The sequence below is a fragment of the Mycolicibacterium stellerae genome (assembly GCF_003719305.1).
GTDB lineage: Bacteria > Actinomycetota > Actinomycetes > Mycobacteriales > Mycobacteriaceae > Mycobacterium > Mycobacterium stellerae.
Genome location: NZ_RARC01000004.1, coordinates 225099 through 311427, shown reverse-complemented (window position 1 = coordinate 311427; position 86329 = coordinate 225099). Strand labels below are relative to the sequence as shown.

Genomic DNA, 86329 nt, shown 5'->3' with positions numbered 1-86329 from the left:
GCCGATGATCCTGCTCGCCGTCGGCTCAGTGGCATCCGGCGCCCTGTTCGCCATCGGCGGCACCCTGGCGCACTGGCTCCAACCCGTCGTCGGCGCCCACGAAGCACACCACGCCCTACCCGCCTGGGTCGTCACCATCATCGTGCTCTCCGTCGTCGCCATCGGCATCCTCATCGCCTACCGCATGTACGCACAAAAGCCGGTCCCCGACACCGCACCCCAAGACGTGACAGCACTCACCGTGGCCGCCCGCAAAGATCTGTACGGAGACACCATCAACGAAACCCTACTGATGAAATCGGGCACCCGGCTGGTGAGTACGTCAGAAGCGCTGAACGACAGCGTCATTGACGCAGCGGTCGAAGCGATCGCCGGGGCGGTCGCACACACCTCGAGCAGGGTGCGCCGTTGGCAGACGGGATACGCCCGCTCCTACGCGCTCACGATGCTCGCCGGATCAGCGGTCGTCGTGGCCGCCCTCGTAGTTGTGGGGCTGTCGTGATCGATGCACCTTGGCTCTCCATCCTGTGGGTCGGCCCGGTAGCCGGCGCAGGCATCGTGATGCTGTTGCCACGCCGTGGACTCGCGAAGGGCGTGGGGCTCATTGTCTCACTGGCGGTCCTGACCGTCGCAAGCCTGCTCGCGGTCGGATTCGACGTCACGGGCGATCGGTATCAGTTCGTCGAAACCCACACGTGGATTCGATCTTTCGGCGCCGGGTACACCGTCGGCGTCGATGGCATCGCACTGGCGCTTGTCCTGCTCACCGCGGTGCTGGTGCCGCTGCTGATCGTCGCCGGCTGGAACGACGCCGACGACGCCCCATTGGCGGCGGGGACGTACGTGGCTCTGATGCTGGCGGTTGAATCGATGGTCATGCTGTCATTCGTCGCGCTCGACGTGTTGTTGTTCTACGTCGTATTCGAAGCAACACTGATTCCCCTCTACTTCCTCATCGGTCGATTTGGTGGAAACCGCACCGGACCTGATCACACTGACTCCGCGGCGTCCAAAGCCGCGCTGAAGTTCTTTCTGTACAACCTGTTCGGCGGGTTGATCATGCTCGCCGCGATCATCGGCCTGTACGCGGTATCCGCAGGATCAGGGCCTGGCACTTTGGATTTCCAGTCGCTTCTGAGCATCGCGCCCGAAACCGAACCGACTGTCCAGAAGCTTGTGTTCCTCGGCTTCATGGTGGCGTTTGCGATCAAGGCTCCGCTGTGGCCGTTTCACACCTGGCTGCCAGGGGTCGCCACGTCGGCGAAACCGGCGACCGCGGTGCTGATGATGGCCATCGTGGACAAGGTCGGCACCTTCGGCATGCTGCGCTACTGCCTGCAGTTGTTCCCCGACGCCTCAGCGTATTTCCGGCCGCTGATCATCACCCTGGCCGTCATCGGCATCGTCTACGGCGCGATACTGGCCATCGGCCAGACCGACGTGATGCGGCTGATCGCCTACACCTCCATCTCGCACTACGGCTTCATCATCCTCGGCATCTTCGTGATGACCAGCCAAGGCCAATCGGGTTCGACGCTGTACATGGTCAACCACGGCATCTCAACCGCCGCACTGTTCCTGATCGCCGGGTTCCTGGTATCGCGCAGAGGAACCCGCCTAATCAGCGCCTACGGCGGCGTACAGAAGGTCGCCCCGGTATTGGCAGGCACCTTTCTCATCTCAGGCCTCTCCGCTCTCGCGCTCCCTGGACTCGCACCGTTCATCAGCGAATTCCTGGTGCTCATCGGCACATTCACCCGATATCCGCTTGCCGCCATTGTGGCGAGCACGGCGCTGGTGCTTTCGGCGATCTACATCCTGTGGATGTACCAACGGATGATGGGCGGCCCGGTCGCCGAAGGCAACGACCGGCTACGTGACCTGATCCCCCGCGAACTGGCGGTGGTGACGCCGCTGATCGCGCTGCTGCTGGTGCTCGGCGTGTACCCGAAACCCCTGCTCGATGTGATCGATCCCGCGGTCACCCACACCATCAGCACCATCGACCAACCCGATCCCGCACAGAAGATCGCCGCCAAATGACACTGCCAGCACCGAATGTCGAATTCGCCGCCCTCTCACCAATGCTCATCGTGTTCGGCGCCGGTGTCCTTGGCGTCCTTCTCGAAGCGCTACTCCCTCGGCATCTCCGGTACCGTGCCCAGCTGGGTGTGAATTGCATCGCGCTCGGCGCAGCTTTCGTCGCCGTCGTACGCCAGGCGGGCCATCGCGGTCACGCCGTCATGGGTTCGGTCACAATCGACGGTCCGACGCTGATTCTGCAAGGCGCCATCCTGTTGGCGGGTGCTGTCGCGATCGCACCACTCGGTGAACGTCGACTCGCCGCATTCGCACCACAGGGATCGACCGTTCCCGGCAGCGCCGAGGAGCGAGACGCCATGCGGGCAGGTGTTCTGCAGACCGAGGTATTTCCGCTGTTCATGTTCGCGGTTGGTGGAATGTTGTTGTTCCCGGCGGCGTCGGATCTATTGACGATCTTCATTGCCCTCGAGGTGCTCTCGCTGCCGCTGTATCTGCTCTGCGGGCTGGCTCGACATCGTCGGTTGCTCTCCCAGGAGGCGGCGCTGAAGTATTTTCTGCTCGGCGCATTCTCATCCGCAATGTTTCTCTACGGCATAGTGCTGATCTACGGCTACGCAGGCACCCTCACGCTATCGGGTATCGCCACCTCGATCGACGACCGCGGCCAGACGTCGCTGGTACTGACCGGAGTCGCCCTATTGACCGTCGGGCTGCTGTTCAAAGTTGGCGCGGTTCCATTTCATTCGTGGATCCCGGATGTGTATCAGGGCGCGCCGACACCCGTCACGGCGTTCATGGCTGCGGCGACGAAGCTCGCCGCGTTCGGCGCCATGCTGCGGATCTTCTACGTGGGGCTGCCCGGGCTTGCCGCGGACTGGCGGCCGGTGCTGTGGGGCATTGCGGCCCTGACGATGGTGGTGGCCGCCGTGCTGACGATCGTTCAAACGGATATCAAACGGTTGCTCGGTTATTCGGCGGTGGCCAACGTCGGGTTCCTGCTGCTGGGCGTGTCCGGGACCGAGGCCGGCCTCTCGTCGACGTTGTTCTATCTGATCGCTTACGGCCTCACCACATTAGGGGCGTTCGCCACCGTCACGATGATCCGCGCCGCAAACGGCGAGGAGGAAACCGACACCTCGCGGTGGGCGGGACTCGGGCGGCGCTCCCCCGCGGTCGCCTGCGCAATGGCTTTGTTCCTGTTGGCGATTGCCGGCATTCCGCTTACCAGTGGCTTCGTCAGCAAGTTCGCGATCTTTGCCGCCGCCGCAGCCGACGGCGCCGCGATACTTGTTGTTGTCGGCGCACTTACCAGTGTGGTCGCCGCGTACGCCTACGCGCGCGTGATCGTGACGATGTTCTTCGCCGTGCCGGACACTTATGCGCCCGCCGCGGCCCGGCCTGCATTGGCGACCGCGGCGGTCGTCACCGTGGCCGCGGCGGGCACCGTTCTGCTCGGTGTACTTCCACAACCGTTGCTCGATCTGACGATCCATGCCGGGGACTTCGTCCACTAGGCGATATGCCGGCAGGCGGGGCACCCCTCGACTACCCCCATCTGGGGGCAGTAATCCCCGCACTGGGACGGCAGGATGGTAGCCAAGGACGTCGGAAGAAGGAGCATCGAAATGAGCCATACACCTGCATATTTCGCCCCCTTGATGATGTCTTCGCTCGTTCCCGTTGCAGGTGATCGCGTGCGGGTCGCCCACGGTGTTTTCGGGAGACTTGGCCGGGTCTCCTCGACCACACCGGGCCACATCGTCGTGCAATACGACCGCGGCGGCCGCGAGATCATCGATCAGACTCGACGCTCGGTCTGGGTGCTCCAGTAGCACAACAAAACGGGGGCGGCGCATCGAACCGCGCCGCCCCCGCTTTTCATTCAGGCAGGTTGGAGTTCGTTACGAAGCCGCGCCGCGGCACCGTTGGCGGCGACACGCTCAATCAGGGCCGCCTGGCCGTCGGCAACACGACCCGGGTCACCGCGCCATGCTGCCAACGCGGGAGAGACCAACGCACGGCCAAACGAGAACGTCAGTGGCCACGGCGTTCTGTGCGATTGCATCGCCTCAAGATTGGCGGTCGCACGCTGCGGGGGCTGTCCGCCGGACAAGAAGGCAACGCCTGCAAGGTCGCCCGGCCACGCCCTCAAGACCCCGACCGTCATCTCGGCTATCGCCTCAGGAGTGGCCTGCCTGCCATATCCCTCGCCCTCGAGAACCATGTTCGGCTTCAGCACGATCCCGGCCAAATCGACATTGAGTAGCGCCAGTTCGGATCGCACCGCGGTGTGAACCTCGGCCGTCACGTCCCTGCACACACCGCGGTTGTGCGTACCGTCCATGAGCACCTCGGGTTCGACGATAGGCACGATTCCCGCCTCCTGGCAGGCAGCGGCATAACGCGCCAGGGCACTCGCGTTCGCCCTTATCGCGCCGCGCGTCGGGGTGTCGCCGGTGATCGTGAACACGGCACGCCACTTGGCGAACGCCGCTCCCATTTCCGCATATTCGGCCAGGCGCGCAGGCAACCCGTCAAGTCCCTCGGTGATTGTCTCGCCGGGCAGACCCGGGCACGGTTTGGCACCGGTATCCACCTTGACCCCGGGAAGTATGCCTAATGCGCTGACCGTCTCGGGAAACGGAGTGCCGTCACTGAACGTCTGGCGCAACGTCTCGTCGCAGAAGATGATGCCCGAGACGCTGTCCGCAAGGCCAGGCGCGGAGGCCAGGAGCTCCCGATATTTCCGTCGGTTCTCGGCAGTCGGTTCGACACCGGCTTCCTCCAGCCGTTTCGACATCGTTGCGATGCTTTCGTCCGCAGCAAGGATCCCCTTGCCGGGAGCCATCATTCGCGCGGCGATCTGTCGGCAGGTCGTCATGTGGGTATGCCCTTCGGTACATGGATTGTCGGTTGAAAGCTATCGGCAACCCGGCCCGGTCGGCCTCACCTAGGAGGTGGACCCGGAGGGTGACTCATTCAAGTATTTGCTTGATTGAGACTGGCATATTCTCAATAGACATGTTCAGAATTGGCTGGCAGCATTCCGGGCATGACAGATAGATGGAACGCCGGGGTGATCCCGTACGCAGAGATGGGCTATTGGCAACCGGACTACGTTCCGAAGGACTCAGATATCCTGTGCGCCTTCCGGATAACGCCGCAGCCGGGTGTGCCTCCCGAAGAGGCGGGCGCGGCGGTCGCAGGCGAGTCCAGCACCGCCACGTGGACGGTGGTGTGGACCGACCGGCTGACCACCTTCGAGCACTACCAGGCCAAGTGCTACCGCGTCGATGCGGTTCCGAATGCACCGGGCCAGTGGATTGCGTGGATCGCGTATGACCTTGATCTGTTCGAGGAGGGCTCGATCGCCAACCTCACGAGTTCGATCATCGGCAACGTCTTCGGATTCAAGCCGCTGAAGGCACTTCGCCTGGAGGACATGCGTATCCCGACCCAATACGTCAAGACGTTCCAGGGACCCGCACACGGTGTCGTGATGGAACGCGAGCACTTGAACAAGTTCGGCAGGCCCCTGCTGGGGGCAACCACCAAGCCGAAGCTCGGTCTTTCGGCACGCAACTACGGTCGCGTGGTCTACGAGGCGTTGCGCGGTGGACTGGACTTCACGAAGGACGACGAGAACATCAACTCACAGCCCTTCATGCGCTGGCGGGATCGATTCCTGTTCTGCATGGAAGCCGTCAACCGTGCGCAAGCGGCAACCGGCGAAATCAAGGGCCATTACCTGAATGTCACTGCCGGAACCATGGAAGCCATGTATGAACGCGCCGACTTCGCCAAGGAACTCGGCTCCGTGGTCGTCATGATCGATCTGACCGTCGGATATACGGCCATCCAGTCGATGGCCAACTGGGCCCGCGCCAACGGCGTGCTGTTGCACTTGCATCGGGCCGGCCACGGTACCTATACCCGGCAGAAGAATCACGGTGTCAGCTTCCGAGTGATCTCCAAGTGGATGCGGCTGGCCGGCGTCGACCATATCCACGCGGGCACGGTCGTCGGAAAACTCGAGGGCGACCCCAATTCGATCGCGGGATTCTATGACACGTTGCGGCTGGACAACATCGCCGCGGATCCGGTCAAGGGGCTGTACTTCGACCAGCAGTGGGCATCGATGCCCGGCGTGATGCCGGTCGCATCGGGTGGCATCCACGCGGGTCAGATGCACCAACTTCTGCACTACCTGGGCGAAGATGTCATCCTGCAGTTCGGCGGCGGGACCATCGGCCACCCGATGGGGATCGCTGCAGGCGCCGAGGCCAATCGCGTCGCGTTGGAGGCAATGATCAAGGCGCGCAACGAAGGCCGCGACTACTACGCGGAGGGCCCCGAGATCCTGAAGAAGGCGGCCGCGAAGAACCGTGCGCTCGATACCGCCCTGGCCACCTGGGGTGACATCTCGTTCAATTACGAGTCCACCGATACCCCCGACATGGTCGCCACCCCAACCCTTAGCTGAGAAAGAAGACACACCAATGAAAGTCACCCAGGGCACCTTCTCCTATCTGCCCGATTTCACCGACGAGGAGATCACCGCGCAGATCAACTACGCGTTGAACAACAACTGGCCGCTGTCGGTGGAGTTCACCGACGACCCACATCCCCGAAACGTCTACTGGGAGATGTGGGGGCTGCCCATGTTCGACCTCAAGGACGCCGCAGGAGTGCTGTTGGAGGTCAATGCCTGCCGCAGCGCATATCCAAACTCCTACGTGCGTCTCAACGCCTACGACGCCAGTCTTGGCCGCCAGACCACCGCCTTTTCGTTCATCGTGCAGCGACCCGACGAAGAGCCCGGCTTCCGCCTCAATCGCGCTGAGGGTTCCGATCGCCGGATCGGCTACACCACGTTCGCCTACGCCACCCAGCAGCCGCCCGGGGACCGGTACGGGTCGCCGTGATCAACGCACTGCACCCGACACACCGCCCGTCGATACACAATGTCGATTCGCTCGACGGGGTCGAGGTGCCGGTGACCGTGTCCGGCCCGGAAACGGGCCGGACCGTCATCATGTTCGCGGAGGCGCCGCCAGCAGGCGACCCCTACCACCCGATCCGGGAACGACTGCACGTGGCGATGTTCCGGACGGTCGTGATATCCGTGCACGCCCGGCTGACGCCGAAGGCCGTCGTCACGGTGCTGGACCAGCTGAAGGTGTCGAGTGGTCTGCTCGTCGGCGACGGCGCCGCAGGCGACCTGGCGTGGAGCCTCGCCGCCACTTACGGTGCGCGGTTCACCGGCTTGGTCGTGGTCGACTGCGGCCATCCGGCCGCGCCGGACATTGACGGCGATATCCACGACATTCATTGTCCCGCAGTGGAAGTTGACACCACTGCACTGGTCGGCAGTAAGGCGACACAAGCTGTGGCCCTGGCGAGCCGACGGTCGGTGCGAGGTGATTTCCGGCTCGTGGAACTGGCCGGCCCTCGGACGTCCCGGCACTTCACCATGCAACTGGTCGCCGAGATCGTCGTGCGAGCGCTTTCGCGCTAGTCCGCAGCTTTTCGCTTTCAGGCCTTGACCAGATCGGCGTTACTGCGCTCCGCATTGCGCCGATCCATCAACCGCATGATCATCGGGGTGAAGATGAGCTGCATCGCAAGGTCCATCTTGCCACCGGGACACACGATGGTGTTCGGGCGTGACATGAACGAATCGTGCAGCATCGCCAGCAGATAGGGGAAGTCGATGCCATGCGGATCACGGAACCTGATGATCAGCATGGACTCGTCGGCGGTGGGAATCGTCCGCGCGACGAACGGGTTTGACGTGTCGACGACCGGGACGCGTTGGAAGTTCACATCGGTGTTCGAGAACTGCGGGCATATGTAGTTCACGTAGTCCGGCATGCGACGCAGGATGGTGTCGGTGACGGCCTCAGAGGTGTAGCCGCGAACCACTTTGTCCCGGTGCAACTTCTGAAGCCACTCGAGGTTGATTACCGGCACCACGCCGATGCGAAGGTCCGCATGACGTGCGACGTCGACCGTGTCGGTCGTGATTGCACCGTGCAGTCCCTCGTAGAACAGCATGTCGGTGTCGCCCGGCAACTGCTCCCACGCGGTGAAGGTGCCGGGCTCCTGGTCATACGGAGCGGCCTCCTCCTCGTCATGAAGGTACTTGCGGTATCTGCCGACTCCGGTCTTTCCATAGGTGCGGAATAGGTCCTCTAGTTCGGAGAAGAGGTTGGCTTCGGGGCCGAAGTGGCTGAACGCGTGGTCACCCCGCGAGTGCGCCTCGGCGATCGCCTTCTTCATCTCCTTACGGTCGAAGCGGTGGAAGCTGTCGCCTTCCACGTAGGCAACGTTGATTCCCTCGCGGCGAAAGATCTGCTGAAAAGTGCGCATCACCGATGTGGTGCCCGCGCCCGACGAACCTGCAACCGAGACGATCGGATGTCTGCGTGACATCCGATCACCCCGCCACGTTGCGGTACAGACCGCGAGTGCGGTACAGCGGCAGTGTGGACGTGAGCTCATAGGTCTCGCCGTGATAGTCCTCGATCCGGGTAACTTCCTCGCGTGCACCGAAGATGAACGAGACACGCTGGTGGATATCGCCAGGGACCACGTCGAGGACGCGCTGCCGCCCGGTGCTCGCCGCACCGCCGGCCTGCTCGATCAGGAACGCCACCGGATTGGCCTCGTACAGCAGTCGAAGCCGTCCCGGCTTGACGGGCTCACGGGAGTCGCGCGGATACAGGAAGACACCTCCGCGGGCGAGGATTCGATGCGTCTCCGCGACAAGGGAGGCGACCCAGCGCATGTTGAAGTCTTTCTGCCGGGGTCCCGATCGACCCGCCAGGCATTCCTGGACGTACCGCTGCACCGCCGGCTCCCAGAACCTCTGGTTGGATGCGTTGATAGCGAATTCGCTTGCGCTCGAGGGTATACGGATGGACTGACGGGTCAGGATGAACTCACCGAGGTTCGGGTCGAGGGTGAACGCGTGCACACCTGTGCCCACCGAGAGCACCAGCATCGTCGACGGACCATAGATCGCGTATCCGGCACAGACCTGTTGGCAACCGGGTTGTAGAAAGTGCTCGCGGTCGGGGTCCGACCCGGGTTGTGGTGCCCGCAGTATCGAGAAGATGCTGCCGACCGACACGTTGACGTCGATGTTCGACGAACCGTCCAACGGGTCGAACAGCAGCAGATACTTGCCCCGCGGATGTTCGGTCGGCAGCAAGTAGGGCGCGTCGAGTTCCTCGGAGACCATCCCGGCGACATGGCCACTCCACTCGGTGGCGCGCAGGAAGTAGTCGTTGGCGAGAACATCGAGCTTCTGCTGCACCTCGCCCTGCACGTTGGTGTGGTCGACCGCGCCGAGCACCCCGACCAGTGCGCCGAGTGCCACCCTGTTCGATATCGCCTTGCAGGCCAGTGCCACATCGAGGATCAGGGCATTGAAGTCGCCCGACGCGTCAGGGTGACGCCGGCGTTCTTCGATCAGGAACTGCACCAACGTGGTGCGATCGGCAAGCATGGTCCAAGGATGTCGGTGCCGATGGGAGGGCCCATCCCCCTCATGGGTGGGCGCTCGGGTGGCTGCCCACCGTTGCGGTCAGCCGATGGTCGCCACGCGTGTGTCGCGGTGCAGATCGGACAACCAGTCACACCACTGGTCGATCCCGTGCCCGGTTCGTGCACTCGTCTCAATGACAGCCACCCCGGGATGGACCTTGTTGAGGTTGGCGTAGAACAACGCCAGGTCGTAGTCGAGGTGAGGAATGAGGTCGACCTTGTTGACGATGACGAGGTCGGCCGACCGGAACATCACCGGATACTTGAGCGGCTTCTCTTCCCCTTCGGTGACCGAGTACACCATGGCGTTGGCATGCGCGCCGACGTCGAATTCCGCCGGGCACACCAGGTTCCCGACGTTCTCGATGATGAGCACGTCGAGGTCGGCGAGCGGGAGCCGCGACAACGCCGAACGCACCATCGGGGCGTCGAGGTGGCATTCCCCGCCGAATCCGTTGGCGGTGTTGATGAGCGCGATGGCGGCGCCGAACCCGTCGAGCCGGTCGGCGTCGATGCTCGTTTCGATGTCACCTTCGACGATGCCGACGGCGAGCCGGCCTTGCAGAAGGCGCAGGGCCTCGCAGAGCACCGTCGTCTTGCCTGCGCCAGGTGAAGACATCAGGTTCACCGCCGTCAGACCAGCGGTGTCGAAGTCGCGGCGGTTGGCCGCCGCGGTCTGATCGTTCTCCTCGAATATCCGCTCGAGCACCACAACTCGCTCGGTGCCCGTCACATAGCCCGAATGATCGCCGTGGTCGTGTTCGGCGACCCGCTCATCACCGTGGTCATGTGGATCGTCGTGGTCGTGGTCGTGATGGTGCTCGCGGCCGTCTTCGTGTCGATGGAACCTGCCCACAGCGTCACACCCCTGCCAGATCGAGTGAAGTGATGAGGAACTCGTCGCCCTCGATGAGATCGACCTCGCTTCCCGAGCAGGAACCGCACACAAAGGCCAGCTCGGCGAGTACCTGCTCGTGCCCGCAGCCGGTGCACCGAATCTTGACGGGTATGCGCTCGACGTGAAGCTCGACGCCCTCGAGGTCGGATTGCTCGGTGACCAGTGACCAGCAGTAAACCAGTGTGTCGGGCACGATCTGGCGCATCTCGCCGATCCGGACGTGCACAGCGCGGACTTCCCTGCCCGCAGCGTGCTCCTTCACGATGCCGACCATCGAGCTGCAGATCGAGAGCTCATGCACTCCTACCCTCCTCGAGTCAGAGGCGACCATACACGCACCGGCGCGCTACTGTCGCAACGTTTCTGAGGGCGTCATACCCCAGCGCTTCCGATATTCGGAAGCGAAGCTGCCGAGATGGTTGAAGCCCCAACGTGTTGCCACGTCGGTCACCGTGACCCCGTCGCTCGGCAGGGCATCGGCGAGTTCGGCATGCACACGCTCGAGCCTTCGGTCGCGGACGTAGGTCATCGGGGACACTCCGAGTTCGTCGCGAAAGCCCTGCTGAATCGAGCGGATGCTCATGTGGACGTGGCGGGCGATCGACTCCATGGTGATCTGTTCGGCCAGATGTGCGTCGATGTAGGTCATCGCTTCAGCCACGACCCTGCGGCCAGGGTGGGAGGCAGGCCGGATGAACTCGTCGTGGTAGTTCGACGGCTGGATGTGCAGCAGGCTGTTCATCAACAGCTCCTCGATCCCGCTGATCCCGTGACCGAGTTGTACGAGAGACCCGGCGTGGTAGACCTCGGTGTGCAGAAGTTGCACCGCGGCATGCCAGCGCACGGCCACGTCGCTGGTCAAGTCGAATTCCGGATGGAAGACCAGCGGCCCCGAAAGGCGTCGGCCCCGCAGCCGCGTCAGATACTCATGCAGTGCCTGTTCCTCGAAGCGGATCAGCAACTGCGGCGAATCGTCGTCGAAGTGCATAGTGAGCCCCGCGCCCGGACTCGTCACCAACGCCCTGATTGTGTTGGCCTCGAATTCATGGTCGTTGTGGTGACACCTCGCGTTTCCGTTCATCGGCATATGCACTCCGAAATACCGCCCCAGGACCGGGATCTCGAGTGTCGACCGCACATGTAGATCGAGGTAGAGCATGCTGACGTTGCGGAGCCGCACCCCGTGCATCGTTGCGGCGAATCCTGATCCATCCTCGGTCAGGGTGATCCATCCCGGCGCCAGCGCCCGGCTCAGCAAGGCGCCTGCTTCTCGGATGCTCTCGGTGTAGAAGATCTCGTTGTTTGCCAGCGCGGGCGGCACCCCACGGGAACGCACCTTGCGTCGCACCGGATCGCCGGTGCGGCGGCTGTCGATAAAGCCCATCCGGGCCAGGCGCGACATCAGCGTCGACCGTCCGCACCACCCATGATGGTTCGACCTTTCGTTGAAGAGTTTGCGGCGATCATTCAAGTCTCCTCGGCGCATTGAGCGCATCTGCGCGCATAAGTTTGCGCAATTCTGACAGTGATTGCGCGAAAGCGATAGGCCATGTGCAGACTCACGGCTAGCGTGTGTGAGCACCAACACACCGACTCAGGAGGTATTGGTGCCCGCACACGGCTCGGTCATCGCGGCCCTGGACAGCGACGAACTGGTCGACGAGTCCCCAGGCGACGATCTGATCGCCCGCTTGGACGACCCGAAGATCGCCTCGTCGATTTCGCTGATCCTCGACCATGCCGATCTCCTGGCGACGATCATCGTCGGCCTCGACGGCATGCTGCGGCGGGCCGACGTGATCGGCGACAACCTCGCCTCGAGCGTCGCAGAGGTCAGAGAACTGGCAACCAATGGCCAGCGGCCATGGGCCAGCGTCGATCTCGCCGCCCTCAGCGACACCGTCACCCGGTTGTCCAGCGCCGTCGTCGACGCAACGCCTGCCATCGACAGGCTGCTGCACTCACCGCTCACCGACGTGAAGACCGCCGACGTTCTTGCCGACCTCGGCGAGGCACTCCTCGAGGGACGCCAGGCCGCAGCGGCCGATCCGCGCGGGCCCAAGGGGATTTTCGCACTGATGCGAGTGGCTAAAGACCCTGATGTCTCCCGCGGTCTGGGGTTCATGATTCATATCGCGCGAGCCTTCGGCCAGCGGCTTGCCTCATCAGGGACGTCACCATCAAGCGGTAACGGCAGGCACGCCGCGACATAGCCATCGACACAGCCCACCGCTCGAACACAGCCCAACGCCTGCCCAGCCCGCAGGCACTGAGAGGAGATTTCATGGCGTCCGTGCTCTGGTTACAAGGAGGCGCGTGCAGCGGCAATACGATGTCGTTCCTCAACGCCGAGGAACCAAACGTCGTCGACCTGATCGTCGACTTCGGGCTCGACCTGCTGTGGCATCCGTCGCTCGGCCTCGAACTCGGTGACAACGCCCAGAAAGTGTTCTGGGACTGCGCACGCGGCGAGCGACCATTGGACATCTTCGTGTTCGAGGGCTCCGTCATCGAAGCTCCCAACGGCACCGGCCGGATGGACATATTCGCCGACCGGCCGATGAAGGACTGGGTCGACGATCTGTGTGCCGCCGCCCAGGTCGTCGTCGCGATAGGCGACTGCGCCTGCTGGGGTGGCATACCGGCGACTGAGCCCAACCCCTCGGCGTCCACCGGCCTGCAATTCCACAAGCGCCGCAAAGGCGGCTACCTCGGACCCGATTTCCGTTCGAAGATGGGTCTTCCCGTCATCAACATCCCCGGCTGCCCCGCACACCCGGACTGGATCACCCAGATCATCGTCGCGCTTGCGACGGGCCGCGCGGGTGATATCACGCTGGACGAGTTGCACCGGCCGGAAACGTTTTTCAAGACATTTACCCAGACCGGTTGCACCCGCGTGCAGTTCTTCGAATACAAGCAGTCGACCATGTCCTTCGGCGAGGGCACCCGGACCGGCTGCCTGTTCTACGAATTCGGCTGCCGTGGTCCGATGACCCACTCTCCGTGCAACCGAATCCTGTGGAACCGGCAGTCGTCCAAGACCAGGGCGGGCATGCCGTGCCTTGGTTGCACCGAACCCGAGTTCCCGCACTTCGACCTCGCACCGGGAACGGTATTCAAGACTCAGAAGGTCAGCGGCATGATCCCCAAGGAAGTTCCCGAGGGCAGCGACCATCTCACGTACATGGCGCACGCAGCGGCGGCCAAAATAGCTGCGCCGCAGTGGTCCAAAGAAGACATGTTCGTCGTCTGATCCCAACCGCACGCCCCGCTACAGCCCACAGTCTCAGCCCAAGGTCTTGAAAGGACTTACCGTATGACTGCGTTGGACTTGTTCGTCAGTCCCCTCGGACGTGTCGAGGGTGACCTCGATGTGCGCGTCACCATCGACAACGGGGTTGTCACCTCGGCGTGGACCGAAGCCGCGATGTTTCGCGGCTTCGAAATCATTCTGCAGGGCAAGGATCCGCAAGCCGGCCTCGTAGTGACACCGCGGATCTGCGGTATCTGTGGCGGCAGCCATCTCTACAAGTCCGCCTATGCGCTCGACACCGCGTGGCGCACCCACGTGCCGCAGAACGCCACCCTTGTCCGCAACATCTGTCAGGCCGCCGAGACACTGCAGTCCATTCCCAGGTACTTCTACGCGCTGTTCGCAATCGATCTGACCAACAAGAACTACGCAAAGTCCCCGCTTTACGCCGAGTCGGTCCGGCGCTTCGCGCCCTACGTCGGCACCAGTTACCAGCCCGGCGTGGTGCTGTCCTCGAAACCCGTTGAGGTGTACGCGATTTTCGGCGGTCAGTGGCCGCATTCCAGCTTTATGGTGCCCGGCGGTGTGATGTGCGCACCCACGCTGACCGATGTGACGCGTTCGATCGCGATCCTCGAGCACTGGAAGGACAATTGGCTGGAAAAGCAGTGGCTCGGCTGCTCGATCGACCGCTGGCTGGCCAACAAGACGTGGGAGGACGTCCTGGAGTGGGTGGACGAGAACGAGGAGCAGCACAACAGCGACTGCGGCTTCTTCATCCGCTTCTGCCTCGACGTCGGCCTTGACAAGTACGGCCGCGGCGTCGGGAACTACATTGCCACCGGTACCTATTTCGATCCGTCGCTCTATGAAAATCCCACCATCGAGGGACGCAACGCGGCGCTGATCGGCCGGTCGGGGATCTTCGCCGACGGCGAATGGTCCGAGTTCGACCAGGCACGGGTGCGCGAGGATGTCACGCATTCCTTCTACCAAGGGACCGGGGCACTTCACCCGTTCGACGGCGAGACCATCCCTGTCGACCCCGAAGAGGGCCGCAAGCAGGGCAAGTACAGCTGGGCGAAGTCCCCGCGCTACGACGTGCCCGGCCTTGGCCACATTCCGCTGGAGGCGGGGCCTCTGGCCCGACGGATGGCCGCAGGCGGTCCCAATGCCGCGCCGCACCAGGACGACGACACGTTGTTCGTGGATCTCTACAACAAGCTCGGGCCGAGCGTGTTCGTGCGTCAACTGGCCCGCATGCACGAAGCGCCGAAGTATTACAACTGGACCCGCGAGTGGCTCAACCAGCTCGACCTCAAGGAGAGCTTCTACACCAAGCCGACCGAGCACGCCGAGGGCAAGGGCTTCGGTTCCACCGAGGCCGCCCGCGGTTCGCTATCGGACTGGATTGTCATCGAGGACAACAAGATCAAGAACTATCAGGTCGTCACCCCGACCGCGTGGAACATCGGGCCCCGCGACGGCTCTGAGGTACTCGGCCCGATCGAGAGTGCGCTTGTGGGAACCCCGATCGTCGATACCGAGGACCCGGTGGAGTTGGGTCACGTCGCGCGCAGCTTCGACTCCTGTCTGGTGTGCACGGTGCACGCTTACGACGGAAAGTCCGGTCGTGAGTTGTCGAAGTTCGTCATCAACGGAATGGTGTGATTCCCACGTCAACCACCCCCGACGAGATCGCGCAATCCGGCAGGGCCGACCCAGCACTCGACCCGCCGGGTTGTGCGGTCATGGTTGTCGGCTGTGGCAACCTGTTGCGCGGTGACGACGGCGTCGGGCCGATTTTGGTGCGTCATCTCTGGGAACGCGGTGTGCCGGAAGGACTCCGGTTGGTCGACGGCGGCACCGCCGGAATGGATGTCGCATTCCAGATGCGCGGCGCCGGGCGGGTCGTGATCGTCGACGCGTCGGCCACCGGTGCCGCGCCGGGCACCGTGTACCGGGTCCCCGGCGCGGAGTTGGCGGAACTCCCCCCGCTGGAGGGTCTACACACTCATTCGTTCCGCTGGGACCATGCCATCGCATTCGCACGCTGGGCGTTGGCCGACGACTGTCCGTCCGACATCACCGTCTTTCTGATCGAGGCGGCCAATGTTGCGATGGGTGCCGACCTTTCGCCCGTGGTAACCACTGCGATGAACACGGTGATCGACATCATCGAGGCCGACTTCATCGCGGCGCTGCGCCCGCAAGAACCCAGCGATCCCGATGACCTTGCGGTGGAGTTCACCGAGGACGGTTACCTGCGCCTTGGTGCCGCGCTGTGTGCGGCGCACTTCCCCGCCCATGTCGCCGTCGGCACGATTCGCGACGGCGCATTGTGGCTGCTGCCCTTGCGGGGCCCGCGCAGCGGCGGGCTTCTGCTCAAGCAGCGCACCCCGGCGGGCGATCGCGCGGTCCTGGTTCGAGAACTGCTCGACGACGACATCCCCGTCGGCTGCCGTAACGCGGTCTGGGAGGACGCGCAGGGCGCGCTGCGGGTTCCGTTGGGGCAGCAGAAGTGACGATGGTGGCCGAGCGACCCGATACCGATCCGACCTCCAGCCACGATGCTTCAGGTGCGCCGGACTACGGTGACATCCGTCCGCGCACCAAGCGGCGCGAGGACAGCTCGGCCGACGAGGCGTTCAGTGTCGACACCGTCGTCACTGAGGAGCGCGGACGATGGGCTGTCGACATAGTCGTGGTATTCGCCGACGGCGTCGTGCACAAGCGGATCGATACCCACCCCACCAGGGCAAGGGCCGAGCTGTCGGCTCGCATGATCAAACGAGCCGCCGAACGCGATATCAGAGGACCCCTTAATGGATGACGCAATGCTGACCTCCACATCCGTTGTGGATCAAGATCTTTCCCATGTCTCCGTGGTGATCCCCCGGCCACAGCCGCTCGGCCTGTTTCCACTGCCGTTGGGGTTCATGCTGATTCCGGCGGGCAAAGAGGCTGACGGCGTGCGGGAGGCGCTGCTTTCTGGGCGGCTCCCCGCGAGCTGGCCGCAGAACCTGCGCGCCCACGAGCTCGCCGCCGCGGGCGAAAGAGGCGCCGCGATCGCCGAACTGCAGGGCCACCACGACCCGGTCAGCAGGTACAACCAGTTCGTGCTCGACCCCGACAACGTCGATCCCGAAGAGCTACGACGTGGATTGGGTGACTTCGCCGTCCTGGTGGATGTCGTTCTGTTCGCGCTCGGGCGCATCGACACGCCACCTCATTCCGACTCCGTCGACGGCGAGATCGCCGCGGCCGTGCTGTCCGCAGGCGCGAGTCACGCCATGATCGGCGGAGATCACCAGGCCGCAGTCGAAATGCTCGACCTCGCAGCAGCGGCCGCCGCACCGATATCGGCGTCGCTGGCAGGCACATTGCGGGGCGCGGCAGGTGCAATCTGCCGCGACATCGGCGACGAGAGCTACGGATCACGATTGCAGAAGGCATTGTCCGACCTGGACGGCGCGGACGGCCTGCGGGTCCCACGTGCAGAGATCCACTTGTGCCTCGCGAGCGCGCTGCACGAGGAAGCGCAACGGCGGCCCGAGCTACTGACGACCGTGATCCCCCACTACCACTCGGCGCTGCAACTGGTCAGGCGTGCCGACGCGCCGATGTTGTGGGCCGCAGCGCACGCCGGACTGGCCGCGGCATACCTGACCATGCCCATGGTCGAGGCCTCCAGCCAACTGCGGTTGGGGGTGGCTGCGCAGTCGTTGCGCTCAGCGCTCACCGTCTACACGAGAGACGAGCATCCGCAGGAATGGGCCAGCGTCCAGCTCAATCTGGCCAACTCGCTCGTCTACACGCCGTCGCGCCATCAGCGGGAGAACCTGGTCGAGGCCGCCGAGATCTACGAAGCGGTGCTGCAGACCCGCGACCGCACCACCGACCCGCTCGGTCGGGCCAGGGTGCTGGCCAACCAAGGTAACGTGCTGGCGCATCTCGGCGTGTTCGACGACGCGAAGGCCAAGCTCTACGAGGCGCGGTTTCTTTTCGAGGAACTCGGCGACGACGATTCGGTGCGTGCCGTCAGGGGCGTGCTCGACGAGATCGCACGCCAGCGGGTGCTTTCCGTCACTGACGAAACGGAGGGGCCCTGATTGTCCACCACCGTGTCCGACGTTTCGCCGCCCCGATCGGCCGTCGAGCAGCCTCCTGAGCCCGGCTTCGAAGAGCTGGCGAAGCGCGTCGACGAGGCGGTGGCCGCGCTTCAGAGCCTCGACCCCGCTGCACGCGCCGTCGCCGAGGAACTCAAAAGCGCGATCGAGGCCGTGCACCGCGCCGGGCTCGTTACCATCGTGCGTGGCATGCGGGCCGACGTTGCCGCGCAGGCGGTGCTGTTCGATCTGGTCGACGACCCCGTCGTGCACCTGCTGTTGTCGCTGCACGAGATCATCCGGCCGGATCCGATGACGCAGGCCACCAAGGCGCTGAATGCGGTGCGCCCGCAGTTGCACGGCCACGGTGGCGATGTCGAGTTGGTACGCATCGAGGACCGGACGGCGTTCGTCCGGCTGAAGGGGGCGTGCAACGGTTGCTCGATGTCCTCGGTGACGTTGCGCAACCTGGTCGAGCAGGCGCTCGTCGAGAATCTGCCATCGGTGACGTCAGTCGAGGTACTGCCCAACGAGCCTGAGCCGACGCTGATTTCGGCCGACTCGCTGTTTCCAGCACGACATCGGATCGAGGATGGCTGGGCACAAGCCGGCGACATCGCCGATGTGGCCGAAGGCAACCTCAAAGTAGTCGAGCTGTCCGCAGCCAACTCCGACCAACGGGTCTCGGTGCTCATGGTCAACCTCGATCAGCGGTTGACCGCCTATGTCAACGAATGTGCCCATGAGGCTTTGCCGTTGGACAACGCGGTGCTGGACACGTCCAACGGCACGCTGACGTGTCCGTGGCACGGATTCTGCTACGACGCGGCTTCCGGCGAATGCCTTACGGCACCCGCGGCGCAGCTCGAGCAGTTGCCGCTGCGTGTTGACGAGGGCCGGATCTGGGTCCGGGTCGGCACATGACGAGCCTGACCGTGCGCACAAGTCTCGCGCCGCGCGTACCGCGAGCCCACACGGGAACCGGCGTGGCGCTGTCCGGCGGTTGGCGCCCCGAGGTATGGCTGGGTGCGCCCGCGCCGGGCGGCCTGGCGCTGCCTGCCGCCAGCCCGACCCTGGCCTGGATGTACTCACCTCGTGGTGTGTTCTTCGACGACCGGTACCTTGTCGTCGCCGACTCGGGAAACCACCGGGTGCTCATCTGGCACGGAATGCCAAGCACCGACGAACAACCCGCGGATGTCGTGTTGGGCCAACCCGACGGCGTAACCGAAGGGCGGGCCGCCGCAGGGCGCGGCACGGAGAACGGCATGAACCTGCCCACCGGCGTGCTCGTGCACGAGGGTCGGCTGATCGTCGCCGACGCATGGCATCACCGAATCCTGATCTGGCGCACCGTGCCCGACAAGAGTGGGACACCGCCGGATCTGATTCTGGGACAACGCAGCAGCGCCGATGTGGAACCGAACATGGGCAGTACGGCTTCGGCGTCGTCACTGTACTGGCCGTTCGGCGTCGCGGTCGTCGGGTCCAATTTCTGGGTTGCCGACACCGGCAACCGGCGGGTGCTTGGCTGGTTTGGCGGCCTGCCGGACGTGAATCGACCCGCAGACGTCGTGCTCGGTCAACCCGATTTCGCAGGCCGCGAGGAGAACCGAGGCGGACAGGTGGGCCCGGCCAGCTTTCGCTGGCCGCATGCCATTACGGGCTCCGACGACCTCCTTTTGATCGCCGACGCTGGTGACCACCGCGTGCTGGGATGGTCACCGTTGCCCGACGCCGACCGTCCCGCCGACCGACTCATGGGTCAGCCCGACCTCCATACCGCACGCGAGTGGCCGTACGGGCCCCAGTGCGGCGACAGATTCCGGTTCCCATACGCCGCGAGCATGGACGACGATCGGTTGGCGGTCGCCGACACCGCGAACAACCGAGTTCTGTTCTGGGATGGCGTGCCGCGTGACGGCCGACCGGCCGATCATGTGCTTGCCCAACCCACGCTTGAAGCAAACGGTGAAAACCGTTGGAGCGCGGTCACTCACGATTCCCTGTGCTGGCCCTACGGTGTCTGGCTGCACGGCGACCGACTCGCTGTTGCCGACGCCGGTAACAACCGGGTGATGATCTGGCGGCGGTCATGATGTCTGCTTCCACACCCACGACGGCCGAGCCTGTGCAGCGGCGCCGGTTCACGGTGACAGGCGTGATTCAGGGCGTCGGATACCGGCCGTTCGTCCATCGGGTGGCCGCCGAACTGGGCTTGTCAGGGTTCGTCGGCAACGACTCGGCGGCCGTTTTCATCGAAGCCCAGGGCCCGTCGAGCGCGCTCGACGCATTGGGGCACAGGCTCGTGACCGAGGCGCCGCCGTTGGCGGTCGTCAGCGACGTGTTCTGCACCGAACTGGCGGAAAAGCCGTCAGACGACGATGGATTTCACATCGTCATCAGCAGGTCCGCTAGCGCCGCGCCCACCCCGATCCCGCCCGACGCGGCGGTCTGCGAGGACTGCATGGCCGACCTCTTCGACCCCGCCAACCGCCGCTACCGGCATCCGTTCGTCACGTGCACCAATTGCGGTCCGCGCTTCACCATCATCCGTGCACTGCCTTACGACCGACCTGCGACCACCATGGCGGGCTTCGCCATGTGTGATCAGTGCGCGGCGGAATATCACGAGCCGACGAATCGCCGATTCCACGCACAGCCGATCGCATGCCCGGACTGCGGCCCCTCGATGTGGTTCGCGGGTAGTGGCGGCCGCGTCGACGGCACCGACGCGGCACTCGAGGCAGGCCAGGCCACAATCGAACAGGGCAGGATACTCGCCATCAAAGGCATCGGCGGCTATCACCTCGCCTGCGCGGCAGACGACGATGCGGCGGTTGCCGAACTTCGCCAACGAAAGGGCCGGCGCGGCAAGCCGTTCGCGGTTCTCGTCCGTGACCTCGACGTAGCGCAGCGCTACGCAGAGGTGAGTGAGGCCGACGCCGCAGTGCTCACCAGCGCGGCTCGGCCTGTGGTGCTGCTGCGACGCAGAAGCGATGCACCGGTCGGCGCGGGAGTTGCGCCGGGCAACCCGTTGCTCGGCCTGATTCTGCCGTACACGCCGATCCACCACCTGCTGCTGGCGCGGGTGCCGGGTGCGAAAACCGTTCCGCCGGAGGCGATCGTGCTGACAAGCGCCAACCGGTCAGACGAACCCATCTGCTACACCGACGACGACGCGGCCAAGCGGTTGGGCGCGCTGGCCGACGCTGTGCTCGACCACAACCGGCCCATCCATGTCCCGTGTGACGACTCGGTGGTTCGTCCGCTGGACGACGGAAAAGAAGTACGGGAGATACCCATTCGCCGCTCACGCGGCCACGTGCCGCTCCCCGTCGACCTCGGCCGAGACAGCCCACCTGTTCTCGCGGTCGGCGGGGAGCTCAAAAACACCTTCTGCCTTACGGACGGTCGCCGCGCATACTGCTCTGCCCACATCGGCGACATGGGCTCGGTCGCCACGCTGAAGGCGTTCACGCACAGCGTGCGGCAACTCTGCGAGATGCGGGGGCAGCCCAGCCGGTTGGCCGCCGATCTGCATCCGCGATACGCGACCCGCAACTGGGCCGAGCACAACGCTGGCGAGCGCCCCGTCGACCTGATCCAGCATCATCACGCCCATGTGGCATCGCTTCTGGCCGAGCACGCGATGTTGGGCGAGCCGATCATCGGTGTCGCATTCGACGGCACCGGGTACGGGTGCGACGACACTGTGTGGGGCGGTGAGATCCTGCGACTGGGCCACGACAGCCATCGCTTCAGCCGCGTCGGGCACCTCGCTGCCGTGCCGCTGGCCGGCGGGGATGCCGCGGTGCGCAACCCATGGCGGGTCGCGCTGGCACAGCTATGGCAGGCACGCGTGCCGTGGACCGCCGAGCTGTCTCCGGTCCAAGCCGCCACTCCGGCCGAATTGCGGCTGCTGAGAACGCAGTTCGCGACTGGTCGCGGATGCGTGCCAACAACCAGCATGGGCAGGTTGTTCGATGCTGTGGCCTCACTTCTCGACGTCCGACAACACATCGACTACGAGGGACAGGCCGCCATCGAACTCGAGGTGTTGGCCGCTTCTGCCGACCACACGACGGCCGAGGTGCCGTTGCGGCTAGACGTCGACAGCTGCGGGGTCATCGACCCGACACGGATGATCGCCACAATGGTGCGCGCGCTGCGCGACGATGCCGACCGGGCGGGCCTGGCCATGGCATTTCATCGGGCGGTTTCACGCGCGGTCTCTGAGGTGGTCCGGCTGGTGGCGGGCGGCATCTCCACGGTCGGGCTGACCGGCGGAGTCTTCCAGAATGTGTTGCTGCTGCAGTCATGCCGCCGACTTCTCGAAGACGACGGTTTCACCGTTCTGACCCATCGCGTTGTCCCGCCGAACGACGGCGGGTTGGCGCTGGGCCAGGCTGCGATAGCCACCATGGCGGCGCTCGAGGACGCCGACGATGCACAACGCGAAAGGACCACAGAATGTGTCTAGGGATCCCCGGGCGGATCACCGAGGTGTGGGACGAACCGGGCGGGGGGCGGTTCGCGAAGATCGCATTCGCCGATCAGGTCAAAACCGCCTGCCTGGCCTATCTTCCGGACCTGGCCGTGGGTGACTACACGATCGTGCACGCCGGATTCGCGCTCACCCGAATCGACGAGGAGTCGGCGAAGATCACGCTGGAAACGATGCGCGAGTACGGCGTCTTCGGCGAGCAGGAGGCGGCGTCGTGACGTCACCGGCGCACACCGGGATGGCGCCCGAGCTCGCGATTGATCTCGCGCATGCTTCATTGACTCTGGCGCAGAGGTTTTCGGACAAGGCAACCATGTGGTGCATCGCGCCTGCCTTCTCCCCGCACGCCCAGCACATCGCCGTCGAATTCGTCCATCCGGTGGTCGTCGGCAAACGCGCCCTTCCCGCTGTGGCGTTGACGGGCCCCGACCTGGTCGCACAGGTACGGATGTCCGTCCGCCCCGGCGACGTGGTCATCGCCTGTGCCGGCGCCGGTGATCCCGAGGTCCGTGCCGTCATGAACCGGGCCGCCGCATGGGGGGTCACGACGATCTGGATCGGCAACGGTGAGCGCCCGGCCATCGGAGCGGCCGATCACGTGTTGTGGCTTGACGATCCCGACCCGACTCTCGCGGCCACCGGCGAGTTCGTGTTGATGTATCACCTGTTGTGGGAACTCACCCACGTCTGCTTCGAGCACCCGGGACTGCTGACCGCACCACCTTCCGTCTGCACCGACGACGTGTGTATCACCTGCAGCGACGAAGGCCGTCCCGCAGAGGTACTGAGCACCGCAACCGATGGGACGGCGTCGGTGCGCACCGCTGCGGGCAGGGAGGACGTCGTCACCGTGCTCGCAGGCACGTTGTTCCCCGGCGACCTCGTACTCGTCCATGCCGGAATGGTGATCAGCAAGCTGAGGGAGACGTGACGGTGGCCGGCCGACAAGATCTCGACGAGCCGACGAACTTCCTCTATCCGTTCATTGACGGGAACGAAACCGACTCCGCCGCACTGCTCGCCGACCTGGCGGCGTCCGCGTCGATGAAGGCAGCCGAGAGCGCCGCACTTCGCCGTTCCACGCTCGAGGCCTGTTCGGGACTCATCGAGACCTCGAGCGCGGAGTTGGCGCGCAGATTCGCCGCAGGCGGACGGCTGTTCACCTTCGGCAACGGCGGAAGCTCAACGGATGCAGCCACTCTGGCATCTTTGTTCGCCCGGCCGCCAGAGGGCCAACCATTGCCCGCCTGGTCGTTGACCGCCGATCAGGCGGTGCTGACGGCGCTGGGCAACGACGTCGGCTTCGACCTTGTCTTCGCCCGTCAACTCATCGCAAGGGCGCAGCCCAACGACATCGCGGTCGCGATGTCGACCAGCGGCAACTCCGCGGACCTCCTGCTGGCCATGCGGGAGGCTCATGGTCGCGGCCTGTTCACGATCGGGTTCACCGGGTACGACGGGGGCGCGTTCGCGGCCAACCCCGACGTGGACGTGTGCTTCGTCGTGCGGTCCCAAAGCGTGCACCGGATCCAGGAGTCGCAGGCGCTGCTCGGCTATCAGCTGTGGTCAGCCGTTCATGCGCAGAAGGGCTGTCAATGAGAGAACATGTCGCCGAATACCTCACCTCGGGGCCGTCCTTCGGTGAGGGCGAAGTCATCGACCGCATCGGCACATTTCGCAAACGCCGCCCGCGACTGCGCGACACCGTGGTGACCCTGGCGCACGGCGCGGGCGGAAAGGCCTCCGCCGCACTGGTCGACGGGGTGTTCGTCGAGGCGTTCCGCAATCCGCACCTCGAATCGCTCGGCGACGGCGCGGTCATCACCCTGCCCGGCGGCATGCGGATGGCGATGTCCACCGATTCCTTTGTCGTGCAACCGCTACGCTTCCCGGGCGGATCGATAGGCCACCTCGCCGTTCACGGCACCCTCAACGATCTGGCGATGGCGGGCGCGGTGCCGTCGTGGATGTCGGCGGCATTCGTCATCGAAGAGGGCTTTGCGATAGCCGAACTGCGCGAGATCGTCGCCGACATGGCCGGCGCCGCGCTCGCGGCCGGCGTGCAGATCGTCACGGGCGACACCAAGGTGGTGCCGAGAGGCGCGGCCGACGGCATGTTCATCACCACCTCGGGCGTGGGCATCGTCCCGACAGGTCGCGAACTGTCGCCCGACAAGGTCAGGCCAGGGGACAAGGTGCTGACGTCCGGGACGATCGGCGACCACGGCATGGCCGTCATGCTCGCCCGCGGAGATCTGGCGATCGAGGCGGACATCAGCTCCGACACAGCCGCGGTCAGCCGCCTGGTCGAATGTCTGCTGGAGGCGGCGCCGTCGACGCGGTGGCTGCGCGACCCAACCCGCGGCGGTATCGGCACGGTCTGTAACGAGCTGGCACAGGCATGCGGCCTTGCGGTGATTCTGTCCGAGGACCGGATTCCGGTCCGGCCGCAGGTGGCAGGCGCGTGTGAAATGCTCGGTATCGACCCGATTTACGTGGCCAACGAAGGCAAGTTTCTCGCCGTCGTCGACCCGGCCGAGGCCGACGCGGCACTCGACGCGCTCCGTTCACACCCCGCAGGCCAGGACGCCACCGAGATCGGCCACATCGCCGACGAACCGGCCGCCACGGTCGTAGTCCGCACCGGATTCGGTGGAACCCGCATCGTGGACATGCTCGTCGGCGACCCACTGCCACGGATCTGCTGAGAGGGGACGTCGTATGTGCCTGGGAATTCCCGGACGGATCGTGGAGATCACCGACGCGGCCAATTGCCTTGCCAAGGTGGATGTCAACGGGGTCCGTCGCATCATCAGCGTGCGCCTGCTGGAGAAAGACATGCCCGCGCCCGACGACTGGGTGCTGGTCCATGTCGGCTTCGCGATGGCCAAGATCGACGAGACGGAGGCCTTGTTGACCCTCGCCGCTGTGAAGAAGTTGGGCGAGGCCTACGCCGACGAGATCGAAGCGTTCGACTCGTCGTCGATCATCTGAGTTCGATCATCTGAGTTCGGGAGAAGACAATGCGCTTTGTGGACGAATTCCGCGACCCGGCTTCCGCGCGAAAGCTGTTGGCCGCCATCGACACACTTGCCGCCGCCGGTGGCGCCGACGAGCACTTCAAGTTCATGGAGGTGTGCGGTGGGCACACCCACACGATCTACCGGCACGGCATCGAACACCTGCTGCCTGACAACGTCGAACTGGTGCACGGCCCCGGCTGCCCAGTCTGCGTGATCCCGATGGGTCGGGTCGACGACGCGATCTGGCTCGCTCATCAACAAGACGTGATCTTCACCTGCTTCGGCGACATGATGCGGGTGCCCGGCTCGAACGGCAGCCTGCTCGACGCCAAAGCGGGCGGCGCGGATGTCCGGTTCGTCTACTCGCCGCTGGACGCGCTCAAGATTGCCGTCGACAACCCGGACAAACAGGTCGTGTTCTTCGCGATCGGATTCGAAACCACTGCGCCGTCCACCGCGGTCACCCTTGTGCGTGCGCGTGAACTCGGAATCAAGAACTTCACGGTGTTCTGCAACCACGTCACGATCGTGCCGCCGATCAAGGCGATCCTGGAGTCCCCCGATCTGCGGTTGTCCGGCTTCCTCGGCCCCGGCCATGTCTCGACCGTCGTTGGCAACCGGCCATACCGGTTCGTCCCCGCGGTTTACGGTAAGCCGTTGGTAGTGGCTGGCTTCGAACCGCTCGACATCCTGGCGTCGATCGCGATGCTGTTGAGGCAGATCCGCGAAGGCCGTTGCGAAGTCGAGAACCAGTACTCGCGCGTCGTCAACGAAGAGGGCAACCCGGCAGCCCTGGCCCTGATGGCCGAGGTGTTCGCGCTGCGGCCCCACTTCGAGTGGCGCGGACTGGGATTCATTTCGCAGAGCGCCTTGAAACTGCGTGACGAACTGGTCGACTTCGACGCCGAGCACCGATACTCCCTGCCAGGGGTCCGGGTCGCCGACCCGAAGGCCTGCCAGTGCGGCGAAGTCCTCAAAGGTGTTCTCAAGCCGTGGGAGTGCAAGGTTTTCGGCACGGCGTGCACTCCGGAGACACCGATCGGCACATGCATGGTCTCCCCGGAGGGCGCGTGCGCCGCGTACTACAACTTCGGCAGGCTGCACCGCGACGCCGCGGCGTTGATCGGGCAGGGCGCGCGGGCATGACCACGGCGGACATCACCGGCACCCGGGGTGCGGAGATGTTCGCGCGCTATGCCTTCGCCCCGAACCAACTCGGTTACTGCGGACCGCAGGACTCGAGGATGTTGACCGGCTCGCGTGCCGAGATCGAGAAGGCAGCAAGGCAATTCACCGGCGCGTGGCCGTATCTCGAAGTGACGTCACGCATGACGGGCATCTCCGATCCGCTCGACCATCGGCTGGTCGACTCGTACTGGCTCGGCGGCGGCATCGGTGCCGAGCTGAACCCGGCCACTTTCACCACTGAATTGCTGGACATCATCGCTCCGCAAGCCGGTCACTACTGGAGTCATCTCACCGAAGACCTCGTCGACGGGGCCTCACCGGACCATTGCTTTCACGTGTTCGGCGTCTACCCGTGGTCGCGCCTGCTCGGCAAGGGCGCAGACGAGCATCCGCTGTCCATCCTCGACAACTGCCGGATATCCTGGGGCACCGTGGTGTCGACCGACGGTGCCACCGCTGTTGTCTCGTCCCCCCGCCTGCGCTGGAGGCGCCCGGTCCTTTCGCTGTCAGCACCAGAGGAGAGCACCGTGGACGCGACCGCCGCGGCGCGCAGCGACATCGCCGTCAAGCCAGGCGATCTCGTCGCACTGCATTGGCGACAGGTATGCGACCGACTAACACCCGAGCACCTCGCACGACTGAAAGTCAGCACCGACCGACAGCTGCACGCCACCACCCGCCGACTGAGCTCGAGTCCGTCGTGAGGCCGCGAATCGTCCAGGCCGACGGTCAGATCGGATTCCGGTGGGTGACGCCGGACGGTACGCCCACCACCCTGCCGGACCTGGTGATCGACGATGAGGAGCCCGACAGGTTGGTGGCCACCCACCTCGAAGCGCTCGACGATGCGCTGATCATCGCCGCGGGGCGGTTCGGCGAGCTTCTCGGTGGCGGCAGGCTGCCCGACCCCGACGAACGAGATGAGCTGGTGGACCTGCACCGCAACCTGGACTGGCTGATGCGCGACTACGCGTTGGCGGCCGAGATCAGCGGGATCATCCCCGATGTGCGGGCAGGCAAGATCATCGGCACCGCCGCGCTTTTCTCTATCCGCGCACGCTTCCCCATCGGGCTGCTCGGATCTGCGCCGTTCGACGGCGAACTCGACGAGCCGTCGATGGGCGTCATGAGCGGATTCGGGCAGATGGCGATGGTCGACGAGGAACGACCGTGGAAGGGCGGCCGGTGGGTGCTGAGGTCCGAAACCGGACAACGGTATCCGCTGACGCTGTCAATGATGCTTTTCGATAGCTCAGGGGTGAACAAGGACGCCGCCAGGCGCGAACACCGCGAGGCTATCGAGGCCTGCGTGGCCGGGGCGACCGCCGACGATGCCGACCCGTTCACCGTCGCCTCCGCGCTTGACTGGCTGCTCTATGACTGGCTGATGGCACACCGGGAGGATCCCGACAGCGGGGCGATCCTCATCCCGAAGGGCCACGACTCCGATGCCGCGACGATCGTCGCTGCAACCTGCGCATCGGTGCGCACCCGCGCCCGCATCGATCCCGGCCTGGCGTCGCAGTTGCAGGCCGACTGAGCCGTCACGCGTCGATCAGATCCCACCTCCGGAGTGCGCGCTGCGCGTACCGATCGCCGGCCGTGATAACCGGACGGCGGCCATCGAGGCCGCTGCGCCAAACCGCGTGCGCGATGGCACGAATCACCGAAAGTCCGCTGTGGAAATGGCCATTGGCCGAGGTGACCGTCACCTCAGCTTCGCTGATCTCGACGTGCCAGCCTGGCTGCGGCGAGATCCGCACAGAGTCGACCGGCAGAGCGAGGCCACCGATGTCCTCCGCAAGATGGCTCGGCCGGCAATCGGCGGCGGCGTGAATGGCATCGGAAGCCGAACTGACCCCGCTCAACACAAGCAGGCTGGGCAACCCGGCGCAGTTGGCAGCCGCGATATCCGTTTCTAGTCGATCGCCGACGACCAGAGGCGCTTCGAGACACCCTCGGCTCAATGCCTCTCGCACCATATGAGGTGCCGGCTTGCCGACCACGAGCGGCTCTGCGCCAGTCGCGGCGCGCAGGGCGGCGACCATGGAGCCGTTCCCTGGCACCAGACCACGTTCAGTGGGAAAGGTCGCATCGGCGTTACACGCGATCCACGTCGCGCCGTCTCGGATCGCCAGCACTCCCTCGGCCAGACACCCCCAGTCCGTGTCCGGCGAATGACCCTGCACGACGGCGACCGGCCCGTCGTTCTGTGAGCGGACAGGCTCGAGGCCGACACCGGCCACTTCGGCGGCGAGGGCATCGGTGCCGATCACCAAGACCTTGGATCCGCATTCGAGTTGTTGCCCCAGCATGCGCGCGGCCGTTTGGGCACTTGTCACGACGTCACCTGGGCCGATCGCAAAACCCATTGCCCGCATATGGTCTGCGACCTGCGCAGACGATCGCGAGGCGTTGTTGGTCAACAGCACGCGACGAGCACCGATGTGTTCAAGTACCTCGACAGCACCTTCGATTGCAGTCGACCCACGGTAGAGCGTGCCATCCAGGTCGAGAAGCAGACCATCATGCTGCCCAGCGAGGGTTCCGCTGCCGAAACATGCACTCACAGAACGACTTTAGCTCTCGGCTTGCGCCTGCACCGAATGCGGAGCCACGCAACACCCAGCCCGGTGATCCCGTAGGTGAGCGTCGCCGAACCGCATTGACCATGAGATTTCGTCCAGGAAGCCTCCGCCACCGATAATGACGATGTGCAGATGTCGCGAAATTGGCTTATCGCAGCGCAGACGGCAGCGGTAATGATGCTTGCCGCCTTGGGCGCCGCAGGCCAGGCGTCAGCCGATCCCGCGACGGTGGACTACAGCGCCGAGGGAGGGCTCCCCGACGGCCAGCGGGTCAGCCCGTTCGACCTCTCCAGCCCCGCCGTGTACCGCCTCGATCCCGCGCTGCTGGACGCCATCGAGCGGGCCGCCGACAGCGCCGCCGCCCAGGGCGTCAGCGTCGGCCTGACGTCGGGATGGCGGTCACCCGAGTTCCAGCAGCAACTGTTCGACGACGCCGTTGTCCAGTACGGCAACGCCGAGATCGCCAGCCAGTACGTGGCGTCCCCGCAGATCTCCAAGCACGTGATCGGCAAAGCTGTGGACGTCGGCCCCGCGGGCGCCGACAACTGGTTGATCCGTAACGGCTCGGCGTTCGGGCTGTGTCAGATCTATGCGAACGAGATCTGGCATTTCGAGCTGGCCAGCGACTATGGCGGCGCGTGCCCACCGTTGCGGCCCAACGCCGCGGGCTGACCCGCCAAGCCACCCGCCCCCGACGTCATTGCCGACCCCCAACGTCATTGCCAGGACGGGATGCCACGCTGGGGCGGTGCGCCGCCTTCTGACCCTCGCCGTCTGCGTCTGCGTCTGCGCCGCAGGCTGCAGCGCGCCTGGCCGCGCGCCGATGCTTCCGCCGATGGGCTGGAACTCCTGGAATTCGGGAATACCGCTGACCGAGCAGACGGTGACGCAAACCATCGATGCGATGGTGGCGTCGGGTCTGCGCGACGCCGGCTACCGCTATGTCAACCTCGACGCCGGCTGGGCGGCATCGACCCGCGACGAGGACGGCAAGCTTGCGGCAGACCCTGCCCGCTTCCCGCATGGGATAGCCTCACTGGCCCGTTACGCCCACGATCGCCATATGTATCTAGGCATCTACCACAGCCCGTTCAACCAGGGCTGCGGTCAAGATCCACGGATCGGCGGGGCCGGCCACGAGCGCATCGATGCGCAGACATTCGCCGATTGGGGGGTCGACTACCTCAAATACGACTGGTGCCGGCCGGAGGCCACCCACGCGCAGCAGGTGCACTACTTCTCCGCGATGCGAGATGCCCTGCGCGCCACGGGTCGTCGCATCTTCTACAGCATCAACCCGAATAGTTCGAACGACGCAGGCGCCGGAACCAGATACGACTGGTCCAAGATCGCCGACATGAACCGCAACTCGGTCGATCTGGTCCCCGCATGGGGCGACGACGCGCTGTGGTCTCGAGGTCTGGCTGGCGTGGTGCAGGGCGCGGGCGTCGCAATCCCGCAGGCGGACAAGAGCAGCCCCGCCCATATCAACGATCCCGACATGATGGTGATCGGGCTCGGGTGGAATGAGTTCGTCCGCACGCACCCGACGATGTCCCTCGGACCGGCGCAGGCCGACCTGAACGACATCGAGCAGCGGGCGCACCTATCGCTGTGGGCGATGCTGGCGGCACCACTGCTTATGGGCAACGACGTCCGCGCGATGAGACCGCAGACCCTGGCCATCCTCACCAACCGCGACGTCATCGCCGTCGACCAGGATCCGCTTGTCGCGCAGGGGCGCCCGCTCGACAGCGATCCACGCGTCTGGGTCAAGCCGCTCGCCGGCGGCGCGGTCGCCGTGGCGCTGACCAACGCGGGCAACGCCGCAGGTGACATCGGCACCACGGCAGAGGCAGTGGGTCTGCCAGCCGCCGATTGCTACCGCGTGCGCGATCTCTGGTCGCATACCGAAAGCGACAGCACCGACGCGATCGGTCCTGTGCATGTTCCGTCACACGGCGTGGCGATGTTCACGGTGAACACCTGCGGGTGACCTATTCACAGGAACATTCCAACGTGGGCATAGCCGCGACACCGATTGCGCCTGCCCAATGGGGATATGACTTCGACGCTGCAGGCGCCCACCGCTGCTGACGCTGCGGGCCAGATTCCGGTTCGCATTCGACGTCGCATCGGCGAAGTCAATCGCCGTCGCGTCGCGCTCGGCGTTCTGTTGGTCGCCACGGCGGTCACCTACCTGTGGAACATCACCGTCAACGGGATGGGCAACCAGTTCTATGCGGGCGCCGCGCAGGCGGGTTCGAAGAACTGGGAGGCGCTGCTCTTCGGATCGGTGGATCCCGACAACTTCATCACCGTCGACAAGCCTCCGGTGTCGCAGTGGGTGATGGGGCTGTCGGGTCAGCTGTTCGGCTTCAGCAGCGCCAGCATGCTCGTGCCGGAAGCACTGATGGCCGTCGCGTCCGTTGCGCTGCTGTACGGCGCCGTCCGGCGCATCGCGGGGGCGAACGCGGGTTTACTCGCAGGCGCGTTGTTCGCGCTGACTCCGGTAGTGGCGCTGATGTTCAGATACAACAACCCCGACGCCGTCATGGTGCTGCTCATGACGGCAGCCGCTTACTGCACAGTGCGCGCGTTGGAGCGCGCCAGCGCAAAGTGGCTGGCGTTGGCCGGTGCGGCACTCGGTTTCGCTTTTCTGGCGAAGATGCTGGAGGGCCTGATGGTGGCACCGGCGATCGGGCTGGCCTACATGATCGTCGCGCCGACGACGCTGCGGCGGCGACTCCTGCACGTGGGCGCAGCGGCGCTCGCGTGCCTCGCGTCGGCGGGCTGGTTCGTGGTGCTGACGCTGCTGTGGCCGGCCTCGTCGCGGCCGTATCTCGCCGGCTCGACCGACAACAACTTCATGAACCTGGTCCTCGGCTACAACGGGCTCGCGCGAGTACTCGGCCGCGATCACGGCGGCGCATTCATGTTCGGCCCGTCGATCGGCTCCGCATTGGGATCCGACGTTCGCATATCGTCGGTGCGTCACGGCGACTTCAACGCGTTCGGCGGCGCGGGCGCGGGCATCACACGGCTGTTCTCCGGGGAGTTCGGCTTCGAGATCGGCTGGCTGCTCCCGGCGGCTCTGCTCGCGCTGGTGGTGGTCGTCGTCACGCGCCGACGGGCGCGACGCGCCGACCTCACCCGCGGCGGCGCAATCCTGTTCGGCGGCTGGCTGCTGATCGACGGGTTGGTGCTCAGCTACATGAAGGGCATGGCACACCCCTATTACTGCTTGTCGGTCGCACCCGCGATGGCAGGGCTTGTCGCCATCGGCGGTAGCGAGGCGTGGCGCTTGCGTCACACGATATTCGGCCGAAGTGCCTTGGCCGCAATGATTCTCGTGACAGGGATATGGAGCTGGTGGCTCCTCGGCCGCAACGCGGACTGGCTGCCTGCGTTGCGATGGGCAATCCTTACCGTGACGATCGCCGCCACCATCGCACTGCTGGTGGCACTTGGTTCGCCGCACCGTCGGCGAGCGGCCAAGGTCTGCCTCGCGGCCGCCGTCGTCGTCGCAGGCGCGGGATCGGCCTCATACACGTTCGCCACGATCGGCCAGTCCCATGAAGGCGGAGGCGCGAGAGTCGGGCCAGCGGTCGCAGACGGGAACGGGTTCGGGCGCGGCGGCTGGATGGATGACGACGCGGACAACACTGCGCTCCAGGATTTGCTCGAGGGCACTCACAATCAGTGGTCGGCCGCGATCAACGGCTCATCGGCGGCGGCGGGCCTCGAACTGTCCACCAACACCGCGGTGATGGCGATCGGCGGGTTCTCCGGCTCGGATCCGGTGCCCTCACTGCGCCAATTCCAGGACGACGTGACCAACCACCGGATCGGCTACTACATCGCACCCGACACCGCCCGCGGCCATGGCCGCCAGCAGCACACCGACATCACCCGATGGGTCGCGGCGAACTTCCTGCCGGTGCGCGCCGGTTCCGCGACCGTGTACGACCTCTCGGCCCCGAGCCACTGAAACCGCAACGCGACTACACCGGGCAGGGCGCTCTCGATCACGTATCCACCCGTCGGCCCGCAGCGCTGCACGCGTCGACCTGCCCGCCTTCGGGCGACAGATTCGCTCGACCGGACGGGGCCACTGTTGGCTCTTCGGCAACAGCGAATTTGTCGCTCAGAGGCGGGCACCCCGGCAGGCATCCTTTGCACCTCAACAGGAAGAAGGAACTGGCGACCCCGACCCACACCGATATGCTCACGACGATCGGCACATCACGTCTGAGTGAAATCGCGAAGCCCTAGTCTGATCACCGGACCACAGCCCTGGCAGGCTCGGGGAATACCAATCGCCTACCTGACGTCGGAACGTGGCAGTAATCGATCCCCGGAGGCGGCATGAAGTTCGGCATCTCGACGTTCGTCAACGACGACACCATCGACACGGTGACGTTGGCACGTGCAATAGAGGAGCGGGGCTTCGAATCGCTGGCCATCGCCGAACACACACACATTCCGGCCAGCCGCGAGTCCGCCTACCCCATGGGCGGCGAACTGCCGCAGATCTATTACCGGACTCTCGACCCCTTCGTCACCCTCGCGGCGGCAGCCGCCGTGACGTCGAGGATCGAGCTGATCACCGGGATCGCGCTACTGATCCAGCGTGACCCGATCATCACCGCGAAAGAGGCCTCGAGCATCGACCTGATCTCGGGTGGCCGATTCGTGTTCGGTGTGGGCGCGGGCTGGAACATCGAGGAGCTGAGCAACCACGGGACCGACCCGAAGACACGCGGCGCACTACTCGACGAACGCATCGAAGCCATCCGGGCGCTGTGGACCGACGAGCCGGCCGAGTTCCACGGCCGCTACGTCGATTTCGACGCGTCCTACCTGCGGCCAAAGCCCGTGCAGACGCCGCACCCGCCCATCTTCATCGGCGGCGACTCCGATGCCACCGTCAAGCGGGTGATCAGGCACGACGCGGGCTGGATATCGAATCCGAGCCCCGCGGAGCACCTGAGGAAACGCATCGAGCAGATGCGCGACGGAGCAGGCCACGACGTGCCGCTGGCGACGTTCGGCACTCCGATAGATGCCGATTACTGGGCTGCCCTCGATGAGCTCGGCTACGGACGGGTCGCGCTCCTGCTGCCGACCAAACCGGAGAACGAGTCTCTGAAGCTGCTCGACGACTACGCCGCCGCGGTCGAAAAGTACCGCGCTTAGGACATACGCTTCGTGCGGTGAGCGGAAAACGGGGCAACCCGCTGGCGCTGGCCGCGATCGGGCTCGCGCTGGTCGCGTGCACGCACAGCCCGCCTCCGGCGCCGCCGCCCGCACCGACCGCTGCCCCGAGCGCGGCACCGTCTGCGCCTCCCACGGTGAGCCTGCTGGACGACGAGACACCCAAGCCCGCGGGCGCGCAGCCCGAACTGGCGTCTGATCCTGCGCAGCTGGCCGACGACCTCGTCGCCGACGAACAGGCGCTCCGCGACCCGTCCACGCCCGAGGCCGCACTGCAGGCAGCGGCGCGCCGCCAGCAGGCGGCCTACCGCGCCATCGGGCGCGACGGCCAGTTGGACGCGATCACCCGCCCCAGAATCCCGGCCCCGCTACTGGAGATCTACGACCTCAACGTCGACGCGCGTCGGCAGCTCACCGCGATGGCGGAGACCAGGGACACGATCCCGGTCTGGCGCATCGTTGCCCCGGCGCCCGCCGATGAACTGTTGAGCTACTACCGCGAAGCGGAAGCCGCTTCGGGCGTCGGCTGGAACTATCTGGCCGCGATCAATCTGATCGAGACCCGGCTGGGCAGCGTCGTCGGCCCGAGCAGCGCTGGCGCGCAAGGCCCCATGCAGTTCCTGCCGTCGACCTTCGCCGCATACGGCGACGGCGGCGACATCTACTCACCCCGCGACAGCATTATGGCGGCAGGCCGCTACCTTGCCGCCAACGGCTTCACCGGCGATCGCGACCAAGCGATTTACCGTTACAACCATGCCGCTCAATACGTCCGGGCGGTCAACGATTACGCGATGGTGCTCGCCGCCGATCCCGCAGCGTTCACCGGGTTTTACCGCTGGGAGGTCTACCTGAAGACGACCGCGGGTGATCTGTTGCTGCCCATCGGCTATGCATCGTCGACGCCGGTTCCGGTCAAGGAGTACCTGGCGACCCATCCGCAGTGACGCCAGGCGTGATCGAATTCGTCGAGGCCGTCGTATGTAGCACACTGCTACACTTGGTTACACACTGCTACATATGGAGGCGATGATGGCGGGTACCACCGACCGCGTCACCCGCTTTGCCGCTGATCTCCTCGACAGCGCGGCCGCCGAGGGCGCACGACAGAGCCGATCGGCCAAACAGCAACTCGACCACTGGGCGCGGGTCGGTCGCGAGGTATCCAGTCGGCACACCGCAGCACGCATGCGGGTCGAAGAGGCCCTCGCCGGAGATCTCGAGCTGCGCGAACTCAGCGTCGAGGAGGGTGTCGTGTTCAACGCCGAGGTAGCCGCGGCCATCCAGGAGAACCTCGCCCAATCGAACTACGGCGACGTGTTGGCCAGACGCGGTATCACCACCGTTGCTCTCAACGAATCCGGTGAGATCGTCGAGCACCGACCCGACGGCAGCTCCGTGGTGCTGACTGCGCGGCGCAAGCCGTCTCGACGCAAGAAGTGACCAGCACGACCACCCGATGAACCGGCTTGATCTCGTCGTCGGGCCCAATGGAGCGGGTAAGTCCACCTTCGTCGAACTCACACTTGCCCCGCTGCTGCCGCAATCCGTGTTCGTCAACGCCGACGAGATCGCACGGCAGCGCTGGCCCGACGATCCCGCCGCACACGCGTACGACGCCGCACGGGTGGCGGCCGATACCAGATTCAAGCTGATCGAACTCGGCCGGTCCTTCATCGCCGAGACGGTGTTCTCGCATCCGTCCAAGCTCGAATTGATCGACGTGGCCCGCGCTGCCGACTACACCGTCGTGCTGCACGCACTTCTCATCCCGGAGGAATTGGCGGTGCAGCGCGTCCGGCATCGCGTCAGCGCGGGCGGGCACGACGTGCCGGAAGACAAGATACGCCAACGCTATCGACGGCTCTGGGCGCACGTCGCCGCTGCGATCATGCGGTCTGACTCCGCCACCGTTTACGACAACAGCGGCCTTAAGGGCCCGCGCATCGTCGCGCAGTTCAGCGGCGGGTTCGCCGTTGGCCTTTCCACGTGGCCCGAATGGACCCCGAAGGAGCTGTCCACCAGGTGGTGACCTCGACTACCATCCACCCATGATGCGAGCCGGTGTGGCGTCCCTGGCGGCCCTGACCCTGGCGCTGGCGGGCGTCGTCGGCGCGGCCGGCGCGCACGCCGAGCCCATGCCCCCGCCGCCGTGCGGCTTCACGCTGTCGCCTCCACATGTGGTGCAGGTCGACGGCGTCAGCAAGGTCACCGCCACCATCACCTCGGCGGTCTGCGGCGTCGCGGCCAGCCCGTATCAGAGCGTGGCGTGTGTTGAGCTTGCCGGTCAGCAGGGCGGTTCGTGCATGCAGGGCACCGACTCCGCACAGGCCTACTACGCCGAGCCCTACCAACCCGGCGCGACCTACGCGTCACGCGGGCGCGGCTGCGGGATCATCGTGCCCACCCTGCCTGCGGACAACTGCCAGATCCTCGGGCCCATCACCGCCACCCTGTAGCCGGTCACTAACCTGGGGCGATGTCTGATCGCGTCCTTGTGCAGGTCGAAAACCACGTCGCGCTGATCACGGTCAACGACCCTGAGCGCCGCAACGCCGTCACCGCCGAGATCTCGGCTGCGCTGCGGGCGGCGGTCGATGCGGCCGAAGCGAACACCGACGTGCACGCCCTCATCGTCACCGGAGCGGGCAAGGCCTTCTGCGCGGGCGCCGACCTGACCGCGCTCGGCGAGGCGACCGAGGACGGCCTGCGTGCCATTTACGACGGCTTCCTCGCGGTGGCCAGCTGCACGCTTCCCACGATCGCGGCCGTCAACGGCGCCGCCGTCGGCGCCGGGCTCAACCTCGCGCTGGCCGCCGACGTGCGCATCGCCGGGCCTGCCGCGCTGTTCGATCCGCGCTTCCAGAAACTCGGCATCCACCCGGGCGGCGGTGCGACGTGGATGCTTCAGCGCGCGGTCGGCGTGCAGGCGGCAAGGGCCTCACTGCTGTTCGGGATGCGCTTCGACGCCGAGGCCGCCGTCCGATACGGGCTGGCGCTGACCGTCGCCGACGACCCGGTCGCCGCCGCCAAGGAGTTGGCAACCGGACCTGCGGCCGCGCCTCGCGAGGTGGTGCTCGCCACGAAGGCCTCTATGCGAGCAACCGCCAACCCGGGTTCTCTCGATATCGACCAACACCGGATCGCGGTAGATACCGAGCTGAAACCGCAAGCGGCGTCGATTCTTTCGCCGGAATTCGCCGAGCGGCTGGCCGCCGCCAAGCGCAGGTAGCGCTAGCTGTCGAGCAGGGCCAGCTCCGGCGACTCGATCAATCGTCGGAGTTCGCCGAGGAACGCAGCCACCTGTGCGCCATCGGCAATGCGGTGGTCGAATGCGCACGTCAACGTCATCGTCGGTCGAGCCACGACGGCATCGTCGACAACGACCGGACGCGGCTTCAACGACCCCATGCCCAGGATGGCGGCCTCGGGATAGTTGATGACGGGCACGCCCTCGTCCAACCCGAGCGCGCCGAAGTTCGACACGGTGAACGTGGAGCCCTGCAGCTCAGTCGGTTTGACGGTTCCTGCGCGCGCCTCCTCGATGAGCCGCGACACCGTCGCCGCCAACTCACGCGTCGATTTGTCCTGCGCGTCCTTGACGACCGGCACAAGCAGCCCGCGCGGCGCCGCAACGCCGAAGCCCAGGTGCACGGCCGAATGAACGTGGATGTGCGGCCCACCGGCGGTATCCACCCATGTGGAGTTGAACATCGGGTGATGCGTCAGCGCGATCGTCAACAGCCGAAGCGTCAGAACGAACGGCGTGATCGGCGGCCCGTCATCGCCGACCGCGTCCCGCAGCCGATCACGCACCCGCAGCAGGGCCGAGCAGTCGACCTGGGCACTGGCGTGCGCATCCGGAATTTTGCTCCGTGACAACGCCATTCGCTGCGCCATGGTGGCCTGCACCCCGGTGACGCCGACGGTGTCGAGGGCGGGTCCCGACGTGCCGGCAGCCGCGCGCACATCCTCACGGGTGACGATTCCGTCCCGACCCGAACCAGGCGCCAGCGAGGCCAGATCGACGTGCATGTCTGCGGCAAGCTTGCGCACGGCAGGCTTGGCGCGCGCTCGCACACCGTCGGAGACCGGCGCCCGCCGACTGGTGTCCATATCGTCGTCGGTGCCATACCCGACCAGCACCGCCTTGCGCGCCGGTTTACCACCGTTCTGCGATGCGGGAGCGGGTGCGTCGGTCGCGATGCGCACCAGCACCGCACCGACGGCGAGCGTTTCACCGTCGGCACCACCGAGTTCGACGATGCGACCCGCGTAGGGACTGGGGATCTCCACCTCGGCCTTGTTGGTCTCCACTGTGCACAGCGTCTGGTTGAGTTCGACATCGTCGCCGGCCGCCACACTCCAACTGGTGATCGTCGCGTCCTCCAGGCCTTCACCGAGATCGGGAACCAGGAAGTCCCGCACGGAGCCGGTCATGAGCTCATTGCCTTCTCGACGCAGTCGATCAACCGGTCCACGCCGGGTAGCCACAGCTTTTCCAGGCGCGCGGGCGGATACGGCGTGTCGAAACCGGTGGCGCGCAAGACCGGCGCCTCGAGGTCGTAGAACAGCTCCTCCTGAATGCGGGCCGCCAACTCGGCGCCGAAGCCGAGGGTGCGGGCACCCTCATGGACGACGACGGCGCGCCCGGTCTTGCGCACCGAGGCCGCGATGGTGTCGAAGTCCAGCGGGTTGAGCGAGCGCAGGTCCACGACCTCCAGGTTCCAGCCGTAGTGGTCGGCGGCCAGATCTGCTGCCGCCAGCGCGGTTTGCACCAGCCCGCCGTAGGTGAGCACGGTGACGTCGTCGCCGGCGCGCCGGATGGCGGCACGGCCGATGGGCAATCCGGGCGTGACGGTGTCGACGTTCTCGCGCGCCCAGTACCTCCTCTTGGGCTCGAGGAACACCACCGGATCCCGGCTGGCGATCGAATGCCGCAGCAGCCAGTAGGCGTCCGACGGTGTCGACGGCACCACCACTTTCAGGCCCGCGGTATGGGCCCAATACGCTTCGGTGGACTCCGAATGGTGTTCGACCGCACCGATTCCGCCGAACGACGGGATGCGGACCGTCACGGGCATGTCGACGTCGCCGTGGGTGCGCACCCGGTACTTCGCAAGGTGGCTGACCATCTGGTCGAACGCCGGGTAGGAGAACCCGTCGAACTGGATCTCGGGAACCGGCACGAAGCCGCGGATCGCCAACCCGATCGCGATGCCGATAATCGCAGACTCCGCCAAAGGCGTGTCGAAACATCTTCCGTCACCAAAGGTTTCGGTGAGTCCCTCGGTGACCCGGAAGACACCGCCGAGCGTCGCCACGTCCTCGCCGAAAACCAGCACCCTGTCGTCGGCCGCCATCGCGTCGTGCAGTGCCCGGTTGATCGCCTGCACCATGGTCAGATTCGTGGTGGTCGATACCGACGTGAACAGCGGCGGCTCGTGTGCGTCGTCCCCGTAATCCGCAGGCCGCTCGATGATCTGAGTCATGTCAGGCCTCCTTCGCCAACTCGGCCATCAACTGGTCGCGCTGGGCTTGCAGGGTCGGAGTGATCTCCGCATAGGTCGTGTCGAAGAGCTGGCCGACATCCATGTCGGGTGTGTTGACGATTGCATCGCGAAGTTCCGTGCACAGCCGGGCCGCCCGGGTTTCGACGCGGTGTTGCAGCCGTTCGTCCCACACATCGATGTTCTGTAAGTATTTGCGGTAGCGCGGTATCGGGTCCAGCGCCACCCACTTGTCCACCTCGTCCTGCGACCGGTAGCGGGTCGGGTCGTCGGAGGTGGTGTGCGGCCCCAGCCGGTAGGTGACCGCTTCGATCAGCGTCGGGCCGTGACCCTCGCGGGCGCGTTGCGCGGCTTCGGCCATCACCGCGTGGCACGCCAGCACGTCGTTGCCGTCGACGCGGATGCCTGGCATCCCGTAACCGATCGCCCGGTGCGCGATCGACGGCCCCGCCTGCTGACGGCTGACCGGAACGGAGATCGCCCACTGGTTGTTCTGCACGAAGAACACGCACGGCGCCTTGAAGACGGCGGCGAGGTTGAGCGCTTCGTGCGCGTCGCCCTCGCTCGTCGCGCCATCGCCGAGGTACGCAACGGTCACCGAGTCTTCGCCGAGACGCTGGGCGGCCATGGCGGCTCCGACCGCATGCAGACCGTGGGTGCCGATCGGAATTGCGATCGGAGCGACGCACTTCTCGGTGAACCCCAGCCCGCCGTGCCACCGGCCTCGCCAGACCGCGCCCATCTGCGCAGGCGTGATGCCGCGCAGCAGGAACGCCCCGATCTCGCGGTACTGCGGAAACAGCCAGTCGGTCTTACGCAGGCACGCCGCCGAACCGATCTGAGCGGCCTCCTGACCGCGACACGACGCGAAGAGCGCGAGTTCGCCCTGTCGTTGCAGGTTGACGAACTCCGCGTCAAGCGCGCGGGTGACGGCCATCAGCTCGTAGAGCCAGCCCATCGTCTCGGGTGGAAGATCTCGGCGATACCGGGTCTCGGTGGTCGGCGTCCCGTCCGGGGCGACCAGTCGAATCGGCTCCAGCTCGACATCAGCGACCGACGTCAAGGGTGCCTGAGTGGACCCTGCCATACCGCCTCCTAGGGTCACTGACGGCGGATCGCGCCGTCAGGCGACTGAGGTGCTCAGCACGGAGGCGGTCAGAGCAAAACCCCTGGTGAGGGGCTGCCGGCTAGTTGCCAGGGTGAGGCGCTAGCTGGACGATGCGCTCTGCCCGCCGCAGCACTGGGGCATCCACCATTATGCCCTCGAATTGGAAGACGCCTCGTTCACCGCGCGCCGTGTCGAGCACTCGCCGCGCCCAATCCACCTGGTCATCGCTCGGCGCGTAGGCATCCCGAATGACCGCGACCTGCGTCGGATGGATCGCCACCTTGGCGTCGAAGCCGACCGCAACGGCATCGTCGGCTTCGGCCCGCAGCCCGTCGAGGTTCTTGATGTCGAGGTACACCGAGTCCAGCGCCATCCGGCCGTAGGCCTTTGCCGCCAGCAACGACTGTGAGCGGACGTGCTTGGCGACGTCGCGGTAGCTGCCGTCGGGCCACCGGTTGGCGGTGCCGCCCGTCGACGCGAAAAGATCCTCGGCACCCCACATGAGGGCAAAAGCGTTGTCCATACGCGCCAACTCGTTGACCATCACCGCGCCCAGCGGTGTCTCGATAAGCACGATGACGTCCAGCGGCGCCAAGTCCCGGATCTGCTGCGGGTCCTCGGTCTTGGCCAGCATCACGGTCGTGTACTTCGTTTTCGCGAGCGCATCGAGGTCCGGCGCGTGGTCGGCCGTGGCGGTGGGGTTGATCCTGACGACGGTGCGGTCGGGATCCAACGGGTTGTCGATCAGCGCCGCGCGGGCCTCTTCCCGGTCTTTCGCCGCGACACCGTCTTCGAGATCGAGGATCACCACATCCGCTGCGGCCACCGCCTTCAAGAAGCGTTCCGGGCGGTCGGCCGGGCAGAACAACCAGCCGGGGCCGTTATTCGCTAGAGCCATTTCGCTCCTTGCGTGCGCGGCGCCACTATGCGTCTTCCTCAGACCGCTTGCGCACCATCGTCTTTCGCGACGCGGTCGCCACGATGTCGCCGTGCTGATTGCGGCCGGTATGGGCGAAGGTGACGATGCCCTCCCCCGGACGACTCTTGGACTCGCGCTTGTCGGTCACCTCGGTCTCGGCGTAGAGCGTGTCACCGTGAAAGAGCGGCTTCGGGAAGGCGACCTCGCCGAACCCCAGGTTGCCGACGATCGTGCCCTGGGTCAGTTGCGCAACCGACAACCCGACCAGCGTGGACAACGTGAACATCGAGTTCACCAGCCGCTGGTTGAACGGCGGCAGCGCGTCGGCGAAGGCGGCATCCAGATGCAGCGCCTGGGTGTTCATCGTCAGCGTGGTGAACAAGACGTTGTCGGCTTCGGTGATGGTGCGCCCCGGCCGGTGCTGGTAGACGACGCCGGGCTCAAACTCCTCGAACCACAGGCCGCGTTGAGTTATCACCTTCTTGTCGGTCACCTCTGCCGAATCGTTCACTCCGCTCACAGCCCAGCCTCGCGAGCGATCAGCATCAGCTGCACTTCGGTTGTCCCTTCACCGATTTCGAGGATCTTGCTGTCGCGGTAGTGCCGTGCGACGGCGTATTCATTCATGAAGCCGTATCCGCCGAACACCTGTGTCGCGTCGCGCGCGTTGTCCATCGCGGCCTCGCTGGCAACGAGCTTGGCGATCGCGGCGGCCTTCTTGAACGGCTTGCCGGCCAGCATGAGTGCGGCGGCGTCGTAATAGGCCGTGCGGGCCGTATACGCCCGCGCCTCCATCCGCGCAATCTTGAAGGAGACGGCCTGATACGTGCCGATCGCCGCGCCGAAGGCCTCCCGTTCCTTGGCGTACTTCACGCACTCGTCGACGCAGCCCTGTGCGGCGCCGACCGACAGCGCGGCGATCGCGATGCGGCCCTCGTCGAGGATGCGCAAGAAGTTGGCGTAGCCGCGCCCGCGTTCGCCCAGCAGGTTCTCCGCGGGCACCCGGACGTCGTCGAAGCTCAGCGGATGGGTGTCGGAGGCGTTCCAGCCGACCTTGTTGTACGCGGGCTCGGCGGTGAAACCGTCAGTGGGGACCGGCACCAGGATCGACGAGATCTCCTTCCTGCCATCGCTTTCCCCGGTGACGGCGGTGACCGTCACCAGCTTGGTGATGTCGGTACCGGAGTTGGTGATGAACTGCTTGCTCCCGTTGATGACCCAGTGCCCGTCATCGAGCTTCGCCGTCGTCTTGGTCGCGCCCGCGTCGGTTCCGCCGCCCGCCTCGGTAAGCCCGAACGCGCCCAACGCCTTGCCACTTGCCAACAGCGGCAACCACTCCTGCTTCTGGTCGTCGTTGCCGAAGCGGTACACCGGCATCGCGCCGAGCGATACACCGGCCTCCAGCGTGATGGCGACGCTCTGGTCGACCTTGCCGAGTTCCTCGAGCGCGAGGCACAGTGCGAAGTAGTCGCCGCCCATGCCGCCGTACTCCTCGGGAAACGGCAGTCCGAACAGCCCCATGTCGGCCATGCCCGATACGACCTCGTACGGGAACGAGTGCTCTTGGTCGTGCTTGGCGGCGACGGGCGCCACGACGCTCTGCGCGAAGTCCCGCACCGTCTTGGCGAGCTGCTCGTAATGGTCGGGCAGCATCCCCGTTGCCAGAAATTCACTCATGACTGCTCTGCTTTCTCACTAGCTGTAATCCTGGCCAGCGGCTGGTCCACCTTCACCTGGTCGCCGACGGCGACGAGCAGTTCGACCACACCGGCAACCGGTGCGGTCAACGCGTGCTCCATCTTCATCGCCTCGACCGCGACGACGACGGCACCCGCATCGACATTCGCGCCGTCCTCGACACCGACGGCGACGACGGACCCCGGCATGGGGCTGACGAGTTCGGCGTCGCCGCTGTGCTCGTCGTCGGGGCGGACGGGCGCCTCTCGCACCTCGTCGACCACTGCGGTGCGTCCTGCGCGCGCCAACCAGACCTGGCCGTCTGCCGCGGCGACCAGGTAGTCGGTGCGCAACCCGTCGAGTGTCACCACAAGCCGATCGCCATCGAGACTTACTGTGAGCGGACGTGATTCGCCGACCTCGACGACGGCGGTTGCTGCCTGCGGCGTTCCGGTCAGGTACACGTGGTCGGTACGATCACCTGCGCGCAGCCGGGCGGCGGTCGAACCGTGCTGCCCTATCCGCCAGCCCGACGGCACCTCCCACAGGTTGCCCGCCGGTACCGGCCAGCTGCGCAGCCACTTGTACGCCGCTGCGGCGATCAGCTCATCGTCTCCGGGTTGAAACGGCGCGAAATCCGTTGTCCTGCGGTCCAACAACCCGGTATCGAGCCGGCCCGCCACGACATCGGGGTCGGCCAGCAGGAAGCGCAGGAACTCGACGTTCGTCGACACCCCCAGGACGGCGGTGTCGGCCAGTGCGCGGTCAAGTGCGCGTAGCGCGGCGGGCCGGTCGGCGGCATGCGCGATGACCTTGGCCAGCATCGGGTCGTAGTCGCTGCCGACCACCGTTCCCGTCGCGAGGCCGGAATCCACTCGCACACCCGGGCCGTAAGGTTCGGTGAGATCGAGCACCTCGCCACCGGTCGGCAGGAATCCGCGCGCGGGATCCTCTGCGTAGACACGCGCCTCGATGGCGTGCCCGGTCATCGTGATTTCGTCCTGTGCGATCGGAAGCTTCTCCCCCGCAGCGATGCGCACCTGCTGCTCGACGAGGTCGATGCCGGTGACCATTTCGGTGACCGGATGCTCGACCTGCAGGCGGGTGTTCATCTCCATGAAGAAGAACTCGTCGGGCCGGTCGGCGGACACGATGAACTCGACCGTGCCCGCGCCGGTGTAGTCGACGCTGCGCGCGGTGTCGCAGGCCGCGGCGCCGATCCGCGCCCGCGTGGCGACGTCCAACAGCGGTGATGGCGCTTCCTCGATCACCTTCTGGTGGCGTCGCTGCAGGCTGCATTCGCGTTCGCCGAGGTGGACCACGTTGCCGTAGCCGTCGGCGAGCACCTGCACCTCGATGTGGCGGGGGTTCAACACGAATCGCTCGAGGAACAGGGTGTCGTCTCCGAATGCCGCGCCGGCCTCACGCCGCGCACTGGTCAGGGCGGCCGCTAGCTCCGACGGTTCGTGAACGACCCGCATGCCCTTGCCGCCGCCCCCTGCTGACGGCTTCACCAGTACGGGATAGCCGACGTCGCCCGCCGCCGCGATCAGGTCGTCGTCGGTGAGGCCGGGCCGAGCAATGCCAGGCACGACCGGTACACCGAACGCCGAAACCGTCGTCTTGGCGGCGATTTTGTCGCCCATGGTCTGGATCGCCTTGACCGGCGGCCCGATGAACACGATGCCCGCCGCCTCTAACGCGGCGGCGAATTCGGCGTTCTCCGAGAGAAACCCGTAACCGGGATGGATCGCCTGGGCTCCTGTTCGGCGGGCGGCGTCGACGACGGCGTCGATGTTGAGGTAGCTCTGCCTTGCGGGAGCGGGCCCAATACCGACAGCGACGTCCGCCTCGGCGACGTGGCGGGCGTTGGCGTCGGCGTCGCTGAACACTGCAACCGAGCGAATGCCCATCTCGCGCAGCGTGCGGATCACCCGCACGGCGATCTCGCCGCGATTGGCCACCAGGACAGTATGGAAGTTCACGACATCACATCCGGAACACGCCGTAGGAGACCGCTTCGACCGGTGCCTGGCCCACCACCGAAAGCGCCAGCCCAAGAATGGTTCTGGTGTCAGCGGGGTCGATCACGCCGTCGTCCCACAGCCGCGCGGTCGAATAGTAGGGATTGCCCTGACTTTCGTACTGTTCCCGGATCGGGGCCTTGAACTCTTCCTCCTGCTCTGGTGTCATCTCGCCGCGCACGGTGGCCAGCACCGACGCGGCCTGCTCACCGCCCATCACCGAGATCCTGGCGTTCGGCCACATCCACAGAAAACGGGGCGAATACGCGCGCCCGCACATCGAGTAGTTTCCCGCGCCGTACGAGCCGCCGATGACCACGGTGAGTTTCGGCACCCGCGCACATGCGACGGCGGTCACCATCTTGGCGCCGTGTTTGGCGATGCCGCCTGCCTCATAGTCGCGGCCGACCATGAAGCCCGAGATGTTCTGCAGGAACAGCAGCGGGACGATCCGCTTGTCACACAGCTCGATGAAATGTGCACCCTTCACCGCTGATTCGGAGAACAGCACCCCGTTGTTGGCGATTATCCCGACGGGATGGCCGTGAATACGAGCGAAGCCGGTCACCAGCGTGGAGCCGTATTCGGCCTTGAACTCCGCGAACTCGCCGCCGTCGACGATTCGGGTGATCACCTCGTGCACGTCGTAGGGCACCCGCGCATCGACGGGAACGACGTCATAGAGCTCGCTCTGGTCGGCTACCGCATCGACCGTCGGGGCGACGTCCCACGGTGCGTCGAGGCGCGGCCCGAGCGTCGAGACGATGCGTCGCACGATCCGCAGTGCGTCGCGGTCGTCGTTGGCCAGGTGGTCGGTCACACCGGAGGTTTTCGAGTGCAGGTCACCGCCGCCGAGCTCTTCGGCGGTCACGACTTCGCCGGTCGCGGCCTTCACCAACGGCGGGCCACCCAGGAAGATCGTGCCCTGGTTGCGGACGATGACCGCTTCGTCGCTCATCGCGGGTACGTATGCGCCGCCCGCGGTGCACGAGCCGAGCACCGCGGCGATCTGGGGAATCCCCTCGGCGCTCATCGTCGCCTGGTTGTAGAAGATGCGGCCGAAATGGTCGCGGTCGGGAAAGACCTCGTCCTGTCGGGGCAGGAACGCGCCACCCGAGTCGACGAGGTAGATGCAGGGCAGCCGGTTCTGCCGGGCGATCTCCTGGGCGCGCAGATGCTTCTTGACCGTAATCGGGTAGTAGGTACCACCTTTCACGGTCGCGTCGTTGGCCACAATCATGCATTCGCGCCCCGATACCCGCCCAATGCCGACGATCATGCCCGCGCCGGGACACTCGTCGTCGTACATGCCGTCGGCGGCAAGGGCCGAGACCTCGAGCAGTGGGCTTCCGGGGTCAAGGAGCCCGTCAACCCGATCCCTCGGCAGCAGCTTGCCGCGACTGACGTGACGCCCGCGAGCTTTGGCCGAGCCGCCGAGCGCGGCAGTAGCCATCTTCTCCCGCAGCTGCGCGACGAGCTGCACATGCTGCTCGCGGCTGGACTGAAGCGTCGATGTCATCGGTGCTGCCCGTCTCGGTTGAGTTAATGCCGACTAACTCGTAAGATGTTAGTGACGATTAACCGAAATGTCCACCAGCGCGGATTGGGGGTAAGACCGTGTCCCTCCCCGCGTCAGGGTCGGCTTCCGCGCCGGCCGGAACCAGCCGCAGCAAGGCCAAGTCCGACCGGCGCGACAAGCTGATCGCCGCGGCAGAACGGCTGGTCGCCGAGCGTGGCTTTCTCGCCGTGCGACTCGAGGACATCGGCGCCGCAGCAGGTGTCAGCGGGCCCGCGATCTACCGGCACTTCCCCAACAAGGAAGCGCTGCTGGTCGAGCTGCTGGTGGGTATCAGCGCGCGGCTGCTCGCCGGGGCGAGGACGGTCGTCGTCGAAGCTGCCGATGCCGCCACCGCGCTGGAGCGATTGATCGACTTCCACCTCGACTTCGCGTTGGGCGAGTCGGATCTGATCCGAATTCAGGACCGCGACCTGGAATATCTGCCCGACCCGGCGAAGCGTCAGGTCCGCAAGGCCCAGAGGCAATACGTGGAGATCTGGGTCGACGTTCTTCTCCGGCTGGACCGCGCGAGCGACGAGGCGGATGCGCGGTTGATGGCGCACGCCGTCTTCGGACTGTTGAATTCAACGCCGCACAGCGTCCGGCCAGGCGCGGCCAAATCGGCCGGCCGAGGAACGATTTCCGGGTCGCGGGCGATCTTGAGAAAGATGACGATCGCGGCCCTGTCGTCGGCCGGCCGAAGCGGCGGTTAGGCGCTAGCCAGCGCTAGTACCAGACTTTTCGACCACCCACAGCGCGGCCGGTGGCCCCGAGGATCCAGAACACCGCGCCAATGACGATCAGCACCACGCCGATGTACGTCAAGATCGAGATGCCGAAAAGGATTCCGAGTATCAGGAGGATCACTCCAAGGACAATCATGGTTACTCCGTTCGATTAGTGAATTATCAAGAGCCCGTTGACTACTGGCTGGGCTCGGGCAGTTTTACATCACAATCCGCTACCTTCGGGTTCGCGCCCGCGTAGTTCAATGGCCCTGCTACGACCGTCAACGCGATGGTTCCCGCTGTGGCGCAATTGTTTGCGTCGGTCTTGAAGTAATCCCGTTGGTAGGCCGCCACGACACCGATCAGCAACCAAACCAAGACGATTACGCCGAGAATTCCGCCACCACGCATGCTGGCCTCCTCCTGTTGAGCGCCGACTTGGCGCAGGAGAGTTTTACCCAGGGGATAATTTCAGTAAACGCGTCAATTTGATCTTGAACCGTTCAGGAATCGGGGACCGACGCAAACGCCATGCTTAGCCACTCACCCATCGCTTTGACCAGCACGGTTCGGTTCTCACGCTTGTCGATCTCATGGCCGTCGTCCTCGAACAGCAGTTGCTCGACAGTGCGGCCCAAAGCCCGCAACGCGTCGAACATCTGCTGTGACTCGCTGGGCGGCACGTTGGTGTCGTTGAGTCCGTGGACGAGCAGAAGGGGTGCGGTCAACGCGTGTGCGCGGAGCAAAGGTGACAGTTGGTCAAGCAACTCCCGGTCACTCACCGGATGGCCGTACTTCGCATAAGCCGCCGCGGCGATCCACGGCTCAGTGTTGCGGTACCACGTGTTCAGGTCGCTCATCCCGCAGATGCTGATGCCCGCCGCGAACAGCTGCGGATGGAACGTGAGCGCCGCCTGGGTCAGGTATCCGCCGTAGGACCAACCGCAACACGCGATGCGCCCAGCGGGGGCCAGACCTCGGTCGGCCAAGAACAGCGCCGCATCGGCCACGTCGTCGATGGCCGCGAAACGCTTCTCCCTGTCGTCGGCATGCATGAAGGACCGGCCGAATCCCCCGGATCCGCGGACATTTGGCAGGAACACGGTGATGCCCGCCTCGAGCAGTGGTGGAAAGAATTCGTTGTACCCCGGCCTGCCCTGTCCCTCGGGCCCACCGTGCAGGAACATCATCGCCCCGATCGAATCCACCCCGTCTGGTGGTCGGAACAACCAGCCGGTGATGTCCAACCCGTCGCGGGTGGTGATGGTCTCCAGCGTCGGGGCTGCGGACAGCGGCCCCCTGCTGGGCTCGCGGTCGATGCGCTCCCATTCTCGGGTTCGCGGATCGACGAGTTCCACGGTGCGCGGCTTGTCCGGGCCCTCGACCGTCATCGCCACCATCGACCCGCCCGCGCTGATGCTCAGCTCGCTGGCCACCATACCGGGCAGCGGAATCGGCTCGTGCAGGGTGTAGTCGGCGTACTCGAGGATCTGTAACTCGCTGGCGCCGTAGATGTTCCACAGCATAGCCACCGTCGAGAGATCGTCGCTGACGGCGAACTCGTCGAGTTCATAGCCGGGGCGCTCGGCAACGACCTGGTAGGACACCCCGTCCACAGTCGTGGTCACCTCGAGCAGGCGTGCGTGGTTGGTCCCGTTTTCGCTGCGGATCAGTGCGCGCACGTAACCGTTCGTACTGTTGCGCCCGTAGAACTTCGCGGGTTGATACAGCTCGAACGTCTCCCCTTCCAGACCCGACCGCAAACGCCGTGGGTGCTGATCGTCCAGGATGATGCCGGTGTCGGTGGTCGAGCCCGGATCGTATGGCAGCAGCGCGGTTTCAGTCAGCCCGCGCAGCATGATCAGGTCACGGTAACCGCGAGGTCCGACGCGCACCAACGCCGCGCCGGCCCAGGCGTCGACCAGCCGTCCGCCCGACCGGCGGTCGAGGATCGTCGTGGTGCCGTCGGCGGGATCGATGAGGCAGGAACTGCCGACGCCGTCCTCGCCGGTGAGAATGGCCGCGACTTGTGTGCCGTCCCAACCGATCAACTCGGCGGTGCCCTCCGGCGCGCCAGGCAGCCACATGTCGATGCGCCGAGCATCGCGGTCATCGGGATCGGTGGTGACCACCCAGATCTGACTGCGGCTGCCGCCTTCCGGTGCGACCTGGCAGGCCAGCCAGTGCCCGTCGGCGGAATGCATGACCCTGATGACCGGGCCCTCGACGGGTAGCTCGACATCCCGCGACGAGCTCGCGCGCCAGCCGCGCAGAAAACGCTGCACCGCCCGCGGGTAGCCACCGTCGTCGACGAGGTGCGCGAACGCCGTTGCGTCAGGCGACAGGGACGCACCGTAGTTGGTGCGCACCTGCTGCCTCATGGGATCAGCCTTTCATGCTCTGCAACCACATCTCGAGGACCGCCAGCTGCCACAACGCGTTGGCACCAAGGGTCGTGCGGGTCTCATTCGGGGCGGCCAGCAGCGCGTCGACGGTTTTCGGCCGGTAGAGGCCGCGTGCGCGCGCGGCATCGTTGGTGAGCGCATCGCGCACCATGTCATAAATCTCACCGTGTAGGTGCCGGATGCCGGGCACCGGGAAGTAGCCCTTCGTGCGGTCGATCACCTCGGATGGCAGCAGTGCGCGCGATGCGTTCTTCAGAACACCCTTGCCACCCTCGGCCAGTTTCAGTTCGGCGGGACAGGCGGCGGCGAGTTCGACGAAATCGTGGTCAAGGAACGGCACCCTTGCTTCGAGACCCCAGGCCATTGTCATGGTGTCCACCCGCTTGACGGGGTCATCGACCAGCATTACCTGCGTGTCAAGCCGTAGTGCCGCGTCGATCGCCGTCTCGGCGCCCGGCGCGGATTGGTGGGCCGAAACGAACCGGTGGCTCGGATCCTCGGTCGCAATCCCGTATTCGGGCGAGAAGATTTCCAACACCTCGGCGTGGCCGCGGTCGAAGAAGACCTTCGCGTAGGCCTCGGTGGTGTGCTCGCGGGCGATGTTCGCCAGCGGCGGGTACCAGTCGTAACCGGCCAGGATCTCGTCGGCGCCCTGGCCCGACTGGACCACCTTGACCGATTTGCTGACCTCTTCGGACAGGAGATAGAACGCCACGCAGTCATGGCTGACCATCGGTTCACTCATCGCCGCAATGGTTTTGGGCACCGCGGGCAATAGCCGCGAGCTGTCGATGTGGATGCGATGATGCTCGGTGTCGAAGGTCTCGGCGATCAGATCGGAGTAGAAGAACTCGTCGCCGGACTCATCACCGACCGAGTCGAAGCCGATGCTGAACGTGGAAAGGCCGTGCTGGCCCTGCTCGGCAAGCAGTGCCACCACAATCGAGGAGTCGATGCCACCCGACAGCAACACCCCGACCGGCACGTCGGCGACCATGCGTCGTTCCACCGCGGTACGAAGCGCCTCCATCAGCGCGTCCTGCCAATCCCTCGCGGACCACAAGGCGCGCGACGGGTCCCGCTCGAACACCGGTGTCCAGTACACGGTGTCGTCGAAGGAACCGTCGGGCGCGATCACGCGGACGGTGGCGGGCGGCAGCTTTCGCACGCCGCGGTAGATGGTGCGCGGCGCGGGCACCACGGAATGGAAACTCATGTAGTGATGTAGGGCGTGACGATCCAGTTCGGTGTCGACGTCGCCTGCGTCGAGCAGCGCGCGCACAGTCGATGCGAACCGCAGCCGCCCGGGAGTCTGCGCCAGGTATAGCGGTTTGATGCCGAGACGGTCGCGCGCCAGCGTGACGACACCGGTTTCGCGGTCGGCGATCGCGAACGCGAACATGCCCTTGAAGCGGTCCACACAGCCGATGCCCCACCGGTGGAAGGCCTTGATGACCACCTCGCTGTCTGCCGCCGAGAAGAATCGATAGCCGGCGGCTTCGAGTTCCTTGCGCAGATCCTGATAGTTGTAGATGCAGCCGTTGAACACCAGCGTCAGCCCGAGGTCACTGTCCACCATCGGCTGTGCACCCCGGGCTGACAGGTCGATGATCGAGAGTCGCCGATGACCGAACGCGATCGGCCCGTGGGCGAATATCCCGTCGGAGTCCGGTCCGCGTGACGCCATCGCTTCGGTCATCCGGGTGACGGCGGCGACGTCTGCCGACGCACCGTCCCAGCGGATTTCTCCGCAGATGCCACACATATCCCTGTCTCCCTACGTCGAGCCTGTCCGTATCCAGGTGTCCTTGCTGCCGCCACCGGACGACGAGTTGACGATTCGGGAGCCTGCCGCCGCCACCCGGGTCAGCGCGGCAGGCATGACGTGTGCCGAAATGGAATCCCCCGATCCGGCGCGAAGGTGCACAAAAGCCCGAAGGTCTACGTGGTGCGGGTACATCCCTTCACCGTCGAAGGTCGGGTGCGTGGACAACGCGATGACCTCCTGTGCGATGTATCGCTCGGGTTGCGCCTGCAATTCGCGCCGACGGGCGTCCAGCAGCTCCATCGTCGCCTCGGGACCGATCACCACACCGCCGCCGCCTAGCCCGTCGATCGGTTTGGTCACCAGGGCGGCGAGGTTGTCCAGCACGTGGTCACGTTGTTCGCGTTCGGCGCAGATAAAGGTCGGCACCTGAGCGAGGGACGGTGTCTCACCGAGGTAGTACTCGATCATCGCAGGGACGTAGGCATAGATCGCCTTGTCGTCGGCGACTCCATTTCCCAGAGAATTGGCGATGGTCAACGTTCCGCCCGCGACCGCCCCCAGCAGGCCCTCCCGAAGCGGCGCACCGTCGTAGCCGGTGGACGACAACACCATGTCCTCGTCCATCCGCGCGTACAACACGTCGATCGCGTGGGTACCAGAACCCATGTGGCGCAACAATCTTCCTTCGCGCACCGACAGGTCCGAGGACTGCACGAGCGCGATGCCCATCTCTTCGGCGAGAAACCTGTGCTCGAACCAGGCCGAATCGTCCCAGCCCGCCGACAACAGGGCCACCGTCACCTCCTCGGGGGCCCGCGCCGGCGCGGCGGCGCGCAGCGTGTCGAGCAGAGACTGGGCCACCTGGCTCACGTCACAGGTGTCGGCGGGCCGGTCCAGTTCGGGCAGATGCTTCGACAGCAGCCGCCGGTTGACGACCGCGTACGCGGTGCCGGAAGGGATGCGCAGGTTGTCCTCGAGCACCATCCAGTTGCCCGCCCGGTCGCAGACCACGTCGGTTCCGCTGATGTGCGCACGAACCGGGTCGCGCGACACCTGCCCCGTCGACCGAAATCCGGGGGCGCGGTCCAACGCGTGCAGCCCGATGATGCCGTCTTTGACGATGGCTTGCTCGGAATAGATGTCGCGGAGGAACGCATTGAGCGCCCTGGCCCGCTGACCCAGCCCCACGGTGAGTTGCGACCATTCTTCGGCAGAAACGATGCGCGGCACCAGGTCTAGTGGAAACACCTGTGCGCGGCTCTGACCACTGACGCGGAACATGATGCCGTCGGCGCGCTGTTCCTGTTCGATCTCGCCTTCCCGGGAGCGCAGCACCGAAACCCCCAGTTGGACAACGGAGCCCAGGATCCTCTCGTAGGCCGATCGCGGATTTCCTTGGGGATCGACGGCTTCGTCGTAGCTCACCGCCGCGAACTCGTCGCTGTTGTCGTAGTCGCCATCGGGTTGGTAACCGAACAGCAGCGTCGGGTTCTGCGTCACCGCGGCCGAAGCGCTCGGCCAATTGCCCGCAGTCTCGGCGATCAACTGGTCGACGACGTCGGTCAGCCGACCACGGCGACGCAAAGCGCGGCGCTGACGGGCTGCCGAGGTCCCCGCGATGAGAACCCTGCGAGTCAGATCGCTGATCGCGTCCCAGTCACCCGCGGCCTCCAGCTGCGGGCGCAATGACCCGACCAGGTCGGAGACGACGTCGGCTGCGGGTCGGCTCACCGGACCATCGACGTCGACGAGCTCGCCTTCCAGCCCGGATCGCGCAGCCCGCCACAGCGCGGCCCGACCCAGCGGCGGGGACACCTCGAACGCGGGCACACCGGCCCGCAGCCCGTCGACTTCGCGTTCCACCAGCGCGCGGAACAGCCCGGCGATAAGCACGATGGTGTCCACGGACGGGCAACTGTCGCATATCCGCAATTCCAGCGTCGGCGTGGCGATTGCGGGCCTGGCGTCGAAGTAGACCATCCCCTCATCGGTGATCACGCCGCTGGCGACCAACTCGGAGACGAGCTTGTCGTACTCGGCTGCCGACGAAACCGGCGCGGCAAGCCCCGTCGTCGGCCAGCGCTGCCAAACCAGGGTGCGACCGCTTGAGTAGCCGGTGTCGGATCCGTCGGCCCAGAACGGAGAGCTGGCGCTCAGCGCAAGCAAGGTTGGGAGGTAGGGCGCCACCCGATTGGCCACGACAACAGACTCGTCGCGGTCCTCGATCCCGACGTGTACCTGGGTGCCGCAGATCAGTTGTTCTCGGGCGAGCAGCTGATAGTCGGCGAGCATCTGCCGGTAACGAGCGGTCTGGGTGACCTGCATTTCGGCGGGCACCGCGAGCGGCACCGCGCCCGCAGCGACTACGCCGATGCCCAGCCGGCTGGCTGCGTCTACCAACACCTCGCGATGACCGCGTAGATCGGCGCGCAGGGCATCGAGGGAATCGACGACGCCGCTGTTCATTTCGATCACGCAACGCTGCAGCTCGGCTACGTAGGTGTCGGACAACTCGTCGAGCAGTTCGGGCGCGCGGGCCGTCAGCCGACGGGTCTTGAGGTCGACGAGGTGAAACTCCTCCTCGACACCCAGGGTTCGCGGCATGGCTCACTCATCTCGCTGCAGTAATTGACGCTCGAGTAATGCAGGAGTGCCCCCAGCGGCGGCGGCTAAATCCTGGTCGTCCACGCCAATTGTCCGCCCGCGGGCCGGCAGCGGCACCCGGAGCGCATAGCCGCGCAGGTACCCTGCAGAAATGAGGTGGGCATGACCAACACACCACGAGGCGAAGGCCCGGATCCAACACAACCGTTGGGCCCCAGCTATCCCGCGTACGGTGATCCGGCGTATGCAGGCCAACCGCCGTATCCACCCACCTACCAAGCGCCCCAGGCGCCGGATGCCACCCGGCAGCTACCGCCGTACTCGCCGTACGGTTACGACCAATACTCCACTGGCCATTACGGGACAGGTCAATACGGGACAGGGCAATACGGCACAGGGCAATACGGCCAACCGTACCCGCCCGGCGAACCGTCGGAGGGCCCGCAGAAGCCCAAGTCGCCGCGGTGGCTGTGGGCGGCGGCCGGGGTGGCGGTGCTGCTGGTTGTCGGCCTGGTGATCGCCTTGGTCGTCGTCAACAGCTCGAAACAGGACACTGTGGTTGCGCCGCCACCGATGCCGGAGCCCACCACATCGACGACTCGGACGCCGCCGACGACGTCGCTGCGGCCACTCCCCCCGATCGTTCCCGTTCCGACACCGAGCACCACCACCACCCCGCCCAGCGAGTCGTCGACCCCTGGCGCGACCGAGTCGGTGATCTACGAGGTCACCGGAACCGGCAGGGCGATCAACATCACCTACGTCGACACGGGCAGTCTGCTCCAGACGGAGTTCAACGTCGTGCTGCCCTGGCGCAAGGAAGTCGAATTGCCGAGTCCAGCAGAGGATTCGGCGAGCCTGACGATCATCAATGTCGGTCGGCAGGTGTCCTGCTCGGTGACGGTCAACGGGGTCAAGGTGCAGTCGAACACCGGCAATGGCCTGACGATCTGCACCGCCCTCCGTTAGCGAGCCGCAACCTTGTGCGGCGCGTGTACCAGCGCCATCATCACCATGCCCGCAGCCAGTACAAGCACGAGACCGCCGATACCCGCCCGAACCGCACCGAACCAGTCGATGAACACCGAGATCAGGAACGGCGCGAGGAACGACACCGCGCGACCGGTCGTCGTGTAGAGGCCAAACGTCACGCCTTCCTTACCCTCGGTCGACATGCGCAGCATCAGGGTGCGCGCCGACGACTGCGTCGGCCCGACGAACAGGCAGAGCAACAGCCCGCAGACCCAGAAGCCGAGCGGTCCGGACAGCGACCAGAGCACCATCGAGATCACGATCATCGATGCCAGTGAGCCGAGGATGACGGGCTTGGATCCGAGCCGGTCATCCACGAGACCACCGACAATTGCACCGAATGCGGCGATGACGCTCGCGCTCACACCGAACAGCAGCACGTTGGCGCTCGATATCCCGTAAGCGCTGACCCCGAGAACGGCGCCGAACGAAAACACTCCGGTCAACCCGTCGCGAAATACCGCGCTGGCGAACAGGTAATAGACGATGTTGTGGTCGCGGCGCCATTCGCCGACGATTTCGCGCCACAGTTTGCGGTAGGCCCCGATGAGACCGACGCCCGCTGCGTCGCCGGGCTCACGCGGCGGCGTGGGCACCGCAAAGAAGATGGGCAGCGCGAACAGTGTGAACCACACGGCGGCGAGCAACATGGCCGCCCGCACGTTCTGGCCGTCGGCGGCGGGGATTCCGAGCAGTCCCCGGGTATCGCCGTCGCCGGCAATGACGCCGGCATAGACGATCACCAGCAGCATGACACTGCCGGAATAGCCCATGGCGGAACCGAATCCGGAGATGCGGCCCGATGTCTGAGGTGTCGAGAGCTGGCGCATCATCGCGTTGTAGGGCACCGTCGAGAGCTCGGCGCATGCGGCGGTGCCCCCGAGCAGCGCCAGGCCCAGCCACAGATAGTGGTAGTCGTCGCGCACCAGGCTCATCGATGCGGTCAGCAGCACCACGACCCCGCTCAGCAGCGCAAGCACACCGCGGCGCCGCCAGGGCGCGTCGACCCACACACCGGTGAGCGGAGCCAGCACAGCGACCACCAGGCCGGCGGCGGCCAGCGCCCGGAACAGCCAACTCTGCGGCGTCGTCCCTCCGGGTAGGTCGTCGCCGACGGTGCTCGTGAGATAGACCGAGAAGACGAATGTCGTGACGATCGCGTTGACACCCGTCGCGCCAACGTCCCACAGTCCCCAGGCCAGGACCTGCGATCGCGGTGCGGATTGCCCGGGCGGCCGCGTTTCGCTCACGGTCGCCCACGATATAGTCCGGCCCATGCCAGTACCCGCACCCAGCCCGGATGCCCGTGCAGTTGTTACAGGTGCTTCGCAGAACATCGGCGAGGCGCTGGCGATCGAGCTCGCCGCGCGCGGGCATCACCTCATCGTCACTGCCAGGCGCGCGGACGTGCTTCAGACGCTGGCCGACAGGATCACCGAGAAATACGGCGTGGTCGTCGAGGTGCGGCCGGTCGACCTCGCCGACGCGGCCGATCGCTCGAAACTGGCCGAGGAGCTTGCCGACCGCAACATCTCGATCCTGTGCGCCAACGCCGGGACGGCGACGTTCGGGCCGGTGGCGAAGCTGGATCCCGCCGACGAGAAGGCCCAGGTACAGCTGAATGTCCTTGGAGTGCACGACCTCGTCCTCGCCGTGCTGCCCGGCATGGTCGAACGCGGCGCGGGTGGAATCCTGATTTCCGGTTCGGTGGCTGGTAATTCGCCGATTCCGAACAATGCAACGTACGCGGCGACGAAGGCGTTCGTGAACACGTTCAGCGAGTCACTGCGCGGCGAGCTCAAGCGTGCGGGCGTGAATGTGACGGTGCTAGCGCCGGGCCCGGTCCGCGAAACGTTGCCCGCCGAGCACGAGCAGTCGCTGGTGGAGAAGCTGATCCCGGACTTCCTATGGATCTCGACCGAATACACCGCCAAGCTGTCGCTGGACGCGCTGGAGCGCAACAAGATTCGGGTGGTACCCGGCGTGACTTCGAAGGCCATGTCGGTGGCCACCGGATACGCTCCGCGCGCGATCGTCAGCCCGATAGTCGGCGCGGTCTACAAGAAGCTCGGCGGCGACTAGCGGCGCTTATCGGCGTCGACGACCGGTGCCGAAGATGCTGCGGGTGATCTCGCGGCCGATGACCGTACCCGCCGAACGCATGGCGCTCTTGAACGCCGGGCTGCTCATCATCTTGTCGAACATGCCGGGCTCGACGGACTTCCTCGCCGTCACCGTGCCCTCTGCGCTCGCCCCACCGCTCGGTTGCGGGGGCACGTAGACCGGCGGCGGCAGCGACGGATCGTTGGCGGGCGGCTGCTGCTCCGGCGGCGCGAGCCGCGCGTTCAGCCGTTCGTAGGCCGACTCGCGGTCGATCGTCTGGCCGTACTCGGCCTGCAACGGGCTGGCCTGCGCGGCTGCCTTGATCGCATCAGGGCCGATGGTGTCCATCAGCGACCGCGGGGCGCGCATCCTCGTCCACGCCACCGGTGTCGGCGCACCCTTCTCCGAAAGCACCGTGACGATCGCCTCTCCGATACCCAACGACGTCAACGCCGACTCCAGGTCGTAGACAGTGGTTTTCGGGTAGGTGCGGACGGTCTTGGAGAGCGCCTTCTGGTCGTCGGGAGTGAACGCACGCAGCGCGTGCTGAATGCGGGCGCCGAGCTGGCTGAGCACATTGTTGGGCACGTCCGTGGGCAGCTGCGTGCAGAAGAAGACGCCGACGCCCTTGGACCGGATGAGCTTGACGGTCTGCTCGACCTGCTCGAGGAACGCCTTGGACGCGTCGGTGAACAGCAGATGGGCCTCGTCGAAGAAGAACACCAGCTTCGGCTTGTCGACGTCACCGATCTCGGGCAGCGTCGTGAAGAGGTCGGCGAGGACCCACATCAGGAAAGTCGAGAACATCACCGGCCGAGCGGCCTGGGTGCCGAGTTCGAGCAGGCTGATGATGCCGCGGCCCTGCGGGTCGAGGCGCAGCAGGTCCTTGGGCTCCAGCTCGGGCTCGCCGAAGAACGTGTCGGCGCCCTCTGCCTCGAGGTTGACCAGTGCGCGCAGGATGACGCCCGCGGTCGTCGGCGACACCGCACCGAGGTTCTTCAGCTCGGGCTTGCCCTCGTCGCTGGTGAGGAACTGGATCACCGCACGCAGGTCCTTCAGGTCCAGCAGCGACAGGCCCTTCTGGTCGGCCCAGTGAAAGATCAGGCCCAGCGTCGACTCCTGAGTAGCGTTGAGCCCCAGCACCTTTGACAACAGGATCGGCCCGAAGCTGGAGATGGTGGCCCGGACAGGCACGCCGATACCCGATGTACCCAGCGACAGGAACTCGACGGGAAAAGCTGTCGGCGTCCAGTCGTCGCCGGTGTCCTTGGCGCGTTGCGTTGTCTTGTCACCGGGCTCGCCCGGTCGCGAGAGACCGGATAGGTCACCCTTGACGTCGGCCATCATCACCGGAACGCCTGCGGCGGAGAGTTGCTCGGCGAGCACCTGCAGCGACTTCGTCTTGCCGGTGCCGGTTGCGCCCGCGACCAGACCGTGACGGTTGACGGTGGCCAGCGGAATACGTACCTGCGCAGTCGGATCTACGGTGCCGTCAACGACGACTGTGCCCAGTTCAAGCGCCTGACCCTCGACGGCGTAGCCGGCGGCGATCTGCTGGGCGGGGATTGCTGTCGACTCGGTCGTCATGGATCGCACATTACTGTGCAGACCCCGACCCGGTGGGTGTGGTGAGATACCCGATCGCAGTGGGCCTAGTGTTGGTTGCCGTGCGTGAAGAACTGGTGTGGATCGACTGTGAGATGACCGGCCTGGACCTCAAGTCCGACCGTCTCATTGAAATCGCGGTCCTGGTGACCGATGCCGACCTGAACATCCTTGGCGAAGGAATCGACGTCGTCATCCACGCACCCGATGAAGCACTGTCGGGAATGATCGAGATCGTCGCCCAGATGCATGACCGATCCGGCCTCACCGAAGAGGTGCGGGCATCGACGGTCGACGTGCCAGCCGCCGAGGAGATGGTGCTGGACTACATCCGCGGTCACGTCAAGCAGGCCAAGACCGCTCCCCTCGCGGGCAACTCGATCGCCACCGACCGGGGGTTCATCGCCCGCGATATGCCGGCGCTGGACAACTACCTGCACTACAGGATGATCGACGTCAGCTCCATCAAAGAACTCTGCAGGCGCTGGTTCCCGCGCATCTACTTCGGCCAGCCGGAGAAGGGCCTGGCGCATCGCGCGCTGGCCGACATCCACGAGTCGATCCGCGAACTGCAGTATTACCGGCGGACGGCCTTCGTCGCCCCGCCCGGGCCGTCGACCAGCGATATCGCCGCGATCTCCGCCGAACTGAGCCCGTCGGCGTCCGACGGCGACCAAATGGATTCGGCTGCTGAGCGTCCGAGCGGCTAATATCGACGACGCCGCGGTGCCCGTTGGGTCAGCGGCGATGGTGGCTGTAGTTCAGTTGGTAGAGCACCAGGTTGTGATCCTGGCTGTCGCGGGTTCGAGTCCCGTCAGCCACCCCGCAGGTCGGAGGGCTTTTCAGCCCTCCGACTTTTTTCTTTCAAGGCCTCGGCTGCCTCGTGGCCGCTGGTGGTGAGAGCGAACCACGTGCGGAAGACCCAGTTCTGGTCGTCATGATGAACGACGTACTCGTCGTAGATTCGAGCCATCGCGTCATCCAGCGACAAATTCCAGGGCTCGACACGTTCGTCGGATCCGCCGACGATGTTTCCCACCACCATCTGCCCGTCATCGATCAGCGATCGAACAGTCCGCAGCAACAGCTCCTGGCGAGCGGACAGCGAGTCGACCGCTGCGTGTCCGACGACGCTATCGACGTGAGCCAGCGGCAGGCAGTCGCCAAGCGCGTCGCGCAGCAGCTGTTCGCGCACATGTGCTGATATCGGATCTAAGGCATCGCTGCCGCCGACTCCGTGTGTCTCCGTCATGTTGATCAGGGCTCGGGATCGGCTTCTTTCAAGGCTTCGGCTGCCTGTTCGCCGCGGACGGTGGGGGCGAACCATATGCCGAACACCCAGTTCTGGTCGTCATGGTGCACGACGTACTCGTCGTGAATCCGTGCCATCGCGACGTCCAGCGACATGTTCCAGGGCTCGACACGTTCGTCGGATCCGCCAACAATTCCGCCCACCACGATGAGCCCGTGCTCGATGAGCGACCGAACCGCGCTCAACAACAGTTGCTGTCGAGTGGACTGCGAATCCGCAGGCGCATGCCTCGCTGCCACATGGTCGAAATGGGCCAGAGGCAGGCAAGGGTCGGAATGCACGTCGCGGAGCAACTGATCGCGCAGTCGTTCCGAACTTTGGTCGACGCCATCGCGGCCACTCAACCGTACGGCTCCATCACGGTGATCCTTTTCGTCAGCGTTCTGAATCGGGTATTCCGTCACCGATGACAGGTAGCTCTTTAGTGTGCGGCGGTCCGACGAAATGCGGCAAGGCGTTATCCGGAAGAATGCCGCCGCCCACGAGGCGTCCCGGCAACCCGCAATCGCGACCGCTCCAGATGCGTCAGCGTCGGAGTACTCGACAGCCGCGGCTGAGGCCGTTGTCGCCGTGGCTTGCAGTCGCAATGCCAGCCGGGCATTAGTGGAATCGACGTCACTATGCGCAGCGGTGACCGCAGCGATCGATGGTTGCTTCCCACCGCCCCATACCGCAGGCACGGCAATAGCGGCCAGAACTGCGGCCTGCCGTTCGTGGTGACCGCCCAATGTCGACAGTCCCAGCACGTCGACTTCGATCGGCGCCATACAAGCAGCCTAAGTGCCCGCTTGTGGGCGTCACGCACAGATTTCAGCGACGGTTCCGACCAACTGCGGCATGTGTCGCCGTAGGCTCCGGTCACGATCACGCGGCGAGGAGCACCGTTCATGAGCAGCATGGCCAGGATCGCCTTGATGACTACCTGCGCCGCCCTCGTGGTGACAGCGTGCTCTTCGACGCCGTCGACGACGACGGGATCGGGTACGACGACGACTGCGGGCACCCGGTCAGCGTCTTCGCCACTCAAGCCCATTGATCAGGCAGGGCTGCAGGCCATCGTGGAGAAGGCCACCAAGGAGATGCTCGTGCCCGGAGCGGTCGTGGCGATTCGCACGCCGCAGGGCAGCTACACCGTGGCGGTCGGCACGACCGAGCTTGGCAAGCAGACGCCCCCCGACGCCGAGACACACTTCCGGATCGCGTCGAACTCCAAGACGATGATTGCGGCGATCGTCGTGCTGCTCGCGCAGGACGGCAAGCTCAAGTTCACCGACCCGGTGTCCGACTACGTCTCCGATGTGCCGAACGGCGCCAACATCACCGTCGCCGATCTGCTGAAGATGCGCAGCGGACTCTACAACTACACGAGCGCACCGGAGCTCTCGGCGGAATTGGATGCTGACCCCTCGAAAGCTTGGACGTCTCAGGAGGCGTTGGAGATCGCGTTCGCCCATCCGCCCAACGCCCCACCCAACACCACCTACGAGTACAACAACACCAACTTCGCGCTGCTCGGGGTGATCGCCGAGAAGGTCGGCGGCCGGCCGTTGGCAGACCAGTTCACCGACCGGCTCTTCAGACCGTTGGGCCTGCAGCAGACATCGCTACCGGCGATCGACGACACGTCGATCCCGGATCCGTACTCGCACGGCTACATGTACGGGGGGTCGGTCTATGCGATGGTCGACGATCCCTATCCGGCCGACATCAAGGCCGCCGCGAAGGCCGGGACGCTGAAGCCCATCGACTACACCAACCAGAACCCGTCGTACGCCCACGCGGCCGGCGGCGCCATCTCCACGGCCGACAACATCGCAACCTGGATTCAGGCCCTGGTGTCGGGCAAGGTCTTCAACGCCGAATTCCAACGGATTTGGCGGGAAAGCGTGCAGCCCGAGGACCCGGATAATCCGGACGGGCAGAAGTACGGCTACGGCATCTCGTATCAGCGGTTCGGCCCGACAGCGGCGATGTACTACCACGGCGGTGAAATGCCCGGTTTCAATTCGTTCATGGGATACGACCCGGATAACGATGTCTCCCTGGTCATTTGGACAAACCTGACCATCTCGCCCGACGACAACACGACTGCGCAGGCACTGCTGCCGACGATGCTCGACGAGATCTACACCGGCCTGTCGCTGGCGCCCACGCCAACGCCGACCACGAGATAGTCGAATGACGCTCGTGCGTCAGATGTTGGCGTTACCGGCGCGCCACTGATCCCACGGGATGTTCCAGTCACCGAGGCCGTCCTCGCCGGGCAGGGTCGACCCAACGGTGTTGGAGATCTCGACGACGTCTCCGCGCTTGGTGTTGTCGTAGAACCACTGCGCGTTGCTGGTGCTGACGTTCAGGCAGCCGTGGCTGACGTTGCTGTAGCCCTGGCTGCCGACCGACCACGGCGCGGCGTGCACGTAGATCCCGCTGTAGGAGATCTGCGTGGCGTAGTCCACCTCGGTGCGATACCCGTTGGGCGAGTTCGACGGCACACCGTAGGTCGACGAGTCCATCACCATGTGCCCGAACCGGTCGCCGACGATGTAGGTGCCGTTGTTGGTGGGCGTGCTGTTCTTGCCCATCGAGATGGGCATGGTCTTGACGACTTCGCCGTTGCGTCGGACGGTCAGCGTCTTGGTGTTGTCGTCGGCGGTCGCAATGACCTCGTCACCGATGGTGAAGTGCGTCGTCATGTTCTCTTGGCCGAACAGGCCGTCGCCGAGGTCGACGCCGTAGGTGTTGACGGCGACGTCCACCGTCGTGCCCGGCTTCCAGTATTGTGCTGGGCGCCAACGCACTTCGCGGTTGTTGAGCCAGTAGAAGGCGCCCTCGACGGGCGGGTTGGTGGTCACGGTGATGGCCCGCTGCGCCGCCAGCCGGTTCGGGATGTTCTCGTCGAAGCGCACGGCGACGGGCTGACCGATGCCGACGACCTCGCCGTCGTTGGGCAACAGGTACGGCATGGTGAGGTTCTCGGGCGAGTGCGTCTGGAACGTCATCTGCTGGCTCGCGGCGCCGCCAAGGCCCAGCGACTGTGCCTGCAGCGTGTAGCGCGTGTTGTAGCCGAGCGGCTCGGTGGTGTGCCACGTCAGGCCGTCGGGACTCAGCTCACCGGCGACCGGGGTGCCTTCGTCGTCGTTGACCATCGAAACCGCCCCAAGGACACCGTCCTCGGCGCCCACCGTCACGGGCTGGTCCACCGTCACACCTACGGCGCCGTCCTTCACCGACGCGGTGAGCTTGGGCACCAGCAGGTCGCCGAAAGGCGTGCCCTTGTCGTTAATGACCTGGGGTTGTGGAGGAGCCGAGTTGCCGCCGCACGCGCTGAGGCTTAAGACCAGGGCCGGTACCACCGCGACGGCCATCAACCAGGCACGAAAACGACGAGGACGGGCCATATCGTTGACCTGCCACATACTTTGCTCCAACTCATAACGGGTCGCGCTGATCGGGATTCTTGGCAATAGTCTAAGGGCAACCTGAGTGTCAGCGCGACTTCGCTGAGAGTCTCCTCAGGCCAGGGGGCGGAAAGGGATTTCACCCTCCGCCACAGCGCCTGTTATTGTCGCTCACGCGCGCCGTTAGCTCAGTTGGTAGAGCAGCTGACTCTTAATCAGCGGGTCCGGGGTTCGAAACCCTGACGGCGCACTTCAGAGGTGTATTACCTCGGCTGATGCTTGACGTTTCTACTTCGGTTGATGGCTGACAGTGTTTCGGCTGATGCTTTAACACCTACTTCGGTTGATCCTTGACACTCCCTAGATGAGGGAGTTGAGCGTGGCCGAGCAGCGGTATCAGGCCGTGTTGGCAGTGATCAGTGATGGAATGTCGATTTCGCAGGTCGCCGAGAAGGTCGAATCAGGGTTGACCGGCCGCCTTCCACCCGGCTGACATCGGCGTCGATGTCACCGCGGTCGAGATGCGCGTGCAGGAATTGCGCCGTGGTGAGGCTCAGGTGCAGATCCGACTGCATGCTGATCTCGACGCGCGCGCGGGTCATCACGAAGTCCAGCACGTGCCCGCCGCGCGTGTGGTCGTGGTCGAGGTAGTGCAAGTGGTACCCAGCGACGGTGACGCCCTGCTCGTAGTCGGGCATGCGAAAACCCGCCATCACACCTTCGGTGTCGTCGAGAACGGTCTCGCGCTGATTCTTCGTCGCTTCCGTCATCCCCACGTAGGGCGGGTCTTGCTTGGTCACGGTACGCGTGTGAATTGCACTGAACTGACCGGTAATTCGGATCGCGTAGATGAGGTTGGCGCTTTCGATCTTGTCGTTTATGGCGGCGGTGAGGCCGTTGCGGTCGGTGGGGCCGTCGATGTCGAAGGCTTGGTCGGCGTGAAACCATGTCACTGCCGCGAACGGAGTCAGCTCCTGACCGTCGGCGCGGTTGACGCTGCCATTGGCGTGGAGGTGGTGGGGTCTTGGTGCACCCCATGCGGATGCTCCCAGTGAGCGAGCCAGGTGCGCAGCCATGGAGAATGTTGATATTTTGCGGCATAGGGTCAATCCGTCCTTTGCGATCGTGCAGAGCCGCCCTGATTGGTCCGCTGACGAAACTGCGGACATGTGGACCTCACAAGTGTGCGATGGTGACCGGTTGGCGCCCGTGGTCTGAGCCCCGCCGGGGAGTGGACGTCGCGTCGCAGCACTCCTAGGTCTTGGCCCGTGAGGAATTGACGGTCAACGCGCTCAGCCAACCGCTGATCGGGTTGAATACTTTGCAACGCAACCGAACTCGCGCAACTCAGTTCGTGCGCAACGCAATTGGGTGCTGATCTGTTCGCCTCAGGAGTCGATCTGCCGTCCCCCCATCATTTCGGGCGCGATCCGAGTGTTGATCGGTGTGGACGGGGTGGCCCGGTGGGCTGTCAGAATTGTCTGTGTGGGTTCAGTTAGCGGTATGGGCTCTCGCGGCGCGCGCTCAGGTAGTTGGCCTTGTCGCTACGACGGTGGCCGTCCAGCGGGTCGCTGCGGTGATCGATATCCCGAGCAGTTCGGCGAGCACGGGGGCGGGCTTTCAGCCGTCGGAATCGACGGGCTGTGTGTGGATTGCTGAGTTGCCTCCGTGGCGTTTTGCCTCGAACATCGCATGATCGGCGTGCCCAATGAGGGTGTCTAGCAGTGCGGCGGGATCAATCTCAGGCGCCAATTTGGCCAGGGCCACACTGGTGACGCCCATGCTGGCAGTGATCGGGGCGCGATCAGCCGGTGCGGCGACCGCTGAAAGTACTCGCTCGGTGACGCGTTCTGTGTGGCCTGGCTCGGTGAGATCGACGATGACGAATTCCTCGCCGCCGAGGCGTGCCACCAATGCACTGCCGCGAACGGCGGATTTGATCCGTCGTGCGCTGCGGACCAAGACCTCGTCGCCTACAGCGTGACCGAAGGCGTCGTTGATGCCTTTGAACCTGTCTAGGTCAACGACCATCACCACCACGTGGGCGTTATTGAGATATCCGTCGCGCACCAAGTCTCCGACCTGCATGTGGAGCCCGCGCCGGTTCAGCAGACTGGTCAGCGGATCGGTGACCGACTCGTTCGCATCGCGACGCAAAGCCCATATCGCGGCTTGGAATCCCAGCGGTGTCCCGGCCACCAGTGCCGCCGACAGGAGTGTCTTCGCGGTGAAATCAACGACGTCGAGCTGCGCGTCCACACCAACTTTTACGGCAACGGCCGCCGTCGTCACCAGCACCCACCCGATATGGCCCGCGAGCACTTTTGGACCATCGAAGAACACCAAATACACCGACAGCATGGCGAAGAAACCGAACCCGAACGAGGCCAGCACCCAACTTCCATCCAGCAGGACCATCACGGCAATCGCGAGGTCGGCGGAGAAGACGAACGCGAGCGACGTCGAACGCGAGGGCCACGACCGACAACACCAGACCCACGCCCAGAAGACTTGTAGCGCGACGAACACCGCTACTGCGACTTTCGACGCGAAGGTGCTCGCCGACGGCAGCAGGACCACGGCCGAGATCACCGCGTCCATCCCCGTACCCAGGCCGATCAAGATTTGCACCGCCCCGGACATCGCCCTCTTGAAGTACTGCACCTGGGCGGCGTAATCGACCGGCTCACTCCACCACTCGCGGACGAGGCGGACGAACACACCAAGGCTTTTCGAATAGTCTGGCAAAACCACCACTCCCAGCAATCCTTGCAACCCACCTGCTCTCGGGGCAGCCAATTCAGGTCATGCCTATTCTGAGCACAGCAACCGCGTGGAGTCAGGATAGCGGGTTCGAATCCGCAAGATGCGGCATGTTGAAAGTCTCTTTAGGAGCTGCTCGGCAAACGCATCCCGCTCGAATCGGACCCTCGGCTCGTACTCCGCGCGCCCGCGACACGTGAGAAGCAGTCGGCCACCGTGGCGGCCGACCGCGCGGGCCGCAGCGTCACCAGGACTAGCGCCGAAAACGGTCCGGAACGCCCGTGCCTTTGTTCACGGTGCGCTCGCCGACGCGGTGTATGGAAATTCTTGGCCGACAACCCTGCAACCAACGTCAAGCCGCCGCGACTGCCCCGAACCCGCCGCACGGTGTGGAGTCCTGAGGAGATTCAGAAGTTCCTGGCAGCGGTGCGCAATTACCGGTTCGCGGCGCTGTTCTTGCTAGAACTCACTACCGGTATCTGCCGCGGTCAGGTCTGCGGACTCAAGTGGAGCGACGTCGACCTCGATGCCAGCGAGGTGACCGTCCACGACAGCCGTTGCAACGCTCCTCGCGGCATTAAGCTGGCTTATCCGACTTCGGTATGTCCGACGCGCGAACAGTGTTGAGCACCGTGTGCCCCTGCTGATCGACTAAGCGTGTGAATAGTTCCTGCGCAAATCCGAAAACCAAGGCCCAGGCGAGGATTTGAGCGGTGCTGTCAAGTGCACTCAGGCCGGGGACGAAATTGCCACGCATGAGCATCAGTCCAAGGAACGCTGTGACTGCGCCAGTGGGAAGCTTCAGCATGGCGAGTGCAAGAGGTATCCCGTACCGTTCCGATGACCCTTTGATGGTCCTGATCGCCGCAGCCGACGCGACCGCGGCGGCGATGAGGCCGACGAGCTCCACGACCATGAGGTCAGGCGGTTTCGCCGTCTTCTCGACAACAAGATCGTTGTCCAGTACCAACGGCCAGGCAACCTCCTGATCCGATGAACCCCGATCAGCAAGGGCTGCTGATTGCGCCCGCTCATCGGGTGTGGCCGACTGCAACGGAATGTATGGTCCCGACTGGTTCGTCGGACACACGACCACCGACTTGCCGCCGTCCTGGGGTGCGAAACACAGTGGTAGCCAAGTCGGCTGGAAGTAGCCCACGACCGCCACACCAACAGCGAGAAGTGTCATGATCACCGTCACCAGCACCACGACGTTGCGGAAACTGCGCAGCCGGACGTTGACACGCAACGCCTCCGAGCTTGCCGCGCGGACCGTGGTGACGATCTTGCCGCGCTCTCTGGAGATCGTGTCCAGATCGAGCATCTGCGTGAGCGCCCGTTGATCTCGCTCCTGGCCGTTGCCGGCCAGTCGGCGCTCGGGGTCGTTGATGCCGAGGCCGCGGGCGATCCATTCGAACTCCTGTCGACCCGGGTCGGTCGGTTTGAGATGGCGCTGCACGTGTCTGAGCAGCGATGGCATTTGACCGAGAATGTACTCAGCGTGCGCGATATTGAGGAGTTGAGCCTCGGCGGCATCCAGGTTGCTTCGCGCCCGCTCGATCCGCGGTCCGTCACCGAACACCCACAACCGCCTGCGGGGCCCGTCCGGCTTCTTGCCGCAGGCGGCCTCCCTGGCGGCTTTGAGGTGAATTTTGATCGCCTCGACCAAAGGTGACGCCCTATCCAGTGATTGGCTCTCCACTGCCCAGTCGCATAGCGCCTCGAGTTCGTAGGCCCGTGTCAGGGTGCTTTCCCGCCACGCCACCGACACCGGTCCCCCGACCGGTTCGAACGTCGGGGCGGATTTCGGATCAGGTTTCTCCGATCCGTTTCCGTGATTGTCGGTCATTGTGATTCCGGACATGCTCATATGAGTGCACCCCCTTTTCTTCTGCCGGTGCAGCGGTAATCGAATTCTGACCGCGCCAGTAACCTGAGACACGAGTAATCGGCTACTCGAATCGGGTCTTATTAGGATTGGCAGCGACACCGTGCAAGGCGATGGCTGCACGCGGAGCCAAGCTGCCACGACAACACCCCGCCGTTCGAGCACAATGACCGCATCTTCGGCGCCTGACACCTCGAAATCGACCGTCACGGTGCCCGACGTCGAGGCGGTGGGACCGCGCTGGCGGACACGCCGCGGCGCCGGCCTCACATCAACGCGGGGTTGACCAACTCAAGTGCTTGGCTTCGAAATGCGTCGACAAGCAGGCGGGCCGCTTGATCCTGTGCCGTATGCGGGTCCGCGCCGACGACGCCCTGACCGTGTCGACGCCGACGTCGTCGCCGCAGCCATGATCGACCGCCTCGTGCACCACGCCCGAGTCATCGCACTCAAAGGAGACAGCTACCGCATCAAAGACAGAGACCTCGGCCGCGTCGCCAGTGTCAGGGCCGACGACCAATGAACCCCAAACTGGTCAATTTTCGATTGCCGCCAGCTAATCAGTTTTCAATTGCCGTTGACAGGCATCGCGCAATGCATCAGTCGGGCCAGGCCGCAGCCGGAACTCGATCATGTCTGATCGTCTTGGCGGAATACTCCGACTTTCCGCCGTTCTCTGATTACCACCCACCAAACTATTACGCGGTCCCCCTCGCATTGCCTTCCACGCCTCAAATGTCCTGTCGGGTGTCACGTCGAATCCGCCACATTTCAGAACATGCTCTGACCCGCTCAAGCGAAGTGGGGCTAACGGGATTCGAACTCCGGACGTGGTGGGCATGCAACTGTCGTCAGCGATGTCGTCGGAGTTGTGGTCACCAGCGGAGTAAGTAGTCGCTGACTCGACGGCGAAAAACGATTGATGATCGCGACCTCGGATTATCGATTACGCATTCGCGGCGCCCCCGAAGTCATCGCGGAGAGGACGTCCCCGGCTCTGGTATAGCGCGGCATCGGCTTGTCCATACAAGTCGGCGATGCTGGCGTCTAGCGGGGTCTGCGTAGCCGTTCCAAGGCTGACCCCCGGCGTATTTAACTCGATACTGCGAAGGAACTTCTCCACAACCTCGGGTCTTTCCCCGGCGATGCAGGCGGCGAACTCGTCGCCTCCCAGTCGGGCCAAGACAGCGCGTCGAGGAATGGCTCGTGCCCAGCGGTGCGCGCACTCCATGATGCGACGGTCGCCGGCTTGGTGTCCGTATGTGTCGTTGAGGAGTTTCAGGCCATCGATGTCGAGAACGACGACAGTGACCGGTACCGGAGTCGCCCGAAACCGGGCCAGCAGCTCGGTCGTTGCGATCTCCCAGCCCGCGCGATTGAGCAGGCCAGTCAGGGGGTCCGTGCATGCAGCGGTGAACATCGCACGCATGAGAAGCCCGAAGGACTCAGCGGCTCCGGTGATCGCAACGACGATGATGAGAGCGGTAATGACACCCACGTGAGGCGCCGGTGCGACAACGACGGCGATCACGCAAGCCGTGATGAGCGAGCCGATCAGCGCCCAGGCTTGGCGGGGTGGGTGAAATGCTCGTAGATACATCGCCAGAAACATCGGAGCGATCAAGCAGACGTATTCGGCGGTCATCGTGACGTGAAAGGCCATCACGACGGGGGTGGCCACAATCGCAACGACGGTAGCCAACATGACGTAATCCGGCTTCACAGTTAGACAGGCCAGCGCCCCCGTCCCGAGGAAGATCGCGATGATCCCTCCGGTCGGGTTGCCGTAGGTGAGGTCGGTGCGCACCGGAAACAACGTGAATACGACCCCATACACATAAAGAAATGTCGTAGCGCTCAAAAAGATTCGCAACAACCGCAGTCGCTGATCACCGTAGAAACGGTCATTCGCGCCGGCGAGCGAGGTGAGACGATACATCAGGACAACCTGCCTACAGCTGAGTCGCTCGCCGGCCGCGAGGCCGACACCACATCACCGGGTTGCCCCACGAATTGCGCCATTCCGCTCGATTGTGAGACAGAACGTTCGACCATGCCAAATCACGCGAAGCAGGAACGTCTCGGGCAGCCCTTTGCAGCGGATCGTAATCTTTGATCCGCCGATCGCCTCCGAGGGCCTCGAATGTGATGCAGATGTTCGAACGACAACTGTCGTCAAGGCGGATTTTCAACTGATCAGGTCGAGCGGCGGAATATGCAATTCGCCTGCTCAAACGAGTAGAGCTGGCAAGACGTTACTCGAACCTCGTGCGATTACTCCCCTACCACCTACGAAATCTGCACCAGGGCCGCGAATCGGCGCACGTCACGACCTTCACACAGATCTCGCCGCCTACGGTTCCTTGAGCCCGACATCGGCAGCATCGGCACCGCACATCCCGAGTGCGCCAGGTTTCGGTGGGTCGCGGCTGAGCAGATATACATTCCTGGGACGCCGACCTTGTAGGGCGACAAGGTGACGCGGACCGAAAGTCAACTGACGAATGTCCTTGGCGCCGGTCATGATGTCCCCACCGCCGAAGTTGGGGTTGTAGTCAGCCATCTGTACGGCGCTCCGCACAGCCATCCCGATGATGCGCTTGCGGACCCCCGGGGCGAACCGCTCGATCTGGGCGACGATCGCCTCGGTGGCATCGCCGGAATATCCATGCGGGACATGGGCGTAAGTCCACAGCGTGGATGTTGCCCCCGACGACGCTGCACTCGCGGTTTGCCGCCTCCGGTGGTGGCACAACCCGCTCGCCCTTGCGACCGATCGCGTGCAGGACGCCGTCAGGGAGATGTAGTTGCTGTCATGACTTGCGTGTGACGCACGTGGCCCGTCCTGGCCCCACCCGTCATGCGCCCGTAGATCAGCCCCTCATCGACTTTGGCGCAGTCCTGCGGTGCCGGACCCGAGTCGCGCGGTGACTGGCCGATACCCTTCGATCAAGACGTCGCCCTCGGCGACCAAGCGCAGCACAGCTCTCGACCTCGGCCCAGTGGGGGAATTACTCGCCCACTGTCATGTCCGGCGTAGCGCGTGCAGGAAAGACGCGGCCGGATATTGCCGACCTAGTGGCACTTAATTAACAGGTATGCTTCCTCAACGACGAAAAGTTCGGGGAGGCTGTTCATTTGGGTACTGGAACGCAGCGTGATCAGCACATCGAGCGGCGGTGTGCCGTCATGCGGGTGGCCGACGACGCAGCGCACCCACGCGACACGCCATTGGTCGCCCTGGATTCGTCGGTGAGCAGCGCGGGAGGCCCACGCAGTATTGGCCGACTCGGCCGTTGTCACAGTGTCCCGATCTTCGCTGTCAAAGCCCGGTATCTTCCGAGTTCGCGAAAACCGCTATCCTGGCCAGACTCGATTGCAGCTCTGGCTCGTCCAGCAGGGCTGGATTGGCCGCCCGAGAGGGCGGGCTGGTTGCAGGAATAGCTGGGGTGTGGTTTGCCGGACTATTCGAGAAGCTTTGGTGTGTTCGGCCGTCTTGTCCGTGATTGGTGGCGTGAGCCGGTCGACTATGCAGCCCAGGTGCAGTATTTCACCAAGCGGTCGATGGCCGACGCGATCAGAGTGATGATCGGCGCTGGGACGGGGATTGTCGCGGTCGTTTCGCTGGCGATCCAGTTGCCCTCCGCCAGTTCAGACAGCATCGCGTCTCACGTCGTCGCGGCACTGTTTGCCATCTTGACGATCTTTTGGGCTTGCATCTGGTGTTGTCGGCCGTGGCCGTCGCGACGATGGTCGATCGGGTTCATCGTCTCCTGCGATATCGGGATCGCCGTGGTGGCTCTGCAGGATACAAACTGGCTGAGAGCGTTCTTCGGGTTCAACGCGTTTGCGCTGATCGGCGTCTATCTGATGTTTTTCGACGGGCCGAAAGTCCTTTCGCTGCATACGGTGTGGATACTGGTGTCGACGACGGTCTTTGCCGTGCACGTCGGCGGGGGGGACTTTGACGGGGTCGCCTTCGCCGCCAAAACGTTGATGGCGACGGCGGGTGTGGTCGCGACTCCGTTGGGGATCCAATTCGGGATCTGGACTCTGCGCAACGACGCCAACGTGTCGGTCACCGATCCGCTGACCGGCCTGCTGAACCGGCGCGGACTGCACCTTCATGTCGGCGACCTGGTGCGCGACGGGCATTCCAAGGACGCCCAACTGCTGGTGATGGTCGTTGATCTGGACCGGTTCAAAGGCATCAACGACACCTTCGGTCACGCTGTCGGTGACGAGGTCTTGATCCGCAGTGCACGACGGATCAAGTCCGCGGTTCGCGGCAGCTCATTGGTGGCTCGGGTCGGCGGGGAGGAATTCGTCATCGTCGAGCTCACCGATCCAGGCCACACAGAACGCATCACCGAGCGGGTGAGGTCCGCAGTCGGTGCGCCGGCTGATCACGCTCCGATCACCGCCAGCGTGGGCGTCGCCAGTGTTGCCCTGGCCACCTTCGCCGCGCCTGGGATTGACCCTGCCGCACTGCTCGACACCATCGTCGGGCACGCCGATCATGCGATGTTCGACGCCAAACGCCACGGCGGCAACTCAACAATCCACATACAGCCCGCCGATTCCGACGGCTGAGTTCAGTCGTCGGCCCGGTCCCGCAGCTGCCAGACCTGTGCGCCAGCGCGGGAGTTAAAACCCGTCAAGCGGCCGCGACCGCTGTTGTCTACGGTGGTCCGCCGGGGCCGCCACCGGAGTGCGGGGGCGTCCGAGGACCCGACCCTCCGCCGATAAACGGGCTCGACGTGGGCGGCCGTGCGACCGTGGGTTGCTGAGGCGACGCTGGGACTGGGCCGCCCGCGATCGGACGGGATGGCATGGGCGACAACGGACCCGGCGGCGCACCGACGGGTTCGTCCATCGGCCCATCGGATTCGTCGGAACCGGCGGGGTCGGCGACCGTCGGTGCGGAACCAACAACTCGCGGTGTCGGAACTTCGGTCGGCGCGATCGTCGGCGCTGCTGTGGCAGACGGCGGTGCCGGGTCAGGGGCAGGCGGTGCGGCGGTCGCTGACGGCGACGCCACGGTCGGGACGGTGACCGCGTCTGGCTCTGGCGAGGGCTGCGGCACCGAACCGGTGAGGTTGGTCGGCGTCACCGAGGGGGGATCCGGCCGCGCCAGCGCTATCAGCAGTCCCGCCGAACCGATCAATGCCGCCATCAAGGTGGCCAACACCGCTTCCCCGCGGAACCGCCGCCGCGGCGGTAGTTGTTGCCCGGCAACCCCATCGAGGCCTCGCGGCGGTCCCCCGACGGCGTGCCGCAGTACCGGTCCCAGATAGCGCCGGCCGTAGTCGCTGACGTCGGCCCGAGTACTCAGTCGCCGATCTGGGTCCGGCACCAGCAATACCGCATGCGCCACTCGCACCAAGATGTGAGCCAACGATTCACTGTCGTCGAGGTGCACGGCGGTGTCTGTGGCTAGCGCCTCGATGCGTCGGGCGGTGAAGTCGATAACCGCTGGCAGGACCGGGCCGGCCGCGGCGGTCAACGGCGCCAGTTCGTCCTCTGCCGCAGCAGTTCCGAGTTCGATGTGCAGTCGCCACACCACGTCGGTGAACGCGCCGAGCACTTGGTCTTCGAACGTCGCTTTGTCGTCTGTCACGGCAAGCGCCGCGTCGATGGCCGTCCTCACGGCGCTCCCCAGCGCATCCGGCCCGGCGCCCGGGGTCGGGCCCCTGTGGTGACGCCCCGTCATCTCTTGTCCTCGCTCATCGTCCACAACCACCCGAGCCGGGCCTGCACATGGCGTAGACCAACGGGACGAAACGCCGTCGCGCGTAATCGGCAATCGCGACAAATGTGTTTGAGGGGCCGGACAGGTTGGGCGCCAACAGCATCGACTGGATCAGCCGGGTAGTTATCTCCTCGAGAAGTTCGGCGTCGATCACCAGGCCGGCGCTACGGTGCGCGGTCATGCCGATGATGTCGACCAGCCACCGGGTGACGGCGGTGATGACCGCGGCGATCGACACCTGCGCCTCCGGCAAGATGGTGTCGGCGTCGGAGCGCACCGCGCCACCGACGATGGGGTGGCTGTCGAGGAACCAGAAAGTCGAGGCGAACGCCTCTGCGATCATGTCCTCGAGCTGTTCGTGTGCATGGACGCGCGATTCGGTGTCGTCGATGCCGGCGCGAAAGTCCCGAATGACCACCGCGCTCAAGATGTCGGTAACCGCCCCCCACTGCCCGTAGATGGCGTCCTCGGAGACGTCGGCGTGCCTGGCGATGTCGCTTATTGTCGCGTGCTTGACGCCGACGAGGGTGCACAGATCGGATGCCGCGGCCAGGATGCGCTCCGACGCGCAGGTTGGTGCCACCGCACCTGGTGTACCGAACTCGCTCGGCATGGCGGTCACAAGTTCTCACCGTTGGGGTTCGGTGATCGCCGGGTGCGACCCCTGTGGTCAGGGACGAACACCGGTCACCACGGCCGATTGGGTCAGCGGTTGCAGATAACGCCGAGCGTAGGCGTCGACGTCGGCCTTTCGGCGAAGCGGCCGGCCGGGATTGGGCACCAGCACCAGCGAGTGCGCCAGCCGCAGCAGGATGTCGGCCAGCGATTCGGGATCGTCGAGTTGCACCCCACTAGCCGCGGCAACGATGCGCAACCGCTCCGCGACAAAGTCGAGCGCACCGGGCAGAACCGGAGCGGCCGCGGTGGTCAACAACGGAAGCGCCGTCTCGGGTTCGATTCTCAGCTCGCGCGCCATCAGCGGATGCGTGTGCACGGACCAGACGACCTCGATGAACGCCGTGAGCACCTTGTCGTCGAACGTTGCTTCGTCATCGATGGTCCGGAGTGCAGCATCGAAGACGGCGTGCACCTCGCGGATGACGGCAGCGCGCAACAACTCATCTCGGGTGCTCCAGCGCCGGTAGACCGTCGTGTGTGCGACGCCCGCGGTCTTGGCCACCAGCTCAACCGTGGCCTTTTTGAAACCGAAGTCGGTCAAGACCTGCAACGCCGCGTCGAGAATCTTCTCGCTTGTCGCATCCGTTGACGGTTCGGGAACCGGCGTCGGGTCCCGGCTAGCCATCACAGCATTCTCCACTTCCGCAACTCAATACGTCCCCCGATTAGATATCACGCCCGTATGAGTTTTTCCGTACGTCTGGCGCTGCGCTAGGAAGTGTGGAGAATCGTAACATCCGAGCGCTGAGATCCATTACGCTTCCGACTCGCATCGGCAGCCAAACATGAAAGGTGGGCGTCCGTGAGAAAAGCGCCAGCCACGCCCATCGCCGTTATCGGTATGGCATGCCGGCTTCCGGGAGGCATCGATTCTCCTGAGGCGCTGTGGAGTGCGCTGATGCGCGGCGATGATCTGGTGACCGAGATTCCCGCGGGCCGCTGGGACGCCGACGAATTCTATGACCCCGAGCCGGGAGTTCCTGGGAGGTCGGTGTCGCGGTGGGGCGGATTCATCGACGACGTGGCGGGTTTCGATCCAGAGTTCTTCGGCATCAGCGAGCGCGAGGCGATTGCGATGGACCCGCAGCAGCGACTGCTGCTGGAGACCGGTTGGGAGGCAATGGAACACGCCGGACACACCCCTGCGCGCATGGCGAACACCACCACCGGCGTGTTCATGGGTATGTCTCACGACGACTACGTCATGGTCACTAGCGACGCGGGTGCCCTCGATCAGGCGTATGCGTTCACCGGCACGGCGTTCAGCATGGCCTCAGGGCGTATCGCCTACGCGCTCGGCCTGCACGGTCCGGCGTTGACGGTGGACACCGCATGCTCGTCGAGCCTGCTCGCCGTCCATATGGCCTGCCGCAGCCTTCACGAAGGCGAGAGCAATCTCGCAATGGCCGGGGGCGTGATGATAATGCTCGAACCACGCAAGTACGTCTCGGCGTCCGGCCAGGGCATGCTCTCGCCGAGTGGGCGGTGCCGCTCGTTCGACGCCGCAGCAGACGGTTTCGTGCGCTCCGAGGGGTGCGTGGTCTTGCTGTTGAAGCGACTCGAGGACGCTGCACGTGACGGCGACAGGGTGCTCGCGGTCATTCGCGGCACCGCCGCGAACCAGGACGGACGCACCGACAACATCGCCACACCGTCCCTCGAGGCGCAAGCGGCGGTATACCGCACCGCGCTCGAGGTCGCCCGCGTAGACCCTGCGACTGTCGGCATGGTCGAGGCGCACGGCACGGGAACCCCCGTCGGCGACCCGATCGAGTACGGCAGTCTCGCCCGGCTCTATGGCATCGACAACCCGTGTGCGCTCGTGTCGGTGAAGACCAACTTCGGCCACGCGGAGTCGGCGGCGGGTGCGCTCGGACTGATGAAAGCCATCCTCGCGCTCCAACACGGGGTGGTGCCGCAGACGCTGCACTTCACCCGACTGCCCGATGAGCTCGCAAGCATCGAGACGAAACTGTTTGTGCCGCAGACGAATACGCAGTGGCCTTTGGACGTCGCGACACCACGCCGCGCTGCTGTCTCGTCGTACGGCATGTCGGGCACCAATGTGCACGCCATCCTCGAACAGGCTCCTGAACAGCCCGCGGACGAGGTGAACGACCCACATGCCGTCTTGCCCGCGCTGTTGTTCCCTTTGTCGTCGACATCGGCGCAGGAACTCGCTCGCACCGCGCAACGAATGGCCGACTGGATCGAGACCCACGCCGAAGATGTGGCTTTGTCCGATCTGGCATACACGCTTGCGCGGCGGCGCGCTCACCGCTCTGTGCGCGCCGCCGCGCTCGCCACCGACCGTGGCGAATTGATCACCCGCTTACGCGACATCGCCGCGGGCACCGGCGATGCGCCCGTCGCCGAGCCCACAGTCGGCCAGGACGACCGCGGACCGGTGTGGCTGTTCTCAGGTCAAGGCTCGCAGTGGGCTGCGATGGGCGCTGACCTGCTGAAAACCGAACCCGTGTTTGCCGCCACGATTGCCGAGATCGAGCCGCTTATCGCCGGGGAATCGTCGTTCTCGGTGACCGAAGCGATGATGTCGGCCGACACGGTCACCGGGATCGACCGGGTTCAACCCACACTGTTCGCTTTCCAGGTCGCTCTCGCCGCAACGATGACCTCACACGGAGTCCGACCTGGTGCGGTCATCGGTCACTCGTTGGGCGAAGTCGCCGCCGCCGTCGTCGCAGGCGCATTGACCCTCGAGGATGGGATCAAGGTGATCTGCCGTCGGTCGCGGCTGTGCACCAGGATCGCCGGCGTTGGCGCAATGGCCTCTGTCGAGCTACCCGCTCAGCGCGTGCACGAGGAACTGGCCGCCCGCCGCATCGACGACGTCGTGGTCGCCGTGGTGGCCTCCCCGCAGTCGACGGTCATCGGCGGCACTCCGCAGACCGTCCGCGACCTGATCGCCGCATGGGAGGAGCGCGACGTGATGGCGCGCGAGGTGAACGTCGACGTCGCTTCGCACACGCCGCAGGTCGATTCGATCCTCGACGCCCTGGCCGACGTGCTGTCGGATCTGAGGCCGAGCACACCAAAGATTCCCTATTACTCCGCAACTTCATACGACCCCCGAGAAGAACCGGTGTGCGACACCGACTACTGGGTCGACAACCTGCGCCATACGGTCAGATTCGCCGCCGCAGTGCAGGCCGCGCTCGAGGACGGGTACCGGGTCTTCGCAGAGCTGTCTCCGCATCCCCTGCTGATCCGTGCGGTTGCCCAGACCGCGACGAGCCTGGAAATTCCTGCAGCTGCGCTGGCGAGCATGCGACGCGAACAGCACCTGCCTCACGGGCTGTTGGGTTTCGTCGCAGATCTGCATTGCGCCGGGGCCGCAATCGATCTGGCCGTCCTCGCGCCACACGGAAAGCTCGTTGACGCCCCCCTGCCGACGTGGACGCACCGGCGGCTGATGCTGAGTTCGGATGGCGCCCAACATAAGTCCGCCGGAACTCACACCGTCACAACTCACCCCTTACTGGGGCCGCACGTGCGACTTCTCGAGGAGCCCGAGCGTCACGCCTGGCACTCCGATGTGGGTACTGGCACACTCCCCTGGCTTGCCGACCACCAGATCCACAACGTCGCCGCACTGCCCGGCGCGGCGTATTGCGAGATGGCGCTGGCCGCAGCCAGAACAATGTTCGGTGACGAATCAGGGGTGCGCGACCTCCGATTCGAAGAGATGCTGCTGCTGGATACGGAAACGCTGGTCGGTGCGGTGGCTTCGGTCGAATCACCGGGGGTCGCCCGGTTCGTGGTCGAGACCGACCAGGACGGTCAGCGATCGCGGTGCGCCACCGCCGTGCTGCAGGCACTCGAGGTACCCGAGCAGCCGCCGGCATACGACATGACCGATCTGAAAGCCAGACACCCGAGCCGCATCGAAGGCTCTGAACTGCGCCAGTGGTTCGACAGCCGCGGCGTGCAGTTCGGGCCCGGCTTCACGGGGTTGGCGGCAGCCAACACCACTGAAGGTCCGGTCAGCACCGTGCTGGCCGAGGTTGGGCTGCCGAGCGCCATCCGCGCGGAGCAACGCGCCTACGGCATGCATCCCGTTCTTCTTGACGCCTGCTTTCAGTCCGTGGCGGCACACCCGGCCGTCCAAAATGCAGGCGGCGGTGGGCTTTTGCTTCCACTCGGGGTGCGCAGGCTATGCGCCTACGGGCCCACCCGAACCGCGCAGTTCTGCCTCACGCGGGTCACGTCGACCGACGGTTCCCTTGTCGAAGCCGACCTCGATCTGCTCGACGAACACGGCGCCGTCCTGCTGAGCGCCCAAGGTCTGCAGATGGGCTCCGGCATGACCGACGCCACCGACGGCGACCGACTCCTCGGCGAACGACTGCTGGCGGTGGAGTGGCACGCCAAGGACCTGCCCGAGGCAAAGCAGGCGCCGGGCAATTGGTTGCTGATCAGCACGGCCGATGTCCCCGACCTGCTGTCCAGCAAAATGGTCGACGCATTGAAGCTGAACGAGGCCGAGGTCACCACGATGTCGTGGCCACTGCACGCAGATCACTTGACGAACGCCGATCGGCTGCGCAAGACCCTCATCGAGGGCGGTTTCACCGGTGTTGCCGTCGTGACGCAACCGCGCAACGACTATCCGGAGCACCAGTGCGACGTCCGCGGTCGTGACTGTGTCCAGCACATGGTCCGAATCATCCGCCAACTGCCCGATGTCCGGGACATCACCGGGCACGCCCCGCGCTTGTTCGTGGTCACAAGGGCAGCGCAAGCCGTGTTACCGGGCGACCGCCCCAACCTGGAGCAGGCAGGCCTGCGTGGCCTGCTGCGGGTAGTCAGCGCCGAGCACCCGCATCTGGCGGTCACGCAGATAGACGTCGACGAACACACCGAAGCCGACCGCGTTGCCAACCAACTGCTCAGCGACTGTGACGAGGACGAGACGGCGTGGCGTAGCGGCACGCGGCACACGGCCCGGCTGTATCCAAGCCCACTGCGACCCGACGAACGACGCACCACCGTCGTCAATCACGAGCGCGACGGAATGGCACTACAGATCCGCACTCCGGGTGACATGCAGACGCTGGAACTGGCCGCGGTAACGCGGGTCAGGCCGGCCAACGGACAGATCGAGGTCGCCGTGACCGCGTCGAGCCTCAACTTCGCCGACGTGCTCGTCGCCTTCGGCCGCTACCCGACCTTCGACAAGGTCAAACCGCGGCTTGGAACCGATTTTGCAGGCGTCGTGACGGCTGTGGGTCCCGGCGTCACCACCCATCGCGTGGGCGACCACGTCGGCGGCATGTCACCCAATGGCTGTTGGGCGACATACCTCACGTGTGACGCGAATGTCGCGGTGACACTGCCGTCGAATCTGCGCGATGATCAGGCCGCCGCTATCTCCACGGCGCATGCCACCGCTTGGCACGGCCTGTACGACCTGGCCCGCGTCAGCTCCCGCGACAAGGTGCTGATCCACTCGGCCACCGGCGGTGTCGGGCAGGCGGCGATTGCCATCTGCCGCGCCTACGGAGCGCAGATCTTCGCCACCGCGGGCACCGAAGAGCGTCGACAAGCCCTGCGCGACATGGGCATCGAACACGTCTACGATTCGCGCAGCACAGCGTTCGCCGAGCAGATCCGTAGCGATACCGGGGGCTACGGCGTCGATGTGGTTCTCAACTCCCTGACCGGTGCCGCTCAACGCGCCGGGGTGGAACTGCTGGCGTTCGGCGGGCGGTTCGTCGAAATCGGGAAGAAGGACATCTACGGCGACACCCGGCTCGGGCTGTTCCCGTTCCGGCGCAACCTGTCGTTCTTCGGCGTCGACCTCGGCCTGATGTGCGCAACGCATCCGGAGAGGATCCGCGATCTGCTGAACACCGTGTACAGCCTCACCGCCGAGGGTGTCCTGCCGTTGCCGGAGAGCACGCACTACCCTCTCGACGACGCGGCCACCGCGATCCGCGTGATGAGCGCGGCCGAGCACCACGGGAAGCTGCTGCTGACAGTCCCGCGGGTCGGGCATACCAGCGTGGTTGTGCCACCGGAGCAGGCGCCGATGTTCCGCAGCGACGGTGCGTACATCGTGACAGGCGGACTGGGTGGCCTCGGGTTGTTCATCGCCTCGAAGATGGCGTCTGCCGGGTGCGGACGAATCGTGCTCAATTCGCGGTCGCGTCCCAATCCCGCTGCGCTGGCGGCCATTGACAGGCTATGGGCCGACGGCTGCGACATCGACGTCGTTTGCGGAGACGTCAGTAACGCCGACACCGTCGACCGATTGGTGGCGACCGCGACTGCGACGGGCCTCGCGGTGCGTGGGGTGCTGCACGCGGCGGCGGTGGTAGAGGACTCGATCCTGACCAACATCACCGACGAACTGATCGACCGCAACTGGGCACCGAAGGTCTACGGCGCCTGGCATCTGCATCGCGCGACGACGACCCAGCCGCTGGACTGGTTCTGCTCCTTTTCCTCGGCGGCGGCACTGCTGGGCTCACCCGGCCAGGGCCCCTACGCGGCAGCCAACAGCTGGCTGGATGCCTTCACGCATTGGCGTCGCGCCCAAGGGCTTCCGGCCAGCGCGATCGCATGGGGGGCATGGGCACAGATCGGGCGTGGCCGTCATCTCGCCGACGGAGGCGTCACGACGATGATCACCCCGGAGGAAGGTGCGCGCGCGTTCGAAACGCTGATCCGTCACAACCGCGCCTACAGCGGCTACGCCCCGGTGATCGGAAGTCCTTGGCTGACCTCGCTTGCTCAGCGCAGCCGGTTCGCCGAGGTGTTCAGCGAGAAGGGTCAAGGCCGGACAGATTCAACCGGCCTGCGCGCGCAACTGATCGAGCTGCCGCGTGACGAATGGCCGACACGGGTTCGTCGCCTGGTCTCCGAACAGGTGAGCGTCATCCTTCGTCGCTCGGTCGATCCAGACCGCCAGCTGTCGGAGTACGGCCTGGATTCGTTGGGCAGCCTGGAACTGCGGACTCGCATCGAGACCGAGACCGGAATCCGCGTCAGCTCAACCGATATCACCACGGTCAGAGCATTGGCCGAGATGTTGTGTGACGCCTTTGCCGCCGACGCCCCTGCGCTCAGCTCCACCGGCAGTCATCCCGCGCACCACTCGACGAACAAGGAGAGTACGTGGTCGCTCTAGGCAACATCGCCGTCGAGACCATCCACGCATGGGAGCCGCCCCCCGGTTCCGTGGTGACGTGGGCTCCGTCGCCGGCGTCGCTGGCCAAGGTGCGTGCCGCGCCGATCAGCGCGGTTCCGCCGAGCTACATGCAGGCACAACATCTGCGAGGCTTCAAGAAGCACGCCGCGCACGGCCTCCACATGTCGCGACTGTGTATCGCCGCCTGGGACATTCCGGGACGATGCGACGTCCGGGCCATGTCCTACATCGTCACCGCACATCTGCGACGCCACGACACGTATCACAGTTGGTTCGAATGTGGTGATCTCGACGACGATGGTGGGGCTGAGATCACCCGCCACACCGTCAATCGTCCCGCCGACATCACGCTGGTACCGACCAAGCACGGCGAGATGTCACCGCAGCAGTGGCGAGAGTTCCTGCTGTCGACGCCAAGCCCGTTGCAGTGGGATTGTTTCAGGTTTGCGATCATCCAGTACGCCGATCACTTCACGTTCTGTGTGAGCGTCGACCACCTCCATGTCGATGCGATGTTCATGGGATCGATCTTCGCCGAGGTGCACATGATGTATGAAGCGCTGGCAAAGGGAGCGGCTCCCGTCGCCCTTCCCGACGCCGGCAGCTACGCGGCGTTCTGCGTGCGTCAGCAGATTTACACCTCGTCGCTCACCGCCGAGTCGCCGCCGGTGCGCGCCTGGCTGGACTTCGCATCGGTCAACCAGGGCACCATGCCGTCGTTCCCGTTGCCCACCGGTGATCTGAAACCTGGTTGTGCCGGTGCGCTGATGACGGTGCCGTTGCTCGACGAACAACAGATGAACCGCTTCGAAGATGCCTGCGTGTCCGCGGGAGCACGGTTCAGCGGTGGGGTTTTCGCGTGCGCCGCCCTCACACACTACGAGTTGACCGGTGAGGACACCTACTACGCAATAACGCCGCACGACACGCGCACCGGCCCCGCGGAGTACATGACGACGGGGTGGTTCACCGGCATGATTCCGATCACTGTGCCCGTCTCCCCGGCATACTTCGGAGCGACAGCGCGAGCCGCCCAGGTGTCGTTCGATTCCGGCGCCGAGCTGGCACTCGTGCCATTCGACACGGTATTGCGTTTGGCGCCAGACGAGTTGGGATTGCACCGGCCGAACATCGGATTTCCGATGCTGTCGTTCCTCGATGCCGGCTTGCCTCCGCTGTCGGCGATGATCGACTCGGCCCTGCTCGGTCTCAACGCCAAGGTCTATGGCGACGGCGACTACCCGGCCCAGGTGTGCATGTGGGTGAACCGGATGAAAACCGAGACATCGGTGACGATCTTCTATCCGGACAACCCGGTGGCGCACGAATCGGTGACCGAGTACGTGTCGGTGCTGAAGTCCGTATACGCCCGAGCCGCGGCCGGCAGTGCGCTCGGTTCGGTCGCCTAGCGAAACAGCCGACATTCCAGGCATTTTCGGACGCCTGGGGCGGTTTGTGGTGCGCTGGCCGCTGCTGGTCATCGGACTATGGATCGCGGTAGCCGTCGTACTCTCGCTGGGAGTTCCTTCGCTGGCGAAGATGTCGCAGGAGCATCCCGTGGCGGTGCTGCCCGACGACGCCCCGACAACGGTCACGACCAAAGCGATGGCCGAGGCCTACGGCGATTCAGATTCGGAGAACGTTCTGCTGGTCGTCCTCACCGACGACAACGGGTTGAGCCCGCAGGACGAAGCCACCTACCGGCGACTTGTCGACAGGTTGCGGGCCGACACCCGCAATGTCGTGGCGCTGCAGGACTTCATCAGCACGCCGCCGTTGCGCGAGGTGGTGACCAGCAAGGACAACAAGGCCTGGTATCTGCCGGCGAGCCTGGTGGGAGCCCTCGGCTCCCCCGACGGTCTCGAGGCGTACAACAACGTCGCCGCGACCGTGCGGTCGTCGGTTGCCGGCTCGACGCTGACAGCGAACCTGACGGGGCCGGCCGCGACGGTCGCCGACCTCGGTGTCGTCACTGAACACGACGTCAAGCTCATCGAGATCGCGACTGCGTTGATGGTGATCGCCATCCTGCTCGTGATCTACCGCAACCCGATCACCATGTTGCTGCCGCTGCTGACGATCGGGGTATCGCTGACCATCGCCCAAGGGGCGGTCGCGGCGGTGTCCCGGCTCACTGGGCTGGGCATCTCCAACCAGACCGTCGTGCTGATGAGCGGGATCATGGTCGGCGCCGGTACCGACTACGCCGTTTTTCTGATCAGTCGCTACCACGACCACCTGCGTCTCGGCGATTCGTCGGACGTCGCCGTTGTCAAAGCTTTGAGCTCGATCGGCAAGGTGGTCGCGGCATCGGCGGCGACCGTGGCCGTCACGTTCCTTGGGATGGTGTTCGCCCACCTCGGTGTCTTCTCCACCGGCGGACCCGCGCTCGCGATCTCCATCACCGTGGCTTTCTTCGCCGCGGCGACGCTTCTTCCGGCCATCCTGGTGCTCACCGGTCGACGCGGCTGGATCAAACCGCGCCGCGACATGACTGCCAGGTTCTGGCGGCGTGCGGGCGTCCGCATTGTGCGACGGCCGATACCCCACCTGGTCGCCAGCCTGTTGGTGCTCGGGGTGCTCGCCTCATGCGCGGGTTTCGCCGATTACAGCTACGACGATCGCAAAACCTTGCCGGGCTCTGTGGACAGTGCCGTCGGTTACACCGCGATGGACCGCCATTTTCCGCTGAACTCGACCATCCCGCAATATCTGTTTGTCAATTCACCCCACGATTTGCGATCATCTGAAACACTCGCGGACCTTGAACAAATGGCACAGCGAATTTCTCAGCTACCTGATATCTCGATTGTCAGGGGAATTACCCGCCCTGCAGGAGAACCACTTCAGCAAACGAAAGTTTCTTTCCAGGCCGGAGAGGTCGGCGCCCAACTCGGCGACGGCTCACGCCAGATCGCCGACCGCGGCGGCGACCTGGACCAACTCAGTCAGGGAGCCGACGTGCTGGCCGACGGCCTGGACGACGTCCGCGGCCAGGTGACATCCGCGGTGTTGACCGTCCGCGGCCTCACGGACGCGCTGTCGTCGTTGCAGGACCAGTTCGGCGGCGGCAAGACGCTCGATGACATCGACGACGCATCCAAGCTCGTCGCGAGCATGCACGCTCTCGGCGAGTCGATCGGCGTCAACCTGGCCAACGTCTCCGACAACATCGACTGGGCAGACCCCGTGCTCAGGGCACTCGATTTCAGCCCGCTGTGCACCGTCGACTCCAGTTGCAGTGCCACCCGTGATGAGCTGCGCCGACTGGTCCAGGCCCGCGATAACGGAACACTAGCCGACATCGGGCAACTGGCCCAACGGCTACAGGGCACCCAGGGCACTCAGCGACTGGACGCGACGGTCGACGGGCTGCGCGGCGCACTCGGCACCGCGCAGACGGCGCTGCGGTCGATGGGGTTGGACAAGCCGGGCGTCGTGGCGACGCGGCTGGCGACTCTCGAGCAGGGCGCCGACACCCTCGCCGACGCCAGCCGCAAGCTCGCCGACGGGGTTGCGCAGCTCGTCGACCAGACCAAGCACATGGGCGTTGGCATGGACCAGGCGTCCTCGTTGCTGCTCGCGATGAAATTCAACGCCACGACACCGTCGATGTCCGGTTTCTACATTCCACCGCAGATGCTGTCCCAAGAAGAGTTCACGAAGGCCGCGGACGCGTTCATCTCACCCGACGGTCATGCCGTCCGGTACCTGATCCAGACGACGCTGAACCCGTTCAGCATCCAGGCGATGGACCAGATCAACGCGATCACCGCCACCGCTCACGGAGCACAGCCGAACACCACGCTGTCGGATGCGTCGATCTCGATGTCGGGCTTCACCGCGACTCTGCGGGACACCCGCGACTACTACAACTACGACTTCAAGCTGATCGTCGCGGTGACGATCGCAGTGGTGCTGCTGATTCTGATCGCCTTGTTGC

The 86329-nt window shown here is 65.1% G+C and carries 73 protein-coding genes, 2 tRNA genes and 4 pseudogenes (1 of these 79 running past the window's edge); 45 read left to right on the top strand and 34 right to left on the bottom strand.

Annotated features, from left to right (window positions below; genetic code table 11):
- From D6M19_RS08715 to D6M19_RS34175, 4 genes and pseudogenes are all read left to right on the top strand, one after another.
- Positions 1 to 502: pseudogene (locus D6M19_RS08715) on the top strand (NADH-quinone oxidoreductase subunit L); the annotation flags it as partial.
- Positions 499 to 2043, top strand: coding sequence for an NADH-quinone oxidoreductase subunit M (locus D6M19_RS08710; protein WP_123024762.1), 1545 nt, complete (start codon positions 499 to 501; stop codon positions 2041 to 2043). The pseudogene D6M19_RS08715 and the gene D6M19_RS08710, both read left to right, overlap by 4 nt.
- A complete protein-coding gene (gene nuoN / locus D6M19_RS08705; RefSeq protein ID WP_123024761.1) occupies positions 2040 to 3557 on the top strand; it encodes an NADH-quinone oxidoreductase subunit NuoN in 1518 nt (505 codons plus the stop codon). Before D6M19_RS08710 ends, nuoN begins: the two co-directional genes overlap by 4 nt.
- Positions 3558 to 3668: 111 nt before the next feature.
- Positions 3669 to 3875 (top strand): hypothetical protein, encoded by a 207-nt coding sequence (locus tag D6M19_RS34175; RefSeq protein WP_164478394.1) that lies wholly within the window; start codon positions 3669 to 3671, stop codon positions 3873 to 3875.
- A gap of 50 nt (positions 3876 to 3925) precedes the next feature.
- Here D6M19_RS34175 and D6M19_RS08700 read toward each other — a convergent pair whose 3' ends face one another.
- On the bottom strand, positions 3926 to 4924 hold the full coding sequence (locus D6M19_RS08700) for a class I fructose-bisphosphate aldolase (RefSeq protein ID WP_123024760.1): 999 nt from the start codon (positions 4922 to 4924) through the stop codon (positions 3926 to 3928).
- Between the two features lie 171 nt (positions 4925 to 5095).
- Here D6M19_RS08700 and D6M19_RS08695 point away from each other — a divergent pair, with 171 nt between their 5' ends.
- The 3 genes from D6M19_RS08695 to D6M19_RS08685 are packed head-to-tail and all read left to right on the top strand — an operon-like array spanning position 5096 to position 7561.
- Positions 5096 to 6526, top strand: coding sequence for a form I ribulose bisphosphate carboxylase large subunit (locus D6M19_RS08695; protein ID WP_123024759.1), 1431 nt, complete (start codon positions 5096 to 5098; stop codon positions 6524 to 6526).
- Positions 6527 to 6542: 16 nt separating this feature from the next.
- Positions 6543 to 6968, top strand: a complete 426-nt coding sequence (locus D6M19_RS08690; RefSeq protein ID WP_123024758.1) for a ribulose bisphosphate carboxylase small subunit — start codon at positions 6543 to 6545, stop codon at positions 6966 to 6968.
- Positions 6965 to 7561 (top strand): alpha/beta hydrolase, encoded by a 597-nt coding sequence (locus tag D6M19_RS08685; protein ID WP_234834769.1) that lies wholly within the window; start codon positions 6965 to 6967, stop codon positions 7559 to 7561. Before D6M19_RS08690 ends, D6M19_RS08685 begins: the two co-directional genes overlap by 4 nt.
- Before the next feature lie 17 nt (positions 7562 to 7578).
- Here D6M19_RS08685 and D6M19_RS08680 read toward each other — a convergent pair whose 3' ends face one another.
- From D6M19_RS08680 to D6M19_RS08660, 5 genes are all read right to left on the bottom strand, one after another.
- Complete coding sequence (locus D6M19_RS08680) at positions 7579 to 8478, bottom strand: phosphoribulokinase (protein WP_123024757.1); 900 nt, start codon at positions 8476 to 8478, stop codon at positions 7579 to 7581.
- Positions 8479 to 8482: 4 nt separating this feature from the next.
- Entirely contained in the window at positions 8483 to 9556 is a 1074-nt protein-coding gene (locus D6M19_RS08675; RefSeq protein WP_123024756.1) for a class 1 fructose-bisphosphatase, read from the bottom strand.
- Positions 9557 to 9634: 78 nt separating this feature from the next.
- Positions 9635 to 10450 (bottom strand): hydrogenase nickel incorporation protein HypB, encoded by an 816-nt coding sequence (gene hypB / locus D6M19_RS08670; RefSeq protein WP_123024755.1) that lies wholly within the window; start codon positions 10448 to 10450, stop codon positions 9635 to 9637.
- Positions 10451 to 10454: 4 nt separating this feature from the next.
- A complete protein-coding gene (locus D6M19_RS08665) occupies positions 10455 to 10793 on the bottom strand; it encodes a hydrogenase maturation nickel metallochaperone HypA (protein WP_123024754.1) in 339 nt (112 codons plus the stop codon).
- A 45-nt stretch (positions 10794 to 10838) separates the two neighbouring features.
- Positions 10839 to 11894 (bottom strand): AraC family transcriptional regulator, encoded by a 1056-nt coding sequence (locus D6M19_RS08660; protein WP_123024753.1) that lies wholly within the window; start codon positions 11892 to 11894, stop codon positions 10839 to 10841.
- Positions 11895 to 12066: 172 nt separating this feature from the next.
- Between D6M19_RS08660 and D6M19_RS08655 the strand changes: the two genes are divergently transcribed.
- From D6M19_RS08655 to D6M19_RS08575, 17 genes are all read left to right on the top strand, one after another.
- Complete coding sequence (locus tag D6M19_RS08655) at positions 12067 to 12705, top strand: DUF1641 domain-containing protein (protein ID WP_234834768.1); 639 nt, start codon at positions 12067 to 12069, stop codon at positions 12703 to 12705.
- Positions 12706 to 12776: 71 nt separating this feature from the next.
- Positions 12777 to 13748 carry an NADH-quinone oxidoreductase subunit B family protein gene (locus D6M19_RS08650; RefSeq protein WP_123024752.1) on the top strand — a complete coding sequence of 324 codons (972 nt, stop codon included), beginning with the start codon at positions 12777 to 12779 and terminating at the stop codon, positions 13746 to 13748.
- A gap of 63 nt (positions 13749 to 13811) precedes the next feature.
- Entirely contained in the window at positions 13812 to 15419 is a 1608-nt protein-coding gene (locus D6M19_RS08645; protein WP_123024751.1) for a nickel-dependent hydrogenase large subunit, read from the top strand.
- On the top strand, positions 15416 to 16273 hold the full coding sequence (locus D6M19_RS08640) for a hydrogenase maturation protease (protein ID WP_234834767.1): 858 nt from the start codon (positions 15416 to 15418) through the stop codon (positions 16271 to 16273). The genes D6M19_RS08645 and D6M19_RS08640 overlap by 4 nt, the downstream gene beginning before the upstream one ends.
- A 2-nt stretch (positions 16274 to 16275) precedes the next feature.
- Positions 16276 to 16581, top strand: a complete 306-nt coding sequence (locus D6M19_RS08635; RefSeq protein WP_234834777.1) for a hypothetical protein — start codon at positions 16276 to 16278, stop codon at positions 16579 to 16581.
- Between the two features lie 4 nt (positions 16582 to 16585).
- The gene (locus D6M19_RS08630) at positions 16586 to 17860 is read left to right on the top strand and encodes a hypothetical protein (RefSeq protein ID WP_123024814.1); all 1275 of its coding nucleotides are present in this window, start codon (positions 16586 to 16588) and stop codon (positions 17858 to 17860) included.
- Positions 17861 to 18781 (top strand): NifU family protein, encoded by a 921-nt coding sequence (locus D6M19_RS08625; protein WP_123024750.1) that lies wholly within the window; start codon positions 17861 to 17863, stop codon positions 18779 to 18781.
- Positions 18778 to 19956, top strand: coding sequence for an NHL repeat-containing protein (locus tag D6M19_RS08620; protein WP_206428477.1), 1179 nt, complete (start codon positions 18778 to 18780; stop codon positions 19954 to 19956). The genes D6M19_RS08625 and D6M19_RS08620 overlap by 4 nt, the downstream gene beginning before the upstream one ends.
- On the top strand, positions 19956 to 22340 hold the full coding sequence (hypF, locus tag D6M19_RS08615; RefSeq protein ID WP_123024811.1) for a carbamoyltransferase HypF: 2385 nt from the start codon (positions 19956 to 19958) through the stop codon (positions 22338 to 22340). The genes D6M19_RS08620 and hypF overlap by 1 nt, the downstream gene beginning before the upstream one ends.
- Positions 22331 to 22582: a HypC/HybG/HupF family hydrogenase formation chaperone gene (locus D6M19_RS08610; protein ID WP_123024749.1), complete on the top strand. Its 252-nt coding sequence runs from the start codon at positions 22331 to 22333 to the stop codon at positions 22580 to 22582. Before hypF ends, D6M19_RS08610 begins: the two co-directional genes overlap by 10 nt.
- Positions 22583 to 22602: 20 nt before the next feature.
- A complete protein-coding gene (locus D6M19_RS08605; RefSeq protein ID WP_123024810.1) occupies positions 22603 to 23295 on the top strand; it encodes a hydrogenase assembly protein HupF in 693 nt (230 codons plus the stop codon).
- Between the two features lie 2 nt (positions 23296 to 23297).
- The gene (locus D6M19_RS08600; protein ID WP_234834766.1) at positions 23298 to 23963 is read left to right on the top strand and encodes a D-sedoheptulose-7-phosphate isomerase; all 666 of its coding nucleotides are present in this window, start codon (positions 23298 to 23300) and stop codon (positions 23961 to 23963) included.
- Positions 23960 to 25072 (top strand): hydrogenase expression/formation protein HypE, encoded by a 1113-nt coding sequence (hypE, locus tag D6M19_RS08595; RefSeq protein ID WP_123024748.1) that lies wholly within the window; start codon positions 23960 to 23962, stop codon positions 25070 to 25072. Before D6M19_RS08600 ends, hypE begins: the two co-directional genes overlap by 4 nt.
- Before the next feature lie 13 nt (positions 25073 to 25085).
- Entirely contained in the window at positions 25086 to 25358 is a 273-nt protein-coding gene (locus D6M19_RS08590) for a HypC/HybG/HupF family hydrogenase formation chaperone (RefSeq protein WP_123024747.1), read from the top strand.
- Between the two features lie 29 nt (positions 25359 to 25387).
- Entirely contained in the window at positions 25388 to 26533 is a 1146-nt protein-coding gene (gene hypD / locus D6M19_RS08585; RefSeq protein WP_123024746.1) for a hydrogenase formation protein HypD, read from the top strand.
- Positions 26530 to 27279, top strand: coding sequence for a DUF6390 family protein (locus D6M19_RS08580; RefSeq protein ID WP_123024745.1), 750 nt, complete (start codon positions 26530 to 26532; stop codon positions 27277 to 27279). The genes hypD and D6M19_RS08580 overlap by 4 nt, the downstream gene beginning before the upstream one ends.
- Positions 27276 to 28115, top strand: a complete 840-nt coding sequence (locus D6M19_RS08575) for a hypothetical protein (protein WP_123024744.1) — start codon at positions 27276 to 27278, stop codon at positions 28113 to 28115. The genes D6M19_RS08580 and D6M19_RS08575 overlap by 4 nt, the downstream gene beginning before the upstream one ends.
- Positions 28116 to 28119: 4 nt before the next feature.
- On the opposite strand, the gene D6M19_RS08570 is transcribed toward D6M19_RS08575, so the two are convergent.
- On the bottom strand, positions 28120 to 29145 hold the full coding sequence (locus D6M19_RS08570) for an HAD-IIA family hydrolase (RefSeq protein WP_123024743.1): 1026 nt from the start codon (positions 29143 to 29145) through the stop codon (positions 28120 to 28122).
- A gap of 150 nt (positions 29146 to 29295) precedes the next feature.
- Between D6M19_RS08570 and D6M19_RS08565 the strand changes: the two genes are divergently transcribed.
- From D6M19_RS08565 to D6M19_RS08525, 9 genes are all read left to right on the top strand, one after another.
- The gene (locus D6M19_RS08565) at positions 29296 to 29835 is read left to right on the top strand and encodes a M15 family metallopeptidase (RefSeq protein WP_123024808.1); all 540 of its coding nucleotides are present in this window, start codon (positions 29296 to 29298) and stop codon (positions 29833 to 29835) included.
- Between the two features lie 76 nt (positions 29836 to 29911).
- Positions 29912 to 31159 (top strand): glycoside hydrolase family 27 protein, encoded by a 1248-nt coding sequence (locus D6M19_RS08560; RefSeq protein WP_123024742.1) that lies wholly within the window; start codon positions 29912 to 29914, stop codon positions 31157 to 31159.
- A 66-nt stretch (positions 31160 to 31225) separates the two neighbouring features.
- The gene (locus tag D6M19_RS08555; RefSeq protein WP_123024741.1) at positions 31226 to 33154 is read left to right on the top strand and encodes an ArnT family glycosyltransferase; all 1929 of its coding nucleotides are present in this window, start codon (positions 31226 to 31228) and stop codon (positions 33152 to 33154) included.
- Between the two features lie 377 nt (positions 33155 to 33531).
- Positions 33532 to 34362 carry an LLM class F420-dependent oxidoreductase gene (locus D6M19_RS08550; protein ID WP_123024740.1) on the top strand — a complete coding sequence of 277 codons (831 nt, stop codon included), beginning with the start codon at positions 33532 to 33534 and terminating at the stop codon, positions 34360 to 34362.
- Between the two features lie 17 nt (positions 34363 to 34379).
- On the top strand, positions 34380 to 35327 hold the full coding sequence (locus tag D6M19_RS08545) for a lytic transglycosylase domain-containing protein (RefSeq protein WP_123024739.1): 948 nt from the start codon (positions 34380 to 34382) through the stop codon (positions 35325 to 35327).
- Between the two features lie 85 nt (positions 35328 to 35412).
- Positions 35413 to 35823, top strand: coding sequence for a TA system antitoxin ParD family protein (locus D6M19_RS08540; RefSeq protein ID WP_123024807.1), 411 nt, complete (start codon positions 35413 to 35415; stop codon positions 35821 to 35823).
- Between the two features lie 16 nt (positions 35824 to 35839).
- A complete protein-coding gene (locus tag D6M19_RS08535) occupies positions 35840 to 36412 on the top strand; it encodes an ATPase (RefSeq protein ID WP_123024738.1) in 573 nt (190 codons plus the stop codon).
- Positions 36413 to 36431: 19 nt separating this feature from the next.
- Entirely contained in the window at positions 36432 to 36839 is a 408-nt protein-coding gene (locus tag D6M19_RS08530; protein ID WP_123024737.1) for a hypothetical protein, read from the top strand.
- 20 nt (positions 36840 to 36859) lie between these two features.
- Positions 36860 to 37612 (top strand): enoyl-CoA hydratase, encoded by a 753-nt coding sequence (locus D6M19_RS08525; protein ID WP_123024736.1) that lies wholly within the window; start codon positions 36860 to 36862, stop codon positions 37610 to 37612.
- A gap of 2 nt (positions 37613 to 37614) precedes the next feature.
- On the opposite strand, the gene D6M19_RS08520 is transcribed toward D6M19_RS08525, so the two are convergent.
- The 8 genes from D6M19_RS08520 to D6M19_RS08485 form a co-directional block, all read right to left on the bottom strand.
- Positions 37615 to 38820: a dihydrolipoamide acetyltransferase family protein gene (locus D6M19_RS08520; RefSeq protein ID WP_123024735.1), complete on the bottom strand. Its 1206-nt coding sequence runs from the start codon at positions 38818 to 38820 to the stop codon at positions 37615 to 37617.
- Entirely contained in the window at positions 38817 to 39872 is a 1056-nt protein-coding gene (locus D6M19_RS08515; protein WP_123024734.1) for an alpha-ketoacid dehydrogenase subunit beta, read from the bottom strand. Before D6M19_RS08515 ends, D6M19_RS08520 begins: the two co-directional genes overlap by 4 nt.
- Position 39873: 1 nt before the next feature.
- Positions 39874 to 40977 (bottom strand): pyruvate dehydrogenase (acetyl-transferring) E1 component subunit alpha, encoded by a 1104-nt coding sequence (gene pdhA, locus D6M19_RS08510; protein ID WP_123024733.1) that lies wholly within the window; start codon positions 40975 to 40977, stop codon positions 39874 to 39876.
- Positions 40978 to 41077: 100 nt separating this feature from the next.
- Complete coding sequence (locus tag D6M19_RS08505) at positions 41078 to 41896, bottom strand: HpcH/HpaI aldolase/citrate lyase family protein (protein WP_123024732.1); 819 nt, start codon at positions 41894 to 41896, stop codon at positions 41078 to 41080.
- 25 nt (positions 41897 to 41921) lie between these two features.
- On the bottom strand, positions 41922 to 42437 hold the full coding sequence (locus tag D6M19_RS08500) for a MaoC family dehydratase (protein ID WP_234834765.1): 516 nt from the start codon (positions 42435 to 42437) through the stop codon (positions 41922 to 41924).
- Entirely contained in the window at positions 42434 to 43594 is a 1161-nt protein-coding gene (locus tag D6M19_RS08495; RefSeq protein ID WP_123024731.1) for an acyl-CoA dehydrogenase family protein, read from the bottom strand. Before D6M19_RS08495 ends, D6M19_RS08500 begins: the two co-directional genes overlap by 4 nt.
- Entirely contained in the window at positions 43591 to 45579 is a 1989-nt protein-coding gene (locus D6M19_RS08490; RefSeq protein WP_123024730.1) for an acetyl-CoA carboxylase biotin carboxylase subunit, read from the bottom strand. The genes D6M19_RS08495 and D6M19_RS08490 overlap by 4 nt, the downstream gene beginning before the upstream one ends.
- 4 nt (positions 45580 to 45583) lie before the next feature.
- Positions 45584 to 47137, bottom strand: a complete 1554-nt coding sequence (locus tag D6M19_RS08485) for a carboxyl transferase domain-containing protein (protein WP_123024729.1) — start codon at positions 47135 to 47137, stop codon at positions 45584 to 45586.
- A 98-nt stretch (positions 47138 to 47235) separates the two neighbouring features.
- Here D6M19_RS08485 and D6M19_RS08480 point away from each other — a divergent pair, with 98 nt between their 5' ends.
- Positions 47236 to 47889: an SACE_7040 family transcriptional regulator gene (locus D6M19_RS08480; protein ID WP_123024728.1), complete on the top strand. Its 654-nt coding sequence runs from the start codon at positions 47236 to 47238 to the stop codon at positions 47887 to 47889.
- A 13-nt stretch (positions 47890 to 47902) separates the two neighbouring features.
- Here the strand turns inward: D6M19_RS08480 and D6M19_RS08475 are convergent, their stop codons facing one another.
- The 5 genes from D6M19_RS08475 to D6M19_RS08455 form a co-directional block, all read right to left on the bottom strand.
- The gene (locus D6M19_RS08475) at positions 47903 to 48058 is read right to left on the bottom strand and encodes a DUF6131 family protein (RefSeq protein WP_123024727.1); all 156 of its coding nucleotides are present in this window, start codon (positions 48056 to 48058) and stop codon (positions 47903 to 47905) included.
- 41 nt (positions 48059 to 48099) lie between these two features.
- Positions 48100 to 48315, bottom strand: a complete 216-nt coding sequence (locus D6M19_RS08470; protein WP_123024726.1) for a hypothetical protein — start codon at positions 48313 to 48315, stop codon at positions 48100 to 48102.
- 92 nt (positions 48316 to 48407) lie between these two features.
- Entirely contained in the window at positions 48408 to 50285 is a 1878-nt protein-coding gene (locus tag D6M19_RS08465) for an alpha/beta hydrolase family protein (protein ID WP_123024725.1), read from the bottom strand.
- Positions 50286 to 50289: 4 nt separating this feature from the next.
- The gene (locus tag D6M19_RS08460) at positions 50290 to 52074 is read right to left on the bottom strand and encodes an N-acetylglutaminylglutamine amidotransferase (protein WP_123024724.1); all 1785 of its coding nucleotides are present in this window, start codon (positions 52072 to 52074) and stop codon (positions 50290 to 50292) included.
- Positions 52075 to 52086: 12 nt separating this feature from the next.
- Positions 52087 to 54681, bottom strand: coding sequence for a carboxylate--amine ligase/circularly permuted type 2 ATP-grasp protein (locus tag D6M19_RS08455; RefSeq protein ID WP_206428476.1), 2595 nt, complete (start codon positions 54679 to 54681; stop codon positions 52087 to 52089).
- Positions 54682 to 54843: 162 nt separating this feature from the next.
- Here D6M19_RS08455 and D6M19_RS08450 point away from each other — a divergent pair, with 162 nt between their 5' ends.
- Entirely contained in the window at positions 54844 to 55650 is an 807-nt protein-coding gene (locus tag D6M19_RS08450) for an MmpS family transport accessory protein (RefSeq protein WP_123024804.1), read from the top strand.
- Here D6M19_RS08450 and D6M19_RS08445 read toward each other — a convergent pair.
- Complete coding sequence (locus tag D6M19_RS08445; protein ID WP_234834764.1) at positions 55647 to 56963, bottom strand: MFS transporter; 1317 nt, start codon at positions 56961 to 56963, stop codon at positions 55647 to 55649. The genes D6M19_RS08450 and D6M19_RS08445 overlap by 4 nt on opposite strands.
- A 25-nt stretch (positions 56964 to 56988) precedes the next feature.
- Here D6M19_RS08445 and cmrA point away from each other — a divergent pair, with 25 nt between their 5' ends.
- Positions 56989 to 57795, top strand: a complete 807-nt coding sequence (cmrA, locus tag D6M19_RS08440; RefSeq protein ID WP_123024722.1) for a mycolate reductase — start codon at positions 56989 to 56991, stop codon at positions 57793 to 57795.
- 6 nt (positions 57796 to 57801) lie between these two features.
- Here cmrA and D6M19_RS08435 read toward each other — a convergent pair whose 3' ends face one another.
- Positions 57802 to 59403: a helicase HerA-like domain-containing protein gene (locus tag D6M19_RS08435; RefSeq protein WP_123024721.1), complete on the bottom strand. Its 1602-nt coding sequence runs from the start codon at positions 59401 to 59403 to the stop codon at positions 57802 to 57804.
- Between the two features lie 80 nt (positions 59404 to 59483).
- Here D6M19_RS08435 and orn point away from each other — a divergent pair, with 80 nt between their 5' ends.
- Together orn and D6M19_RS08425 are read left to right on the top strand one after the other, a co-directional pair.
- Positions 59484 to 60131: an oligoribonuclease gene (gene orn, locus D6M19_RS08430; protein WP_123024803.1), complete on the top strand. Its 648-nt coding sequence runs from the start codon at positions 59484 to 59486 to the stop codon at positions 60129 to 60131.
- A 40-nt stretch (positions 60132 to 60171) separates the two neighbouring features.
- Positions 60172 to 60244, top strand: a tRNA-His gene (locus tag D6M19_RS08425).
- On the opposite strand, the gene D6M19_RS08420 is transcribed toward D6M19_RS08425, so the two are convergent.
- Together D6M19_RS08420 and D6M19_RS34170 are read right to left on the bottom strand one after the other, a co-directional pair.
- Positions 60236 to 60616: a hypothetical protein gene (locus D6M19_RS08420; RefSeq protein ID WP_123024720.1), complete on the bottom strand. Its 381-nt coding sequence runs from the start codon at positions 60614 to 60616 to the stop codon at positions 60236 to 60238. The two genes, D6M19_RS08425 and D6M19_RS08420, sit on opposite strands and share 9 nt — an antisense overlap.
- Positions 60617 to 60678: 62 nt before the next feature.
- On the bottom strand, positions 60679 to 61500 hold the full coding sequence (locus tag D6M19_RS34170; protein ID WP_164478393.1) for a hypothetical protein: 822 nt from the start codon (positions 61498 to 61500) through the stop codon (positions 60679 to 60681).
- A 120-nt stretch (positions 61501 to 61620) separates the two neighbouring features.
- Here D6M19_RS34170 and D6M19_RS08405 point away from each other — a divergent pair, with 120 nt between their 5' ends.
- Entirely contained in the window at positions 61621 to 62907 is a 1287-nt protein-coding gene (locus tag D6M19_RS08405) for a serine hydrolase domain-containing protein (protein ID WP_123024717.1), read from the top strand.
- 18 nt (positions 62908 to 62925) lie between these two features.
- Here the strand turns inward: D6M19_RS08405 and D6M19_RS08400 are convergent, their stop codons facing one another.
- Positions 62926 to 64149 carry a L,D-transpeptidase gene (locus D6M19_RS08400; RefSeq protein WP_123024716.1) on the bottom strand — a complete coding sequence of 408 codons (1224 nt, stop codon included), beginning with the start codon at positions 64147 to 64149 and terminating at the stop codon, positions 62926 to 62928.
- A gap of 159 nt (positions 64150 to 64308) precedes the next feature.
- Between D6M19_RS08400 and D6M19_RS08395 the strand changes: the two genes are divergently transcribed.
- A tRNA-Lys gene (locus tag D6M19_RS08395) sits at positions 64309 to 64381 on the top strand.
- Positions 64382 to 64547: 166 nt separating this feature from the next.
- Here D6M19_RS08395 and D6M19_RS08390 read toward each other — a convergent pair.
- The 3 genes from D6M19_RS08390 to D6M19_RS34785 all read right to left on the bottom strand — a co-directional run bounded on the left by D6M19_RS08390 (position 64548) and on the right by D6M19_RS34785 (position 68992).
- Complete coding sequence (locus D6M19_RS08390; protein ID WP_164478392.1) at positions 64548 to 65207, bottom strand: acetolactate decarboxylase; 660 nt, start codon at positions 65205 to 65207, stop codon at positions 64548 to 64550.
- A 544-nt stretch (positions 65208 to 65751) separates the two neighbouring features.
- Entirely contained in the window at positions 65752 to 66888 is a 1137-nt protein-coding gene (locus D6M19_RS08385) for a GGDEF domain-containing protein (protein ID WP_164478391.1), read from the bottom strand.
- 583 nt (positions 66889 to 67471) lie between these two features.
- The gene (locus D6M19_RS34785; protein WP_234834763.1) at positions 67472 to 68992 is read right to left on the bottom strand and encodes a hypothetical protein; all 1521 of its coding nucleotides are present in this window, start codon (positions 68990 to 68992) and stop codon (positions 67472 to 67474) included.
- Positions 68993 to 69173: 181 nt separating this feature from the next.
- Between D6M19_RS34785 and D6M19_RS08370 the strand changes: the two are divergent.
- Positions 69174 to 69305: pseudogene (locus D6M19_RS08370) on the top strand (ATP-binding protein); the annotation flags it as partial.
- A gap of 423 nt (positions 69306 to 69728) precedes the next feature.
- Here the strand turns inward: D6M19_RS08370 and D6M19_RS08365 are convergent.
- From D6M19_RS08365 to D6M19_RS34780, 3 genes and pseudogenes are all read right to left on the bottom strand, one after another.
- Positions 69729 to 70721 (bottom strand): GGDEF domain-containing protein, encoded by a 993-nt coding sequence (locus D6M19_RS08365; RefSeq protein ID WP_123024713.1) that lies wholly within the window; start codon positions 70719 to 70721, stop codon positions 69729 to 69731.
- A 414-nt stretch (positions 70722 to 71135) separates the two neighbouring features.
- Positions 71136 to 71483: pseudogene (locus tag D6M19_RS08360) on the bottom strand (FAD-dependent oxidoreductase); the annotation flags it as partial.
- Between the two features lie 43 nt (positions 71484 to 71526).
- Positions 71527 to 71765, bottom strand: a pseudogene (locus tag D6M19_RS34780) (CoA transferase); the annotation flags it as partial.
- A 500-nt stretch (positions 71766 to 72265) separates the two neighbouring features.
- On the opposite strand from D6M19_RS34780, the gene D6M19_RS08350 reads away from it, so the two are divergent.
- Positions 72266 to 73375, top strand: coding sequence for a GGDEF domain-containing protein (locus tag D6M19_RS08350; RefSeq protein ID WP_234834761.1), 1110 nt, complete (start codon positions 72266 to 72268; stop codon positions 73373 to 73375).
- An 88-nt stretch (positions 73376 to 73463) separates the two neighbouring features.
- On the opposite strand, the gene D6M19_RS08345 is transcribed toward D6M19_RS08350, so the two are convergent.
- The 3 genes from D6M19_RS08345 to D6M19_RS08335 all read right to left on the bottom strand — a co-directional run bounded on the left by D6M19_RS08345 (position 73464) and on the right by D6M19_RS08335 (position 75837).
- A complete protein-coding gene (locus D6M19_RS08345) occupies positions 73464 to 74432 on the bottom strand; it encodes a hypothetical protein (RefSeq protein WP_164478390.1) in 969 nt (322 codons plus the stop codon).
- Positions 74433 to 74508: 76 nt separating this feature from the next.
- Positions 74509 to 75147 carry a TetR/AcrR family transcriptional regulator gene (locus tag D6M19_RS08340; protein ID WP_234834775.1) on the bottom strand — a complete coding sequence of 213 codons (639 nt, stop codon included), beginning with the start codon at positions 75145 to 75147 and terminating at the stop codon, positions 74509 to 74511.
- Between the two features lie 57 nt (positions 75148 to 75204).
- On the bottom strand, positions 75205 to 75837 hold the full coding sequence (locus D6M19_RS08335) for a TetR/AcrR family transcriptional regulator (RefSeq protein ID WP_123024710.1): 633 nt from the start codon (positions 75835 to 75837) through the stop codon (positions 75205 to 75207).
- A gap of 177 nt (positions 75838 to 76014) precedes the next feature.
- Here D6M19_RS08335 and pks2 point away from each other — a divergent pair, with 177 nt between their 5' ends.
- The 3 genes in view from pks2 to D6M19_RS08320 are tightly spaced (each overlapping or abutting the next) and all read left to right on the top strand, a layout consistent with a single transcriptional unit that may run on beyond the window.
- Positions 76015 to 82365, top strand: coding sequence for a sulfolipid-1 biosynthesis phthioceranic/hydroxyphthioceranic acid synthase (gene pks2 / locus D6M19_RS08330; protein ID WP_164478389.1), 6351 nt, complete (start codon positions 76015 to 76017; stop codon positions 82363 to 82365).
- Positions 82353 to 83795, top strand: coding sequence for a condensation domain-containing protein (locus D6M19_RS08325; RefSeq protein WP_164478388.1), 1443 nt, complete (start codon positions 82353 to 82355; stop codon positions 83793 to 83795). The genes pks2 and D6M19_RS08325 overlap by 13 nt, the downstream gene beginning before the upstream one ends.
- Positions 83773 to 86329 carry the 5' portion of an MMPL/RND family transporter gene (locus D6M19_RS08320; RefSeq protein WP_123024708.1) on the top strand. It continues 590 nt past the right edge of the window, so only the first 2557 of its 3147 coding nucleotides appear in the window; the start codon lies at positions 83773 to 83775; the stop codon falls past the right edge of the window. Before D6M19_RS08325 ends, D6M19_RS08320 begins: the two co-directional genes overlap by 23 nt.

What these genes read in the sequence shown, in the direction of transcription:
- D6M19_RS08505 (WP_123024732.1), bottom strand. Translation starts at nt 41,896, where the DNA reads ATGGCTCTAGCGAATAACGGCCCCGGCTGGTTGTTCTGCCCGGCCGAC.
- D6M19_RS08530 (WP_123024737.1), top strand. Translation starts at nt 36,432, where the DNA reads ATGATGCGAGCCGGTGTGGCGTCCCTGGCGGCCCTGACCCTGGCGCTG.
- D6M19_RS08470 (WP_123024726.1), bottom strand. Translation starts at nt 48,315, where the DNA reads ATGCGTGGTGGCGGAATTCTCGGCGTAATCGTCTTGGTTTGGTTGCTG.
- D6M19_RS08365 (WP_123024713.1), bottom strand. Translation starts at nt 70,721, where the DNA reads ATGTATCGTCTCACCTCGCTCGCCGGCGCGAATGACCGTTTCTACGGT.
- D6M19_RS08340 (WP_234834775.1), bottom strand. Translation starts at nt 75,147, where the DNA reads ATGCCGAGCGAGTTCGGTACACCAGGTGCGGTGGCACCAACCTGCGCG.
- hypF (WP_123024811.1), top strand. Translation starts at nt 19,956, where the DNA reads ATGTCTGCTTCCACACCCACGACGGCCGAGCCTGTGCAGCGGCGCCGG.
- nuoN (WP_123024761.1), top strand. Translation starts at nt 2,040, where the DNA reads ATGACACTGCCAGCACCGAATGTCGAATTCGCCGCCCTCTCACCAATG.
- D6M19_RS34175 (WP_164478394.1), top strand. Translation starts at nt 3,669, where the DNA reads ATGAGCCATACACCTGCATATTTCGCCCCCTTGATGATGTCTTCGCTC.
- D6M19_RS08635 (WP_234834777.1), top strand. Translation starts at nt 16,276, where the DNA reads ATGGTGGCCGAGCGACCCGATACCGATCCGACCTCCAGCCACGATGCT.
- D6M19_RS08525 (WP_123024736.1), top strand. Translation starts at nt 36,860, where the DNA reads ATGTCTGATCGCGTCCTTGTGCAGGTCGAAAACCACGTCGCGCTGATC.
- D6M19_RS08610 (WP_123024749.1), top strand. Translation starts at nt 22,331, where the DNA reads ATGTGTCTAGGGATCCCCGGGCGGATCACCGAGGTGTGGGACGAACCG.
- D6M19_RS08555 (WP_123024741.1), top strand. Translation starts at nt 31,226, where the DNA reads ATGACTTCGACGCTGCAGGCGCCCACCGCTGCTGACGCTGCGGGCCAG.
- D6M19_RS08485 (WP_123024729.1), bottom strand. Translation starts at nt 47,137, where the DNA reads ATGACATCGACGCTTCAGTCCAGCCGCGAGCAGCATGTGCAGCTCGTC.
- D6M19_RS08565 (WP_123024808.1), top strand. Translation starts at nt 29,296, where the DNA reads ATGTCGCGAAATTGGCTTATCGCAGCGCAGACGGCAGCGGTAATGATG.
- D6M19_RS08535 (WP_123024738.1), top strand. Translation starts at nt 35,840, where the DNA reads ATGAACCGGCTTGATCTCGTCGTCGGGCCCAATGGAGCGGGTAAGTCC.
- D6M19_RS08650 (WP_123024752.1), top strand. Translation starts at nt 12,777, where the DNA reads ATGGCGTCCGTGCTCTGGTTACAAGGAGGCGCGTGCAGCGGCAATACG.
- D6M19_RS08520 (WP_123024735.1), bottom strand. Translation starts at nt 38,820, where the DNA reads ATGACCGGCTCCGTGCGGGACTTCCTGGTTCCCGATCTCGGTGAAGGC.
- D6M19_RS08405 (WP_123024717.1), top strand. Translation starts at nt 61,621, where the DNA reads ATGAGCAGCATGGCCAGGATCGCCTTGATGACTACCTGCGCCGCCCTC.
- D6M19_RS08630 (WP_123024814.1), top strand. Translation starts at nt 16,586, where the DNA reads ATGCTGACCTCCACATCCGTTGTGGATCAAGATCTTTCCCATGTCTCC.
- D6M19_RS08700 (WP_123024760.1), bottom strand. Translation starts at nt 4,924, where the DNA reads ATGACGACCTGCCGACAGATCGCCGCGCGAATGATGGCTCCCGGCAAG.
- D6M19_RS08540 (WP_123024807.1), top strand. Translation starts at nt 35,413, where the DNA reads ATGGCGGGTACCACCGACCGCGTCACCCGCTTTGCCGCTGATCTCCTC.
- D6M19_RS08675 (WP_123024756.1), bottom strand. Translation starts at nt 9,556, where the DNA reads ATGCTTGCCGATCGCACCACGTTGGTGCAGTTCCTGATCGAAGAACGC.
- D6M19_RS08475 (WP_123024727.1), bottom strand. Translation starts at nt 48,058, where the DNA reads ATGATTGTCCTTGGAGTGATCCTCCTGATACTCGGAATCCTTTTCGGC.
- cmrA (WP_123024722.1), top strand. Translation starts at nt 56,989, where the DNA reads ATGCCAGTACCCGCACCCAGCCCGGATGCCCGTGCAGTTGTTACAGGT.
- D6M19_RS08460 (WP_123024724.1), bottom strand. Translation starts at nt 52,074, where the DNA reads ATGTGTGGCATCTGCGGAGAAATCCGCTGGGACGGTGCGTCGGCAGAC.
- D6M19_RS08590 (WP_123024747.1), top strand. Translation starts at nt 25,086, where the DNA reads ATGTGCCTGGGAATTCCCGGACGGATCGTGGAGATCACCGACGCGGCC.
- D6M19_RS08455 (WP_206428476.1), bottom strand. Translation starts at nt 54,681, where the DNA reads ATGCCGCGAACCCTGGGTGTCGAGGAGGAGTTTCACCTCGTCGACCTC.
- D6M19_RS08400 (WP_123024716.1), bottom strand. Translation starts at nt 64,149, where the DNA reads ATGTGGCAGGTCAACGATATGGCCCGTCCTCGTCGTTTTCGTGCCTGG.
- D6M19_RS08450 (WP_123024804.1), top strand. Translation starts at nt 54,844, where the DNA reads ATGACCAACACACCACGAGGCGAAGGCCCGGATCCAACACAACCGTTG.
- D6M19_RS34170 (WP_164478393.1), bottom strand. Translation starts at nt 61,500, where the DNA reads ATGGCGCCGATCGAAGTCGACGTGCTGGGACTGTCGACATTGGGCGGT.
- D6M19_RS08335 (WP_123024710.1), bottom strand. Translation starts at nt 75,837, where the DNA reads ATGGCTAGCCGGGACCCGACGCCGGTTCCCGAACCGTCAACGGATGCG.
- D6M19_RS08620 (WP_206428477.1), top strand. Translation starts at nt 18,778, where the DNA reads ATGACGAGCCTGACCGTGCGCACAAGTCTCGCGCCGCGCGTACCGCGA.
- D6M19_RS08605 (WP_123024810.1), top strand. Translation starts at nt 22,603, where the DNA reads ATGGCGCCCGAGCTCGCGATTGATCTCGCGCATGCTTCATTGACTCTG.
- D6M19_RS08465 (WP_123024725.1), bottom strand. Translation starts at nt 50,285, where the DNA reads ATGAGGCAGCAGGTGCGCACCAACTACGGTGCGTCCCTGTCGCCTGAC.
- pdhA (WP_123024733.1), bottom strand. Translation starts at nt 40,977, where the DNA reads ATGGCAGGGTCCACTCAGGCACCCTTGACGTCGGTCGCTGATGTCGAG.
- D6M19_RS08495 (WP_123024731.1), bottom strand. Translation starts at nt 43,594, where the DNA reads ATGAGTGAATTTCTGGCAACGGGGATGCTGCCCGACCATTACGAGCAG.
- D6M19_RS08680 (WP_123024757.1), bottom strand. Translation starts at nt 8,478, where the DNA reads ATGTCACGCAGACATCCGATCGTCTCGGTTGCAGGTTCGTCGGGCGCG.
- D6M19_RS08550 (WP_123024740.1), top strand. Translation starts at nt 33,532, where the DNA reads ATGAAGTTCGGCATCTCGACGTTCGTCAACGACGACACCATCGACACG.
- D6M19_RS08435 (WP_123024721.1), bottom strand. Translation starts at nt 59,403, where the DNA reads ATGACGACCGAGTCGACAGCAATCCCCGCCCAGCAGATCGCCGCCGGC.
- hypE (WP_123024748.1), top strand. Translation starts at nt 23,960, where the DNA reads ATGAGAGAACATGTCGCCGAATACCTCACCTCGGGGCCGTCCTTCGGT.
- D6M19_RS08690 (WP_123024758.1), top strand. Translation starts at nt 6,543, where the DNA reads ATGAAAGTCACCCAGGGCACCTTCTCCTATCTGCCCGATTTCACCGAC.
- hypD (WP_123024746.1), top strand. Translation starts at nt 25,388, where the DNA reads ATGCGCTTTGTGGACGAATTCCGCGACCCGGCTTCCGCGCGAAAGCTG.
- D6M19_RS08515 (WP_123024734.1), bottom strand. Translation starts at nt 39,872, where the DNA reads ATGACTCAGATCATCGAGCGGCCTGCGGATTACGGGGACGACGCACAC.
- D6M19_RS08695 (WP_123024759.1), top strand. Translation starts at nt 5,096, where the DNA reads ATGACAGATAGATGGAACGCCGGGGTGATCCCGTACGCAGAGATGGGC.
- D6M19_RS08580 (WP_123024745.1), top strand. Translation starts at nt 26,530, where the DNA reads ATGACCACGGCGGACATCACCGGCACCCGGGGTGCGGAGATGTTCGCG.
- D6M19_RS08390 (WP_164478392.1), bottom strand. Translation starts at nt 65,207, where the DNA reads ATGGCTGCGCACCTGGCTCGCTCACTGGGAGCATCCGCATGGGGTGCA.
- D6M19_RS08660 (WP_123024753.1), bottom strand. Translation starts at nt 11,894, where the DNA reads ATGTCGCGCCTGGCCCGGATGGGCTTTATCGACAGCCGCCGCACCGGC.
- D6M19_RS08645 (WP_123024751.1), top strand. Translation starts at nt 13,812, where the DNA reads ATGACTGCGTTGGACTTGTTCGTCAGTCCCCTCGGACGTGTCGAGGGT.